We start from the raw sequence: 113,326 nt of genomic DNA, 5'->3' as shown, positions 1-113,326 counted from the left end.
GATGAAGGGAACCTTCATCCACCTCACGTGGATGAAGGTTCCCTTCATCGTTGTAAGCAGGGGTGTCACCCCTTGACGCGATGGGTGTAGTGCGGTCGAGTGACACTCGAAAGTGGGCAATGGGCCGTGTGGGTGTCCCGCAGTACGGGAGAGAACGCCCCGATGGGGTGTCCGGCATGCGGCGAGTGGCCGCGATGCCGGTAGCCTTTCGCGAAGGAAAGTAGTCCCACTAATTGGGGACGGACACCTGGGAGGTGTGTGGATGCGGCTCGCAGTGATCCCAGGAGACGGGATCGGGCCCGAGGTCATCGCTGAGGCCCTGAAGGTCCTCGGCGAGGTCGTTCCGGCGGCCGAGATCACTCGCTACGACCTCGGCGCGGCGCGCTGGCACGCCACGGGAGAGTTGTTGCCCGAGTCGGTGCTGGGTGAGCTCCGCCAGCACGACGCGATCCTGCTCGGCGCGGTGGGCGACCCGTCGGTGCCGAGCGGAATCCTGGAGCGCGGTCTGCTGCTGCGCCTCCGGTTCGAGCTCGACCACCACGTGAACCTCCGCCCTGCTCGTCTCTACCCCGGCGTCCGCAGCCCGCTCGCGGACCCGCCGGAGATCGACATGGTGGTGGTGCGCGAGGGCACCGAGGGCCCGTACGCGGGCAACGGTGGTCTGCTGCGCAAGGACACCCCGCACGAGATCGCGACCGAGGTCTCGCTGAACACGTCGTTCGGTGTGGAGCGGGTCGTTCGCGACGCCTTCGCCCGCGCGGCGAACCGTCAGCGTCGCCACCTGACGCTGGTGCACAAGACGAACGTCCTCACGCACGCCGGCTCGTTGTGGTCGCGCGTCGTGGAGGAGGTCTCGCTGCAGCACCCGGACGTGACCGTGGCGTACCAGCACGTCGACGCGGCCACGATCCACATGGTCACCGACCCCGGCCGTTACGACGTGATCGTGACGGACAACCTGTTCGGTGACATCCTGACCGACCTCGCCGCCGCCGTCACGGGTGGCATCGGCCTGGCCGCGTCGGGAAACATGGACGTGACGCGGCGCAACCCGTCGATGTTCGAGCCGGTGCACGGTTCGGCACCGGACATCGCGGGCCAGGGCATCGCGGACCCGACCGCCGCGGTGCTGTCCGTGGCGCTGCTGCTCGACCACCTGGGCGAGCACGAGGCGGCGCGCCGGATCGAGGCCTCCGTGGCGTTCGACCTGGCGACGCGCGACCACCAGTCGCCGGGCGCGACCTACGCGATCGGTGACCGGCTCGCGGCGCTCGTGTCGTCGAACGTGCGCACGGGCTGACGTTTTCAGGGTTGCGCGGGGACCCTACGTACTCCACTGGAGTACGTAGGGTCCCCGCGTGCTTTCCGGTCAGAGCTGGCCGTTGGCCTCGCGCCAGGCCCGCTCCTTCTGGATCCACTCGTTGTCCTGCGGGAACTCGTCGATCGTCGGCACCCGGCGGATCTCGGTCTTGAAGCCGGGCCCGGTCATCGGCGCGCGCTTCGCCCACTCGATCGCTTCCTCCTTGGACGCGACGTTGATGATGTAGAAGCCGTTGAACAGTTCCTTCGTCTCGCCGTACGGGCCGTCCGTGACGACCGGCGGCTCGGAGGAGTAGTCGACGACCACGCCCTCGGACGGGTCGGACAGACCCTCGGCGGCGAGCAGGATCCCGGCGCGGATCATCTCCTCGTTGTACTGGCCGACGACCTCCAGCATCTTGTCGAAGTCGACGTCGCCCAGGTTCGCGAAGGCCTCGTCGGTCGCGCGCCAGATCATCATGAACTTCACGGTGTGTCTCCCTGTGTCTCGTGGGCCCTCGGGGCCTCGGCATCCACAGGTCGAACAGGGGCGGCGCCGGATCGACACGAGCCCAGAACTTTTTCGAAGTTTCTTCTTGCGCAGGTCAGAGGGTGTCGGCGAGCTTGAATGCCGCGAAGACCGCAGGCGACTGGAAGACGACGGTGTGCGCGACGAGGCCGTCGACGACCGTGAACACCTGCAGGGTGTGGAGCCGGTGCACGCCGTCGCCGGGCGCGTAGGCGGCCACGGCGGGCTGGCCGTTGGCGATGGTCGGGACCATGCGCCAGCCCGTCCCGCGCATCGCGAACACCCGCCGGATGAAGGCGCCGTAGTCGTGCCTGCCGACGAACCACAACGGCACCGGCGGCATCTCCAGGACCGCGTCCTCGGTGAGCAGCTCGACCAGTGCGGTCACGTCCGCTGCCTCGAACGCACGGACGTAGGCCTCGACGGTGCGTCGTACGGCCGGATCATCGGGTGGGGCGACCTCGGCCACGTCCGCGAGCCCGGCGCGGGCCCGCTGCAGAGCGCTGTTCACCGCCGCGACCGAGGTGTCGAGCAGCGAGGCAACTTCGGCGGCGCTGAATTCCAGCACCTCGCGCAGCACCCACACGGCACGTTGACGAGCCGGCAACGACTGCATCGCCGCGACCAGAGCGAGTCGCAGGCCGTCGCGCCGCACCGCGCGTTCGGCGGGGTCGTCGGGGAACGGCTCCAGCCACGGCACCTCGAAGGCGGGCACCAGCGGCGTCTCCGGGTCGGTGCTCGCCGCGCCCAGCCCGGACGGCAGCGGGCGCCGCGCCTTGCCCTCCAACGCGGTCAGGCACACGTTCGTGGCGATCCGGTAGAGCCACGTGCGGATCGACGCCCTGCGCTCGTCGTAGCGCTCGCGGGCCTGCCACGCCCGCAGCATGGTGTCCTGCACCAGGTCCTCGGCCTCGTGGACCGACCCGAGCATGCGGTAGCAGTAGGCGAGCAGCTCGCCGCGGTGCTGCTCGACGCGCGTCTCGAAAATCGTGTCGGCCATCGCGATGAGTATCGCGGGCCTCGCCGGTATGTAGTGGCATGAGCGATCTGATTGTCATCGAGTTCGCGACCTTGGACGGCGTCGTCGAGGACCCGGACGGTTCCGGCGGCACGGCCGGAGGCGGCTGGGCGTTCCGGCACGGCCCGGAAGCCGTGGCGGGCGACAAGTTCGGGCTGGGGCCGTTGCTCGACACCGGCGTGCTGCTGCTCGGCCGCACGACCTGGGAGCTGTTCGCGAAGCTCTGGCCCGGCCGCACCGACGAGTTCTCCACGAAGATGAACAACATCCCCAAGCGCGTCGCCTCCCGTTCACTGACCGAAGTGGACGGTTGGCAGAACTCCTCGCTGGTCGAAGGCGACCTGGTCGGCCAGGTGTGGGAGTTGAAGGCACGTCAAGACGTTGTCGTCACCGGAAGCATCAGCGTCGTGCGGGAGCTGGCAGAGGCCGGGCTCGTCGACGAGTACCGCCTGATGGTGTTCCCGAGCGTGATCGGTGCCGGACAACGACTCTTCACCGGAAGTATGTCCGATTTGCGCCTGATCTCCCTGGAGCGCAAGGGAAGTGCGGCGCTGATGCGCTATCGGACATCGTGACGCGGACCTCAGTTGCACGACCTCTCCGACACTCACCGTGATCCACCGGTAACGTACGGCGCTGCCGATCTGGGGGGATTGGTAGGAACGGGAGAGGCATGAAAACAGAAAACGAGGCTGTCGCGACGGCAAGGCGCTATCGCGACGGCGGGGGGAATCCGGAAGCCTTCCTGAAGGCGTTCCGGGAGAGCACCGTGTACCTGCAGCGGATCGACCCGCTGTCGTTGCCGGTCGTCACCATCGAGGGACTGAGCTGGCTGGCCGCGTTCTCCAGTCCCGAGCTGCTGCAACGACATCTCGCGGCACGGGGCGAGAGCACGGAGGCCACCTACCTGGCGGTCACCGGCGAACGGTTGCTGGACCACTACCTGCGCGCGCTGCCGAAGCCGACGGGCGTGGTGTTCGACAACGGGTCCGAGCACATGATGGCCCTGCCGCCGGCGCGCGGCATCGTCCCCGACGACCTGGCGGTGGACGCGTGACCGGGTACGGCGTCGACCTCGGCGCGATGGGGCACGCGATCAAGGGTGTCAACGACACCGTTGCCGCGCTGAAGGACTTCGCTCCTGACGGCGGGCACCTCATGGCCAGCTCGACCGCACTCGGGTGGTTGTGCCCGAGCGAGGACGAGTGCGGCGACGAGGTGCTCGCCGACGCGCTGGAGGAGTTCTTCGAGCGCTGGAAGTGGGGTGTGCGGCACCTCGTCAAGGAAGGCGCGGAGATGGTCACCGCGCTCACCGACACCAAGAGCGTGTACGAGAAGGCGGAGGACAAGGTCAAGGAGGGGTTCCAGCTCCTGCTCGGCGACCCGACCTCGCAGGCCGACCCGACCAAGCAGTCGTGGGAGGAGCTCGGCAAGCCGTACCTGAAGCCGACGGGTCTGGGCGAGGAGTGGGACAAGGCCTCGAAGGGTTTCGAGAAGTCCCTGGACTCGGCGGAGAAGGACATCACCGGCGAGAAGTCCTCGTTCAAGCCGGCGGGTGATCGCAGGTGAACATCTTCGGACTCGGGCGCAGTGAGCTCGGCGACACCGACGACCCGAAGGAACTGGTGCCGGGCAACGTCGCGACGCTCGACGAGACCGCGGACGGGCTGCGCAAGCTCTCGTCCGCGTGCCAGGAGGCGTACGGCGGTCTGTCCACACTGGACGTCGGCAAGTGGACGGGTTCGGCCGCGGACAAGTTCCACGAGTACTTCTGCAAGGAGACGCCGAAGTGGCGCGACGCCGCCGAGGCGTTCGGGCCCGTGGTGGACGCGCTGACGACGTACAAGGGTGCGGTCGAGCAGGCGCAACGCCAGGCGGCGGAGGCGATCCGGCTCTACAACGAGGCGAAACAGGCCACAAAGGACGCTGAACGCCAGTACGACGCCGCGTCCTCGCAGTTCGAGAAGACGTTCCTGGCCGCGCAGGCCGCCGGTGACTCGTTGCCGTCGCCGCTGGCCCCGTTCAACGATCCAGGCAAGGCCCAGCGCGAAGCCGCCGAACGGATGCTCGCCGACGCCCGCAACGCCCTGCGCACCGCGGCGGCCGAGACAGCCGCGATCGTGACCAGGGCGAAGGACAAGGCGCCGGAGGAACCGGGCTTCCTCTCGAAGTTCGCCTCCTCGATCGAGGACTCCTTCGAGAAGACCGTCGACCAGGTCAGCTCGTTGCACTCCGGCGGGGGCAAGTCCCTGCTCAACCTGGTGAAGATGGTGCGGGCGGGCTGCCCGCTCGACCCGTACAACATGGCCCATCCCGGCGAGTACGCGGCGCACATGATGCAGCAGGCGTCGGGAATGGTGCACATGGTCACGCACCCGGCCGAGGCGGTCAAAGGCATCCTCAACTTCGAGGAGTGGAAGAAGGATCCCTTCTCCGCGGCGGGCCAGCTGATCGGCGACATCGCCATCGGCGTCGCGACCGACGGCGCCGGGTTCGCCGGCAGTGCGGAGAAGGCGGTTGCCCGCGAGGCGATGGAGTCGGCCGCGCGCGAGGCGACCGAGACGGCCGCCACCCAGATCGGCAAGCACGTCGACGACGGCATGCCGCCGTGGACCAAGGGCGACTACGAGCCGCCGGCGTCGCACCCGCCGTCGGACTACAACCCCTTTCCCGACGAGCCGTTCGGTCCACAGAAGACAGACCTGGACGACCTGCCGTCGCACGACCGGGATCACGACACTCCGGACCACCACGAGCCCGAACAGCCCGCCGAGCAACCGAAGCACGAGCCGGACGAGCGCCCCAAGATCACCGAACCGGAACACCTCCCGGAACCCTCCAGGAGCGACTACTTCCGACTGCAGGACTCGGTCGAGCGGATGCAGGGTGAGGTGGAGTCCGGCCGGCTGTCTCGTGTCGAGGAAAATGACACGTGGCAGCGGATCCACGAGCAGCGCCAGCAGATGCGCGACATCATGGCCAAACACAGCTGACGTAACGGCGATCCACAAGGAGCTTTGTCCCATGTACCCGCAACAACCGCCGATGCGTCCGCAGCGCCAGATGCCACCGCAGCCGCCACGCGCGATGAGGCCGCCCGTTCCGTCGCCGTCCCGGCCGGCGTCTCCTCCGCAGCAGCCAGTGGAGGAGCTTCCTGAGTGGACGAAGGACGGGGAGTTCCCGGCGATCTCGCGGAACATCCCGCTCTACGGCAAAGATCCGGAGTCGGGCAAGGAACAGGTCTGGGTAGGCCGCGTCGTGTGGCAGGCGGTCAACGCGAAAGAGATCAAGATGGCTGTCTACGGCCCGTTCGGCCGCAAGATGACCACCGCCGACTCCGTGTTCTCCGCGCTGGGGTACATCCGCATGGAGCTCGAGCATCGCGACAACTACGACCCGCCGTGGAAGGTGCTCGTCAAGGGAGCCAGGCGCGACGCTTGGCACGTCGGCCACCTGGTGTCGATCTTCCCCGGTGAGCGGGCAGAGATCCTCGTTCCCGGTGAGAAGGCGACCGAGTCCGTCGACGTGCTGGAGATGCTCGACCCGGACGAAATGCCGAAGTGGGGCAACGTACAGGAGCAGATGAAGAACAGCCTGGAGTACTTCAGGCGCTTCACGCCCGGTTTCGGTGCAGGAGGAGCGCTGTGAACGGCACGACCAGCAGTGAGGTGAGGAAGTAGGTCAGCGGCAGCGCCCACAGACCGTCGTTCATCACGTCCTGGTTGGACGTGATGAACACGGTGCCGGCGAATCCCGCCAGCAGCAGGTAGAGGTAGAAGGCGGCGTCTCGACGCCAGAAGAAGACCGCCAGCGGTGCCGCCGCGACCGCCAGCCCGGTCAGCACCTGGGGCAGCGACGCGCAGCCTGCGGGCGTGCAGTAGAGGTCGTTCAGCGCGGTGGCGATCGGCATGTGTGCGACGCCACCCGCGACCGACACCGCCACGATCACGGTGAGCACGAGTGCGGCAACGGCGGTGTCCTGCCTGACCAGCGGCGTTGTGCCGTGCTTGCGCCGCAGCTGCTCGCGCCGAGACCGTCGTCGTTCACCCAGGTCCATGCACTCCAGACGCGGCTCGTGCCGGATTTGTGCACTGGTTCGTCGGTTAGGGTGAGTGAGTCGTGCACGGGGGAAGTCCGGTCGAAGTCCGGCGCTGACCCGCAACGGTAGGTCCCAGTTTTTGGGGCAAGCCCGAATACCCGCACACGGCTTGAAACCAGTACATCCTGCCGTGGACTGCGGGAAGGGCATTTGTGGTCGCGAAGATCAGCGCGCTCGTCGGCGTGCTCGCCGTCAGCATCGTGGCGGGAGTGGCGCTCGGCCCCGTCTCCGTCCCGTTCGGCGTCACGGCCGACCTGTTGTGGGCGGCCATCACCGGCGGCACGGTGCCTGCCGACCTCGCCGGGCAGTACCGCATCGTCTGGGACATCAGGCTGCCTCGTGTCATGCTGGCCGCGGTCGTCGGCGCAGGTCTGAGTGCGGTCGGCGTGGCCATCCAGGCCGTCGTCCGCAACGCTCTCGGAGACCCGTACGTGCTCGGCATCTCGTCCGGTGCGAGCGTCGGCGCGACGGCCGTGGCGACTTTCGGCGCCCTGTCCGGGCTCGGTGTCTACGCGTTGTCGACGGGCGCGTTCCTGACCGGGCTCGGCGCGACCGCCTTGGTCTACGTCACCGCGCGCACGAGCCTAGGGCTCACCCCGTTGCGGCTCGTGCTGACCGGAACCGCGCTGGCGTACGGGTTCTCCGCGGCGGCGATGCTGCTGGTGTTCCAGGCGCCGCACGGCGAGGCCGCTCGCAGCGCCATGTTCTGGTTGCTGGGCAGCCTCGGCGGCGCGAACTGGCAGTCGCTGCCCGTCGCCACGGTCGTGACCGTCGCCGGGATCGTCTACCTGATGACCAGGGCGCGGCAGCTGAACGCGTTGGCGATGGGCGACGAGACCGCGACCACGCTGGGGGTCCCGGTCAACCGGTTCCGCACGCAGCTGTTCGTCGTCACCGCGGGCATCACGAGCGTGCTGGTGGCGGTCAGCGGCGCCGTGGGGTTCGTCGGCCTGATGCTGCCGCACCTCACCCGCATGGTCGTGGGCGCGGACCACCGCCGTGTGCTGCCGCTCGCACCCCTTGCCGGAGCGTCGTTCCTCGTGTGGGTCGACGTGGCCGCCCGCATGCTCGCCGCGCCGGAAGAGCTCCCGCTCGGCGTCATCACGGCCGCGATCGGCGTGCCGTGCTTCGTCTTCCTCATGCGCCGCAAGTCGTACGTGTTCGGAGGACGTTGATGCGCCTCGAGGTTCTCGGCGTCACCGTCCAGGGCATCATCTCGGACATCTCGCTGGCGGCCGAGAACGAGGTCGTCGGCATCGTCGGTCCGAACGGCAGCGGCAAGTCGACCACGCTGCGCTGCGTCTACCGCGCCCTGAAGCCGGACTCCGGCGCGGTGCTGATCGACGGCACGAACGTCCACAAACGACATGACCTCGCTCGTGAGCTGGCTGCCCTGACGCAGGAGTCGCAGGTCGAGTTCGACTTCACGGTCGCAGAGATCGTGGAGATGGGTCGCCTGCCACACGAGCGCTCCGTGCGCGACGCTCAGGCCGTCCGCGACGCACTGGCCACAGTGGACATCACGCACCTCGCGTCACGCAGCTTCCTCAGCCTCTCCGGCGGCGAACGGCAACGCGTCCTCATCGCCCGAGCCATCGCCCAGGAACCCCGCGTCCTGGTGCTGGACGAGCCGACCAACCACCTCGACATCCGCCACCAGCTCGAGGTGCTGGCGCTCGCCCGCGGCCTTGGCATCACCGTGCTGACCGTGCTGCACGACCTGAACCTGGCCGCGTCCTATTGCGACCGGTTGTGCGTGCTCGACGAAGGCCGCCTGGTCGCGTCGGGCACGCCGGCCGAGGTTCTGGTGCCGGAGCTGATCGCCAAGGTCTTCCACGTCACGGCACACGTCGTGCGCCACCCCACCACGGGAGTTCCCCAGCTCCTGTTCGACCAGGAGGTCACCCCTTGAGAACCGCGCTCTGCGCCCTGCTGTTGCTGGTGTCCGGCTGCGGCGCCACGGTCGCGCAGGACAAGCCGGCTGTCGACCCGGTGACCGTCACCAACTGCGGTCAGCAGGTGACGTTCGACCAGGTGCCGTCCAAAGTGGTCACGAACGACACCGGCATCACCGAGCTGATGTTCGCCCTGGGGCTGAAGGACCGCATGGCCGGCTACGTCGTGGACGGCGGCAACACGGTCGACCTGCGGACCTCGCCGTGGAAGTCCGACTTCGACAGCACGAAGAAGCTCGCCGACAAGATCTCCAAGGAGGTCGTGCAGGGCGCGAACGCCGACCTCGTCTTCGCCGGCTGGAACTACGGCTTCACCGAGAGCAGCGGCTTCACCCCGGACGCACTGAAGCAACTCGGAATCGGCACCTACCAGCTCACCGAGGCGTGCCGGAACGGCGTCGGCAAGCAGCGCGGCATCATGCCCGCGCTGGACGCTCTCTACACAGATCTCCGCAACCTCGGGAAGATCTTCCGCGTCGAGGCCGAGGCCGAGGAGCTCATCAAGGGCTACCAGCAGCAGATCTCCGACGCCGGCAAGCTGATGGCCGGCAAGCCGCGCCCGAAGGTGTTCCTCTACGACAGCGGCCAGGACCAGCCCTTCACGTCCGGCAGGAACGCCGCGCCCCAGGACGTGATCTCCAAGGCGGGCGGCGACAACATCTTCGGTGACCTCGACGACAGCTGGACCACGGTCAACTGGGAGACCGTCGTGCAGCGCGACCCCGATGTCGTGCTGATCGTGGACTACGCGGACGGCGAGGCGAACACGCCCGCGCAGAAGCAGGCGTTCCTGGAGGGCTTCGCACCGCTCGCGAACTCACCGGCCGTCAAGAACAAGCGCTTCTTCGCACTCCCGTACGCGGCCTTGGTCGAGTCGCCGCGCAACCCGGCGTCGATCGAGGCGTTCGCGAAGTACCTGTCACAGGCGTGAATCCAGTACTGGCAGGCGTGCGCCAGTACTCACCGTGACCAGATAGTGGGAGATTTCTTCCCGGCGCTTGGTATGACGTGCTGAGCTGTGGCAGCATCCGCTTCATGGTTCAGCACATCGCCATCATTATTGACGAGCGCGTCGGGTAGTTGCCGCCCCTGGCACCCGACGCGCAGACCTCTCGCATCCCGCGGGGGGTCTTTTTGTTTGCCCTGATGAGGAGATGAACCCCGATGGCCGGCCCCAGCGACGAGTTCCACGTCTACGACACGACGTTGCGCGATGGCGCTCAACGTGAGGGCATTTCGTACTCCGTCACGGACAAGCTCGCGGTCGCGCGGCTGCTGGACGGGCTCGGCGTCGGGTTCATCGAGGGCGGCTGGCCCGGCGCGTTGCCCAAGGACACGGAGTTCTTCGCGCGGGCTGCGGCAGGGGATCTGGAGCTCAAGCACGCCAAGCTGGTCGCGTTCGGGGCGACGCGCAAGGCCGGGGTCAAGGTCGAGGAAGACCCGCAGGTCAAGGCACTTCTCGACAGCCAGGCGCCCGTTGTCACGCTGGTGGCCAAGTCGGACCTGCGGCACATCGAGCGTGCACTCAGGACGGACGCCGACGAGAACCTGAAGATGGTGCGCGACACCGTCCGGTTCCTCAAGGACCACGGCAGGCGCGTCTTCCTCGACGCCGAGCACTTCTTCGACGGGTACGCGTTCTCCCCGGAAACCAGCCTCAAGGTGCTGGAGTCCGCTGTGGAGGGTGGCGCGGACGTCGTTGTCCTGTGCGACACGAACGGCGGGCAGCTGCCGCTCGGTCTCGCCGAGACGGTCGCGGAGGTGGTCGAGAAGACCGGCTTCCGAGTGGGAATCCACTGCCAGGACGACACGTCCTGCGCCGTGGCGAACACCATCGCGGCCGTTCAGGCGGGCGCGACGCACGTTCAGTGCACCGCCAATGGTTATGGCGAGCGAGCAGGCAACGCGGACCTGTTCGCCGTCGTGGGAAACCTCGTGACCAAGTTCGGCATGGAGGTGCTCCCGACCGGGGCACTGGCCGAGCTCACCCGTGTCTCCCATGCGTTGGCCGAGATCGCGAACATCGCACCCGACACCCACCAGGCTTATGTCGGGTCGTCAGCATTCGCTCACAAGGCGGGTCTGCACGCGAGCGCGATCAAGGTGGATCCGGAGCTGTACAACCACATCGATCCGGACATCGTCGGCAACGACATGCGGGTGCTGGTCACCGAGATGGCCGGTCGGGCGAGTATCGAGCTCAAGGGACGTGAGTTCGGACTCGACCTGACCGGCCGGTCAACCGAAGTCGGCAGCGCTCTCAAGCGCGTGAAGGAACTCGAGGCGAAGGGCTGGTCGTTCGAGGCGGCCGACGCGTCGATGGAACTCCTCCTGCGCGCAGAGCTGTCCGAACTGGACACTCCTCCCTTCACGCTGGAGTCGTACCGGGTGGTGCTCGACCACCGCTCGGACGGCGAGATCGTGTCGGAGGCCACGGTCAAAGTGCACGTGGCGGGGGAGCGGGTCATCGCGACCGCCGAGGGCAACGGGCCGGTGCACGCGCTGGACGCGGCACTGCGCAAGGCGTTGCTGCCGCATCTGTCCTGGTTGGACACTGTGGAGCTGGCCGACTACAAGGTGCGCATCCTCACCGAGCACCCCGGAACGGACGCGGTGACGCGCGTGCTGGTGGAGTCCACCGACGGCGAGCGCGAGTGGACCACTGTGGGTGTGCACGGCAACATCGTCGAGGCCTCCTGGCTAGCGCTCTGCGACGCCTTGGTCCACAAGTCGATGCGGAGCAGTGCTTTGAACGAGTAACCAGCACAGATCGTGCGTTGCCCCCTAGGAAGCGCCGGGGCGCCTGAACTGGCACCCGTCTAAGGTTGTATACGTGCGAATCGCTCGAGTGGCTCACCCTCAAGGCGTAGCTTTCGTCGCTGTTCACGGCGAGGAAGCTGCGGAAATCGCCGAACACCCCTTCGGCACGCCCACGTTCACGGGCCGGAAGTGGCCGTTGGCCGACGTCAGGCTGCTGGCGCCGATCTTGCCGACCAAGATCATCGGTATTGGCCGCAACTACGCCGACCACGCCGCTGAGCTGGGCAACGAGGTTCCGGCCGAGCCGTTGGTCTTCTTGAAGCCCAACACGTCCGTGATCGGCCCGAACGTCGAGATCAAGATCCCCGCGGCCTCGCAGCGCGTCGACTTCGAGGGCGAGCTGGCCGTCATCATCGGCCAGCCGTGCCGGGAAGTCCCGAAGGCCAAGGCGATGAGCGTCGTGATGGGCTACACCATCGCCAACGATGTCACGGCCCGCGACCTGCAGAAGAAGGATGTGCAGTTCACGCGTGCCAAGGGTTTTGACACGTTCTGCCCGATGGGTCCCTTCATCGAAACGGAGTTCGACCCCTCCGATGTCCGCGTCGTCACCGAGCTCGACGGGGAGGTCAAGCAGGACGGGCGTACTTCGTTGATGGTGCACGACATTCCGGCGCTCATCGAGTACGTCTCCGGCGTCATGACGCTGCTTCCCGGCGACGTGATCCTGACCGGGACGCCGGCCGGTGTCGGGCCGATGGCGGCCGGACAGACGGTCTCCGTGACTGTGGACGGCCTCGGGACGCTCACCAATCCGGTCGCAAATAGGTAGCCATACGGCGCAATCCGGCGTCCGGCAGGTTACGCACCCGGGTACCCGCTAGTAACTTCCCGGTGTCATGACGGACCTGGCGTCCACCCGTGTGCTGCTCGTCGACGGATCACAGCTCATCACCGAGGGGCTGCGACTCTCACTGCACCGCACGCACTGCTTCCGCGTTGTGGGCATCGCCCACACCGTGGCCGATGCTGCGCGCTGTCTGCGCAGCACCCCGGTGGACCTGGTCGTCGCGGACTTCGACGTGCCGGGCGCCGGGCCGTTGCGCACCGTGCGGGACACGGCGCAGTTCCGGCCGAGCGCCCGCGTCGTGGTGCTGTCCAATGCGGACAGTCCGAGCTGGGCCCGCGCGGCGCTGGACGCCGGCGCGGTGGCCTACCTGCTGAAAACCTCGCCAGTGGCCGAGCTGTTACCGCTGATCGCGGCCGCGGTGCGGGGTGCTCCCGCCACGATCGACGCACGGGTGGGCTCGCTCGCGCGTCTGCCGGCGCGGATGCCTCCGCCCGCCTCGCTCGGCCGGCTGTCGGCTCGTGAGTTCGACGTGCTGGCCGAGATGGCGAAGGGGATGGACAACGCGCGCATCGCCCAGCGGCTCTTCATCAGCAACGACACCGTGAAGACCCACGTGAAGGCGATCCTGCGCAAGCTGGGCGCCAGGGATCGCGCCCACGCCGTGGCGATGGTGCTCGGTGAGTCATCCGAGTCCTTCGTCACGACCTAGGCGTCACGACCTGGGCGTCACGACCTGACGATCGTCTGCGGCTTGCGGCGCGCGAACTCCGGCGCGTGCTCCGGGCGAGGCCCGATCGCGATCACGTAGGCCGGGACCGCCTGCAGGAACGGCAACCGCTGCGCCACCTTGAGCATGAACGGCGTGCCGCTCGAGGAGACCGTCTCGGTGCTGTTGAGCTTCCGGCCCAGGAACAGCCGGTGGATGATCCGCTGCACGGTCTGGATCACGACCGTCGGGAACAACCTGCGCCTGCGCACCTTCGCGAGCGCACGGCTGGTGACCACGCCCTGCCGCAACGGCTTCGCGAGCAGTCTGGCCGCGGCGACCGCGTCCTGCACGGCGAGGTTGATGCCCACGCCGCCGACCGGCGACATCGCGTGCGCAGCGTCACCGATGCACAGCAGTCCGTCGACGTGCCACTGCCGCAACCGGTCCAGCTTCACGTCGAGCAGCTTCGCGTCGTCGATGCTCCTGATGTGGTCGACGCGGTCGGCGAGCCACGGGATGAGCGTGACCACCCGCTCGCGGAACTTCTCCACGCCCTCGGCACGCAGCTGCTGGTCCGTGCCCTTGCGAATCAGGAACGCGCACTGGAAGTACTCGTTGCGCGGGATGAGCACCATCGCGCTGCCCGCGCTGAACCGTCCGGCGCCGCCCTTGATCGCGTCGCTCTCCTTGCGCGGCAAGCGGAACCACCACACGTCCATCGGAGCGCCGAACTGGTAGACCGGCAGATCGACGGCAGCGCGCAGGATCGAGCTCCGCCCGTCCGCCGCGACGACGAGGTCGGCACTGATCTCGCCCTCGTGCCCGTCGACGCGGTCGCGGTACTGCACGCCCGTGACCTTGTTGCCGCTCTTGGTGATTCCGGTGACCTCGGTGTTCATCCGCAGGTGGAACGCCGGCTCCAGCTTGCCCGCGTCGGCGAGCAGGTCCAGGAAGTCCCACTGCGGCACCATCGCGATGCGCTTGTTCGCGCCGGGAAGCCTGCGCAGATCGGCGATCGTGGCCTTGCGTCCGCCGTCCAGCAGCGCCTCGATCTTGTCCACGTCCTGGTGCGGCACCTGCTCGAACGCGGGCCCCAGCCCCAGTTCGTCCATGAGCGTGAGCGTCGACGCGTGCACCGTGTCGCCGCGGAAGTCGCGCAGGAAGTCGGAGTGCTTCTCCAGCACCGTGACCTCGACACCTCCGCGCGCCAGCAGCAGCCCCAGCACCATGCCGGCGGGTCCGCCCCCGACGACCAGGCAGGTAGTCCTCTCCATCTCGATCCCCTCATTTCAACCGCTGTTGAATAAACTCAGCATGCTCTTGATCGCCAGATGCGTCAAGCTGGGTTCCGAGTGACCTGGGTCGCTGCCGCCTGGTCCACAGTGGACGGTCTGGGAAACCAGGCCTCGAAAAGGTTGCAGCTCGTGCGGAATGTCGTTGTACGAGCTAGGGTGTCGCGCTCGCGGAACCGCCCGTTCGGGCAGAGACGGTCCAGTCTGCGGATACCACTCGACCGGGTGATTGCATTCGGCGCTTGGAGGAGCGTGACTAGGTCGTTCGGGGCCTCAAGGTCCGCTTGATCGTGCAAGGACCTATAGGAATCACCTCGTTAGCCGAATCGGACGAGGCCCCCTCACACCTAACCTTCCGGGGTGACAACTGCGTCCCCGACTTTCACGCGTAAGAGAACCGGCGAGATCCGCGCTGTGTGCCTGGACGTCGACGACACACTTGTCGACTACAGCACTTCTTCGCGCGCCGCGTTGGCCTCGATGGTCGGTAACGCCGACGCCTGGTCGTTGTGGCAGCGAATCACCGACGACCACGTGACCCGCCAGCTGGCCGGCGAGCTCCAGTACGAGTCGATGCGCAACATCCGCACCCAAGCCTTCTTCGCCGCTCTCGGCGAGGAGCTGACGCTGGACGAGGCCACCCGCCGCGAGCTGTCTCGCCAGGAGGTTCTCTCGGCCGGCTGGTGCCTGTTCCCGGACGTGATCCCGATGCTCGACTGGCTGCGCGCCACGGGCCTCCCCATCGCCGCGATCAGCAACGCCTCCGGCCGCCACCAGCGCGTGAAGATCGCCCAGCTGGGCCTCTCGTCGTACTTCGACGCCGTCCTGATCGCCGGCGAGGTCGGCTGCGCGAAGCCGGACCGCGTGATCTTCCACACGGCCTGCCTGGCCCTCGGGGTGCCGCCCGGCGACACGGTCCACGTGGGAGACCGCCTGCACGCCGACGCCATCGGCGCCCGCGACGCGGGCATGCACGGCGTGTGGATCAACCGCACTGGGCCGTCCGGCGGCACGTTGCCCGCCGGGTTGTCGTCGATCACGGGGCTCGCGGAACTGCCGGAGCTCCTCGTGTGCGAGCTGTCGGCCGCCAACGCCTGAGTAAGCTCTGAAACCGGCCCCTACCTGCGTGTTTGCCCGTAGGTGGGGGCCGATTTCACTTCTGGTGGCCGCGTGGTCTAGTATTTCTCCCGGCAGCAACGAGAGCCTCGGAACTCCTTCGGGACACCGAAGTCGATCGTGAAAGCCAATGGGGTATGGTGTAATTGGCAGCACGACTGATTCTGGTTCAGTTAGTCTAGGTTCGAGTCCTGGTACCCCAGCTGCGAAGGAAGAACAGCCCTCGGGCACACTTCCGGAGCTAGCTAGAAAAGTAAGAATAAGAACTGAATAGCCGGATTTGGACCGGACAGAGCGATCTGATAAGGTTCATCCAGCAAGAAGTTCTAGGGCCCCGTCGTCTAGCGGCCTAGGACGCCGCCCTCTCAAGGCGGTAGCGAGGGTTCGAATCCCTTCGGGGCTACAGAGGTGGGAGAGGCGTGTCAGCGGAAAACGCTGACACGCCTCTTTCGCTTTGTCTTCTGGGGGCCAAGCCCCCAGACCCCCGGCCGGCGGGGCTTCGCCCCCCGGACCCCCCGTAGGTTTCCCCTAGGTGCGCGGTGGGGGCGTCGCTTCGCTCGCCCCTATTTGTGGGGTGGGTATTTCGCTTGGTGACTGCTGTCACTTTGTAAATGGGTGGGCATTCCGACGTTGGGTTGTGAGTTCTCTGCGGCACCAACTTCTATCGTTAGACACTTCTTGCCCGCGTGTCGTGTGCGATGTTACGGCGTGTCGTGGGGCTCAAACGACTGTGGCCGCTGTCCTCTGGTGAGGAGAGCGGCCACGGTGGCGTTGGTGCTTTTAGAGGCGGCTTTGGAGGGCTTCCGCTGCGGCCAGGAGATCGGCTGCCCAGCGGGCGCCTGGGCGGCGGCCCATTCGGTCAATCGGGCCCGAGACTGAGACAGCGGCCACTACGGCGCCTGAGGAGTCGCGCACGGGGGCGGAAACCGAGGCCACGCCTGGTTCCCGTTCGGCCACGCTTTGTGCCCAGCCGCGGCGGCGGACCTCCAGCAGAGTGCGTTCGCCGTAGACGGCGTCGGCCAGGACGGCGCGTTGGGTGCCAGGGTCTGCCCATGCCGCAAGGACCTTGGCGCCCGAGCCGGCCGTCATCGGCAGGCGTGCGCCGATCGGAACGGTGTCGCGCAAGCCCGACGGAGGCTCGGCGGCCGAGACGCAGACGCGCTGCATGCCGTCGCGCCGGTACAGCTGCACGCTTTCGCCCGTGATGTCGCGCAGGCGCGGCAGCACGGAGGAAGCCGCGTCCAGCAACGGGTCCGTCGCACCGCCTGCCAGTTCGGCTAGAGCCGCGCCTGGGCGCCAGCGGCCGTCGGAGCCGCGGCGCAGCAACCGGTGCACCTCGAGGCCCACGGCCAGGCGGTGCGCGGTCGCTCGTGGAAGGCCGGTCCGGTTGCACAACTCGGCCAAGCCACACGGATCTTTTGCTACGGCGTTCAACACGGCCACTGCCTTGTCCAGCACGCCGATCCCGCTATGCTGTCCCACAAGCCGATACTAACTTCCCAGACAGTGAGAAGTCCAGATCTGTCGGCGCGTCCATAATGTGGGAGATGTCGCGATGAGCCGCACGCTCGCGGAGAAGGTGTGGGAGGCACACGTTGTGCGCCACGGCAGTGGTGCGGAGCCGGACCTGCTCTACATCGACCTCCATCTGCTCCACGAAGTCACCAGCCCCCAGGCGTTCGACGGCCTCAGGCTTGCCAACCGCAAGCTGCGCAGGCCCGACCTGACGATCGCCACCGAGGACCACAACGTCCCGACCGTCGACATCGACAAGCCGATCGCGGATCCCGTGTCGCGCCTTCAGGTCGAGACGCTCCGGCGCAACTGCGCGGAGTTCGGCGTGCGGCTGCACCCGATGGGTGACCTCGAACAGGGCATCGTCCACGTGGTGGGCCCGCAGCTCGGCCTCACGCAGCCCGGCATGACCGTGGTGTGCGGCGACAGTCACACGTCGACGCACGGAGCGTTCGGCGCGCTGGCGTTCGGCATCGGCACGTCCGAGGTGGAGCACGTGATGGCGACGCAGACGTTGCCGTTGCGTCCGTTCAAGACGATGGCCATCAACGTCGACGGCGCGCTCAGGCCCGGCGTCACGGCGAAGGACATCATCCTCGCGGTCATCGCGAAGATCGGAACCGGTGGCGGACAGGGCTATGTGCTCGAGTACCGCGGCGCGGCGATCGAGAACCTCTCGATGGAAGCGCGCATGACGGTCTGCAACATGTCGATCGAAGCGGGCGCGCGCGCCGGCATGATCGCACCGGACGACACGACTTTCGACTACATCAAGGGTCGTCCGCACGCACCGTCCGGCGCCGACTGGGACGCGGCCGTCGCGTACTGGCGCACGCTCAAGACCGACGACGACGCGAAGTTCGACGCCGAGGTGCACATCGACGCGGACACGCTCACGCCGTTCGTCACGTGGGGCACGAACCCCGGCCAGGGCTTGCCTCTGGGTGCGAACATCCCCGACCCCGAGCAGATCGCGGACGAGAACGAGCGCGTGGCCGCCGAGAAGGCACTGGCGTACATGGGCCTGGAGCCCGGCACGCCGCTGCGCGACATCCACGTGGACACGGTGTTCCTCGGCTCCTGCACGAACGGGCGCATCGAGGACCTGCGCGCCGCCGCGGACGTCATCAAGGGGAAGCACGTCGCTTCTGGAGTACGGATGCTGGTCGTCCCCGGTTCGATGCGGGTGCGCAAGCAGGCGGAAGAAGAGGGACTGGACAAGGTCTTCCTCGACGCGGGCGCCGAGTGGCGTCAGGCGGGCTGCTCGATGTGCCTTGGCATGAACCCGGATCAGCTCGCGCCGGGTGAGCGCAGCGCGTCGACCTCCAACCGCAACTTCGAGGGCAGGCAGGGCAAGGGCGGCCGGACGCATCTCGTTTCGCCGCTCGTCGCCGCCGCCACGGCCGTGCGCGGCACCCTGTCGGCCCCCGCAGACCTGGAGAACTGAGTCATGGAAGCCTTCACCACCCACACGGGCGTCGGCGTGCCGCTGCGCAGGTCCAACGTGGACACCGACCAGATCATCCCGGCCGTCTACCTCAAGCGCGTGACGCGCAGCGGGTTCGAGGACGGGCTCTTCGCCGCGTGGCGCTCGGACGAGCACTTCATCCTCAACCAGGAGCCGTTCAAGACGGGCAGCGTCCTCGTGGCAGGCCCCGACTTCGGCACCGGGTCCTCTCGGGAACACGCCGTCTGGGCGTTGAAGGACTACGGCTTCCGCGTGGTCGTGTCGTCCCGCTTCGCCGACATCTTCCGGGGCAACTCGGCCAAGCAGGGTCTCGTCGCGGCGCAGTGCAGCCAGTCCGATGTCGAGCTGCTGTGGAAGTTGCTGGAGTCCGAACCCGGCACGCCGGTCACCGTGGACCTCACCGACAAGACCGTTCGCGCCAAGGACTTGGTAGCCCCGTTCGAGATCGACGACTACACCCGCTGGCGCCTTCTGGAAGGCCTCGACGACATCGCTTTGACGCTGCGCCACGAGGCCGAGATCAGCGGATTCGAGGGCAATCGCCAGACTTGGTTGCCCACAACGGATCCGCTTCAGGCGGTCTGAGAGGGGGCCGGATTCTCCCCTCCAGAGGGGCGAATCCGGCGCCTCCTGTCCCTCGAAGGGGCGCAATTAGCCACGCCACAACGAAAAATCTGGCGTGGCGATTGGTATTTCTCGCGATTTGGGCCTACCGTTGCGTTCTAGTCGGCCCGTCTCTTAGGGCCGTGAGCGTCCTGGGAGGGACTGACGGTGAATAAGGCCCAGCTCATCGAGGCGCTCGCCGAGCGCCTGGGAGACAAGAAGACCGCCGGCGCTGCTGTTGACGGCCTCGTGGACGTCATCGTCCGCAGCGTCAACAAGGGCGAGAAGGTCAACATCACGGGCTTCGGCGTCTTCGAGAAGCGTGCCCGTGCGGCTCGCACCGCGCGCAACCCGCGCACGGGCGAGACCGTGAAGGTCAAGAAGACCAACGTGCCCGCGTTCCGCCCCGGCTCGACGTTCAAGGACGTCATCAGCGGCGCGAAGAAGCTGCCGAAGGCTGTTGCCGCCAAGGCTGCTGCCAAGCCGGCCGCTGCTGCAGCCGCGAAGCCCGCGGCCGCAACGAAGGCGCCCGCCACCAAGGCGGCGACCACCCGCGCGACCACCACGCGCACTCGCACGGCCGCGGCCGCCACCAAGGCGCCCGCGACCCGTCGCACCACCACGGCCGCCGCGAAGCCCGCTGCTGCCAAGGCGCCTGCGAAGGCGACCGCGACGAAGACCGCTGCGAAGCCGGCCGCCAAGGCGACCGCTGCCAAGAAGCCCGCTGCCGCCAAGACGACGGCTGCGGCCAAGCCCGCTGCGAAGACCACGGCCGCCAAGGCGCCCGCGGCTCGCAAGACGGCTGCCAAGAAGAAGTGAGACGGGCCTCCGTCAGGGAGGCTGCGTCACTTCAGTAACCACGCGGAAGGCCCCGGTGTGCGCACACCGGGGCCTTCCGCGTGCCTGGGGGAGTTGCCACGCCTGGGAAGCGGCCGCGGGTGAGCTGAGAACGCCTGGGGCGCCTGGGAGAGGCGGGACGAGCTCCCGCGCAGATGGTCAGCGCGCCTGGCAGGGGCCTGAGCGCCTGGCGGGGATGGTCAGCACGCCTGGCAGGGGCTGTGAGTGCTCGGCGGGGATGGTTGTGCCCCAGTGAGACTCGCTGGGTGTCGGCGAACCTGGTTGGTATGCCTGAAGATGCTGGTCGGACGCTTGCGGAGCGTTCTTGGAACCGTGTGTGAAGGCTCCGGTGAACGCCCCGGGAAGGCGCTGGCACACCTGGGAAGCGGGCCGGCGGCCGGAAACTCCGGGGCTGACCGGCAGGCGCTGAATGATGCCGGCAACTCGGAACCACCGGTATACGAATGACGCCGCGCCGAGAGATGCGACCCCACGCCTGCGCCTGATGGGCCTCACAGAAATGCGGAGCCCGCCTGGAGATGATTGGCGAGAGAGCCTTCCGATGCCCCCGGCGGCGTTCCGGAACCACTCCCGAGAACGCCTGAAGCCCCAATAGAAATAACGCCGCCACGCCTGCGAACGCCCCCGCGACAAGCGAAACCGCCGCCTCCGAACCCGACTTGGTTGCCAGAGGCGAACTTTCGTCGGGCGAGAAGACGGCGGTTGAAAACGTCTGCAACGACCCTCAGGGACGGGGCAGCGCCGAGGCCAGGTAGTGCGCCGACACCAGCGTTGGCCAGCGCGAAGGTGAGTCCGAAGTGGACCACGTGCCGAACGGGCGGGTGAAGGCCAGCACCCACACGCTGCCCTTCTTGCACGGGAACTCGGACTGCCGCAGGCCACCCAGTTCGGTCAGGGTCCGCACCACGGACGGGATCACGCCGCCCTGCGAGGACACGACCGCGCGGCCCTCGACGGCCGCCACCTCCAGCAGCCGCACGAGACCTGCTTCCGGGTCGGGCCAGTAGCCCTCCTCGGACAGCCGCGGCTCCTCGACCATCTCGACGGCCAAGTCCTCGGCCACGCCCCGCACGGTGTCCGCGCAACGCACCCGAGGAGCCGTGTGGACGCGCGTGGGTGACCACAAGGGCAACAGGGACTGCAGCGCCGCTGCCTGCTTCCAGCCCGCGCCGGACAAAGGCCGGAGGTCGTCGTCCAAGTCCCACTCGGACCGCTTCCCGGCCTTCGCGTGCCGCACGAGCAACACCAGCAACAGGTCCGCCGGCAGCCGGTCGAACTCCGCCAGCACATCGCGGTCGTGCGCGTACGTCAGCACCGAGGCGGCCTCGGCCACCGGCAGCCACTTCAACGAGTCGACCTCGTCGTTGGCCACGAAGGAACCGGAAACGGCCTCGGCGGCGTAGTAGTCGACCGTCTTCGCGTCGCCCCGCACCTTGTACGAGGTCTGCAGCAGATAGCGGCCGAGCACGCACTCGTACCCGGTTTCCTCCACGACCTCACGTGCCGCGCAGGCCGGGATCGTCTCTCCCCGGTCCAGCTTTCCCTTCGGCAACGACCAGTCGTCATAACGCCGGCGGTGCACGACCGCGACTTCGACGTCACCGTCGGCATCGCGCCACAGCACCGCCCCAGCAGCTTTGATCACCCAAGAGCTCCGTGCTTGTGGAGAAGTTCCATCTGGTGGTCCCGCACCGACGAGCCGTCGGACGGCGACGCTTCCCATTCTCCGTCGGCGCGCAGCACCCAGCAGCGCGTCTGCGGATCGAGGGCCGAGGTGAAGACCTCGGCCAGTTGCTTGGCCAGCCGCGGGTTGATGACGCGCACGGCCACCTCGACGCGGCGGTCGAGGTTGCGGTGCATCATGTCCGCGCTGCCGATCCAGTACTCGTCGCAGCCGGCGAAGTGGAAGATCCGCGAGTGCTCCAGGAACCGGCCCAGGATCGAGCGCACGCGGATGTTCTCCGACATGCCCTTCACGCCCGGCTTCAGGCCGCAGATGCCGCGCACGACCACGTCGACGGGTACACCGGCCTGCGATGCGCGGTACAGCGCGTCGATGACCTGTTCGTCGACGAGCGAGTTCACCTTGATGCGCACGCCTGAGGGTTCGCCTGCCTGCGCGCGTTCGATCTCGAGGTTGATCCGGTCCACGATGCCCTTGCGCACGCCGTAAGGAGCCACCAGCAACGAGCGGTACTCGTCCTGGCGCGCGTATCCGGTGAGGACGTTGAACAGGTCCGTGAGGTCCGCGCCGATCGTCGGCTCGGCCGTGAGGATGCCGACGTCCTCGTACAGCCGCGCGGTCTTCGGGTTGTAGTTGCCGGTGCCGATGTGGCAGTAGCGCCGGATCGTCGAGCCCTCCTGGCGCACGACCAGTGACGTCTTGCAGTGCGTCTTCAGGCCCACCAGGCCGTAGACGACGTGCACGCCCGCCTTTTCCAGCGCACGCGCCCACTTGATGTTCGCCTGCTCGTCGAAGCGCGCCTTCAGCTCCACCAGCGCCACGACCTGCTTGCCCGCCTCGGCCGCGTCGATCAGCGCGTCCACGATGGGCGAGTCACCTGAGGTGCGGTACAGGGTCTGCTTGATGGCGAGCACGTGCGGGTCGGCCGCCGCCTGCTCGATGAAGCGCTGCACCGACGTGGAGAACGAGTCGTACGGGTGGTGCACGAGCACGTCACCCTCGCGCAGCGTCGCGAAAACACTCTTCGGCGTCTCGCGCTCACCGAACGCCGGGTGCGTCGCCGGCACGAACGCCGGGTCCTTCAACGTCTTGCGGTCGATGCCGTACATCGACCACAGGCACGACAAATCGAGCAATCCAGGCACGGTCACGACGTCGTGCGGGTCGACGTCCATCTCCCGCAGCAACAGTTCGAGCATGTGCTCGGTCATGTCGTCGGCGACTTCCAGGCGCACCGGCGGACCGAACCGGCGCCGCGCGAGCTCGCGTTCCAGCGCCTGCAACAGGTCCTCGTCGCGGTCCTCCTCAACTTCGAGGTCCGCGTTGCGCGTGACGCGGAACGCGTGGCACTCGATCACCTCCATGCCGGCGAACAGCTCGCCCAGGTGCGCGGCGATGAGCTCCTCCAGCGGCAGGAAGGTCGCGGAAGACGAAGAACGGTCCGCTTCCACGCGAACGAGGCGCGGCACGTTGTCCGGCACCTTCACCCGCGCGAACCGCTCGCCGCCGCCCTCGGGGTCGCGCACGGTCACCGCGAGGTTCAGCGACAGCCCGGAGATGTACGGGAACGGGTGCGCCGGGTCGACGGCCAGCGGCGTCAGGACCGGGAACACCTGCTCGCTGAAGTAGTTGGAGAGCCGCAAGCGGTCGTAGTCGGTGAGGTCGCCCCACGTCACGATGCTGATCTGATGCTGTTCCAGACCGGGCCGGATGTGGTCGAGGAACGCGCGGGCGTGCTGCTCGACGAGTTCCTGCGAGCGCTTGGAGATCCCCACGAGCTGCTCGAGCGGCGTGAGCCCGTCCGCGCTGCGCACCGTGAGACCGGTCTCCGCGCGCCGCTTCAGGCCCGCGACCCGGACCATGTAGAACTCGTCCAGGTTCGAGGCGAAGATCGCGAGGAACTTCGCGCGCTCCAGCAGCGGCTGCGAGGAGTCCTCGGCCAGTGCGAGCACGCGGGCGTTGAAGTCCAACCAGGACAGTTCACGGTTGAAGTACCGGTCGTCCGGCAGGTCCGTGGGCAGGATGGCCGACGTCACCGCGGGCGGTGCGGAGGGCACGCCGCGCAACGGGGCGGCGGCTGCCTGGCCTCGCTCGACCTTCGCGCGAGTCGTGGACACTCGCCGGGTCGCCGCACGAGGCTGCTTGCGCGGGGTCGCCGTTTCCGCCTTGTCGCGCGTGCGGCGTCGGGAGGGGGTCGCCTTGCCGTCGTTGTCGTCCGTGCTCACGTCCAGCATTGTTCCGCACTATTGCCGTGAGCGCCCCCAACCAGGACGTCCGTCTGGTGAACTCCTCGTCACAGAACAGGCATCCGCAGGGCCGTGATGGCCCCGTCGGGACTACGTTCGAGGGTCACCCGTTGCCCTGGACGCAGCATTCGCCAGCCACCCGCAGTGACGGCTTCCGCGCTCACGTCGAGCAAAACGCCGTCATCACGCAGAACAACGGCCGATCCGTCACTGTTAAACGTCGACACGGTCGCCTGCACGGAGCAGAAGCTTAGACGTTCGGACCTACTCGTCTCATTTGCGACGCTGCCAGGGTCGAGCGCATGAAGGTAATAGCCACAGTGACTGCGGCAGCCCTGCTGGCCTTCACCACGGCAGGCTTGGCCTCGGCGGCGGCGGCCGAACCCAAGACTCCCGCGGTGGACAAACCACGCCTCCAAGCGGCGGCCAAGAACGTGCGCCTGAAGGCCACGCTTCCCGACTCGGCACGGGCGATCTCGATCGCGTTCGCCCAGTACGGGCCCCGCGACGTCGCGTTCGTCAGCCTGGAGACCGGGCTGAAGACGTACGACGTCACCGATCTCGATCACCCGACGCTCCTCGACCACCTCACCAAGCAGGAGATGGCGCTGCCGGGTGACGACCCCACGAAGATCTTCTGGGAGAACGAGGACATCAACGTCGACCCGGTCCGCAAGCTCGCGTTCCTGGCACGCGAGGTGAACTCGTTCGGGCGCGCACTGCCCGGCGACCGCCCGACCGGCAACTACATCGTGTCCGCTGTGGACCCGGCGGACCTCAAGATCCTGAGCTTCCACCGGCAGGACACCGGTCACACGACCACCTGCATCAACGACTGCCAGTTCCTGTGGACGGCCGGACGCGACCGAACGGAGGCGAAGACGGGGCGAATCTTCGTCACGGACATCCGCGATCCCAAGACGCCGAAGGAACTGCCGGTCTCGGTCGACGTCCGCGGCAAACCGGGCGACGGCAAGATCACGCACGACGTCCAGGTCGACGCGCAGGGCATCGCGTGGGTCGCGGGCGACAACGGCACGCGTGGCTACTGGACGCAGGGCTGGCACCGCGATCCGTTGAGCGGCAAGTTCCGCGAGGCGAAGGCGTGGGACCCGATCGCGTACGCGGGTGGCAACGTGCCGAAGGCCGACATGCCGACCTCGTTCACGCACAACTCGTTCCGCCCGATCGGCAGGACGCTGGCCGACGGACCCCGCCCCACGCCTGAGAATCCGGCCGGCACGCTGCTGCTGCACACCGAGGAAGCCTTCGGGTCGCCCACGTGCAAGACCGAGGGCCGGTTCGTCATCTCTTCGCTGAAGGGCTCGTTCAACGGCGAGGGCTGGAGCGCACAGCCGTTCGAGATGAAGACGGTCGGCGTGTGGAGCCCGGACGACCAGGAGGGCACGATCCCCGGTGACGTCGAGTGCTCGGCGCACTACTTCGACGTGAACAAGCGGATCGTGGCCTACTCCTGGTACGAGCAGGGCACGCGGTTCCTCGACATCTCCAACCCCACCAAGCCGATCCAGATCGGGTACTGGCGGCCGGACTCGGCGGTGTCGTGGGCGCCGTACTGGCACAAGAACAGCGTCTTCATCGCCGACATCTCGCGCGGTGTCGAGATCGTCTCGCTGGAGAAGGGGGCTTACGACGCGCAGGAGAGCGGCACGAACGTGACGCTCACCACCGAGTATTCCGAGGAACTGGCCAGGGAGAGCGGACGCGACCGCGTGCCGCTCGCCCCGAACCCGTTCTACGGCTGGGCCTGCCCGATGGTCGCGAGCCGCGACGACTCGGCCGACTGCGGCGCGGGAGCCTGCGGCGCACCCTGCTGAGACCGAACGCGCTGGCGGGTGATCACGCGACGACCGAGGTCGATCATCGGAATCTCCACGGTCTTGTGGAGGACACTCGCCAGCGCCAGGCCCACGGTCGTGACCGCCACGGCCTGCCCGATGCCGGAGAGCGTCGGCCAGCAGAACCAGATGACCGTCGCGGCGATCGTCTGCACCAGGTAGAGCGCGTACGAGCGCTCACCCACGAACTGCATCGGCTTCGCCGACAGGAAGGTCGTGGCGGGCCCCGGCGCGACCAGCGCGGCGAGCAGCAGCGCGGTTGCCGGTGCGTACACGGGGATGACCAGCACGTGGCCCTGGATTCCGTTGATCCCGTTCAGGAAGTGGGCGACCGGCTTCAGGCTCAGGTGCACGCCGACGAATCCGATCGAGACGATCACCTGCGCGACCGGGTTCGTCAACGGCCGCAGGACCGCGAACCCGCGCCGGCTGTGCAGGGCGATGGCCAGCAGAACGCCGGTCAGGATCGAGAAGTAGTGCAACGGCCAGCCCGGGTTGCGCTGCGCCACGGTGAAGTTGACGAGGACGAGCCCCAGCAGCATGAACAGGACGGCGGCACCGGCACGGCGCTTGAGCACGACGGTGCCCAGTGCGACCGCCACCAGCGGCCACACCAGGTAGAACTTCTGCTCGATGCCCAGCGTCCACGACTGGTCGAACGGGCTGCCGTCCGCGAACTCGTTGGTGAAGGTGAGGAAGTACTTCAGCGCGGGGCCGATGCCGTTGCTGATGAACTTGCCGAAGAGCGCGGAACCGACCGCCGTGATGAGCAGGACCACGAGGTACACGGGCAGAATCCGGAACCCTCGCCGCAGGTAGAACTCCTTGAGCGAGATCCGGCCGGTGCGGTGCTCCTCGCGCAGCATCAGCGTGGTGATCAGGAATCCGCTGAGGACGAAGAACATCTGGACACCGGCCCAGCCCTGCAGCCAGTCCGGGCCGCCGTAGTGGAAGAACACCACCATCACCGCGGCGATGGCGCGTAGACCGTCAAGAGCGGGAAAGCGGCGCAACGCCAGGTAGTCGGCGTGCGTCAGCGAAGTCATGCAGGTACACCTCTGAGCCAAGCGTCGGGGGAACGACGTCGGGGTACGCCGTTTGCATCGGGGGATACGGATGTGAAGCCGCGCGGGTTCCCCGTTTCGCGGCCCTGTACTACACGTTCGTGGCGTTCGTCACGCTCTTAACAGTTGGGCAGCGGAGACAGCGCGGTCAGGGGAGCGGAAGCGGCGATCTGCCCGCCCGCTCGCGTGAGCGTCCCGCCGTGGACCTCCAGCAGGTACGCGCCCTCGGTGGTGTGCATGGTCGCGCCGCTGCGCATGTCCGTGACGTAGCCGGACTCCGAGCGCCACGACACGAAGTCGCCGCTCACCCGCGGAGCCATGATCCCTTCGGTCCGCGGCACGGGTTTGATCTCGGCCAGTTCGCGCGGCTCTGTCCAGTCCGTGCGCCAGCCGTGCAAGGTGTCTGCGCCCTGCGTCCACACCAGCGTCCGGCCGTCCGACGCGACGTTCCCGGCCGGCTTCACCTTGTTCAACGGCTCGGGAAGCGCGGCGTCCGACGTGAACTTCCCGTTCTGCAGCCAGACGACGGTGTCACCGAGGAAAGCCGGTGCCGTGCCTTGGCCGACCACCTTGTCCTTCTTCTTGGCGAGGTCGTAGACGTGCACCGACTTGCCGTCCGACCAGGCGGCTTTCCCGTTGTGCACCACGGCACCGTTGCGACCGATCTGCACGGGCGCGCCGTCGTTGCGCGCGTCCCAGGCATAGGTGGTCGATGTTTCGTTCACCGTGGTGGAGAAGGTGACCCAGCGTCCGTCGAACTCCACGCCGGAGATCTGTTCCTGATCCTGCACCGCCATCACCTGCTGGCGCTTCTCGTCGTCGCGCAGCACCAGCTCAGTGGTCTGGTTGCGCTTCGTGCGGACCAGCGTCGTGTCGCCGTTCTCGTTGGCGCCGACGACGGTGATCCGCTCGTGCGAACCGGCTTCCATCTGGTTGCGGGCCAACTCGTCCTTCCACTGCTGCGGAAGGCCGGTCGCGCACGACACCAGCTTGCTCGGCGCTGTGTAGTCCGGTAGCTCGTCCTCCTGCATCGCCGCGGTGCATCCGGAAATGACGGTGATCGCCGCCAACGCGATCAGAGTGCGCATCTGCTCCCCAGGGTGTGATCAACCCAAGGGACGCGTGTGGATCGCTCAGGTTGTCCAGGCGGGCAAGGCGTTCGCGGTGTGCGTGCCGAGGCCGAGCATCGAGGCGAGGCGCAGATCTTCTTCCGTGTCCACGTCACAGCGCAGCGACGGCCACGGTCCGAGCAGTGCGATCGCACCGGAATCCCTGTGGTGTCCGGCTGATCCGACGCCGAACCGCGGGTCGAGCTCGCCGCCGGGTGCGGCGAGGAGCAGCGTCGTGCCGGTGCCCTGCCGATCGGGAACGAATGCTCGTCTGGCGTTGGCGGCTTCGAGTGCCGCCTGGAGCTCGTCCGAACGGAGCGCGGGCAGGTCGGCCTGGAGCGCGCCGATGCGGATTGACCGGAGCGTGCGGGCGCCGTGCACGAGCGCTTCGTTGAGGCCCGGTTGTGCAGGCTCGGGTATGGACTCGACGCCCAGCGCGGCCATCTCGGCGGCGACGGCGGGGTCCGATGTGATCGTCACCACTCGGCGGACACCAGGGGTGCGCAGAGCGGCGCTCACCGTGTCCATGGCGAGCGCCAGCGCCAGTGCCGCGTGCGACACCGGATCTCCGCCGGTGGCGCTGGTCAGCCGGGTCTTTGCCCTGTCGAGCGTTTTGACCGGTACGACGAGGTCGACTTCATCCCTCACCTCGTCATAGTCCACGATCCGACGACCAGTGCGTCGACCACTAACCCCTGCCCCTCGATTTCGCCGGTCAGACGAGGTGCCCTGCTGAGCGCCGGAAGCGAGGGGTAAGGATTGTGGTCGGGGCACTAGTGTGCTCATGGGCGCAGTTCTTGCAGGTCCTGGGAGTGAGGAGAGGTCCACGTGGCCAAGGAGAAGGGCGGCTTCTGGGTCGGGGTCGCCGCGGCGATCGTCTACCCCATGTCGTTCGTGCTGGGCAGGCACCGGATCCTGCACGGCGACCGCATCCCGCGCCAGGGGTCGGCGTTGCTCGTGCTGAACCACATCTCGCACCTCGACCCGTGCTACGACGCGGTGTTCGTGCACAGGAACGACCGCGTGCCGCACTTCCTCGCCAAGCACAGCCTGTGGAACGTGCCGATCATGGGCGCGATCCTGAAGGGCGCGAAGCAGATCCCGGTCTACCGGGGCACGTCGGACGCGCAGCAGAGCCTGCGGGCGGCGCACGAGGCGCTGGAGACCGGCCAGGTCGTGGTGATCTACCCCGAGGGCACCATCACCAAGGACCCCGACGGCTGGCCCGCGAACTCGCGCACCGGCGTCGCGCGGCTCGCGTTGCAGCACGACGGGCCGGTCATCCCGGTCGCCCGCTGGGGCACGCTCGATCTCTACAACCACTACCAGAAGAAGTTCCGGCCGCTCCCGCGCAAGACGATCACGCACTTCGTCGGTGAGCCGATCGACCTGTCCGCCTACCGCGGCAAGGAGGAGACGCTCCCGCTGCTGCGCGAGGTCACCGACCTGCTGATGAACCACGTGAAGACCCAGCTCGCCGAGGTCCGCCAGCAGCCGGCGCCCGAAGGCTTCTACGGACCGAGGAAGGCCTGAACATGGCGATCGAACGTGTTGCGGTGCTGGGCTCCGGGTCCTGGGGCACGGCCTTCGCGAAGGTCATCGCGGACTCCGGTCCCGAGGTCGTGATGTGGGCGCGGCGGCAGGAGGTCGCCGCGGAGATCACCGAGACCCGCGTGAACTCCGGCTACCTGCCCGGCATCTCGTTGCCCGCCAACCTGGCGGCCACGTCCGACCCGGCGAAGGCGCTGGACGGTGCGGACGCCGTCGTGCTCGCCGTGCCGTCGCAGACGTTGCGGGTCAACCTCTCGGCCTGGAAGGAACTGCTGCCGCCGGACGCGACCTTGGTGTCGCTGTCCAAGGGTGTGGAGCTCGGCACGTTGAAGCGGATGAGCGAGGTGATTCGCGAGGTCGCCGGTGTCGACGAGTCGCAGGTCGCCGTCGTCTCGGGACCGAACCTGGCCAAGGAGATCGCCGTCGGGCAGCCGACCGCGACCGTCATCGCGTGCACGGACCACGACCGCGCGGTCGACCTGCAGCACGCGTGCTCGAACTCGTACTTCCGCCCGTACACCAACACCGACGTCGTGGGTTGCGAGCTGGGCGGGGCGTGCAAGAACGTCATCGCGCTGGCGTGCGGCATGGCGGCGGGCATGGGCTACGGCGACAACACGATGGCGTCGATCATCACGCGCGGTCTGGCCGAGACCGCGCGTCTCGGCGCGGCTCTGGGCGCGGACCCGCTGACGTTCGCCGGTCTGGCCGGGCTGGGCGACCTGGTGGCGACCTGTGCGTCGCCGTTGTCGCGCAACCGGTCCTTCGGCGAGCGGCTCGGCAAGGGCGACACCTTGGCGCAGGCGCAGGAAGCCGCGCACGGTCAGGTCGCCGAGGGCGTGAAGTCGTGCTCGTCGATCCTGGAACTCGCACGGGCGCACGACGTGGACATGCCGATCACCGAGGGTGTGAACGGTGTCTGCCACGACGGGCTGAGCGTGCGGGACCTCGGTGCCGCGCTGCTGGGACGTGACCGGAAGCACGAACGCCAGTGAACCCGGAACTCGGTGACGGCACGCGAGTCGTGCACGCGGTCTCCGGCGAGCCTGGCGAACCCTTCGGCGCGCAGCCGGTGTTCGCGTCGGCGTTCCACTTGGGCGGGCCGGACTACTACGGCCGCGCGGGCAATCCCACCTGGCGTTCGCTGGAATCCGCGTTGGGATCGCTGGAAGGCGGCGAGTGCGTCGTCTTCCCGTCCGGGATGGCGGCGATCTCCACGCTGCTGCGCGCCGTGCTGTCCACCGGGGACACTCTGGTGGTCCCGTCGGACGGCTACTTCCTGACGCGCAAGTTCGTGTCCGAAATGGACGTGAACGTCGTCGAGGTGCCGACGGCAGGGCCGTACCCGTCCTTCGCCGGGGTGAAGCTCGTGCTGCTGGAGACTCCGTCGAACCCCGGTCTGGACGTGTGCGACATCGCGGCTCTCGCTGATGCGGCACACGCGGCCGGCGCGTTGCTGGCGGTGGACAACACGACCGCGACGCCGTTGGGGCAGCGGCCGCTGGAGCTCGGCGCGGACATCGTCGTGGCGTCGGACACCAAGGCGGTCGCGGGGCACAGCGATGTCCTTTTCGGACACGTGACGGTGGCTTCGCCCGAGCTGGCCACCCGCGTCCGGGACGCGCGGACGGTGAACGGCGCGATTCCGGGGCCGTTCGAGGCGTGGCTCGTGTTGCGCGGCCTGGGAACCCTGGACCTGCGGCTCGCGCGGCAGGCCGAGAACGCGGCGGCGATCTACGAGTTGCTCAAGGGGCGCGTGGCGAACCTGCGGTGGCCGGGCGCGTCCGACGACCCGTCGTACCTCGTTGCGGCGCAGCAGATGCGGCGGTTCAACGGTGTGCTGACGTTCGAACTCGACGACGTCGCCGCGGTGAACGAGTTCCTGGCGCGGTCGAAGCTGGTGTCGGCGGCCACGTCGTTCGGCGGCCTGCACTCGACGGCGGACCGGCGCGCGCAGTTCGGCGACCCGGTGCCGGAAGGCCTGGTGCGTTTCTCGGCCGGCTGTGAGGACACTCGCGACCTGGTCGCGGACGTGTCCCAGGCTTTGGGCCTGGTTTGACAGAGGGTCCCGGTTCCGGGACCCTCTGCGTCATGTCCTTCAACACGTGTTGCTGTTGTACCTGGCGATAGTCCCGCGTCCTCTTTCGCGACTCGCCCGGTAAGGACCTCTTTCCCGATGTTCGCCGTTCCTGAGAACAGCCTCGTTCTGCCTGAGAACACGCGCCTGCTGCACCCCGTCCGGGTGGCTCTGGCGTGGGCGGCCGACCGCGACCGCTGGAAGCACCTGCTCCGGTACGACCCGGAGGAGCGCTTCTCGACGTTGGTCGACAAGACCGACGACCAGGAGATCTGGCTGATGAGCTGGCTCCCCGGTCAAACCGCCTCGCTGCACGACCACGATCACACCTCCGGCGCGTTCACCGTGGTCAGCGGCCTGCTGACCGAGGTCGTGACGACCCGGATCCAGGTCGTGCACTCACTGCGCGCCGGCCAGTCGCGCGTGTGGGGCCCCGGCTACGTGCACCAGGTGCGCAACGACGGCGTGGACCCGGCCGTGTCGATCCACGTCTACCGCCACGGCACCCGCGCCATGACCTCCTATCGCTACGACCCGGTCAACGGCCCCGTGCGCTGACGTGCGGCGGAATCGCCTTGTCCGTCTCGTGCGGCACGGGCGCGCCCCACGACGTGATGAGCGGCATGTGCCCGGCCCACACGAGGTTGGCTTCGAGGTCTGACGGTTCCTCGCCAGGCCCGCCCTCGCGGACCTTCACGCTCGCCTCGGTGAGGTCGATCTCCAGCGCGGCCGTCTGCGCGAGCTCCTTCTTGGACGGTTCGCGCGCGTAGTCCCAGCTGCCGGGCGTGACGTGCTCGACGATGGTGCGCAGTGCGTGCTGAGTGTCCTCGGCGATCTTCGCGGTGCCGTGGATGATCGCCGACCGGTAGTTCATCGAGTGGTGGAACACGGACCGCGAGTACACGACGCCGTCCACGAGCGTGACCGCGACGCAAACCTGCTTGCCTTCGAGCATGCTCCTGATGGACCGTGAGCCGGTCGACCCGTGCAGGAAGATGCGGTTGCCGTCCCGCCCGTACGCGGTGGGGATGAGGAACGGCGCCCCGTCCACCTCCACGGCGAGATGGCAGACCAGCCCGGCGTCGAGGATGTCGTAGAGCACCTGGCGGTCTTCGACGGCTCGCTTCTTGCCGCGGACGACGGTGCTGCGCGGGGTGGGGGAGAGCTGCAGGTCAGAGGTCATGCTCCTACTGTGCGGCGTAAAGTGGCATCATTGAAGCGCCATTTCTGATCGATTTGAGAATGCCACTTCGCCGGTCAGGCCCGGCGGACCGCGTCCAACGCCGCCCGCCACGGGTACGAATCCATGACCTGTCCGCCGGTTCGGGGCGGGTGGGGCACGAAGCCGCCTTCGCCGAACAGCACGGTCACTCCGGCCGCCCGCAGCTCCTCAAGGCTGCGCAGGAACGGCCGGTTGTTCGCCAGCGCGGTGTTCACGAACGGCAGCACCGCGATCGGCAGACCCAGCCCGGTCAGCTCCGCGAGCTGCGTCAGCACGTAGGTGTCCGCGATCCCGGCGGCCCACTTGTTGATCGTGTTGTAGGTGGCGGGCGCGACTACGACGGCAGCTGCTTTCGGGAGGCCGGGCTGCCCCGCGCGCTGATGACCAGTGCGCACCGGATGGCCGCTCAGCTCTTCCAGCGCCGCGAGGTCGAGGAAGTGCTCGACCGCAGCCGGGGTCGCCACGCACCAGACGTCCCAGCCATCGGCCTGCGCGAGTTTCACCATCCGGTCGACGTGGTCGGCAGGACCGGCTCCGCAGATCATCAAGTACAGAACAGGTGCGCTCACGCTTCCACTCCCGCGCGTCCGGCCATCTGGCGCACCAGCCGGGCCGGCTCGCCAGTGGTGTTGTTCAGCAAAGACCGCAGCAGGCCGTGCGCCAGCGGGCGGCACCGGACCTCCTCCGGCGCGACCTGCTCCGCCTTGCCGAGCGCCCGTACAGCCTGGCGGTAGTCGCCGACTCCGGTGTGCGCTTCGGTGAGGTCGAGCTGGTAGTTCGACTGGCGCTCAGCCGAGAGCGCCGCCACGTCGCGTGGGCTGATGTGGTTCGCGAACTCAAGTGCGCGGCCGTGCTGGTGCAGCCGCACGAGTGCTGCGACGCGGTGGATCTGCGTGTTGGTCACGCCGAAGAACGTGTGGTGGTCGTTGTAGTGCGGCTTGTACTGGCGAGCCGTCGCCAGCGCCGAATCGTGCATCTCGCCTGCGAGTGCCACGTCTTCCTGCCCGGCTGCGGTGATCGACGCGGCCAGGTACAGCATGCCGTGCAACGCCAGCAGCTCGGCGGGGTTGGCGCGGACCTCGTCCCGCATCCGGTCGGCCATCGCCACCAGTGCCACGATGGCTTGCGGTTGCCGGCGAATGCTCGTCATCGCGCGGGCGACGCTGCGGGTGGCTCGTGCGAGTGACCAGGCGTCGTCGATGCTCATCGCGGTGTACATCGCGCGGTCAGCTGCCAGCCAGGCCAGATCGTTCGACTCGAACTTCAGCAGCATCGAGGATGCGAGACGGTAGGTCGTCGTGAGGATCCTGTGCGCGTTCACCAGGTCTGCCGCCGAAGCCGTCTGGGTCGCGAGGTAGGCCTCGGCCATGAGGGCCGGGAGGTTCTGCGCCACAACCGTGAAGCGCGACATGCCCCAGGCATGGTCCAAATAGGACGCCTGCCGTGCGATGCGGATCAGGTCGACCTCTTCGGATGTGGCAGGCGCAAGTCCGGGGTAGCTGGCCAGGGCGGAGCAAATGGCTTGAACCTCGCCCGCGTCGACACACTGGCGTGCCCGCTGGTTGCGGCTGTCGTCGGTGAGCACCGCAGGGTCGATGCCCAGTGCGTCGGCCACTCGTTCGATGACCGGCAACCGGGCCAGTTCGCGTTCGCCGGACTCGACCTTGTCCAGCCACGAGACCGAGCGTCCGACCATGTCGGCGAAGCGTTGGCGCGGAAGCTTGCGGCGTTCACGCCAATAGCGGACGCGTGCGCCGATCCGCCCTGCGCTCTCCTCCACGGCTCGACCCTAGCGGTTCTGGTGTCACACATTTTGTACAAGTCGTCACGCGGAGTTGTGCCTAGCTTTGGCCCGTGATCCCGCCTTATGTCACTGCCTGGAGCGGCGAGCAGGACCTGCCACACCGAGTCGTGGAGCGCCCAGATCGAGGAATCGGCTTCGTCAACGAGCTGCTGTCTGACCGAGATCAGCACGGTGTGCTGTGGCAGCAGACGATGCTGCGGGCGGGAACAGGTCGGCCGGAGTTCGGCCGGGTGCACCCGCTTCGCCAACGACGGGCGATGGAGTTGTTGCTGTGCCAGGTCTGTGGCTGCATTGCCGCCCAGAACGACGACGGTGTCCTGTGGCTGCAACGCGACCACCGCGATGACTGGCCCGGTTGGCCGGAAGGCATGGCGTCGGTGGAGCCGCCCATCTGCGTGCCGTGTGTGGCGGTGTCGTTGCGCCACTGTCCTGCCTTGAGGCGGGGAGCTGTGGTCGTCCGAGTCCGGGATTGCTCGGTCGTCGGCGTGCGCGGTGTGCTCCACCGGCCCGGTGTGCTGGGGCCGGTCGCGATCGGTGCGGTGACCATGTCCTATGGCGATCCGGGCGTTCGATGGGTGCTGGCGTCGGGCCTCGTCCGCGAGTTGCGGGACTGCACGTTGGTCCGGTTCGAGGAACTCGCCGATCAGGCGGCGTGACCCCGCGTCTGCGCGACGCCGGGCTTCCTGGCAATGTCAGCGCCGTGGCTGAGACCGCGCTTCCCGTCGCCCTCGACCGCGAGTCCGCCGAACCGCTCGCCGTCCAGCTCGCCGACGCGTTGAGGTCGGCTGCTTCGGAGGGACGGCTGAGAGCAGGCGACCGGTTGCCGTCCACGCGCGCGTTGGCCGAGTCGCTCGGCGTATCGCGCACGGTCACGGCCGCCGCCTACGACCAGCTGCACGCGGAAGGCTGGATCGCGGGCCGTCACGGTTCCGGCACCTACGTCACCACGACCCCGCCCGGCCCGTTGCGCAAACGTTCGCGCAAGCCAGCGGTCCCCGCCATCACCGACTTCGTCGACCTCGGCACGGGCGCGCCCTGGGCAGGAGGTCTCGACCGCGCGGCCTGGCGGAGAGCGTGGCGGGGCGCTGCCGATGTCGCGCCGCTGTCCCGTCCCGAACGCGCAGGCCTGCCCGAGTATCGCGAGGCCATCGCCGAGCACCTGCTGCGCCACCGCGGCCTGGCCGTCAACGCCGACCCCGTCCTCGCGACCGGCGGCACCACGGCGGTGCTGACCGAGATCGCGGTCGCCGTCCTCAAACGCGGTGATGCCGTGGCGGTGGAGGAACCGGGCTACCAACGTGCCGTGGGCGTCTTCCGCGCCAACGGGCTGAAGGTCGTCCAGGCCGCCGTGGACGCGGAAGGCCTGCTGCCCGAGGCGGTTCCGAACGGCGTGAAGGCCGTCTACTGCTCGCCCGCCCACCAGTACCCGCTCGGCGGCCGCATGTCGGCCGGGCGGCGGGTCGCGTTGGTCGAAAGAGCGCGCAGGGACGGCTGGCTCGTCATCGAGGACGACTACGACGGCGAGCTCAGGTACGACGTGGCGCCACTCCCGTCGCTCGCGGCGCTCGCACCGGACGTCGTCGTCCACCTCGGCACGACGAGCAAGATCCTCACGCCGACGCTCGGCGCGGGCTGGATGGTCGCGCCGGAGCACATCGCCACGACGATTCTGGAGCACCGCGACCTGACCGGCACCGGACCGGCCGCGGCTGGGCAACGGGTCGTCGTCGAGCTCGCGCGCACCGGCGACCTCGGCCGGCACCTGCGCAAGCTGAGAAGAGAACTGTCCGAGCGCCGGGCGTTGATCGTCGACACGTTCGCGGCAGCCGGGATCGAGGTGCTCGGCGACGACGCGGGCGCGCACGTCGTGGTGCTGCTGCCCAGCCTCGAACGGGAGCGCGAGGTCATGCGGCAGGCGCTCGAACGCGGTCTGCGGCTCGACGGCCTCGCCCGGCACTACGTCAACCGCGCCAAGTTCCACGGCCTCGCCATCGGCTACAGCGCCTGCTCCCGCGAACAGCTGGTCAACGCCCTGCCCGTCCTCACGGAGCTGATCACCCGATGACCTTCGTCCCAGCAGACTTCACGGTCCCACCCGTTTTGACCACCCCGTCGTTCCACCTCGAGCCCCTCGGCCCGCAGCACAACGAGCGGGACCACGAGGCGTGGACGACGAGCACCGGGCACATCCGGTCGACGCCGGGCTTCGACACCTGGACCTGGCCGCCCGCCGAGGGGATGTCGCTCGAACGCAACCTGGCAGACCTGCGCAGGCACGCGGACGACTTCACCCAGCGCAAGGGGTTCACCTATTCGGTGCTCGACGGGGACGAGGTGATCGGCTGCGTGTACATCTACCCGGCGCGCGACGACCACACCGTGGCGAGGGTGCACTCGTGGGTGCGCGCCGACCGCGCTGACCTGGACAAGCCGCTGCACGACGCGGTTTCCGCCTGGCTGAGGCAGGACTGGCCGTTCGCAGAGGTCCGCTACGCCCCGCGACCGTCAACTGGTCGGTAGGCACAATCGCCCAAACGGGTAGGGTCGGGCCCCATGACGCAGCGCAAGACGAGGGTGGCCGTGGTGTTCGGCGGCCGCAGCTCCGAGCACGAGGTCTCCTGCCAGTCCGCCAAGAGCGTCCTGCCCTACCTGGACGCGGACCGCTTCGAGGTGGTGCCGGTGGGCATCACACCGCAGGGGCAGTGGGCACTCGGCACGGACCCGAACGCGCTGGAATCAGGCGCGGGCAACCTCCCCACGCTGCGCAACCAGACCGTCGCCGCGATCGAGCCCGGCCAGGCTCTCCAGGACGTCGACGTCGTCTTCCCGCTGCTGCACGGCGCGTGGGGTGAGGACGGCACCATCCAGGGCCTGCTCGAACTGGGCGGCCTCCCGTACGTCGGGCCGGGCGTGTTCGCGAGCGCCGCGGCCATGGACAAGATCTTCGCCAAGAAGATCCTCCAGGCGGAGGGCCTCAACGTCGGCAAGTTCGTCGCACTGGACCGCGCCGCCACCACGCTGACGCTGAACGAGCGCGAGCACCTCGGCCTGCCGGTGTTCGTGAAGCCGTCGCGCGCCGGGTCGTCCGTCGGCATCTCCAAGGTGAGCGACTGGGCCGACCTGGACGCCGCGATCTTCGAGGCGCGCCAGCACGATCCCAAGGTCATCATCGAGGCCGCCGTGCCGAACATGCGCGAGATCGAGCTCGCCGTGCTGGAGTTCCCGGACGGCCGTGTCGAGGCCTCGCTGCCCTGCGAGCTGCGTCCGGTCGGCGAGCGCGTCGAGTGGTACGACTTCGAAGCCAAGTACGTCGACGACTCCTACGAGGCCGACATCCCGGCGAAGCTCGACGACGACATCGCGGCGCAGTTCCGCGAGATGGCCGTCAAGGCGTTCAAGGCGCTCGACTGCCAGGGACTGTCCAGGGTGGACTTCTTCCTCACCGAGCAGAATGAGCTGGTCATCAACGAGCTCAACACCATGCCCGGCTTCACGCCGATCTCCATGTACCCCAAGGCGTGGGCGGCCACCGGCATCGACTTCACCACGCTGCTGACCACGTTGATCGAGACGGCGATCGCGCGGGGATCCGGTCTCCGCTAAGGCGTTGCCTTGACCGGCTGCTTCGGCAGCAGGTCTCGCACGGCGGTGGAAACGTCCTGGAGCGCACCGGTGCCCGCGTCGTCGGGCACCGTCAGCGCGATGTGCACGCCGCGGTCCACGACCACCCACGTCGAGCTGCCGGAACCGGGCAGCTGCAGCCACTGCACGTCCGAGATCACCCGCAGCTGCGAGGTCGCGGACAGCTCGGCCGGCCGCGGCAGGCCGCACCGCAGAACCACCGGATCGTGCTCGGTGTCACCCCACGCGACGGTGGCGGGCGGCGCGGGCGAGGCGAGTTCCCGGCGCGGCAGCACGTCCTTCCCGGACGGCAGCTGCGCCGGCAGCTTCTCGATCAACGACGTGCACGGCGCGGAGGCCGCGTCCGGTGCGTCGATGGAGACCAGCGCGAGGGGACCCGTGCGACCGGGCACTTCCGGCGTCTGGTCCACCGTGTTCAGCACGAGACCGAGTGCGGCGAAACCGATGACGAGCACCACGGCGAGCCCGACCGCCGCGAGCAGCGGCCGGGACAGCGCCGACCTGGTTTCCGGCAGCTTGGTTTCACGCTGTGTCACCCGGTTATGGGAACACGAGCTAGAGATGCACCACCGGGCAGGTGAGCGTCCGAGTGATGCCTTCCACATTCTGGATACGGGCGACCACGAGCTGGCCCAGCTGGTCGACGGTCTCGGCCTCGGCGCGGACGATGACGTCGTACGGACCGGTGACGTCTTCTGCGGTTGCTACCCCTGCGATTCCGGAAATCTCGGAGGCGACTGCGGCGGCCTTGCCGACCTCGGTCTGGATGAGGATGTATGCATGCACCACGGCGTGCCCCTTCGTCGCGACAGGTTGGGTCGAGGTAGGAACGTGTCACGCAACGTACCCCAGTTGGGGTTCCGAATGCTCAGATTGGGAGGCAACTTTGCGTCCGGAGCCGCCGCGCGATGCGGAGACGGTCGCCGAAGTGGGTGAGTTCAATCTCATCCACCGGGTGACGACCGGTCGGGCGCAACCCGAGACGACCATCCTCGGGCCGGGGGACGACGCGGCCGTGGTCGCCGTTCCGGACGGGCGGGTCGTCGCCTCCATGGACGTGCTGGTCGAGGGTGTCCACTTCAGACTCGACTGGTCCAGTCCTGAGCAGGTGGGCCGAAAAGCGGCCGCGGTGAACCTCGCCGACGTCGTCGCGATGGGTGCGTTGCCGTCCGGTCTGCTCGTCGGGATCGCGTGCCCGGCTGACACTCCCGCGGCGACGATCCAGGGGATCATGTCGGGACTGTGGCAGGAGGCGGCGAAGGCCGGCGCGGGCATCGTGGGCGGCGACATGGTCAGCTCCGCCACGTTGGTGATCTCCATCACCGCAATGGGTGACATGAACGGACTCGAGCCGATCACACGTTCCGGCGCGCTCGTCGGTGACGTCGTCGCGGTGACCGGACGGCTCGGCTGGGCGGCCGCGGGCCTCGCCGTGCTGGGCCGCGGGTTCCGCTCGCCGGTCGGCATCGTCAACGCCCAGCGCACCCCCGAGCCGCCGTACGAGGAGGGCCCCAGGGCCGCGGAGGCCGGCGCCACGTCGATGATCGACATCTCGGACGGGCTCCTGCAGGACCTCGGCCACATCGCGGACTCGTCGGGCGTGGCGATCGACGTCCGCACCGAGCTGCTGCCGTTGCACCCGCGGCTGCTCGACGTCGCGTCGGCACTGGGCGGCGACGCACGGCACTGGGCGCTGACGGGCGGCGAAGATCACGCTCTCGCCGCGACCTTTCCCGGTCCCAAGGCGGTTCCGGAGAACTGGACGACCATCGGCACGGTCCGCGCGGGCGAGGGCGTGACCGTGGACGGCAGGGCTTACGAAAAACCCCCTGGCTGGGAGCACTGGCGCGCGTAAACTGGTCGATGTGGAACTATGCACGCGCACGTATGACCATCCAGACTCGGTCAAGATGATCGCCGACCTCCAGCAGGTCTACGTCGAGCGCTACGGCGACGTCGACGTCACGCCGGTCGACCCGGCGCAGTTCGCCGCACCGCTCGGCTACTTCGTCATCGGCTACCTCGACGAGGTGCCGGTCGCGTGCGGCGGCTGGCGGGTGAACGACGAGCTGGCCGGCGCCGCCGAGATCAAGCGCATGTACGTCGTCGACGCCGCACGTGGCAAGGGCCTCTCCCGCCTCGTGCTCGCCCACCTGGAGGCCACCGCGCGCGAGGCCGGCCTGGAGCGGATGGTGCTGGAGACCGGTCTCCGCCAGCCCGAGGCGATCGCGCTCTACACCTCCAGTGGCTACGAGCGGATCGACAACTTCGGCGTCTACCGCGACCACCCGGAGAGTCGCTGCTTCGGGAAGCCGTTGTAGGTTCGGGCGCATGGCCATCTATGCGTTGGGGGACTACACGCCGCAGATCCACCCGGACGCGTACGTGCACCCGGATGCGACCGTGATCGGCGACGTGCGCATCGGCGCCTTCTCGTCGGTGTGGCCGCAAGCCGTGCTGCGCGGCGACTACGGCCGGATCGTCGTCGACGAGCGCACCTCGGTCCAGGACGGCACGGTGATCCACTGCACCGAGGTCCACCCGGTGCACATCGGGTCGTCGTGCGTCATCGGCCACAACGTGCACATCGAGGGCGCGACGATCGCGGACGACTGCCTGATCGCCTCAGGATCGGTGGTGCTCAACGGTTCCATCGTGGAGAAGGGCGCGATCGTCGGCGCCGGCGCGGTGGTCTCGTTCGACGGGCACGTCCGCGAACGCACGATGGTGCTGGGAGTTCCGGCTCGTGAGCGGGTCGGACATGTTGTGCCAGAACAGGCTTGGGCGTTCATCGTCGAGAAATATGTGCAGAACATCGGTTTGTACCGGGAGAAGCTGCGCCGTCTCGACTGAGATAGGGTTCACAGCCGTGGCTCGTCCCCTCAACGAAGTTGTCGAAGCCGGTTGGGCTGAAGCTCTCGCCCCCGTCGCTGACCAGATCGCCGCCATGGGTGAGTTCCTGCGCGCGGAGGTCGCCGCCGGCCGCACCTACCTGCCGGCGGGCGAGAACGTGCTGCGTGCGTTCAAGCAGCCGTTCCACCAGGTCAAGGTGCTGATCGTCGGGCAGGACCCGTACCCGACGCCCGGCCACGCGGTCGGCCTGTCGTTCTCGGTGGCGCCCGACGTGCGGCCGATCCCGAAGTCGCTGGTCAACATCTACAAGGAGTACGCGGAGGACCTCGGTCACCCGCTGCCCTCCAACGGCGACCTCACGCCGTGGTCCGAGCGCGGTGTGCTGCTGCTCAACAGGGCGCTGACCGTGCAGCCCGGCAAGGCGAACTCCCACCAGGGCAAGGGCTGGGAGGCCGTGACGGAGCAGGCGATCAAGGCGCTCGCCGCCCGGGACGCACCGCTGGTCTCCATCCTGTGGGGCCGCAACGCGCGCAACCTGCGGCCGCTGCTCGAACCGTTGCCCGCCATCGAGTCCGCGCACCCGTCGCCTCTTTCGGCGCACGCCGGGTTCTTCGGCTCGAAGCCGTTCAGCCGCGCCAACGAACTGCTGGAGAAGCAGGGCGCGGAGCCCGTTGACTGGAAGCTTCCGTAGTCGCTCCGGCAAGACGTGATCTGACGCTGACGGCCGCCGGTGCGGCCGTCAGCGAGTTCGGCAACGCGTTGTCCCTGCTCGTCCTGATGTTCTGGGCGACGCCGATCAGCCCGTTGCTGGTCGCCGCGATCCTGGTTGCCGAACTGCTGCCGCTCGTGCTCGGTGCCCCGCTCGCCGGTGTGCTCGTCGACCGGCTGCCCAACCGCCGCCTGCTGATCGTCGCGCTGCTGTTCCAGGGCGTCGCGATCGCGTCCATCGCACCGCTGATGGGCCAGCCGGCGTTCGTGGTGGCGCTGGTGTTCCTCTCGGGCTGTGGGCGTGCGATCGCCCAGCCCTGCATCTCCGCTCTTGTGCCGCACATCGCGGGCGAAGAAGAAGCGACGCGTGGTTACGCGTGGCTCAGCACCGGGCGCAGTCTCGGGAGCATGGCGGGCGTCACCGGAGGTGCGGTGCTCGCCGGGATCTTCGGTCACCCCGCCGCGATGCTCATCGACGGCTGCACGTTCCTCGCCTATGCGGCGATGCTGGCGTTCGTGCGCTCGGAACGCCGGCCGTCCGGCACGCACGAGGTGCGTCCCAGCGCTCTCGCGGGCATTCGGCACGTGCGGCGGGACCCCGTGCTGTTCGCGGCAGTGATCGGGCTGGCCCTCTGCGTCGGCGCGGTTGTCGTGATCAACGTGGCCGACCCCGCGTTCGTGCGGTTCGTGTTGCGCGGCGACGAGTTCGTGCTGGGCGCGATGCAGGCGTGCTGGATGACCGGGATCCTGGTCGGCAACAGGCTTGCCGCGCGGCTTCGCACCGTGCCGGGGGTGGCTCAGGCGATCGCCGTCGCCGCCATCACCACGGGTGTCGGGGTGCTGATCCCGGCGACGTTCCCGTTCGTCGTGGCGGCGGGGACCGGCTGGGTGATCGGCGGCGTGTCGAACGGGATCCACAACGTGGCCCTGAACGCCGTCGTCCGGTTGCGGACCCCCGAGGAGATGCGCGGGCGGGCGTTCGCCGCCGTCGGGTCGATGGTGATCGGGGCGAACCTGCTCGGGACTGCTGCCGCGGGCGGGTTGCTGCTGTTCATCGGGCCCCAGGCGGTGTTCGCGCTCGGTGGCACGGGGGCGTTGCTCAGCGGGCTGGCCTGCCTGGTGTTCGTGCGCAGGGCCCTGAAACGCGGAAGGAGCCCGGCCGCGGCCGGACTCCTTCCGAACTAAAAACGAACTGTGGCGGTGATCAGCCGCGCACGACCTTGCCGGCCTTCAGGCAGGACGTGCACACGTTGATCCGCTGGCGCTGCGAGGCCGAGACCTTGGCGCGCACAGACTGGATGTTCGGGTTCCAGCGGCGGTTCGTCTTCCGCTGGGAGTGCGAAACCGAATGGCCGAAGCCCGGCCCCTTGCCACAGACGTCGCACACGGCAGCCACGTCAGCCACTCCTTCAGGTTCCTCAAGCGGTGAGTCTCGCGTCCCGGTGGGCGCGCAAGCGTGCACAAGCCTCAACCGGGCACGGCAACCCAATCAGGGTAGCCGGTGGCCTCACCCGCGACCAAACCGGGTGGATACCCTCGCCGCCATGCAGGTCATGGATGCGGTCGCGGTGCGCAGATGGGCGGACGCGTGCGTGCGGTCGCTGGACGCCAACCGGGAGTCGATCGACCAGATCAACGTCTTCCCGGTGCCCGACGGTGACACAGGTACCAACCTGCTGCACACGATGCAGTCGGCGCTGGACGCGCTGCTGCGGTCGCCCATCTCCACGGTAGGCGACGCATTGTCCGCACTCGCCCGTGGCGCGCTCGCCGGGGCGCGCGGGAACTCCGGCGTGATCCTGTCGCAGGTGCTCAGGGGCCTCGCGGAGACCGTGCAGGAGGTCTCCCTCGTCACGGGTTCGGCGTTGCGCAAGGGGCTGCAAAGGTCTGACGAGCTGGCCACTGCGGCCGTGTCGAAGCCGGTTCCCGGCACGGTCCTGTCAGTGCTGCACGCTGCTGCGGAGGCCGCCCGTGACTGCCCGTCGGACGAGCTCGACGAGGTGGTGCTGGCGGCGTCGCGCGCGGGTGCGGTGGCGTTGGCCGATACACCGCGGCAGCTCGCCGTGCTGGCCAAGGCCGGGGTGGTCGACGCGGGTGGACGTGGCCTCGTTGTGTTGTTGGACACACTGGCCGCGGTGATCACCGGTCAAGCGGTGGAAACGCCGATGGACGCGCCGCTGCTGCCGCGCACGCCCGAGTCGCTGACGACCGAGCGCGAGAGCGGGTCGTCGGAGTTCGAGTACGAGGTCATGTACCTGCTCGACGACACCTCGGAGGAGGCGGTGCTCGAGCTGCGGGCGTCGCTGAACCTGCTCGGCGACTGCGTGTCGGTCGTCGGTGATGGCGCTTCCCTGTGGACCGTGCACGTGCACTGCAACGACATCGGCGCGGCCATCGAGGCGGGTGTGCGCGCTGGGCGTCCGCACCGGATCACGGTGGCGCGGTTCGCCGACCAGATCGCCGCGCAGGCGTCGCGGTTCGTGCGCGACCGGTCGATCGTGGTGGTGGTGAGCGGCGCGGTCGACCTGTTCCGCGCCGAGGGAGCGACGGTGTTCGACCTTGCCACTTCTTCTGCGACGCCCACGGACCTGTTGTCCGCCATCGTGTCGACGCGCGCGCGTCACGTCGCGGTGCTGCCGGGCGATCCGGACATTCGCGAGGCTCTGGACGAGGCCGTGGCGTACGCACAGGCCGCCGGGCAGGACGTGGTGGTGGTGCCGACGTTCTCGCCCGTGCAGGCCCTCGCGGCATTGGCGGTGCACGACTCGTCTCGGCGTGCCGGTGACGACGTTGTCGCCATGGCAGAGGCTGCTGCTGCCACGCGCCGTGGTGAGCTCTCGATCGCAGCTGACGAGGCGTTGACGTGGGTGGGCCGCTGCCAGCCGGGCGACCTGCTGGGCATGCTGGACGGCGAGGTGGTGCTGATCGAGCCCGGCCCTGCTTCTGTCGAGTCGGTGCTGGACCTGTCGTGCCGGCTGGTCGACCGCATGCTGGCCGGCGGCGGCGAACTGGTGACGGTGATCCTCGGCGCCGACGCTCCGGACGGCCTGGTCGACGTGCTGGAGGACCACCTCCGGGTGACCCATCCGGAGGTCGAGGTGACGGCTTATCCGGGCGGCCAGCCGGATGCGGTCATTTTTGTCGGTGTCGAGTAGTTGAATGGGTCGCGATGATCTCCTTCGACGACAAGCTGCAGCCGTTGCTCGGCAAGAAGACCGCCGACGCACTGGAGACCGGCCTCGGCCTCACGACGGCCGGTGACCTGCTGCGCCACTACCCGCGCCGCTACGACGAGCGCGGGAAGCTGACGGACATCAGGTCCCTGGAAATCGACGAGCACGTCACGGTCCAGGCCGAGGTCCGCAAGTGCACCAAGCGGCGCATGAAGGCCCGCCACGGCCACATGACCGAGGCGGTGATCACGGACGGCACCTCCGAGCTGCACCTGGTGTTCTTCGGCAAGGTGGCGTTCGTGGCGGAGCAGGAGCTCCTGCCCGGCACCCGTGCCCTGTTCGCCGGCAAGGTGGGCCGCTACCGGCAGAACCTGCAGCTGGTGCACCCGGCGTTCGAGATCCTCACCCCGGAGCAGGACGGATCGTCGTTCCTGCAGGCGTTCCTGCCGGTCTACCCGGCTTCGCAGCACATCAACACGTGGAACATCGCGAACTGCGTGAAGCAGCTGCTGGAGATCTGGGACGGTGTGCCAGAGGACCCGCTGCCTGCTTCCTTTCGCGAGGAACACGGCCTGATCGGCCTGGAGGAGGCGCTGCGGGCGATCCACCGGCCGGACAGCTGGGCGCAGATCTCCGTGGCGCAGCAACGGCTGAAGTGGGACGAGGCGCTGGCCGTGCAGCTGACCCTGGCCCAGCGCCGCAAGGCGTCCAGGGCGCGCCCGGCTCCCTCGTGCGCGCGCCGGTCCGGCGGGATTCTGGATGCCTTCGACGCGCGGCTGCCGTTCACGCTGACGGCCGGTCAGGTGTCGGTGGGCGAGCAGATCTCCGAGGATCTTGCTTCGGTCGTGCCGATGAACCGCCTGCTGCAAGGAGAGGTCGGTAGCGGTAAGACCATGGTCGCGTTGCGAGCCATGTTGCAGGCCGTCGACGCCGGTCGTCAGTCCGCCATGCTCGCGCCCACGGAAGTCCTTGCGGCACAACACGCTCGCTCACTGCAGGAGATGCTCGGCGACCTCGCCCAGGCCGGCCAGCTCGGCGGCGCGGAGGACGCCACGCGGGTGACGTTGCTGACCGGCTCGATGAACACGGCCCAGCGTCGCCAGGCGCTGCTCGACATCGTGACCGGCGAGGCGGGCATCGTCGTCGGCACGCACGCGATCATCCAGGAGAAGGTCGAGTTCCACTCCCTGGGCCTCGTCGTCGTCGATGAGCAACACCGCTTCGGCGTCGAGCAACGCGCCGCCCTCTCGGCGCGCGGTGAGAAGGAGAACCCGCACGTCCTGGTCATGACCGCGACGCCGATCCCGCGCACGGTCGCCATGACGGTCTACGGCGACCTGGAGGTGTCGGCTCTCCGCGAGCTCCCCGGCGGCCGCTCGCCGATCAAGACCTCGGTCGTGCCGGTGCGCGAGAAGCCCGCCTGGCTGGACCGCGCCTTCGCCCGCGTGCGCGAGGAGGTGGCCGCGGGTCACCAGGCCTACTTCGTGTGCCCGCGCATCGGCGACGAGGAGCCCGCGAAGTCCTCTTCCGAGGACGAGGACAAGCGCCCGGCGCTGTCCGTGGTCGACGTGGCGACCATGCTGGCCCAGGGCCCACTGCGAGGCCTGCGGATCGAGATCCTGCACGGCCGCATGCCCCCGGACGAGAAGGACGCCGTGATGCGCGCCTTCTCCGCCAACCAGGTTCAGGTGCTCGTCGCCACCACGGTCATCGAGGTGGGCGTCAACGTCCCCAACGCCACGGTCATGGCCATCATGGACGCCGACCGCTTCGGCGTCTCGCAGCTCCACCAGCTCCGCGGCCGCGTGGGCCGGGGCAGCGCACCGGGCCTCTGCCTGCTGGTCACCGAGATGCCGGAGATGACCGCGACGATGGAACGCCTCCGCGCGGTCGAGTCCACTCTGGACGGCTTCGAACTGGCCCAGCTGGACCTCGAGCTGCGCCGCGAGGGCGACATCCTGGGCGCCGCCCAGTCGGGCCGCCGCTCGGCCCTGAAGATGCTGTCGCTGCTGCGCGACGAGGACATCATCGCGGACGCGCGGGTGGCGGCTCAGGGGTTCGTGGACGCGGATCCGGATCTGGAGAAGCACCCGGGACTGGCGGGCATGGTGGCGACGCTGCTGACGGAGGAGCGGGCGGACTTCCTGGAGAAGGCCTAGCCCCGCGCTCCCCAGGACTCTGCCCGAACGCACACCCGTCGAACAGCCATGAGGGGCACGTTCACGGACCTCAGGTCCGTGAACGTGCCCCTCATGGCTCGGGTGCTCGTCAGTTCTGGCGCGGCTTCGGGAACTGCTCGGTCTTCGGCTCGCCGGCCTCCTCGGCCGCCGAACCGTCCTCCAGCGGCTTGAGCACCGACATGGCCGCCTCCACCGCGGCCTGCGCGGCGTGGAACTGCGTGGCCAGGTTGTCGTGCGCCGACCGCAGCGATGCCTCCCGGTCCGCCGCCGCGGCCGCGCGCTGGTCGGCCAGCGCCACCGCGGCCGCCGACTTCTCCTCGGCCTCGCGGATCAGGGCCGACGTGCGGGCTTCGGCATCCCGAACCAGCGCAGCGGCCTTCTCGTCGGCTTCACGCACGGTGGTCGAGGCCTTCTCGTCGGCCGCGGCAACGGTCGTCGTGGCCTTGTCGGAAGCGTCGCGCAGCGTGGCCGCGGCCTTCTCCTCCGCCGCGCTGACCAGGGCGGCAGCCTGCGCGGAAGCGTCAGCGGTGGTCTTCTCGGCGCGAGCCAGCGACTCGGACTCCAGCTCGGCGAGCGCCTTCTCGGCCTCGGCCTGCTTCTCGGCCAGAGCCTCGTCGAGCTTCGCCAGCGCGGCGACCCGCGTGGCCTCGGACTCGGCGGCGATCCGCTCGGCCTCGGCCTGCGCGTCCGCCAGCACCTTCTTGTGCTCGGCGGCCAGCGTCGACTTCAGGCCGTCGTACTCCTTGTCGAGCTCGTCGTGGTACGCCTTGTACTTCGCGTCGAGCTCCACCCGGCGGGCGTCCAGGTCGGCCGACTTCTTCTCGAACTCGGCGGCCACGCGCTCGCCGTCCGCACGCACCTCGGCGACCAGGGCCTCGTGCTCACCAGTCAGTCGAGTGCGCAACGCGTCGTGCTCGGCCTCGAGCGCCGACTTGCGCTCGGCGAACTGCTTCTCCAGCTCCGCCGTGCGCTGCTGGTGGGCAACTTCCAGCTGCTTGCGGCGGGCCTCGGTCTCGGCCAGCAGGCGGTTGTGCTTCTCGCGCTGCTCCGCCGCCCACTTCTCGGCCTCGCCACGCGTGGCGGCGGCCTTGTCGAGGGCGTCCTTGCGGATGTCCGCGATCTCTTCCTCGGCCAGCGACATCATCACGCGAACACGCTCGGTGACGTTCGACGCGCTCACGGGACTGTTGGCCAGGTTCTGGAGCTGCATCTTGGTCTTGTCGAGGTCGGCGCGCATCGAGTTCAGCAGCTTCGTGAGCTCGCCGACCTGCGCGGCTGCGGCGTCACGAGCGCGGTTCGAGTTCTTGAGGTCAAACTCCAGGCGAGTGACTCTCTCGTTCACCTGTCGCTGGTTGTAACCACGGAGGACAACGTCGAAATGCGGTGTGCGGGCAGTAGGCTGCCCGGCTCCATCAGCCCCGGCCATATGGCTCACCCTACCGAGCTGGTTCCCAAGATCGTCACTCGATCTGGTGAATCCCACTACCGGGTGGAGTCTGACCGGGTGGTGGGTGTCCCCCTAGCTCCCAAACCGCGAGAATCCTCACGGACAAGACCGATCAGGATGACACCCATCACGTGAGACAGTCCTCCCAACAGGCAAGAGTCGCACGGTAACGTGCCCGAACTGACCGCCGAGCAACACCCGGGAGGGCTACGGATGTTCCGCAAGGTTCTTGTCGCCAACCGCGGCGAGATCGCGATTCGCGCGTTCCGAGCCGCCTACGAACTGGGCGCGGGAACGGTCGCCGTTTTCCCTCACGAAGACCGAAACTCGCTGCACCGGTTGAAGGCCGACGAGTCGTACGAGATCGGCGAGCCCGGTCACCCCGTCCGCGCCTACCTCTCCGTCGACGAGATCATCAAGGCCGCCCGCAAGGCCGGTGCCGACGCGATCTACCCCGGATACGGCTTCCTGTCGGAGAACCCGGAGCTCGCGATGGCCTGCCGCGAGGCAGGTCTGACGTTCATCGGTCCCGTCGCCGAGGTCCTGGAGCTGACGGGCAACAAGGCGCGCGCCATCGCCGCCGCCCGCGAGGCCGGGCTGCCGGTGCTGGAGTCGAGCGCGCCCTCGTCGAACATCGACGAGCTGCTCGAAGCGTCGAAGCCGATGCGTTTCCCCGTGTTCGTGAAGGCTGTCGCCGGTGGTGGCGGCCGAGGCATGCGCAAGGTCGACGACCCGGCCGCACTGCGCGAGGCGCTCGAAGCGGCGTCGCGCGAGGCGGAGTCGGCGTTCGGAGACCCGACGGTGTTCCTCGAGCAGGCCGTGGTCGAGCCGCGCCACATCGAGGTGCAGATCCTCGCCGACGGCCAGGGCAACGTGATCCACCTCTTCGAGCGCGACTGCTCCGTGCAGCGGCGCCACCAGAAGGTCATCGAGATCGCGCCCGCGCCGAACCTCGACCCCGAGCTGCGCGACCGCATCTGCAACGACGCCGTGAAGTTCGCGCGCCACATCGGCTACCGCAACGCCGGCACGGTGGAGTTCCTGCTCGACCCGCAGGGCCACTACGTCTTCATCGAGATGAACCCGCGCATCCAGGTCGAGCACACGGTCACCGAAGAAGTGACCGATGTGGACCTCGTGCAGTCGCAGATGCGCATCGCGTCCGGCGAGACGCTGGAGGACCTCGGCCTCAGCCAGGACACCGTCCAGCTGCGCGGCGCCGCTCTCCAGTGCCGCATCACGACGGAGGACCCGGCCAACGGGTTCCGCCCGGACACCGGCACGATCAGCGCCTACCGCTCGCCCGGCGGCTCCGGCATCCGTCTCGACGGCGGCACGGCCGGCTCGGGCATGGCCATCAGCCCGCACTTCGACTCGATGCTCGTGAAGCTCACGTGCCGCGGCCGCAACTTCGGTCTCGCCGTCGCCCGTGCGCGCCGTGCGATCGCGGAGTTCCGCATCCGCGGTGTGTCCACGAACATCCCGTTCATCCAGGCCGTGCTGGACGAGGCGGACTTCTACGAGGGCCGCGTCACCACGTCGTTCATCGAGAAGCGCCCGCACCTGCTGACGGCGCGCCACTCGGCCGACCGCGGCACGCGTCTGCTGACCTACCTCGCGGACGTCACGGTCAACCACCCGAACGGCACCCGCCCGACCGCGGTCGACCCGCGCGAGAAGCTGCCGATCGTCGACCTGAACGCGGAACCGCCCGCCGGTTCCAAGCAGAAGCTCACCGAGCTCGGCCCCGAGGGCTTCGCGCGGTGGCTGCGGGAGAGCAAGGCGGTCGGCGTCACGGACACGACGTTCCGCGACGCGCACCAGTCGCTGCTGGCGACTCGAGTACGCACCAAGGACCTGCTCGCCGTCGCGCCGCACGTCGCGCGCATGACGCCCGGGCTGCTCTCGCTGGAGTGCTGGGGCGGCGCGACGTACGACGTGGCACTGCGGTTCCTCGCCGAGGACCCGTGGGAGCGGCTCGCCGCACTGCGCGAGGCCGTGCCGAACATCAACCTGCAGATGCTGCTGCGCGGCCGCAACACGGTCGGCTACACGCCGTACCCCGAGGCGGTCACCAAGGCGTTCGTGCAGGAGGCGACGAACACCGGCATCGACATCTTCCGGATCTTCGACGCGCTCAACGACGTCGAGCAGATGCGCCCGGCGATCGAGGCCGTGCGCGAGACCGGAACGGCGGTCGCCGAGGTCGCGCTGTGCTACACCAGCGATCTGTCCAATCCGGACGAACGTCTGTACACACTGGACTACTACCTCAAGCTGGCAGAGCAGATCGTCGGTGCCGGCGCGCACGTGCTGTGCGTCAAGGACATGGCGGGTCTGCTCCGGGCACCGGCCGCGTCGCGCCTGATCACGGCGCTGCGCAAGGAGTTCGACCTCCCGGTCCACCTGCACACGCACGACACGGCGGGTGGCCAGCTGGCGACGTACCTCGCGGCGATCCAGGCCGGCGTGGACGCGATCGACGGCGCGACCGCGTCGATGGCGGGCACCACGTCGCAGCCGCCGCTGTCGTCGATCGTGGCGCTGACCGACCACACCGAGCACTCGACGGGCCTCGACCTGCAGAACGTCTGCGACCTGGAGCCGTACTGGGAGTCGGTGCGCAAGATCTACGCGCCGTTCGAATCCGGAATCCCCGGCCCGACCGGTCGCGTCTACCACCACGAGATCCCCGGTGGTCAGCTCTCGAACCTGCGCACTCAGGCCGTCGCTCTCGGCCTGGGCGAGAAGTTCGAGGAGATCGAGTCCATGTACGCGGCTGCCGACCGGATGCTCGGCCACCTGGTGAAGGTGACGCCGTCGTCCAAGGTCGTCGGTGACCTCGCGCTGCACCTCGTGGGCGCGGGCGTCTCGCCGAAGGAGTTCGAGGCCGACCCCGGCAAGTTCGACATCCCGGCGTCGGTGATCGGCTTCCTGCACGGCGAACTGGGCGACCCGCCCGGTGGCTGGCCGGAGCCGTTCCGCTCGAAGGCTCTCGCAGGCCGTCCGGCACCGAAGCCGGTCGAGGAGCTCGCGCCGGAGGACGAGGCCGGGCTCGTCGATGCTCGCAGGGCGACCCTGAACCGGCTGCTGTTCCCGGCGCCGACGAAGGAGTTCCTCGCGCACCGCGAGGCCTACGGCGACACGTCGGTGTTGCGCTCCAAGGACTTCTTCTACGGCCTGCGTCCCGGCGAGGAGTACTCCGTCGACCTGGAACCGGGCGTGCGGCTGCTCATCGGCCTGGAGGCGATCTCCGAGGCCGACGAGCGCGGTCTGCGCACGGTCATGGCGACCCTGAACGGCCAGCTGCGGCCGATCCAGGTCCGCGACCGCTCCGTGACGACGGACATCCCGGTCGCCGAGAAGGCCGACAGGGGCAACCCGAACCACGTCGCGGCGCCGTTCGCCGGTGTGGTCACGGCTGTGGTGGCCGAGGGCGACTCGGTCGACGCCGGTCAGACGGTCGCGACGATCGAGGCCATGAAGATGGAGGCCGCGATCACCGCGCCCAAGGCGGGCAAGGTGCAGCGCCTGGCGCTGCGCGGCGCCCAGCAGGTCGAGGGCGGAGACCTCCTGATCGTCCTGGAGTAACCACCTGACTTTCTCTGAGCGGCCCGGTCATCGACCCGATGACCGGGCCGCTTTGTTTTCTGCATCTGCGCCGACGTACGCCCGCAAGGGCTCTTCGATGTGGGCCGTTCAGCCTATTGATACTGCCGGTATTTCTGCATGGTGCCTCAGACATCGGAGGTGTGTACTCAACGCATCACACGAACAGCTCGTAACAAGTCACCTGCGGAAGGGGTGCTGAAGTGAAGCGATCACTTGTGAGGTCGTTCGCGGCGTTGATGGCCGTTGCTGGGGCATTACTGGCCGTGCTTCCGGCCGGAGTGGCCAACGCGGCCGCGAACTGCGACTTCAACGCCGGCACGGGTGCGTACAGCTGCAGCGGCCAGCAGAACGTGAAACTCCCCAGCGATGTCGTGGGAGCCCGCGTCTACACCGGGACCTACTACGAGGGCGACCGGCTGACGATCTGGGCGCCGAAGGACTGCCCGAAGGACGGGTGGGTCAACCACCAGGTCCGGCTCAACAACACCCAGTGGGCCAGGAACATCGGCTCGGTCCAGCCGTTCGGTCAGTGCGCCGTCTGGCTCGCCTTCGACAACGGCGGTCGTGAGGGGCCCTACGAGAAGGACAACAGCAACGTCGCCGACATCGGCCGCTACACCGTCGAAGTCCAGCTGAGCTGAGAGAACCGGGAGACGACATGACCTTCGCACCTCGAACCAAGACGCTGGGTGCCCTCGCCCTCGCTGTCACCGCGGCGTTCAGCGTGCTCGCCGCCCCCTCGGCACTGGCGGCCGACGAGCCGACCGGCAAGCAGCTCCTGGAGGCGTGCAACACCGACAGCAGTGCGACCTGCAAGTTCCACCCGAGCGGTCCGCTGGACTACTCGGTCGGCCAGATGGCCAAGGTGAGCCACCAGGAGAACTGCACCTCCTCGCCGTCCACGCTCGTCTACGAGCACTCGGGCACGGTCGGCACGAAGAACATCTACGGCTTCAACTTCTCCTTCGGCACCAACGTCTCGAACGGCCTCACGGCCGCGATCGCGACGTCGTACCAGAAGGAGTGGTACAAGGAGTCGAAGGTCACGAGCCAGCTCCGCCAGGACGTCGGGCCGAAGACCGCGGTGGACATCTACGCCGGCCCGCAGATCACGCGGGTGAACGGGCGCTGGGAGCTGTTGTTCAAGGAACCCAAGTGGGGCCACTACTACTGGTACCTCGACGACACGATCGAAGGGCGCACGTCAGGACAGCAGTGGTCGTTCTACACCCAGAACGTCCGCACCACGAAGTGCTGACCCGTCGTTGACCAGGAGCCCCGGCGCACCCTCGGCCGGGGCTCCTCCTCGCGCGGCTGGCGAGCCGCCCGGAACTCGACGACCATTCCCTGCGTTGCACCGGGCACAGGTCAGGGAAGAGGGTTCGATCATGAAGAAGGCGTTGGCCGGCCTGCTCGGACTGGCGGGCGTGGCGTGGGCGTTGCGGGACGTGCCCCGGCAGCTGGGCGGCAAGCCGGACCCGGTGGAGATGGCGCGTTCGCCGCGCTACCGGGACGGGAAGTTCCACAACGACAAGGAAGTCAGCACGGTCCCGGACCGCGACTCCTTCTCGGCACGCGACTTCCTCTTCGGTGGCGAGGACCGGAAGCCTTCGTCCGCGGTGCCGCTGGTCGGGCCTGCCGCGCCGGTGTCGTCCGGGCTGCACGTGACCTGGTACGGGCATGCTTCCGCGCTGATCGAGATCGACGGCGCGGCGGTGTTGCTGGATCCCGTGTGGAGTGACCGCGTGTCGCCGTCCGCGCACGTCGGACCTCGTCGCTTGCACCCAGTTCCGCACTCGTTGTCCGATTTGCCCCGGCTGAGTGCTGTGGTGATCTCGCACGACCACTACGACCACCTGGACATGGCGACTGTGGATGCGTTGGTCGCGTCGTCGTCGTGTGTGTTCGTGGTGCCGTTGGGGTTGGGGGCGCATCTGCGGCGGTGGGCCGTGCCTGCTGATCGGATTGTCGAGCTGGACTGGGACGAGTCGTTCAGCGTGGACGGGTTCGAGCTCACTTGTACTGCGGCGCAACACTTTTCCGGGCGGTCGGTGCAGCGGAACGTCACGTTGTGGGCGTCCTGGGTCATCAAGCGCGGGTCTCGTTCGGTGTTCTACAGCGGCGATACCGGGTATTTCCCCGGCTACAAGGCGATCGGCGAAGCTCACGGGCCGTTCGATGTTGTGCTGATGCAGGTCGGTGCGTACGGGGATGCTTGGCCGGACATCCACATGACGCCTGAGGAAGGCGTCCAGGCGTTCGACGATCTCGGTGGCGGGCTGCTGATCCCGGTGCACTGGGCCACGTTCAACCTGGCGCTGCACGCGTGGACCGAGCCGGTCGACCGCGTGTGGCGCGAGGCGAAGGCGCGCGGGTTGAAGCTGGCGGTGCCGCGGCCGGGCGAGCGGGTCGACGTGGACGCGCCGAACGAGGTTGACGGGTGGTGGCAAGCTCTCGCCTGACAACTTCGTTGGGGGAAAGCATGCGCACAGCAGTTGTGACGGGCGGTGGCACCGGTATCGGCCGGGCCATCGCTCTCGAGCTCGTCTCGCAGGGCCTGGACGTCACCATCACCGGACGTCGTGCCGAGGTCCTCGCCGAGGTTCCGGGCGTCAAGCACGTCGCTTTCGACGCCGCGGATCCGGCGGCGGTCCGCTCCGCACTGACGGACCTTCCGTCCCAAGTGGACGTTCTCGTCAACAACGCGGGTGGCAACATCGGCCATGACGACACGAAGACGCGCTGGCTCGCGAACTACGAGGCCAACGTGGTGAGTGCGGTGCTCGTGACCGAGGCGCTCACGCCGAGGTTCGCGGACAACGGCCGGGTGATCACCATCGGCTCGATCGCCGGGCGCAGGGGCGGCGGCAGCTACGGAGCCGCGAAGGCCGCGGTGGAGGCGTGGACCGCGGATCTCGCCGGAGAGCTCGGGACGCGTGGGATCACGGCCAACGTCGTGTCACCCGGCCTGATCGTGGACACGGAGTTCTTCGGCGACTCGATGAGCGAAGAACGGCTCAAGACGTTGATCGGGCAGACGAAGAACGGAAGGGCCGGGACTCCGCAGGACGTGGCGGCGCTCGTCGGGTTCCTGGCTTCGGAGCGGGCCGGGCACATCACCGGGCAGGTGCTGGCGGTGAACGGCGGGGCGCACCTGGGGCGGTAGCGCGCAGGCGGCGGATGGCTCGGAGGAGCTCGTCGCGGTGCTTGGCCGACTTCAGCCAGCCGGGCAGCTTCGCGAGGATCGTCATCCGCCGCACGCACGACGGATGCGGGTCTTCGCGGAGCGCGGCGCCGACGTACGACTCCAGCAGGTCGAGGTGTGAGCCGTTCAGCGCCCACAGCGTGTGGCCGGCGCACGGCGTCGACAGCCAGAGGTCCGGCACGAAGCGTGCGTTGTCCCAGCACCACACACGCTTGTACGGACGTACGTGCGCGCACGCCGGGCACACGAGACGACCGTCAACCACGACGGCCTGGGCTGCGCAGGACGGGCACGCCACGAGCACCGGGTCCGCGGCCAGCTCGCACAGGCAGGCGCCCGAGTCGCGGTGGCGGGTCATCCGCACAGGATGCACCTGGGACGATGAGCGGGTGACGCGAATTGTTGCCGGGAGTGCGGGAGGCCGCAGGCTCAAGGTGCCGCCGAAAGGGACGAGGCCCACGTCCGAGCGGGTGCGGGAGGCGCTGTTCAGTTCGCTCGAGTCGTTGATGGACCTCGACGGGGTGCGAGTGCTTGACCTGTACGCGGGGTCGGGGGCGCTCGGCTTCGAGGCGTTGAGCCGGGGGGCCGGGCACGCGACGTTCGTGGAGGCCGACAAGAGAGCGGCCGAGGTGCTCAAGGCGAACGCGCGGGAGTTGCCCTTCCGGGACGTCGTGATCGCGAACCGGAGTGCCGAGGCGTACTCGGTGAGCGAGGGGGAGGCGTTCGACGTGGTGTTCGCGGATCCGCCCTACGCGGTCACCGACGGGGAGCTCGAGAAGGTGCTTTCTGGATTGGTAAACGCGGCGAGGCTCACAGCCGGGGCCGTGTTGATCGTGGAGCGTGCTTCGCGCAGTGCCGAACCAGCGTGGCCCGAGGGAGTGGAATCCTTGCGTGCCAAGCGTTATGGGGACACGGCTGTGTATTGGGGGCAGGTGCGTTCGGATGGGTGACGAGAACCACGGACACGCCTGGAGGCGTCCGATCGGGTGCTAACGTCCGGCTCATGACGCGTGCCGTGTACCCCGGCTCCTACGACCCGGTAACCAACGGTCACCTGGACATCATCGGGAGAGCCGCGCACCTCTTCGAAGAGGTTGTCGTCGCCGTGCTCATCAACAAGAACAAGCGCACCTTGTTCGACGTCGAGGAGCGGCAGGAGATGCTGCGCGAGGTCACCAAGCAGTGGGACAACGTGCGGGTGGATTCGTGGCACGGGCTGTTGGTCGACTACTGCCGTGAGAACAACATCAAGGCCATCGTGAAGGGCCTGCGCGCGGTCAGTGATTACGACTACGAGCTGCAGATGGCGCAGATGAACCACCAGCTCACGGGTGTCGACACGCTGTTCATGCAGGCCAGCCCGCAGTACTCCTACCTGGCGTCCTCGCTGGTCAAGGAGGTCGCGACCTACGGTGGCGACGTGTCGACGCTGCTGCCCGCGACCATCGAGCAGCGGCTGCAGCAGCGCCTCGCCGAGCTGCGTTAGAGCGAGAGCTTCATGCCCACGTGCGACGCGGTGAAGCCGAGTCGTTCGTAGAAGCGGTGTGCGTCGACGCGTGAGGCGTCGGTGGTGAGCTGGACGAGGCCGCAGCCACGGGCGCGGGCCTCGTCGATCGCCCAGCGGATCAGCTGTTCGCCGAGTCCGTTGCCGCGCTGGTCGGAGCGCACTCGGACGGCCTCGACGGTCGCACGGGTCATGCCGAGGCGCGACAGGCCGGACGTGAACGTGAGCTGCAAGGTGCCGACGACCTCGCCCCGAGCATCGGCCACCGCGAGGTACTGGTGCGGGTCGGCATTGATCACTTCGAAGGCTTTGAGGTAGGCGGGGTCGCCCGGCGTTTCGCGCTGCGCGCCCAGCGGGTCGTCCGCGAGCATCGCCACGATCGGGTCTACATCGGCCGCGGTCGCCCGCCTGATCGTGATGGTCACGGCCAAATCCTGACACGCCCTGCCGATCTCCCTCTTTCGGGGAGATCGGCAGGGCACACTTGTGAGTGGGAGCCACAGGGGTTAGGGAGTGAGACGTGTACCGGGTGTTCGAGGCACTCGACGAGCTCGTCACGATCGTCGAGGAAGCGCGCGGAGTTCCGATGACCTCGGGCTGCGTGGTGCCGCGCGGTGATGTGCTCGAACTGCTCGACGACGTGCGCGACGCGATCCCCGCGGAGCTCGACGACGCGCAGGACGTGCTGGACCACAAGGACGAGCTGGTCGGCAAGGCCAAGCACGACGCGGAAGCGGGCGTGTCGAAGGCCCGTGCGGACGCCGATCGCATGCTCGCCGAGGCGCAGGCCGAGGCCGAGGCGATGCTGTCCGACGCGCGGGCCCGTGCCGAGCGGATGATCGCCGAGGCTGAGGACCAGGCGGAACGCACCGTCGCCGCCGGCCGGCAGGAGTACGACGACCTGGTCGGGCGGTCGCACGCCGAGGCCGAGCGGATGATCCAGGCCGGTCGCGCCAACTACGAGCGCGCCACCGAGGACGGCCGAGCCGAGCAGGCCAGGCTCGTCAACGAGCAGGAGGTCGTCCGGGCCGCGCACGCCGAGGCGGCGCGGCTGCTCGACAGCGCCCAGAGCGAGTCGATCCGGCTGCGGTCGGAGTGCGACGCGTACGTGGACGGCAAGCTCGCGGACTTCGAGGACCTCCTCGCGCACACGCTCAGGTCGGTCGGCAAGGGCCGTTCGCACCTGCGCGGGCCGGCCGTCGCGGGGTCTGCCGCGCCGTTCGACTACGGTGCTTAACGAACCAGGTGCTCCTCGGAGCGCCTGAACGTGTGATTCGCGCTACGTCGGACAGGTGCGATCACCTGGCGATTTCACGCGTGAGCCCGTTGTCCCGTACCCTGGACCGGCTGGACGTGGTAGGTCCCCGCCGGCAACAACCCGAAATCATGACTGAGCATCGTCACGCGTCCACGCGTCCCACAGCATCCGGTCCCTGGGTCATCGACACCAGGGACATCGGCCGTCGCGCCGGTCTGAGCCGACCCCTCGTGAGGTCGGTCCCCGGCGAGGGTGTGGGGCTGCTCGGGGTGATCGCGGTGCCCGAGAACGGGGAAGTTGAGCTCGACCTCCTGATCGAATCGGTCGTGGAGGGCCTGCTCGTGTCGGGGACGGCGGCCGCGAAGGTCGAAGGGGAGTGCTCGAGGTGTCTCGAGCCGCTCACCGACGAGGTTGAAGTCCGGATCACGGAGCTGTACGCGTGGCCGGACAGCACCACCGACGAGACCACTGATGAAGACGAGGTCAGCCGGATCGTCAACGATCTGATCGACCTCGAGCCTGTGGTGCGGGACGCCATCGTCCTCGCGCTGCCGCAGGCGCCGCTGTGCGAGCCGGACTGCAAGGGGCTTTGCTCCGAATGCGGCGGCCGGTGGGCGGAGCTAGGGCCCGACCACGGGCATGAGACGATTGACCCTCGGTGGGCCGCGTTGCAAGAGCGGTTCAGCGATGACAACAACGAGGAGAAGTAGTCGTGGCCGTCCCGAAGCGGAAAATGTCGCGTTCGAACACCCGTGCGCGTCGTTCCCAGTGGAAGACGTCTGCCGTGCACCTGGTGGCGTGCTCCAACAAGGCTTGCCGCCAGCCGAAGCCGCAGCACGTCGCCTGCCCGGCCTGTGGTCAGTACGCTGGCCGCCAGGTCGCTCAGCCGGCCTGATCTCCTCGGTTACGTAGTGGGGGAAAGCCGCCGCGCGCTCCGCAAGCCGACCGCGCGTCTTTGTCCGAAGCGCTCGGCGTCCAGTTGGACGCCGAGCTGCTCGGGCTTTCGCTCACCCACCGGTCGTACGCGTACGAGAACGGCGGTCTGCCGCCGAACGAGCGTCTCGAGTTCCTGGGAGACGCCGTGCTCGGGTTGGTCGTCACCGACCACCTCTACCGCACCCACCCCGATCTTCCCGAGGGTCAGCTCGCGAAGCTCCGCGCCAGCGTGGTGAACATGCACGCTCTGGCGGGCGTCGCGCGTGACCTGGGAGAAGGCGGGCTCGGTGCACACCTGTTGCTCGGTCGTGGCGAAGAACTGACCGGCGGCAGGGACAAGGCGAGCATCCTCGCCGACGGCCTCGAAGCCGTCATCGGTGCGGTGTACCTGCAGTTCGGTATCGATACCGCACGAGCGTTCGTTCACCGGCTGTTCGATCCACTCTTGGCCAAAGCTCCGCTTCTGGGTGCTGGACTGGACTGGAAGACAAGCCTGCAGGAGCTCACCGCTCAAGCCAGTCTCGGCGTCCCGGAGTACCGCGTGGACGACCAGGGGCCGGACCACCGCAAGGAGTTCACCGCCACGGTGCTCGTCGGTGGCCAGCCCTACGGCAAGGGTGATGGGCGCACCAAGAAGGAAGCCGAGCAGAAAGCCGCTGAAGCGGCCTATCATGTTCTGTCGGAGCGGGTCAAGGCCGAGCAGGAGTCGGTCAAATCCGCAAACGGACAGAACGGCGCCTCGGTGACGCCAGGGACCCTCCCATCCGAGGAAGACTGAGATACGCAATGTATGCGACCAGGTACCGCACCAACCGCCGCACGCGCTCCGCTCGCGGCCCGGTGAACACCTCCCGTAACGGAGGCATCCAGGGACTTGTGCTGGTCAGGGACACGAGCCGCGCGGGCGTGTGGGTGCTCAAGCCCACCAAGCCGCAGGCCGCCGTGATCGAGGCGCAGCCCGTCGACGAGGGCAAGTCCGAAGCCTGACGTGCCCGAACTCCCAGAGGTCGAGGTGGTTCGCCTCGGCCTCGAAGCTCACGTCGCCGGCCGGGTCATCTCCTCGGTAGAGGTGCTGCACCCACGTGCCATCCGCCGGCACGACCTGGGCTCCGCGGACTTCTGCGCGCGCTTGGTCTCGCAACCCATGGTTGCCGCCAAGCGCCGCGGCAAGTACCTCTGGGTCGAACTGGCCGACAAAGCCGCCATGCTGGCCCACCTGGGCATGAGCGGCCAAATGCTCGTCCAGCCCGCTGAGGCTCCGGACGAGAAACATCTTCGCGTGCGGTTCCGGTTCGCCGACGGCGGCCCGGAGCTGCGCTTCGTCGACCAAAGAACCTTCGGCGGCCTGGCTCTCGCCGAACTCGTCGAGGTCGACGGCACCCTGGTCCCCGACTCGGTCGCGCACATCGCCCGCGACCCGATGGACCCTCTCTTCTCCCGTGATGCTGCCGTGCGCGCGTTGCGCCTGCGTCACACGGAGATCAAACGCGCCCTGCTCGACCAGACCCTGGTGTCCGGCATCGGCAACATCTACGCCGACGAGGCTTTGTGGCGCGCCCGCCTGCACGGCACCCGGATGACGGACAAGCTCACCAAGGTGAAGGCCGCTGAGCTGCTGGATCACGCCACCGATGTGATGCGTGAGGCGCTCGGCCAGGGTGGGACGTCGTTCGACGCGCTGTACGTGAACGTGAACGGGCAGTCCGGCTACTTCGACCGCTCGCTGAGCGCGTACGGGCAGGAGAACCGGCCGTGCAAGCGGTGCGGTGCGGTGATCGTGCGGGAGCCGTTCATGAACCGCTCCTCGTACTCGTGCCCGCGATGCCAGCCCCGCCCCAGACTCTGACGTTCGTCAGACGAGTGCGTCGGTGATGGCCCGGGTCAGCCATCGGGTGTAGCGCTCGAGGGACCAGTCCTGCGTGAGAACCAGTCGTTCGTAGTGGTCGATCGCCAGGTAGTTCCACAGCACGTCCCGCACCTCGTCGAGGTCGATCCCCGCGCGCAGGCGGCCGGTGGCGTGCAGATGGCGGCCGAGCAGCGTCATACCGGCCAGACCCTCCTCGATTAGCTTCGCCCAGATCGGCTCGAGTGAGTCGTCGACGTGCCTGCCGTCGCGGATGAGGATCTGCACCCGCGCTGAGCGGGCCTGGCGCTGGGCCAGACCGTGGACGAACATCACGATCTTGCGATGGACGTCCGGTTCGTCGCCGATGGCCTGCGCGGCGGGGCGTTCGGCGATCGGGACGGGTTCGTCGTCACCCGCGATCACGAGGTCGAACACGGCTTTGGCCAGCGCCGCCTTGGTGCCGAACCCCTTGTAGATGCTCTCCGCGGACACCCCGGCGTGCGCCGCGACCGCGCTGATCGTGGTCACGCGAAACCCGTCGCGCTCGAACAACTCACGGGCCGCGCGCACCACGGCGAGGCGTCGCACGCGGGCCTGTTCGCGCCGCCCGGACGAGTCGTAGGACCTCTTGACGTGCGTCATTCCCCAGTTCCACACTTTCGGTAAAGTCCGACTGTATCTGATTGGGGTTCCTCATGACCACTGACATCACGGCTGATCTGATCTCGCTCGCGGTGCGCAGCATCCACGCCATGGCCAACGGCGACCGGGCCGACTTCGATTCGCTGTACCACCCGCTCGCGACCGATCGGGAGAACCGCGTCCAGCCGCCGTCGTCGCGAGTTCCTGGCGCCGACGGCTTCTACTCCACGGCTCTGTGGCTGCGCGCCGCGAGCACCGGCCTGCGTTACGACATCCACCACGCCCTGGCCAGAGGTGATCTCGTCGTCGTGAACTCGACCATGAACGGAACGCACGCCGCGCCGTGGGTCATGTACAACGACGACGCCCAGGTGGAGACCGTCTTCCCGCCCACTGGCAAGCCGTACGCGATGACCCAGTCCCACTGGTTCCGCTTCGAGGACGGCCGGATCGTCGAGCACTGGGCGAACCGCGACGACCTGGGGATGGCCGCGCAGCTCGGCTGGATCCCGCCCACACCCGCCTACCTGGTCCGGATGGCGCTGGCCAAGCGGCGAGCGGTGAGAAGGGTGAGCTGAGGACCCCCGCGTTAGACAGTACTGTGCACTGCGTAGTAGTGTTCACGGCGCAAGAGCGGGTCGGAGGGGTCATGGACACAAGTCAGCTGCTCAAGGGCGTGCTCGACATGGCCGTGCTTGCGGTTCTGCGCAAGGACGACGGGTACGGGTACGACGTGGTGCGCAGGCTGCGCGCCGGGGGATTGAACGATGTCGGGGACGCGTCGGTGTACGGCACGCTGCGGCGGCTCTACAACGCCGGGATGCTGACCTCGTACGTGGTGCCGAGCGAAGAGGGGCCGCACCGCAAGTACTACAGCATCAACGAGACCGGGCGGGTGCGCCTGGCTGAGTCGAGGGAGACGTGGAGGTCGTTCGCCAGCACGCTGGACGGCCTGCTCGAGGAGGTCGCAGCATGAACACGCAGGCACTCGGGGTCGAGTACTACCTGGCCGGGATGCGTGCGGCCCTCGACGACCTGCCGCCCAGCGAGGTCGCCGAGATCATGGAGGACGTCAGCGCGCACGTCGCCGAGCTGTCGACCGAGCTGGGTGAGGACGAGACGCTGGAGCAGCGCCTCGGCCCGCCCGAGCAGTACGCGCACGAGCTGCGGCAGGCCGCCGGCTACCCACCGCGGACCGAGCGGTTGCCGGTCACGACCAAGAACAAGCTGGTCACGCGGCCGCGGGCGGCGGCGTGGGGGTTGGTGATCGCCACGGGCGTCACGTTGCTCGCGGGGGCCGCGGCGCTCCGGGAGCCGGCGATCCTGCTGCTGCCCGGCGTGCTCCTCGTGCTCAGCCTCGCGTTGGTGCACGACCGCGGGCCGACCCAGCAGGAGATCATGGACCTGCCGGAGACGCGCAGGATCCAGCAGTGGCTGACGCCGGAGGAAGGCACGCCGGCCGAACGCGCGCTGACCTACCTGAAGTCGTTGCAGCCCGCGTGGTGGCTGGTGCGGGCCGGCTTGCTCGGGCTCGGGGCCGTGCTGCTCGCCGGCCGCGACATCCTCGGGTTCCTGGTCGTCGCCGCGATCGCGATCATCTCGGTGTTCGCGGGGCCGCGCGCCAAGGTCGACCGGCGGTGGCTGTGGTTCAGCCTGCCGGCGTCCGCGCTGGCGGTCGGGTTGCTGTTCCAGGTCGTCGACGTGACGGCGAACAACCTCGCCTACAGCTCGCGGAACCAGTCTTACCCGACGCCGATGACAGAGACGTACGAGAACATCTACGTCCAGGACGAGAACGGCAAGTGGCTCACCAACGTGCAGTTGTACGACCAGGACGGCAATCCCATCAACGCCCAGCGGCAGTACTACGGGTGCAACGGGAGCGACCCGCAACCGATGATTCCGGCTAACAGGTATCCGCGGCCGAAGATCGACTACGAAAACGGCACCTGTTACACGGTGACACCGAGCATGTCCGCTCCGTCATCAACGCCGAGTACATCGCCGTCGAGTTCTGGAAGCGCACCTTCCAGCTCGGTGCCACCTACTTCCGTGTCACCCAGCAAGTAATGCCAGGAGCGGGACCCGTCGGGGGGTCCCGCTCCTACTTGTTTTCCTGCGGCTCGGCCAGGTGGCGCAATATCGGCATGGCCCCGCGCAGCAGGTCTCTGTCTTCCGGCGAAAGTTCGGACATTCTTTCACTCAATAGTTCGGCTTCGCCGTGAGCCATCGACAGGACAGTCTCGCGACCGACCTCGGTGAGCACGACAATCGTGGCTCTGCCGTCGGCCGCGTCGGGCTCTCTGCGTACTAGGCCGGTGGACTCGAGGCTGGTCACGACGGTTGTCGCGGTCGGCTGCGAACACAGCGCGCGCACCGCGATCTCGCCGATCCGCATCGGGCCGTGGGCGCTCAGTTCTGACAGCACCAATAACTGGGTGGGTTGCAAACGACGGGCCGGAGCGGCCTGTCGAAGACTTCGCACCAGCCGGTGCACGGCCACCACGAGTTGAAGTGCCTCGTGGTTGGTGACGGTGGTGGGCATCGTTTCTCCGCGCGCATGTGATTGTCCTAATTAGGACACGAACCCTGGCACTTTCCCTCATTCACGCTCCGCGCGCTATCCGCCAACTGCCGATAACCCATTCGGCCGTTGTGGTGACCGGACCTGTCACGGCGCGCGTCCGGCACAGTTAAATGTCCTGGTAAACGGCGTAAAAAGCGCAGCGAGGCTCACTCGAACGGGGGCCGTGCTGAAGGATGATTCAGCCGGTCAGATCTGTGGACAAAGATGTGGGAAGGAGCACTCGCCTGGCCGGGTGGCGCAGCACGTACCCCCGAACAGCCCACGCGGGGCCAGGAGCAGACTGGTCGGGTGAGTGCGAAACCCAGGCGTGGTGAGCTCCGCATCTTCCTCGGAGCTGCTCCCGGTGTCGGCAAGACGTTCTCCATGCTGGGGGAGGCTCACCGCAGGCGGGAGCGCGGCACAGACGTGGTCATCGGATTTGTGGAGACCCACGGCCGTGCCAAGACCGCTCAACTGGTCGAAGGCCTGGAAATCGTCCAGCGCAGGCACTGCACCCATCGCGGGGTCGAACTGACCGAGATGGACGTCGACGCCGTGCTGGCCCGCGCGCCCGAGGTCGCGGTGGTCGACGAACTCGCGCACACGAACGTGCCCGGTTCTCGTAATGCAAAAAGGTGGCAAGACGTCGAGGAACTTCTCGAAGCCGGGATTGACGTGCTGTCCACGGTCAACGTGCAGCACCTGGAATCTCTCAATGACGTCGTTCAACGCATAACGGGCGTTCCGCAGCAGGAAACCGTGCCTGACGAAGTTGTCAGGAAAGCCGACCAGATGCAGCTCGTCGACCTCACGCCGGAGGCACTGCGGCGCAGGCTCGCCCACGGCGACGTCTACGCGGCGAACAAGATCGACGCGGCTCTCGGCAACTACTTCCGCGTCGGCAACCTCACCGCGCTCCGCGAGCTCGCGCTGCTCTGGGTCGCCGATCAGGTCGACGTCGCGTTGCTGCGCTACCGGGCCGAACAGCAGATCACCGACACGTGGGAGACGCGCGAACGTGTCGTCGTCGCCATCACCGGCGGCAAGGAGAGCGAGACGCTCATCCGACGCGCGCGGCGCATCGCCACGCGCGCGGGCGGCGACCTTCTGGTCGTGCACGTCCTACGCGGTGACGGCCTCGCCGGGGCTGATCCGCACTCGCTGCAGAAGTACCGCAAGCTCACCGAGGACCTGGGCGCCACGTTCCACACCGTTGTCGGTGATGACGTGCCGACGGCGTTGCTGGAGTTCTCGCGCGGGGTGAACGCCACTCAGCTCGTGGTCGGCACATCACGCCGTTCACGGTTCGCGCGCGTGTTCTCCGCGGGTATCGGCTCTACGGTCGTGCAGGAGTCCGGCGCGATCGACGTCCACATGGTCACGCACCCGGCCACGACGAGCGGCTGGCGCGGCCGGTTCGCGAGCAGCCCGCTCAGGCCGAGCCGGCTCGCGTTGGGCTGGTTCCTCGCGGTCGTCGGTCCCGCGCTGGTCACGGCGGCCGGCGCGTCGATGCGGGGCAGCCTGAACTTCTCCACGAACGTCATCGTCTACCTGCTGGTCACGCTCGTCGTCGCGATAGTCGGCGGGCTCGGCCCGGCGATCACGGCGGCGCTGCTCAACGCGTTGCTGCTGAACTTCTTCTTCACCGAGCCCTTCTACACGTTCACCATCGACGCGCAGCAGAACGTGCTGACCTTCTTCGCGATGATCATCGTGGGCGTCAGCACCGCGTTGGTGGTGAACTACGCCGCTCGTCGTGCCACGCAAGCAGCGCGAGCACGCACCGAGGCGACGCTCCTCGCGTCGTACGCGCGCACCGTGCTGACGAACCCGTTCCCGCTCGCACGGTTGCTGGAAAAGGTGAAGGAGAACTTCGGCCTGCAGTCCGTCGCGCTGCTGGAACGGGTCGACGGCGAGTGGGAACGCGTGGCGTGCGTCGGGGTGAGCCCGTGCGACGAGCCTGACGAGGCGGACGTCGACGTCGCGGTGACCCCGGACGTGCACCTGGCGTTGCGCGGCCGCTCGCTGCCCGCTTCGGATCGCCGGGTGCTGGAGGCGGCGGCTGGTCAGGCGTTGCTGGCGTTGAGGCAGCAACGCATGGCCGAGCAGGCCCTCGAAACCCAGCGGCAGGCTTCGCGCACCGAACTGCGCACGGCGTTGCTCAGTGCCGTCGGCCACGACCTCCGCACACCGCTGACCTCGATCAAGGCGTCCGTCGGCTCGTTGCGCGACCCGGAGCTCAAGCTCTCCGGCTCCGACACCGCCGAGCTGCTGGAGGCCGTCGAGGAGTCCGCGGACCGGCTCACCGGCCTGGTCGACAACCTGCTCGACTCGTCCCGGCTCGCCACCGGTGCGGTGGAGCCCCAGTTCCGCGCAGTCGGCTACTACGAGGCGGTGGCACGGGCGTTGAGCGGCCTGAGCGGGGACATCGAGGTCGACGTCCCGGAGTCGCTCCCGCCCGTGCGCGCGGACGTCGGACTGCTCGAACGAGTGATCGCGAACGTCGTCGGCAACGCGCTGCGTTACGCCGGTGCGGTGGCGCTGCGGGCGTCCGCGCACGGCTCCGAGGTCGAGCTGCGGGTCGTCGACCACGGCCGCGGCCTGCCTCGCGGCACCGCGGACCAGGTGTTCGCGCCGTTCCAGCGCCTCGGCGACCGCACGCCGGGTGGCGTTGGTCTCGGTCTGAGCGTGGCGAAGGGGTTCACCGAGGCCATGGGCGGCACGATCAGCATGGAGGACACGCCCGGTGGTGGCCTCACCGTGGTGATCTCGTTGCCGGTCGAGGAGAAGGTCTCGTGACGAAAGTGCTGGTGGTCGACGACGAGCCGCAGATCGTGCGCGCGTTGCGGATCAACCTCTCGGCCCGCGGCTACGAGGTGCTCACGGCCCACGACGGCGCGACGGCCCTGCGGCTGGCCGCCGACGGCAAGCCCGACGTCGTGATTCTCGACCTGGGTCTGCCGGACATGGACGGCACCGACGTGATCGCGGGCCTGCGCGGCTGGACCACGCTGCCGATCGTCGTCCTCTCCGCCCGCACCGACTCGGCCGACAAGGTCGACGCCCTGGACGCGGGCGCCGACGACTACGTGACGAAACCGTTCGGCATGGACGAGCTGCTGGCCCGCCTGCGCGCCGCTGTCCGCCGCTCCGCCGTCACGGGGCCCGAGGACGAGCCGATCGTGAAGACGGCCTCGTTCACGGTGGACCTGGCGGCCAAGCGGGTGCTGAAGGACGGCGAGGAGGTGCACCTCACGCCCACCGAGTGGGGTCTGCTGGAGGTGCTGGCGCGCAACGCCGGGAAGCTCGTCGCGCAGAAGCAGCTGCTGCGGGACGTCTGGGGGCCTGCGTACGAGAAGGAGACGCACTACCTGCGGGTCTACCTGGCGCAGTTGCGGCGGAAGCTGGAGCCGGAACCGGCCCGGCCGCGGCACCTGCTGACCGAACCCGGCATGGGGTACCGGTTCGAGCCTTAGGGCTTCTGCGGCGGCGCGGTCGTGGTCGACGACGAGGACGTCGGCGGCGTCGTGGTCGTGGTCGTCGTCGAAGAGGAGGAAGACGCCGGCGGCTCGGTCCACGACGTGGGCGGGTTGCTGTGCGTCTCGGTCGGCTCGACCGGGTTCGTCGTCACCTTCGGCTGCTGCTCGGGAGCGCCGGGCTTGGGCTGCTCCTGAGGGCGTGCGGCCTGCCTGCGGTCCGGCTTCGCCGACGACGCCGCGCTGGAGGACACCGTGACGACGACCGTGCTGGTGCTGCCGTCCGGGGCGACGGTCGTGATGGTCTGCACGATGTCGGCGGACGTGCGCTCCGGCGCTGCCTCACGGCCGGACGCGGCGAGCATGGACGCGACCGTCGCGAACAGGGTCGCCACCACCACTCCGCCCGCAGCCAGCATGACGGCCGTGCCCATCCGCTTCTTCTGCGGCGCGGGATCGGTCGGTGACTGCGAATGATCTTCCTCGAACACACCCATCTCCTCGTGGGAAACCCGGTCGGATGGACTTGCGTTCGAGTTATCGGCGGAAACGCACCAAAGCCTCAGTGACGCCACACCTTCGTGTAGCTCTGCGTCACTTGACGGTGACGGGCGTAACCCTAGGGCGTCGGATTCGTTGGGTCCGAGTTCGTCGTCGTTGAGGTCGTCGTAGTCGTAGTGGTTGTCGTCGTCGTGGTCGTGGTGGTCGACGAGGACGTGACGACCGGCGGCGGGTCATCGGTCGTGACGGTCGTGGTCGTGCCGTCAGGACGCGTGATGGTGGTGACGCGCGGCTTCTTCGTGGTCGTGGTGGTCGACGTCGTGGTCTCCGAAGGGGACGACGAGGTCAGCTCGACCGAAGAGGTGGGCGAGGACGTCGGCACGATGCTCAACGCGTCACGCACGGCCTCCTTCTTCTGTTGCTGCTGAGGCGCCGGGGACTCGGCGGCGGTGTCCGAGCCCGCCGCGAACGAGGCCACGGCGGCGAACACCGTCGCCAGCACGACGCCCGACGCGGCGAGGATGATCTGCGGTGCACCGCGAAAGCGCGAGCGCGAGTCCGGTTCCGGGCTCTCGTACACGAAGTTTCCCCGTCAGTAGCCGAAGTTCTGGGTCCAGTAGTTGCCGCGGGTGTCGAGGCCGACGCCCATGGCGGTGAAGTCGCAGTTCAGGATGTTTTCGCGGTGGCCCTGCGATTTCATCCACCCGTCCATGACGGCCGCGGGAGTGGCGTAGCCCATCGCGATGTTCTCGCCGCCCGGCTTCGGGTAGCCCGCGGCCTTCATGCGCTGGACGAACGTCGTCTTCTCCGGCTGTGACTCGTGGGAGAAGTAGCCCTTGTTGGCCATGTCCGTGCTGTGAGCCTGCGCGGCGGTCGTGATGCGGTCGTCGATCACGAGGGCCTTGCAGCCCTTCGCGGCGCGCTGGTCGTTCACGAGCTCCAGGACTGCCTGCTCCGGGGTCTTGTTCCCGGGCTGCGGCGGCTGGGCGGGCGGCTTCGGCGCTTCGGGAGGCGTCGTCGTGGTGGTGGGAGCCGCTGACGAAGACGAGGAGGAAGACGGAGTCGCCGTCGTCGACGAGGTGGTGGGAGCGGACGAAGACGACGAACCCGTGGGATTGCCGACACCGGTGTCACCAGTGGGCGTCTGTCTGTTGGGTGCTGCCGCGTTGCCTGTGCCGAACTGGTTCGCTGTGTCGGTGCTCTCCTGCTGTGCGGCTGTGGTGAAGCTGATGCCGAGAGGAGAGGTGCCGGTGACGGCGAGGCCGCCGACGCCGGTTGCACCGATCAGCAGGCCGAGTAAGAGGCTGCGGGCACTCACGGGTCGGCACCGTACCACTAATGGGTGATAAGCCCCGAGTGCGTCTTCGGTCACCTTGCGTGACTACGCAACCATTCGGAGGTGGACGTGCGACTAAACGCGTGGGTGCGTGGACGGGTTCAGGGTGTCGGTTTTCGCTGGTGGACGCGAGCCAAGGCGCTAGAACTGGGCCTGGTGGGCAGCGCTTCGAACAGGCCGGACGGCAGGGTCGAGGTGGTTGCCGAGGGTCCGCGCGAGAAGTGTGAACAACTGCTCACTGCTCTCCGTTCGGGTGAAACCCCTGGACACGTCGAATCTGTCGGTGAGCAGTGGTCCGACGCGAGAGGCGACCTGACCGGGTTCGTGGAGCGCTGAACCTTTCCGAAAGAGGTGGCGTAGTAAGGGAGCGTGGACTCCGCCGAAGACGTCCTCATCCAGCTCTACGACCGCTGGAGAGGCCCGCTGCTGCACTACGTGCTGAAGCTGGTCGATGGCGACTACCAGCAGGCGGAGGACGTTGTGCAGGAGACCTTGCTCCGCGCGTGGCGGCACTACGACGAGCTGAAACCGGACGACGCGGCACCGTGGCTCTACACGGTCGCGAAGAACCTGGTGATCTCCGGATACCGCCGGCGCAACGCACGTGCGACCGAGGTGCCGCTCGAACCGGTGGATCTCCCGCCGGTCAGCGACCAGGTCGAGCACGTGCTGCAGACGTGGCAGATCGCGTCGGCGCTGCGGGCGCTCACGCCTGAGCACCGGACGGTCGTCATCGAGCTGTACTACCGCCGCCGCACCGTCGCGGAGGCCGCCAAGACGCTCGGCATCCCGCCGGGCACGGTCAAGTCGCGCTGCTTCTACGCACTGCGGGCGCTGCGCGACGCGCTGGAGGAAAGAGGGGTGACCGAGGCGTGAGCTGCCAGCACACCGTCGACGTCGGCGCCTACCTCTTCGGGTCGCTCGAGCTCAAGGAGCGGTCCGCGTTCGAGAAGCACCTGTCGGGCTGCGACCCCTGCCAGGCCGAGATGCTGCGGCTGGCCCCGCTGCCGGGCCTGCTCGGGCGCCTGAGCCTGGAGGACGTCGAGAACCTCGACGACATCCCCGAGTGCCAGCCCAAGCCCAGTCACCACCGGCGCGTGCTGATCGCGTGCGCGGCGGTGCTCGTTCTGCTCGCGCTGGCCGGTGGGATCTTCTACTTGAGGCCCTCACCTGCGCCGACGTGGGCGGCACGAGATCAGGGGACCGGGGTCGAGGCCAGCGTCGCGATGGTCACGAAGTCCTGGGGCACCGAGATGCGCTTCAAGTTCGACAACGTGAAGTCAGGTGCTCGATGCAAGGTCGTGGTGTTCAGCAAGGAGGGTCAGCGCGAGATCGGTGGCTGGTGGGGTTCCGATCATGCGTATGACGAGGAGATTCCCGGTTCCACGTCGTTCAAGCTAGATCGAATAGATCACCTGGAAGTGTCGGACGAAAGCGGATTGTTGGTTACTCTCCGTCCATAGACGCGCAGGTCACGGCCCGCCTAACGCATCTCTCGCAAGCGTTTGGGTACTCTGCGCGGCGTGCATCTCAAGAGCCTGACGCTGAAGGGCTTCAAGTCCTTCGCCTCGGCTACCACGCTGCGCTTCGAGCCCGGCATCACCTGTGTGGTCGGCCCCAACGGGTCCGGCAAGTCCAACGTGCTCGACGCCCTGCGGTGGGTGATGGGCACGCAGGGTGCCAAGGACCTGCGCGGCGGCAAGATGGAGGACGTCATCTTCGCCGGCACGTCCGGCCGCGCGCCGCTCGGTCGCGCCGAGGTGACGCTGACGATCGACAACTCCGACGGCATGCTGCCGATCGAGTACACCGAGGTGTCGATCACCCGCCGGATGTTCCGCGAGGGCGCCACCGAGTACGAGATCAACGGCAACTCCTGCCGTCTCATGGACATCCAGGAGCTGCTCTCGGACTCCGGCATCGGCCGCGAGATGCACGTGATCGTCGGTCAGGGCCAGCTCGCCGCGATCCTCGAGTCCAAGCCGGAGGAACGCCGCGCCTTCATCGAAGAGGCCGCGGGTGTGCTGAAGCACCGCAAGCGCAAGGAAAAGGCGCTGCGCAAGCTCGAGGCGATGCAGGCGAACCTGACGCGCCTCACCGACCTCACCTCCGAACTGCGCCGTCAGCTCAAGCCGTTGGGCAAGCAGGCCGAGATCGCTCGCCGCGCCCAGGTCGTGCAGTCCGAGCTGCGAGACTCCAAGCTGCGCCTGCTCGCCGATGACCTCGTCACGCAACGGGAAGCCATCGCGCAGGAGGAACACGACGAGGCGAAGGCCCGCGAGCGCCGCGCCGAGGTCGAGAAGTCGTTGCAGGCGGCGCAGTACCAGCAGAACGAGCTGGAAGAACGCGTCGCAGCCGACTCGCCGAAGCTGCAGGCCGCGCAGGACACCTGGTACCGGCTGTCCGCTTTGGAGGAACGCCTCCGCGGCACCGTGAGGCTTGCCGCCGAACGCGCGCGGCACCTGTCCGCCGAGCTGGACGCGCCGAGCCGCGGCCGTGACCCGGACGACCTCGACCGCGAGGCCGAGGAGACCGCCGAGATGGAGCTGGAGCTCCAGGAAGGCGTGACCGAGGCCAGGATCGCCTTGGCGGAGGCCGTGGAGACGCGGGCCGAGCTGGAGCGCATGGTGTCGCAGGCGGAGAAGGCGCACATCGCCGCCGTCCGCGCGATCGCCGACCGGCGGGAAGGCCTCGCGAGGCTGTCGGGCCAGGTGGAAGCGTTGCGCAGCAAGACGAACGCGACCGCCGAGGAGATCGAACGCCTCTCCGGCACGCTCGCCGAGGCCACCGAACGCGTCGAGTTCGCCTCGATCGAACTGGCCGAGGCGCAGGCGGTCACCGGCTACGAGGACGAGGGCGACAGCGGGCTCGACGAACGCCACCGCCACGCCGTGCAGGCCAACGACGCGGCACGGCAGCGCGTCGAGGAGCTGGTGAAGGCCGAACGCACCGCCGAACGCGACATCGCCTCGTGGCGTGCCCGCGTCGACGCCCTGTCGTTGGGCCTGACCCGCAAGGACGGTGCGGGCGCGCTGCTCGCGTCCGACGTGCCGGGGCTGCTGGGTTCCGTGGCCGCGCTGCTGACCGTCGAACCCGGTTTCGAGGTCGCGCTGGCGGCCGCACTCGGCCCGATCGCCGACGCCGTGGCGGTTTCCTCCGGCGACGGCGCGTTGCAGGCGCTGAAGCTGTTGAAGGAGAGGGACGCCGGACGCGCTGGTGTCCTCATCGGCTCGCACGGGTCCACTGTGGACACGAGTCAGTGGGGCTACCTCCCGCACGGTGCACGGTGGGCGATCGACGTCGTGCACGCCCCGGAGGCGTTGCGTCCGGCACTGGCCCGCGCGCTCGATCGCCTTGCGGTGGTTGAGGATCTGGACTCCGCGGCGAGGTTCAACGGCCGTGCGGTCACCCGTGACGGCGACCTGTTCGGCACGGACTGGGCGATCGGTGGCTCGGGCGCTCAGGGCCAGAGCGTCATCGAGATCCAGGCGGCTGTCGACGAGGCGCAGGAAGCCCTCGCCACGGCGGAACGCGCGCTGGAACACGCTTCCGCGGCGCTGGAAGGCGCCCGTGCCGAGCAGCAGTCCCGCCGCAAGGTGCTCGACACGGTCAAGGAAGCCATGCAGGAGGCCAAGGTTCGCCAGGCCCGCTCCGGCGAGCGGCTGAACCGGATGGTCGCCGCGGTGCGGTCCGCCGAGGCCGAGGTCAGCCGCATCACCGAGCAGCGCAACAAGGTCGAGCAGTCCCGCGAGGACGCCCTGATGAAGCTGGGCGAGCTCGAAGAGCGACTGCTGATGGCGGAAGAAGAGCAGACCCTCGACGACGAGCCGGACACCGAGCAGCGCGACCAGCTGGCCGCGGAGCTCGCCCAGGCACGTCAGGGCGAAATGGACGCACGCCTGGTGCAGCGCACAGCCGAGGAGCGCGCACGTGCGTTGCAGGGCAAGGCGGACGGCTTGCGTCGTGCCGCGCGCGCCGAGCGTGAGGCCCGCGAGCGCCACGCCCGCGCGACGCAGCACCGTGCGCGCGGAGCCCAGGTCGCGAAGGCCGTCGTCCGTGGCGGCGAACAGGCGCTGGAACGCATCGAGATTTCGCTGAACCGCGCGGCCCGTGAGCGCGACCAGGCCCAGGAACGCCGTCAGCAGCACGAACTCCTGCTGACCCAGGTGCGCAACCTGGTGCGCGAGATGTCCGGCGAGCTGGAGAAGCTCGTCGACGCCGTGCACCGCGACGAGGTGCTGCGCGCCGAGCAGCGCATGCGCATCGAGACGTTGGAAACCAAGATCGCCGAGGACTTCGGCATCGGCCTGGAAGACCTCGTCAACGAGTACGGCCCCGACGTCATGGTGCCCGCGTCGGCAGCCGAGCTGCACGAGTACCAGGCCGCCAAGGAACGCGGCGAGCAGGTCTCCGAGCCGCAGCCGATGCCCTACGACCGCGACACCCAGGCACGCCGCGCCAAGCGTGCCGAGCGCGACCTGTCGTTGCTGGGCAAGGTGAACCCGTTGGCGCTGGAGGAGTTCGCGGCGCTGGAGGAGCGCTACAAGTTCCTCTCCACGCAGCTCGAGGACATCAAGGACACCCGCCGCGACCTGCTGACGGTCGTGAAGGAGGTCGACGACAAGATCCTCGAGGTCTTCACGTCGGCCTACGAGGACGTGGCGCGCGAGTTCGAGATCGTCTTCAAGGTCCTGTTCCCCGGCGGCGACGGACGGCTGGTGCTGACCGAGCCCGGCGACATGCTGACCACCGGCATCGAGCTGGAGGCCCGCCCGCCCGGCAAGAAGGTCAAGCGCCTGTCGCTGCTGTCCGGTGGCGAGAAGTCGCTGGCCGCGGTCGCGATGCTGGTCGCGATCTTCCGCGCCCGCCCCTCACCGTTCTACGTGATGGACGAGGTCGAGGCGGCGCTGGACGACACGAACCTGCACCGGCTGATCGGCCTGTTCGAGCAGCTGCGGGAACGGTCGCAGCTGCTGATCATCACGCACCAGAAGCCGACCATGGAGATCGCGGACGCCCTGTACGGCGTGTCGATGCGCGGTGACGGCATCTCGCAGGTGATCTCGCAGCGGCTGGGGACTCGTGGCGACGAGCCGGCCAAACCGGCGGCAGAAGAGCCGGCGCAAGCGGCTCCGGAGACTGTCGAGGGTTAGCAGAGGGCGGTCGGAGCGGGTGCCTGGGGGGCTAAGACCAACCCCGACCGCGGCCTCTACCTAGGGCTGCGCCGTGCCCGGTGACCTTCCTCTTAGGGGAGGGAGTCCCCCGAATCACCGTGCAGACGCAGCCCGGCGCCTGACGGGGTGAAATCCCCCAGTTCAACCTCACCTCATCAGGTGCGCACGGACAACTCTGCCCGACCGGCCTTGTGAAAACCTTGTATCCGCAGGTCAGGCCAGCTTCGCGAGCACGGCGTCCGCCAGATCCGGTCGGTCGGTCGCGCGATGCAGCTCCTCTGCCCGGCGCCAGGCGCCGGCCGCGTCGTCGCACCGGCCGATGGCGTGCAGGGCGTCGCCGAGGTGGTCCAGCGACCTCGCCTCGAACTGCCTGTTGCCGAGGCGGCGGAGCAGCTCGATCGAGCGGTGGAACAGCGGCAGGGACTCCTCGTGCCGGCCGGTCGCACTCAGGACGTACCCGAGGCTGTCGCTGGTGTGCGCCTCGCCGTCGACGTCGCCGATCGCGATCTGCTTCGCGCGTCCGGCACGGAGATGCTCCTCCGCGAGGTCGAACTCGCCGTACTGCGCCGCGTGCCAGCCGAGTGCGGTGAGGGCGTCCGCTTCCCAGGCTTCGTCGTCCAGCGTGCGGGCCAGTTCGAGGGTGAGGAGCGCCTGGTCCAGCGCCTCGCGGTGGTCGCCGCGTTTGCGCGCCAGCTTCGCGAGCGTGCGGTGGACGGCGGTCTGCCGCCAGTTGTCGCCGATCTCCTTGGCGTGGACGCCAGCGATCCTCAACTGGTGTTCGGCGGCTTCGCTTTCACCGATGCTCTCCAACGCCTGGCCGAGCATCAGATGGGTGATGGTGAGAGCTTCGTGGTCGCCGAGCCGTTCCGCGGCCTCGACACCCGCGCGGTTGACCGCAACGTCGTCGAGAGCCCGGCTCTGCGTCCAGTAGTAGCTGTTCAGCACCCAGGCCAGCCGCCAGCACGCGTCGTCGTCCGCCACCTCCTGCAACGCTGCCGCGGTGCGGTGCTCGGCGTCGAACCAGAGCAACGCGGCTGTGGCGTCCGCGAACGACAGCGACTCGACCACGGCCGGTGGCATCGTGATCGGCCTGCGGAACCCGTGGAGCACATGATCGGCCGCGTGTGCGGTGTACAGCACGAAGTTCACCAGCCTGTGCAACGACTCGGCGAGGTCTGGTGGCGCGGCGTGCTCCTGGCCGTGCAGACGCACCAGGTCGTGCATCCGCCACCGGCCCGGGACGTGCTCCTCGATGAGCGAAACCCGTTCCAGTGCACGGAGATCGGCCCGAACCTCCACAGTGGACCGGCCGGTCAGCGCGACCGCGCACGACAGACTGAGATCCTCGCCCGGCACGGCGGCCAGCAAGCCGAACGTGCGGGCGTGCACCGGGTCGAGTGCCCGGTGCGACGACGCCAGCACCGCGGTCAGCGAGGTTTCGGGGGCGCCGAGGTCCAACGCCCGCAAGCGGGTCGACGCGTCGCGCAGCTCCTCCGCGAGCGCCGCCAGCGGGAACTTCGGCCTGGCCTGGGCATGTCCGGCCACGACGGCGAGTGCGAGCGGCAGTCCCGCGCAGGCCGCGATCAGACCGGCGGCGGCGTCCGGTTCGGCGGCCACCCGGTCCGCGCCGATGCGGTCGGCCAGCAGGCGTTCTCCGTCGGACGAGGTGAGCGTGGCCAGCGGCACCAGCCGGGCGCCGCGGGTGGTCGTGCTGTGCAGGTGGTCCCGGCTGGTGATCAGGACCGCGCAATCCGCTGTGCCCGGCAGCAGCGGCGTGATCTGGGCGGCGTCGGCGGCGTTGTCCAGCACGAGCAGCACCCGCTGGTTCGCGACGGTGCTGCGGAACAGCGCGGCTCGCGCGTCGAGCGTGTCCGGCACGGTGGTGGCGCCGAGGCCGCTGAGCAGCCGTTCCAGCGCGTCCGCGGGGGACACCGGGTGCCCTGACGGCGTGAAGCCCATGAGGTCGACGTACAGCTGGCCGTCCGGGAACAGCGCCGCGTTGCGGTGCGCCCAGTGCAGTGCGAGCGCGGTCTTGCCGACGCCGCCGGGACCGCTGATCACGACCAGGCGCGGCCCGCCGGACGTGAGTGCCTCCGTCAACGCCGCCAGCTCCTCGGTGCGGGCGCTGAACGACCACGGCGCGGCGGGGAGCTCACGCGGCGTGCCGGAGGCCGTCAGCAGCTGCTGGTGCAGCCGCCGGGTCTCCTGGTCGGGATCGGTGCCGAGCTCGTCGGCCAGCCTGGTGCGCAGGATCTCGAACGCCCGCAGCGCGTCGTTCTGCCGGCCGCCGTCCGCCAGCGCCCGCATGAGCTGCCGCGCGACGCGTTCGTCGACCGGGTGCGCCTCAGCGAGCTCCTGCGCCGAGGCCAGCACGAGTGCGTGGTCGCCCGTCCGCAACCGGACGTCGTTCAGGTCGAGCACCACCGCCAGCCGTTCCCCGCAGAGCGCGGTCCTGGCCCGCTCCAGCCCTGGTGCCCGCAACCCGGCGAACGGCTCGCCCCGCCACAACGCGAGCGCCTCCGCGTGCTGTCCGGCGGCGGCCAGTGCGCGGAAGTGGTGGACGTCGACGGACTCGGGCGCGACCTCCAGCGCGTACCCACCGGCACGGCGCGTCAGCGCGATGTCGTCCGGTAGCGCGGCCCGCAACCGCGACAGGTGACTGCGCAGGCCCTCGACGGGCTTGCGCGGCACCTCTTCGCCCCAGATGTCGTCGATCAACGCCTCGGTGCGCACCACCTCGTTGGCGTGCAACAACAGCAGCGACAACGTGATGAGCGCGCCCTTGTGCTTGACGATCAACGGCGCGCCGCAGACCGAGACCTCGCCGAGCACCTGGAAGCGCGTCATGCCCTCATGATCGCCCAGCGTCCAGTTCGGCCGCTTCTTCTGGCGTCGGCGCGGTGCCGCCGAGATGCCGCGGAGCCCACCACGCGCCGGGCTCGGTGGGGTAGTTGGCCTGCGCGGTGTCGAGCAGGTCCTGCATCCGCTTGCGCAGCAGACCGTCGCCGGAGTCGCCGGGGGAGGGCTCGAACGGCTCGCCGATGAGGATGGTGATCGGCACGTGCCGCTGCGTCAGGTTCTTGGGACGGCCCTTGGTCCACAGGCGCTGGGTTCCCCACAGCGCGACCGGGATGATCGGCACGCCGGCCTCGTGCGCCAGGCGGTTCGCACCGGACTTGATGTCCTTGACCGTGAACGAGCGGCTGATGGTGGCCTCGGGGAAGATCCCGACGACCTCGCCGGTGCGGAGCGCGGACAGGGCCTGCTGGAAGGAGGCCTGGCCCGCGCTCCGGTCGACGGGGATGTGGTGCATGCCGCGCATGAGCGGCCCTGCGATCTTGTTCGCGAAGATCTCGTGCTTAGCCATGAACCGCGTGAGGCGCCCCGAGGGACGAGCGCCGTAGCCCGCGAAGATGAAGTCGAGGTAGCTGACGTGGTTCGACGCCAGCACCGCTCCACCGGTGCGCGGGACGTGGTGCGCCCCTTCGACGGTGAGCCGCATGTCCAGCACCTTGAACATGAGCTTGGCAGCGGCGATCACCGGGGGGTATACGCGATCCGACATGCTTCCGAACGGTAGCCGGAAAAGCTACTGACCGGTAGCGGCCCTTTCGTTGTCTCGGATGACCCTCGGCACACCCGCGAGGTCCTCGTCGTTGCACAGCAACTTGAGGTCGTAGTACGGGTTGCCCTTGGTGTCGTCGTAGTCGAGATGAACTGCGATGACATCCACGGGTTCGCCCAGCCACTCCTGCGTCTGCCGCAGCCAGGCGGCGGCACGTTCGAGGGCAGTGGGCAGATCATCGTCTCGGAATTCGACCGGCCGGTACGGAACGCCCTGGACACCGTCCCGGTTGTTCGTCGGCAAGGGCAGGTCGACGGCCACCCCGGATTCGCTGAGATCGAGTTGGATCGTTTCCTCACTCACTGTAGAAGAGTCCCCCACCCTCACCAGCCCTGCAAGCCCGAATCTGGGTGGCGTCCCGGCAGTGGTGTGAGTGTCATCTCTTCAGGAACGCGATCTCGCGCTTCAGCTTGGTGATCCGGTCGTGAGTGGGCATGAGCACGCGCGACAGAGCCGCGAGCAACTGCTCCAGCTCCTCGGCCGCCCCTTCGGCGTCGCCGGCCCGGTAGCGGAGGCTGGCCAGCAGTTGCCTGGTCTCCAAGGTGTCCGCGTGCTCGGGACCGAGCACGCGGACCTGGTCGCGCAGCAGCGGCTCGGCCACGGCGACGGCCTTCGTGAACTGTCCTGCGGTGCCGAGCACGCCCGCCAGGTTCACGCGCACGTCGAGAGTCCGGGGATGATCCGCGCCGACCGCGTTCGTGAAGTCCTTCACAAGGGCTCTGAACTCGGTGACCGCACCCCGGAAGTCGCCTGCGTGGGCCTTGGCCTTGGCCAGGTCGTTCCGCGTCGCGAGCGCGTCGCCGGTCGGGGTGGACATCCCCGCCATTTTACCCGTCCGAAAACTCCCTCGCGTCCGGCCGTCGCGGGAGCAACCATTCCTTCTATGTACGACATCCGTTTCGCCGAACCTGGCGACCTCGGCGCCACGATGGCGCTCCTGGTCCGGCTCCAGGCCGACTCAGCGCACCACATCGGCTACCTCGGTGAGACAGTCGAAGAGCTCCGCGCGGAGCTCGGCGAGTTCGAGCCCAGCTGGGCCGACTGCACGGTGGTGGCCGTCGACGCCGACGACAACATCACCGGCATGCTCAGCGTGGAGATCGATGCCGAGCTGGGCCGCGCGTGGCTGCACGGGCCGTTCGTCGACGTACCGGTCAACCACCCGGCGGGCAGCCGCATCTGGGACCAGACCGCCGACGCGATGTTCCGGCGGGCCGCTGAGCTCCTCACCGGCATCACCGACCTCGAGCTGTACGGGCACACCGCGCACCGGCGGCTCGCGGCGTTCGCCGAACGGCACGGCTTCTCGGCCGGCAAGGCGAGCGCCATCCACATACTGGACAACGGGGAGCTGCGCACGTTGTTGCTGAGGGACGCGAAGTGCCCCAGCGAACGCGAGATGCGCGTGCTGCCCACCGACAAGCACGTGCACGAAGCCGTGGCCGTGCTGCACGAGCGATGTTTCCCGCGGACCTATCTGTCCGGCAAACAGCTCGTCGAATCCAAACCGGAGACCCGCACCGTCGTCGTCGCGATGGACGGCGAACGCGTCATCGGGTACGCGGCGGGCAAGGCCCAACCCGAGGAGTACTACGTCGACTTCGTGGCCGTGGAACCCGATGTTCGCGGTCAGGGCGTCGGTGCGGCTCTCGTCACCGAGTTGTTGTGGAAGCTCGCGGCCGAGCACGGGGCTCGACCGCAAGCAGCCGCGTCGATCTACTCGGGCAACGAGTCGTCGCAGCACATGTTCGCCCGCCTAGGCTTCCGACTTCACATCGAGCTCGTCGCGTACCGGCACCCCGCCTGAATGCCTTAGCGACAACAGCCCACCTACGAGCAGGGTGACCGCCACCCCCAGGGGCGTGTTCCACCAGCCGGTCAAGGACTTCAGGTCAGCAGTGGCCTTGCCGAAGTTGACCTGAGGCGTGCTGCCGGCGAACTTGACCCCGAGAATCACGAAACCCACGACCAGCACCGTCGTCACGAACGCGATGATCGCGTCCGCCTGCGTGACGCGCTTGAAGATGAGGCCGAGGAGGAAGGCCCCGAGCAGCGCTCCGTAGGTGTAGCCGGCGATGCCGAGCGCCTGCACCACGATCGGGTCAGCCGTGGTCTTGTTCGAGGAGGCGAACAGGCCCGCGCAGACGATCAGCAGACCCGCCCACACCAGGGTCCACATCCGGCCGTGGCGCAGGCGTTCGTCGTCGGTCATCGGGGTCTTGCGGACGCGTTCGTAGACGTCGGTCACCGTGCTGGAGGCCAAGGCGCCCAACGAGGACGACAGCGCGGCCGCGAGGATTCCGGCGATCACGAAGCCGGACAGACCCGACGGCAGCTCGGTGACGATGAAGTTGCCGAACAGCTCGTCCTTGTTGCCGAGCTTCAGGCCCTTCACCGGGTCGGCGCCGTTGTAGAACGCCCACAGCATCACGCCGATGAACAGGAAGAACGCGAACTGCAGGAACACCACGACACCGGAGGCGATCAACGCCTTCTGCGCGGCCTTCACATCACGCGTGGCCATCAGCCGTTGCACGATCAGCTGGTCCGCGCCGTGCGAGGCCATCGACAGCAGCGCACCGCCGAAGAACGCTGCCACGAAAGGATAAGCGCCCGTCAGCGGGGACGAGGTGAAGTCGAAGAGCTGGAACTTGTTGCCGTCCGCGGCCTTCGCCAGCCAGCCGTCCGGAAGCTTCCCGGCGAGCCACCAGATCACCACGACGCCACCGAGCACGTACCAGAGCATCTGGATGGCGTCGACCCACACGACCGCGCGCACGCCGCCGAAGAAGCTGTAGAACACCATCGCGATGCCGAGCGCGACGATGATCAGCCAGTACGAGGCGTTGATCCCGTACTGGGCGAGCACCAGCTTGATCGGGATCGCCGTGGCGAACAGCCGGATGCCGTCCGCGAGCAGACGCGTGAAGAGGAATGTCACGGACGCGGTGGCGCGCATGCCGTCGCCGTACCGCTTGCCCAGGAACGCGTACGCCGTCACGAGATCACCGGCGACGTACTTGGGCAGCAGCACGAAACTGACGATGATCCGGCCGACGATGTAGCCGAGCGCGAGCGTCAGGTACGTCATGCCGCCCTGTGCGGGCGTCGCCGTGTAGGCGATCACCGGCACGCTCAGCACGGTGAGCGTCGACGTCTCCGCGGACACGACCGAGAGACAGACGACCCACCACGAGATGCGGCTCTCGCTGACGAAGTAGTCGGTGGACGACTTCTGCCGGCCGCCGATCCACGTGCCGAGCAACGGCATGCCGACGAGGAAGACCGCGATGATCGCGAGATCTAGTCCAGCCACTTCGGTTCCCCCACTTTCAGCTTGGACACCGGACCCGTGACAGGTTCTGGCAGCCGCAACGGCCCGTTGCCGGGCGTGATGCTGCCGAGCAGCCGCGGCCCGGACGCACCGGTCGCGGACGGCGTGTTGCCCGAGATCCCGTGCCACGTCAGGAATCCGAGCAGTGCGGCGAGGTAGGCCTCCTTGCCGTCGCGCGGCAGGCCCAGCGAGTCGCTGATCTTCAACGGGATCGGGTCGAGCGCCTTCGTGAGCGCCTCGACGAGCACCGGGTTGCGCATGCCACCGCCGGACGCGACGACTGTGCTCGCGTCGTGCGCGCGACAGGCGTCGGCGATGGTGCGCGCGGTCAGCTCGGCGAGGGTGCGCAGCATGTCCTCGGCCGGGACCGTCGGAAACCCTTGCAGGTACTCGGCGTTGAAGAGCTCCTTGCCCGTCGACTTGGGCCAGGGCTTCGAGTAGTACGGGTCGGCGAGCAGCTTTTTGAGGATGTCCTCGCGGACGACACCCCTGCGTGCGAACTCGCCATTGGTGTCCTGGCGGCGCTGGCCGTCGGAGATGACCTCCATGACGGCGTCCATGAGCGCGTTGCCCGGCCCTGTGTCGTAGGCGATCGGTGGTGTCCCCGGTCTGACCACGGTGATGTTCGCGATGCCGCCGATGTTCAACGCGATCGCGGTGCTCTCACCGGCCAGCCACAACGCGTCCAGCGTCGAGGCCAGCGGTGCTCCTTGGCCACCCGCGGCGACGTCGCGCACCCTCAGGTCGGCGATCACCGGGACGCCCGTGCGCTCGGCGATCCACGCGGGCTGCCCCAGCTGGAGGGTGCCGAGGCAGTCGCCGTCCTGGACCTCGTGGTGCACGGTCTGCCCGAGCGAGGAGATCAGGTCCGCCGGCAGGTATCCGGCGGCGACTTCACCGAAAGCCTGCCCCAGCGACGTGTCGAAGGCGCACACTTCAGCGAGGTCCCGCGGCTTCTCCAGCAGATCCTTCGGGAACGGGTGCTCGGCGCACTGCACCGGCACGAGCTCGACGACGTCGCCGTTGATCGACAGGTCGGCGACGGCGACGTCGATGCCGTCCATCGACGTGCCGGAAATCAGTCCGATCACCCTCACGACGTGTGGTCTATTCCACAGTCAGGGCGGGCGCAAGTGCTTCCGTGAAATCTTCGCCTAAATGAGCAATACATGGTTGACAGGTCACATGAGGGTCTGTGAAACCATGAGCCCGTGTCGACGTCTTCCCTTGTCCTGATCCTCGTCGTCGTGGCGGTCGTGCTGATCGCCGCGCTGGTGACCGGCGTGGTGCTGACGCGTCGCCGTCGCATCAGCCTCACCCAGAAGGAGGAGGCGCCGAAGCCCGGCGGGTACGAGGCCTCTTCCGGGATCTCGCTGGCCCCGGCCAAACCGGAACCGGTTGAACACCCAGTTGCCGACCGGCCAGAGGTGGACGGCCAGCCGGGCGTGGGTGATGACGCCTCCGAACCACGCGATTCGGTGAAGCGCGGGTTCGTCGAGGTCGACCTTCCCGAGGAAGCCTCCGAGGTCGAGGAGATCGAACCGACCTCCGGGCGCCTGGAGCGGCTGCGCGGCAAGCTGTCGAAGTCGCGCAACGCGTTCGGCTCCTCGCTGCTGGGCCTGCTGGGTGCGGGCGACCTCGACGAGGACTCGTGGCAGGACGTCGAGGACACGCTGCTGATCGCCGATCTGGGCGCCGCCACGACCACCGAGATCGTCGACACCCTCCGCTCGAAGATCGCGGGTTCGGCGGTGCGCACCGAGGCCGAGGCGCAGGCGTTGCTGCGCTCGGTGCTCGTCGATGCGCTGCACCCCTCGATGGACCGCTCGCTGAAGGCGCTGCCGCACTCCGGCAAGCCCGCCGTGCTGCTCGTGGTCGGCGTCAACGGCGTCGGCAAGACCACCACCACCGGCAAGCTCGCCCGCGTGCTCGTCGCCGACGGCCGCACCGTGTTGCTGGGTGCCGCGGACACGTTCCGCGCGGCGGCGGCCGACCAGCTGGAGACCTGGGGCAAGCGGGTCGGCGCGGAGACCGTGCGCGGGCCTGAGGGCGGCGACCCGGCCTCGGTCGCGTTCGACGCGGTGAAGCGCGGCATGGACGCGGGCGTCGACACGGTGCTGATCGACACGGCGGGACGCCTGCACACCAAGGTCGGGCTCATGGACGAGCTCGGCAAGGTCAAGCGCGTCGTCGAGAAGCAGGCCGTGGTGGACGAGGTGCTGCTCGTCCTGGACGCCACGACCGGTCAGAACGGCCTCACGCAGGCGCGGGTGTTCGCCGAGCAGGTCGACATCACCGGCATCGTGCTGACCAAGCTGGACGGCACGGCCAAGGGCGGCATCGTCTTCCAGGTGCAGCGCGAGCTCGGCGTGCCGGTGAAGCTCGTCGGCCTCGGTGAAGGCGCCGACCACCTGGCGCCGTTCGAGCCCGGCGCCTTCGTGGACGCTCTGCTCGGCTGATCTACATCTGGGCGGCGAGATCGCGGGCGACTTCGATCGCGATCTCCCGTGTCCGGAGCGCGAGCGGTGACTCGGTGCGGCCGGCCGGCCAGTGGAGGGACAGCTCACGAGTCGGTGCCGGCTTCAGCGGGTGGATGCTGAGCTGATCGTCGGACCAGGCGTCGTGCGCGTGCAGGGCGAGCCACGGCAGCACCGCCCAGCCGATGCCCGCCCGCACCATCGACAGGATCGTTTCGTGGCCGGTGGTGCGGAACACGAACCTCGGCCGCGCGCCGGCGCGGGCGAGCGTCCGCTCCAGCCAGCGCTGGTAGTAGGTGAGCGGCCAGCCGACCATCGCGGCGTCGTCGAGCAGCTTCGTCCGCACTGGGCCGGCCTGGACCGCGCCCGCGCCCGTCACCAGGAAGTACTCCTCGTCGAAGAGCTTGACGTGCTCGACGTCGCCCTCCACCTGGCCGTCGTGGAACAGCAGGTCGAGATCCCCGATCCGCGGATCCTCCGGCGTCACGTCGGACAGCCTGATGTCGCAGCCGGGATGTTCTTCCAGCAGCCGGCGGATGACGACCGGCAGGATCAGGGTGGACACGCCCTGGAACGTGCCGATGTCGATCCGGCCGTTGCCCGCCTGGAAGCGCTCTACGGCGTCGGTCAGCGCCTCCGCCTTCCGCAGCAGATCGCGGCCGTGCGCCAGGACCACCTCACCCAGAGGTGTGATCCGGACGGGCTTCGGCCCGCCGGGCCGGTCGAACACCGGGCCGCCGACGGCCTTCTCGAGCGCGGAGATCTGCTGGCTCACCGAGGACTGGGTGTAGCCGAGCCGGGCCGCCGCCCGGCCGAACGTTCCTTCTTCGGCGATCACGGCCATCGCTCGCAGGTGACGCAGTTCGGCATCCACGGCGTTGAGCATAAGTGATGGCGATTGAGCTGATCGGAATTCATCGCTTTTCGTGATGCACTTGCGGGCCTAGCGTCATTTCCATGACGACCTCGATCACCCTCCGCCCGGCCCGCTTCTCCTTGCCGCGGCTGGGTTTGCCCAAACTGGTCTGGGCACTGGCGGCCACGCAGTTCGTCGGCAGGGCCGGGGGCGTGGTGCGGTCGTTCCTGGTGCTCTACCTGACGCAGGCGCAGCACCTCTCGCCTGCGACCGCGGGCACGGTGGTCGCGGCTCTCGGCGTGGGAGACATCGGGTCCCAGTTGCTCGGTGGCTGGCTGGGCGATCGGATCGGCCGGCGCAACACGATGCTCGTGGGGTTCGTGGGCGCTGCGGTGGCGCTCGCCCTGCTCGGCTCCGCGGATTCGGTGCCGGAGATCTGGGCGGCCGCGGTGGCTGTCGGGCTGACTGTCGAGCTGCATCGTCCGGCTGGTTCCGCCGCGGTGGCAGACCTGCCCGCGCAGCAGCGGATCCGGGCGTTCGGGTTGCTGTACTGGGCGGCCAACCTCGGCTTCTCCGTCGCCACGGTGGCGGCCGGCGTCCTGGCCCAGTACGGGTACGGGCTGTTGTTCTGGATCAACGTGGTGGCCTCGCTGGTGGCGGCGCTGATCGTCTGGCGGCAGGTGCCGGAAACCCGGCCGGCGGGGTCGGTGCGGATGAGGCAGAAGTTGTTGCCCGTGGTGCTGCGCGACCGGCGGATGATCGCGATGATGGCGGTCCACGTCGGCTACTTCACGCTGTTCCTGCAGACCTTCACGACGTTGCCGCTGCTGATGACGGCCGACGGGCTCGGACCGGCGACCTACGGCGCGGTGCTGGCGCTGAACGGGATCGCCGTCGTGGCGCTGCAGCCGGTGGCGGTCCGGCTGCTCTCCGGTCGCAGCGGCAGTGTGGTGTCGGCCGTCTCGATGTTGCTGGTCGGAGCCGGTGCCGCACTCGGTGCCTTGAGTCACGGCACCGCGGCGTTCGCCGGATCGGTCCTGATCTGGACGCTCGGCCAGATCGGTATCGCCGTCCGGTTCGGCGACACCTTCGCCGACCTCGCGCCCGCCGAACTGCGCGGCGGGTACATGGGGCTCGCCTCGACCACCTGGAGCGTCGGTGCGGTCCTCGGTCCGCTGACCGGAACCGCGTTGCTCGACCTGGCCGGACCGGCCGTGCTCGGATCAGCCTGTGCGATCGGTGGGATCGCACTCTTCTTCGCCCGGAAGGCGCTGTCATGACCAAGATGCGTTCGGCACTCTGGCTGCCGCTCTTCGACGAGCTCGCCGAGCCCGTGGTCGTCGCGGCTTGATCAGACGGTGGCGGAGCGGTCCGCGAGCCTCTTCGCCACCGCCAGCACCTCGGGCAGGATCCGCGACACGGCTTCCTTCGTGAGGCGGCCTTCCGGGCCCGAGACCGAGACTGCCGCCAGCGTCGGGCCGCCGATCACCGGTACCGCGATGCACCTGACGCCGAGCTCCTGTTCGGACTCGTCCAGCGCGTAGCCGCGTTGCTGGATCTCGTCCAGCTCGTCGAGCAGCTCGGCCGCGTCCGTGATCGTGTTCGGCGTGTAGGCGGGCAGGCTCGTGCGCTCCAGGAGTTGCCGCACCTCGTCCCGTGGCAGCTGCGACAACATCGCCTTGCCCACCCCGGTCCCGTGCGGCAGCAGCCGGCGGCCCACCTCGGTGAACATCCGCATCGAGTGCTTTGACGGGACCTGGGCCACGTAGACGACCTCGTCGCCGTCCAGCACGGCGAGGTTTGCCGTCTCCTCCACGGAGTCAACTAGTTGCGAGAGGAACGGGCGGGCCCACGTGCCGTACTGGCGGGAGGCGGTTTCGCCCAGGCGGATCAGGCGGGAGCCGAGGGTGTAGCGCCGGTTGCTGTTCTGGCGCACATAGCCCAGCGTGACAAGGGTGCGGATCAGTCGGTGGATCGTGGGGAGGGGGAGGCCAGAGGCTGTGGCCAGTTCGGACAGGGAGGCTTCACCGCCTGCGTCGGCAAGGCGTTCTAGCAGGTCGAAGGCCCGTTGAAGGGACTGCACGCCACCTGTGGACACGTGCGGCTCCTCTCATTGCTGTTCCGCAATGCAGAAACTATAGTCCACACAGCAAAACCGAGAGAGGTGGATCCAGGTGCAGGTCCTCACCGAAGAGGCTCTTGAGTTCGTCGCGAAGCTGCACGAGGCGCACGCCGGGCGCCGGGACGAGCTGCTCGCCCTGAGGAAGGAGCGGCGCCCTCTCGGGTTCTTGCCTGAGACGCAGGACGTGCGCGACGGCGAGTGGCAGGTCGCCGAGGCGCCTGAGGCACTCCGGGATCGCCGCGTCGAGATCACCGGGCCCACCGAGCGCAAGATGACGATCAACGCGCTCAACTCCGGCGCCAAGGTGTGGCTGGCGGACCTCGAGGATGCGAACACGCCGCACTGGGACAACGTCGTGCAGGGACAGGTGAACCTGTACGAGGCGGCGCGCGAGACGATCGAGTTCACCTCGCCGGAGGGCAAGGAGTACAGGCTCAAGGGCGGGCCGTACCCGACGATCGTGGTCCGGCCGCGCGGGTGGCACCTCGACGAGCGGAACCTGCAGTTCGGCGGGAAGAACGCGGTCGGTGCGCTCGTGGACTTCGGGCTGCACTTCTTCCACAACGCCGAGCTGGGCAGGCCGTACTACTACCTGCCGAAGATGGAGTCGCACCTCGAGGCGCGGCTGTGGAACGACGTCTTCACGACGGCGCAGAAGCTCAAGGGCGTGCCGCACGGGACGATCCGCGCGACGGTGCTGATCGAGACGATTCCGGCCGCGTTCCAGATGGAGGAGATCCTCTACGAGCTGCGGGACCACGCGTCGGGGCTCAACGCCGGGCGCTGGGACTACCTGTTCAGCGTCATCAAGTACTTCCGGGACGCCGGTGCGGACTTCGTGCTGCCGGACCGCAACAGCGTGACGATGACGGCGCCGTTCATGCGCGCGTACACCGAGCTGTTGGTCAAGACGTGCCACAAGCGCGGGGCGTTCGCGATGGGTGGCATGGCGGCGTTCATTCCGAACCGGCGCGATCCTGAGGTCACGGAGAACGCGCTGCGCAAGGTTCGTGAGGACAAGACGCGCGAGGCGACGGACGGGTTCGACGGGTCGTGGGTGGCGCACCCGGATCTGGTGCCGATCTGCCGGGAGATCTTCGACGGCGTGCTCGGGGACAAGCCGAACCAGATCGACAAGCAGCGGCCAGAGGTCGAGGTGACGGCCGAGCAGTTGCTGGACTTCAAGTCGGCCGGTGGTGGGGCTACCCGGGCCGGGCTCGAATCCGCTGTTGACGTTGGCGTGCGGTACATCGCGTCGTGGCTGGGCGGCAACGGGGCCGCGGCGATCCACAACCTGATGGAGGACGCGGCCACCGCTGAGATCAGCCGGTCGCAGATCTGGCAGTGGATCAACAACAAGGTCGTGCTCGACGACGGCACGCAGGTGACCGCCGACGCCGTGCGGGAAGTGCTTGCGCGCGTGGGCGAGGAGGTCGAGGGCCCGCACGTGGCGGCGGCCGTCGAGCTGTTCGAACAGGTCGCGTTGTCCGAGGACTTCGTCGACTTCCTGACGCTGCCGGCGTACGAGCGCATCTGATGTACGAGACGTCGTTGTCACCCGAGGACGTCGCGCGGGTGACCGCGCGGCTGTCCACTGTGGAACGCAGCTGGCCGGTGGGGCGGCAGCCCGTGCACACGTGCTACGTGCCCGCCGGCCGGATCATCGCGACCACGGTGAAGGACTGGGGTCGCGAGGCGCTGGCGTCGATCGAACCCGAGCTGCTGCCGGAGCTGCCGGAGGGCGTGCTCGACCGGGTGCGGGCCAAGCTCGTCCGGGAGCCGATCGAGGACCTGCGGATCGACTTCGAGGACGGCTACGGGGCGCCGGAGGACGACGTCGAGGACATGGACGCCGAGAGCACCGCGCACCTGGTGTCCCGGTGGCTGGCGGAGGGCTCGGCGCCGCCGTCGATCGGACTGCGGATCAAGTCGTTCGACACCAAGGCGTTGCGTGAACGCGGGCTGCGCACGTTGGACATCTTCCTGACAGCACTGGGAGAGGTTCCGCCAGGTTTTGTGATCACTTTCCCGAAGGTGACATCAGTCGACCAGGTCGAGGTGTTCGGCGAGGTGCTGGATCTCTTCGGCGAGGAGCTGAAGTTCGAGATCCAGGTCGAGACCACCCAGTCCATTGTGGATCACGAGGGACGGCTCGCGATCCCGCAGTACCTCGAGGCGGGCAGGGGACGGGTGACAGGTCTGCACTTCGGGACCTACGACTACACGGCGGGCTGCGGGTTGTCCGCGGCACAGCAGCACTTGGCTCACGGTGCCTGCGACTTCGCTCGGCACGTGATGCAGGTTTCCGCTGCTGGGACCGGGGTTCGGCTCTCCGACGGGTCCACCAACGTGCTGCCCGTCGGTGATCAGAAGAAGCTGGGCTGGGACACGCACTACCGGCTCACCCGGCGATCACTGGACCACGGTTTCTACCAGGGTTGGGATCTGCACCCGGCACAACTGGTGACACGTTATGCCGCCGTTTACGCTTTCTACCGCGAGGGTTTGGACGCCGATGCCGGGCGCCTGAAGTCCTACGTGCAGCACGTCTCCGGAGGGGTTCTGGACGAACCCGCGACCGCCCAGGCGTTGTCGTCCTTCTTCCTCCGCGCGGTGGACTGCGGTGCGCTCGATCCGGTGGAAGTGCAGGTCGCGACGGGTCTGGACGAGTCGGCGTTGAGAGGCCTCGTCGCACGATCAGGCTGACCGGGTCCTCACCCGTTCGTGTGGTTCTGTCAATGGGTGTCGAATGTTCCCGGCAATGGGTGCAGGGTGGCTCGCATGAGCATGCGTGCTGGCCTCTGGACCGGGCTACCCGACCTCGACGCGGCGGAGCACAAGTACCAGGTCGTCGCGTGCGAGGCGGATGTGGACACGCTGATCGGCCTGCTCGGCAGGCCGCAGTGCAACGACGGATCGCTCGACCACTTCGGCAGGACGCTCACCGCCGAGGGCGACCCGGACCACAACGTGGTGCTCGCCGTGCGGGGCGGGTGGGGCTACATGTACTACGTCGACAACGTCTTCATGGGCTGGCCGAAAGGCTCCGAGGAAGCGCCGTACGTCAACGAGAAGTACACCGACTTCCCGCCCGGCGTCGGGGTACCGCTGGACCTGTACCGGCAGCTGCTGATCGAGTTCATGACGACTGGCGAACGCCCGACAGGGGTGGACTGGTACTCCGAGGCGGATCTCTTCCACTCCTGGCGTGACCAGCAGATGTCCTTGCGCGGTACCGAAAACCGCTGACTCTCAGCTTCCGGCTGGTTCAATGGCCTCATGAAAGCCGTAGTGATCGGTGGGGGAATCGCCGGCTTGTTGGCGGCTCGCGTGCTCGGCGAGACGTACGACGACGTGGTGGTCCTGGAACGCGACAAGCTGTCCGACCAGCCAGAACCCAGAGCCGGCGTGCCGCAGGGCAGGCACGTGCACGGGTTGCTCGTGCGCGGCGGAGAGATCATGGAGGGGCTGTTCCCCGGTCTGCGCGACGAGCTCGTGCAGGCGGGGGCACATCTGATGGACGCGGGTGAGATGCGCATTCTCAACCCGCTGGGCTGGGTGGCGTCGACGACGAGTGGTCTGCCGCTGCTGGTGCTGAGCAGGCCGTTGCTGGAGACGCACATCCGGCGCCGGGTCACCGCGAAGATCGTGGACGACACGCACGTCACCGGGCTCTCGTTCCGAGGTTCCACTGTGGACGGTGTGCTCACGAGGGACGGCAGGGTGGACGCCGATCTCGTGGTCGACGCGTCCGGCCGCTCGTCGAAGCTCCCGGCCTGGCTGGCCGAAGCGGGAATCGTCGTGCCGGAGCCGAGTGAGGTCGACTCGCGGACCGGCTACGCCACCCGGCTCTACACGGCGTCGGAGGACTTCCCGGTGGTGGTCGCCGAGTCGCTGGCCGCGCCGCACACCCCGCGCGGTGGCATCGTCATGCGCATCGAGGGCGACCGGATGATGGTGACGGCCCAGGGCGCCGGCGGCGATCATCCGCCGCGCGACCCCGAGGGGTTCGGGCGGTTCCTGGACTCGTTGCGCGGGCCCATCGCCGAGATGATCGCGGACGCCGAGCCGCTCACGCCCGTGTACCTGTTCGCGCGGACGGCCAGTCGCCGCATCGCGTTCGAGCAGACGCGGGGGTGGCCGGGTGGACTCGTCGCGGTCGGCGACGCGGTGTGCGTGTTCAACCCCGTGTACGGGCAGGGGATGACGGTGGCGGCGATGGCGGCGCTGTTGTTCCGGCAGCACCGGGACTTCAGCGCCAAGGGCTGCCAGGAGTTCCAGCGCAAGGTCGCGAAGACGGCGCAGGGCGCGTGGACGCTGTCCAGCAACGCCGATCAGGGTTGGGTGGACGGCGCCCACGCGCCTGGGCCGATCATGCGCGCATTCGGCTGGTTCATGAAGAAGTGGCAGGGCGCGCTGACGCACGATCAGGACATCTTCCGGCGGTTCCTGCGCGTCGTGCACATGGTGGACTCGCCGGCCACGCTCATGAACCCGGTGGTGTTCAGAAGGCTGGCAAAGTACTCCAGGCAAGACCGGGATCGGGCGCGTCGTCGCGCAGGATCGAGCCCTCGATGAGCCCGTACGGACGGTCGGCGGCGTAGAAGACCTCGTTGTCGTTCTCCAGTCCGAACGCGCTGAGGTCCACCAGGAAGTGGTGCTTGTTCGGCATGGAGAGCCGTACCTCGGCGACCTCCGAGCGGGCGTTCAGCACGGCCTCGCCCATCGCGTACAGCGTCTGCTGCAACGACAGGGAGTGCTTGTCCGCGAACGTCTTCAGCATGATCGACCGGATCTCGGTGAACGACTTGGCCCAGTCCACCTCGGTGCCGGCATAACGCCAGCGCGCGGTCACCGACGTCGCCAGGATCCGGTCGTTCGTCTCCTTGAGCGTCGTGTACGGGTCCTTCGGATAGCCGTGGAACTCGGAACCCGTGGACTTCAGCACCACCAGGTCGCGGACGCCCGACACGACCCACGCCTGTGAGCCCTCGATCGTCACGGCCGTGGTGCGCTTCTCGTTCGACCCCTGGACGAACGAGTGGTCGTTCGCGTCGATGCGGTCCCACGAGTGCTCGTCGATCAGAATCCGCGCGCCGGAGATCGCCTCCTGCGAGGAGACGAAGTGACGGCCCAGGCGCAGCGCGAAGTCCTCGATCTCACCGACCGGCGCCTCCTTCGCGAAGGCGTAGACGGTGTTCTTCTGCGTGTCGGTCGCGAGCACCTTCGCGTTGTCGCCGGTGAGATGCGTGTCGGCGAGGTCGCCGCGCAGCGAGGTGCTGACCGTCAGGTCTTTGATCGTGTGCACGGAACCGTTGCGCGACACCGTGACGAGGCGGTTCTCCGCCTTCCCGTACTGGTTGGGGCCCAGGACGATGGCCATGTTGTTCAGCTCCCGATCAGCTTCTGCAGCCGCAAGGCGGCGATCTTCGCGAGTTCGTCGTTGACGACGCGGATCTCGACATCCGGCGGGTTGTCCATGCGACTGGACAGGTTGCCGAGCATCTCCGCACCGCTCAGGCCGGTCGCGCACACCAGGTAGATGTGCCCGAACCGATCCTCGTACGCGGCGTTCGCAGCCGCCAGGCGATCAGCCTGGGAGCTGTCCACACCGGACTGTTCGGACCGCGACCACTTCGCCGACACCCCACCTGTCTTCTGTCGTTCGCCGATGCGCGGGTGCCCGGCGATGGCGCCGAGCACCTCCTCGTCGGAAAGTCCTTGTGCGGCAACGTGAGAAGCCGCGAGGAGAGCATCCATCGACGCGTACGGCCTGCCCGCCACTATCGCGTCGACCCAGCGGGGTACCGCGAGGCACTCGGTGAGCAGAGGTCGGAGTTCGGCCTCCGGGGCGCTGTTGAAGCTGTCCACGGCTCTCCAAGTTTCTGTATCGCGGAATCTAACTTCCACATTCTTGACCCGAGGCTCACGGGATGTCTAGTGTCTCCATAGAGCGAAATTGAACTTCCGCGATGTGGAAGGAACGGCCCAAAGATGTTCGACGCAAACCTGTCCATGCTCTTCACCGAGCTGCCGCTGCTGGAGCGCCCGGCCGCCGCACGCGCCGCCGGGTTCGACGCGGTCGAGATCTGGTGGCCGTTCGCGGACGCCGTACCCGAGACACGCGAGATCGACGCGTTCGAACGCGCGATCGTGGACGCGCAGGTGCGCCTGGTCGGCCTGAACTTCTACGCGGGCGACATGCCGGCCGGTGACCGCGGCCTCGCGAGCTGGCCCGGCCGCGAGACCGAGTTCCGGACGAACGTCGAGATCACGTGCGCCATCGCGGGCCGCCTCGGCTGCCGGACGCTCAACGCGTTGCACGGCAACTTCGAGACCACCGCGCAGACCATCTCCAACTACCGCTTCGCCGCCGACGTCGCGGCAGAGGCAGGCGCGCAGATCGTGATCGAACCGCTCAGCGGCGCGCCCCTGTACCCGATCAAGACCGCCCAACAGGCGTTCGACCTGATCGACGAGATCGACCGCGGCAACGTGAAGCTGCTCGCGGACCTGTACCACCTCGCCACGAACGGCGACGACCTCGACACCCTCGCCGACCACGTCGACCTCATCGGTCACGTGCAGATCGCCGACGCTCCCGGACGCGGTGAGCCAGGCACCGGCGAGCTCGACATCTTCGGGCATCTCGCGAAGCTCCGCGCCAACGGCTACACGGGCTTCGTCGGCGCCGAGTACAAGCCCGTCACGAACTCCTTCGCTTGGAGGGATCAAGCATGACCCGCATCGGTTTCATCGGACTCGGCATCATGGGCAGCCCGATGGCGGCCCACCTGGTAGCCGCCGGGCACGACGTGACGGGGTTCGACCTCAGCTCGGCGTCCCTGGAAAAGCTCGTCGCGGACGGCGGCAAGGCTGCGTCGTCAGCACAGGAAGCCGTGAGCGGCGCTGAAGTCGTCATCACGATGCTGCCGAACCACCCGCAGGTCGAGGCGGTCATCGACGAGGTGACGTTCGACGACGGCACGTTGCTGATCGACATGAGCACGATCCGCCCGTCCACGTCGATCGAGATCGCCCGCAAGCTTTCGAACGTCCGCGTGCTCGACGCGCCCGTGTCCGGCGGCCAGACCGGTGCGATCCAGGCGTCGCTGAGCATCATGGTCGGCGGCAACGAGGCCGACTTCGCGGCAGCGCGCCCGTTCCTGGAGATCGTGGGCAAGACGATCGTGCACGTCGGCCCGCACGGCGCCGGTCAGGTCGTGAAGGCCGCGAACCAGCTGATGGTCGGCGGCATCTACGCCCTGGTCGCCGAGTCGATCGTGCTGCTGGAGGCGTCCGGCGTCGACCCGAAGGCGGGCCTGGACGTGCTCGCGGGCGGTCTTGCCGCGAACCGGATCCTCGACCTCAAGCGCGAGTCCATGATCGCGCGCGAGTTCCAGCCCGGCTTCCGGATCGACCTGCACCACAAGGACATGGGCATCGCACTGGACGCGGCACGCGCCGCCGACGTCGCGCTGCCGGTCACCAACCAGATCGCCGCACTGGTCGCGGCGGCACGCGCGCAGGGCTACGGGTCGCTCGACCACTCCGCGCTGCTCAAGGTCATCGAGAACTTCGCGGGAAGGGCCTGACACATGCCGAAGATCCCAGTCATGCAAGCGGTCGTCGAGGTCCTCAAGTCCGAGGGCATCGACACCGTGTTCGGCTGCCCCGGCGCCGCGATCCTGCCGCTGTACAAGGCGATGGAGCAGGACGGTTCGATCGAGCACCTCATCGTGCGGCACGAGGAAGGCGCGACGCACATGGCCGACGGCTGGTCGCGCACGACCGGCAACGTCGGTGTCGCGATCGGCACCTCGGGTCCGGCCGGCACGAACATGATCACCGGCCTGTACACCGCGCAGGCCGACTCCGTGCCGATCCTGTGCATCACGGGCCAGGCCGCGGTGTCGAAGCTGCACCAGGAGGCGTTCCAGGCCGTCGACATCGTCTCGATCGCCGCGCCCGTCACGAAGTGGGCGGTGCAGGTCAAGGAAGCCGCGCAGATGCCGTGGATCTTCCGCGAGGCGTTCCGGATCGCCCGCTCGGGTCGTCCGGGCCCGGTCCTGATCGACCTGCCGATCGACGTGCAGAAGCAGGAGATCGAGTGGGACTCGTCGATCGACGAGCCGTTGCCCGTCCCGAAAAGCGTGCCTTCCGACGCACGCGTGGAACGGGCGCTGGAGATGCTGCTGGCCGCCGAACGCCCACTGCTGCTCGCGGGTGGCGGTGTCATCCTCGGCGAGGCGTCCGCCGAGTTGCTGGACCTGGCTGAGTTCCTGCAGATCCCGGTCCAGGCCACGTTGATGGGCAAGGGCGCGATCGACGAGGACCACCCGCTCTACGCGGGCATGACCGGTATCCAGACCTCGCAGCGCTACGGCAACGCGTCGTTCCTGGAGTCGGATCTGGTTCTCGCTTTGGGCGCACGGTTCGGCGACCGCCACACCGGAGATCTCGCGACCTACCGCGGCGACCGGAAGTTCATCCACGTCGACGTCGAGCCGACCCAGATCGGCAAGGTGTTCGGGCCGGACCTCGGCGTTGTCGCGGACACCAAGCTGTTCCTCCAGGCATTGCTGGAGAAAGCGCGTTCGAGGGGACCGCGCGCGGCCGGCGAGTGGGTCGACCGCTGCGCCGAGCTCAAGCGAACCCTGCTGCGCCGCGAGGACTTCGACACCGTGCCGGTCAAGGCGCCGCGGGTGTTCAAGGAGATCAACGACTTCTACGGCCCGGACACCTACTTCGTCACGGCCATCGGGCTCTACCAGATCTGGTCCGGCCAGCACCAGAAGGCGCACCAGCCGCGCCACTACCAGGTCTGCGGCCAGGCCGGACCGCTCGGCTGGGAGATCCCGGCGGCGATCGGCGTGAAGAAGGCGCGACCGGACGCGGAGGTCGTCGGCATCGTCGGCGACTACTCGTTCCAGTTCCTGGTGGAGGAGCTCGCGGTCGGCGCCCAGTACGACGTGCCGTTCGTGCTGATCATGCTGAACAACGAGTACCTCGGCCTGATCCGGATGGCGGAGGACCACGGTGGCTACGACATGAAGTACGAGGTCGACATCCACTACGACACCACCGGCTCGGACAACGTCAAGATCATGGAGGCCTACGGCTGTTCGGGCATCCGGGTGGCCGATCCTTCCGAGATCCGCTCGTCCCTGGAGTGGGCACGCAAAGAAGCGGATCGCACGCAACGGCCGGTGCTCGTCGAGATCATGATCGAGCGCGAGGGCAACACCGCGAACGGCACGTCCATCGCTGCCATGCGTGAGTTCGAGCCGCTGCCGTGATCGTCGTCGCGCCGGACAAGTTCAAGGGTTCGCTCACCGCCCCGCAGGTCGCTGCCGCTGTCGCGCGCGGCCTGCGGGAGGCGGCCCCGGACGTGGACGTGCGCTGCCTCCCGGTGGCGGACGGCGGCGACGGCACCGTCGACGCCGCCGTCGCCGCCGGGTTCCTGAAGGTCGGGCGCTGGGTCACCGGGCCGGTCGGCAAGCCGGTGCCCGCGTCCTTCGCCGTCAAGGGCACCACCGCCGTGGTCGAGGTGGCCGCGGCGGCCGGGCTGACGTTGCTGGACCAGCCCGCGCCGCTCGACGCCACCAGCTACGGGGTCGGCGAGCTGCTGAAGGCCGCGCTGGACGTCGGCTGCACGACGATCGTGCTCGGGCTGGGCGGCAGCGCGTGCACGGACGGCGGCGCGGGGATGCTGGAGGCGCTGGCCAAGGCGTCGTTCTCCGGCGTCGACCTCGTGCTCGCTTCGGACGTGGACAACCCGCTCCTGGGTCCTACGGGCGCGGCTGCGGTCTACGGGCCGCAGAAGGGTGCTTCACCCGAACAGGTCGAGATCCTCGAAGCCCGGCTTGAGGCTTTCGCGCAACGGGTAGGGCCGGAGCACGCAGCACGGCCCGGTGCGGGTGCGGCGGGCGGAATCGGGTTCGCCGCACTGGCCGTGCTCGGCGCGCGGCTCCGGCCGGGCATCGAGGTGGTGCTGGAACTGGCCGGCTTCGAAGAGGCCGTCCGGGACGCGCGTCTGGTGGTCACAGGCGAAGGATCACTGGACGCGCAGACCCGGCACGGCAAAGCGCCTTATGGCGTGGTCAGGGCCTCGGGTGACGTGCCGGTGGTCGCGGTCGCCGGCCAGTGCTCGGTCGCGCCGGGTGAGCTGGGGCTCAAGGCCGCCTACGCGTTGCTCGACATCGAGCCCGACGTGACGCGGTGCATGGCCCAGGCAGATTCGCTTCTCGGCGTTCTCGGCGGTCGCATCGCCCGCGACTGGGTGTCAGAGTGAGGGACATGGACCTGGTCTTCCGCGCCCGCAGGGTCATCACCCCGCAGGGCGAGATCGCGGCTGACGTCGGTGTGGTCGACGGCAGGATCGTCGCCGTCGAGCCCTTCATCGAGTCGCCGAACGTCGTGCACCTCGCGGACGACGAGGTGCTGCTGCCCGGCCTGGTCGACACGCACGTGCACGTCAACGACCCGGGCCGTACCGAGTGGGAGGGCTTCGAGACCGCGACTCGCGCGGCCGCTGCCGGTGGCGTCACGACGATCATCGACATGCCGTTGAACAGCATCCCGCCGACGGTCGAAGTCGCGGCTTTGGAGATCAAGCGCAAGGCGGCCGCGAACGTCTCGGTGGACGTCGGGTTCTGGGGCGGGATCATCCCCGGCAACCTGGCGGACCTGAAGCCGTTGCACGAGGCCGGCGTGTTCGGCTTCAAGTGCTTCCTGCTGCACTCGGGCGTGGACGAGTTCCCGGCGGTCACCAAGGCCGAGCTCGAAGCGGCACTACGAGAGTTGGCGACCCTCGACGCGCTGACGATCGTGCACGCCGAGGACGCGCACACGGTTCGTGAGTCGGAACCGGACTACCCGGGGTTCCTGGCGTCACGACCGCGCGAGGCGGAGAACCGGGCCATCGCAGACGTCGTGGAGCTGACCCGCAAGACGGGCGCGCGGACGCACATCCTGCACCTGTCGTCGTCGGACGCGCTGCACATCATCGAGGGAGCGCATCGCGACCGGTTGCCGGTGACCGCCGAGACCTGCCCGCACTACCTCACGTTCACCGCCGAGGAGATCCACGACGGGCAGACGGAGTTCAAGTGCTGCCCGCCGATCCGTGAGGCGGAGAACCGCGAGGCGCTGTGGCAGGGACTGCGCGAGGGTGTGATCGAGCTGGTCGTGAGCGACCACTCGCCGAGCACGGTCGAACTCAAGGCAGGCGACTTCGCCACGGCCTGGGGCGGCATCGCGTCACTGCAGCTCGGCCTGCCCGCGGTGTGGACTGGGGCGCGCTCGCGCGGCTTCCACCTCACCGACGTCGTCCGCTGGATGGCGACGCACCCGGCCCGCCAGGTCGGGTTGGAGAGCAAGGGCGCGATCGAGGTCGGCAAGGACGCGGACCTCGTGGTGTTCGCGCCGGATCAGAAGTTCGTGGTGGACAAGAACGCACTCCACCACCGCAACCCCGTGACGCCCTATCACGGCAGGGAACTGCACGGCGTCGTGAGGCAGACGTGGTTGCGCGGCAAGGAAATCAGTACAACGCACGGCAAGTTGCTACGCAGAGGAGAAGCATGACCGAGTGGACCCGGCTCCCTGATCTCGCTTCGCGCGCGGTCGGGGGTGGTGTGGTGTGGGCGAACGACGAACTGTTCGCCGAGCGGGAGAACCTGATCAAGCCCGCCGAGCCGGTCTACCAGACCTACACCTTCGGCCACAAAGGACAGATCTACGACGGCTGGGAGACTCGCCGCCGTCGTGAGGCGGGTGTCGACCAAGCCGTGATCCGCCTCGGCATGCCCGGTGTGGTGCGCGGCATCGTCGTCGACACGGCGTTCTTCAAGGGCAACTACCCGCCGTTCTGCTGGGTCGAGGGCGCGCAGGCCGAGGGCTATCCGACCGCGGACGAGATCACCGAGTGGTTCCCGCTGGTCGAGCGATCGGCGTTGAAGGGCGACGAGAAGCACCACTTCGACGTCGCCGAAGGTCGCCGCGTCACGCACGTCCGGCTCACCATCGACCCGGACGGCGGCGTCGCCCGGCTGCGGGTGCACGGCGAGCCGGTCGCCGACCCGCGGCTGCTCGTCCCCGGCATCGACCTGGCCGCGCTGGAGAACGGCGCCGTCGTCACGGGCTGCAGCAACATGTTCTACAGCTCGCCCAACAACCTCATCGCCCCTGGTCAGGCCACGGTCATGGGCGAGGGCTGGGAGACCGCACGACGCAGGGACGACGGCAACGACTGGGTGTCCGTGAAACTCGCCGCGCCCGGTGTGGTGCAACTGGTCGAGCTCGACACCAGCCACTTCAAGGGCAACGCGCCGGGCTGGGCGTCGGTCAGCGGCTGCGACGAGCGCACGGACCCGGACGCCTGGTTCGACGTCCTGCCGCGCACCCGGCTGCAGCCCGACACGCGGCACCGGTTCGTCGTGGACTCCGTCGAGGCGACGCACGTCCGGCTCGACATCTACCCCGACGGCGGCATGGCCCGGCTGCGAGTACTAGGTACCCCTACGGCCGATGGGGCAGCACACCTACGATCGTTGTGGACCAAAAGTAGTAGCTGACGGTGGTTGTCCGACTACGGTCTGATATTTCTCCCTACCTCGGTTGGTTGTTCACGTCACACGACCGGTGGAAGCGTTTCCTCCCGCAGTGCTTGGGGATCTAGGGAGGAAATCCATGCAACCGATGATGCGCGTCCTGGGTGTCGCGCTCGCGAGTTCTGCACTGGTAGTGGGAAGTTCTTCGCTCGCGGTCGCGGCTCCGGAGACGCAGCAGCAGCCGGAGTTCAAGGTCGGCGCGATCGACTGGAAGCCGTGTGAGGAAGTGCCGACGGTCGACTGCGGCTTCCTGGAGCTGCCGATCGACTACGCCAAGCCGAACGGGGAGAAGTTCAAGCTGGCCGTGTCGCGCAGAAAGGCGAACGACCAGGCGAACAAGATCGGCTCGATGGTCATCAACCCCGGTGGCCCTGGTGGTTCCGGCGTCGACTTCTCGTTCGGTGCCGACCGCTACTTCAGCAAGGAGATCGTCGACAAGTTCGACGTCATCGGGTTCGACCCGCGTGGCGTGGCGCGGTCGCAGCCGATCAAGTGCTCGGGCGACGTCCTGCAGCGCCAGCCGTCCAACTACCCGAAGACCAAGGACGAGTTCGACAAGCTGGTCGCGTTCAACAAGGAGCTCCGCGAGGACTGCCGCAAGGTCTCCGGCGCGATCTTCGACCACGCGTCGACCTACGACGTCGCGAACGACATCGACTCGATCCGCCGTGCGCTCGGCGAGAAGAAGATCAACTACTACGGCGTCTCGTACGGCACGATCATGGGCCAGCACTACGCGGCGCAGTACGGCAAGAACATCCGCGCGATGATCATCGACTCGAACATGGACCACAGCCTCGGCACGTGGAAGTTCCTCGAGACCGAGGCGCGTGGCGCGCAGGACATGTTCAACGAGTGGGTCAAGTGGAGCGACCGCACGCCGTCGTCGCCGTTCTACGGCAAGGACCTCCGCAAGATCTGGAAGGACCTGCTGGCCAAGGCCGCCCGCGGTGAGCTGAAGGACCAGAACGGCCGCGTGATCACCCCTGAGAACCTCGGTGGGGGCATCGTCGGCATGGGCTACGGCCCGGCCTTCAAACCGTTCGCGGACTACATCGCGACGCTCGTCTCCGGTGCGCCGGCGGCTGCGAAGTTCGCTGAGGGCGAGACGTTCGAGAACCCGTTCGCGGGCATCTTCTGCAACGACTACAACCTGCGCGTCAGCTCGTGGGGCGAGTACCAGGCGCTCAACGCCATGGAGAACCGCGTCGCGCCGGACAGCCTCGGCTCGTCGATCGGCCACGGCGCGATGATGGGTTGCGTCGGGTTCCCGAAGGCCACGAACCCGCAGCGGCCGCTGAAGATCAAGGGTGCGCCGAAGATCCTGATGACCAACTCCAGGTACGACCCGGCGACGGTCTACGAGTGGGCGGTCAACGCGCACCGGCAGTCCCGTGACACCACCGTCTTCGTGACCTACGAAGGCTGGGGCCACGGCGTGTACGACCGCAGCGAGTGCACACTGAAGATCAACAACGAGTATCTGGTGTCGCTGAAGCTGCCGCGCAGCGGCACGTCGTGTGCGGCGGTCGAGCCCGCGCCGCAGACGTCGATCCAGTCGGCCAGGCCGCAGATCGCCGGACCGTTCTAGGCCCGGAAGTGTCGTGAACTGTGCCCTCGGTGCGCGCACCGGGGGCACAGTCCTGTGACCCGGAAGAGTGAGGTTTCGGGTTACTCCTCGTCACCGGTTCGCGGCCGTGAGGTGGCTGAATCGAGACCGTGAACCCCGCGAAACGCGGACGTAACAAGGTGCGCCCGACAGTTCACCTCCGCGAAACGTTCCACGTAAGCGCGTGAAACAGGACGTCCCGATGCTCCCTGCAACCGACGTGCAGTGGAGGTCCAAGTGAACACAGGTGACACGGCCTGGGTGTTGATCAGCGCGGCGCTGGTCATGCTCATGACGCCGGGCCTCGCCTTCTTCTACGGAGGCATGGTCCGTTCCAAGAGCGTCCTGAACATGCTCATGATGAGCTTCATTTCCCTGGCCGTGGTCAGCGTCCTCTGGGTGCTCTACGGCTACAGCCTGGCGTTCGGCAACGACCTCGGTGCCGGTCTTCTGGGCAACTTCGACTTCATCGGGTTGAAGGGCGTGCTCGGCACGCTGAGCGGTCCGGCGGACCACCAGTTCCCGACGATGGCGTTCGTGATGTTCCAGCTGATGTTCGCGATCATCACGCCCGCCCTGATCTCCGGAGCGATCGCGGACCGCGCCAAGTTCTGGGGCTGGACGCTGTTCATCGGCCTCTGGGTCACGATCGTGTACTTCCCGGTCGCGCACTGGGTGTTCGCCTTCTCGAGCGCTGACGGTTCCGTCGTCGGTGGCTGGATCGCGAACAACCTGAAGGCCCTCGACTTCGCCGGTGGTACCGCGGTCCACATCAACGCCGGTGCCGCGGGTCTCGCGGTCGCGCTGGTGCTCGGCAAGCGCCGGGGCTGGCCGAAGGAGCCGATGCGGCCGCACAACCTGCCGTTCGTGCTGCTCGGTGCCGCTCTGCTGTGGTTCGGCTGGTACGGCTTCAACGCCGGTTCGGCGCTCGGTGCCAACGAGACCGCCGCCGTCGCGTTCGCCACGACCACCGTGGCCACCGCCGCCGCCGTGCTCGGCTGGCTGCTCGTCGAGCAGTTCCGCGACGGCAAGCCGACCACCCTCGGTGCCGCGTCCGGTGCGGTCGCCGGCCTCGTCGCGATCACGCCCGCCTGTGCGTTCGTCAGCCCGCTCGGTGCCATCGCGATCGGTGTCATCGCCGGTGCGCTGTGCAGCCTCGCGGTCGGCCTCAAGTTCCGCTTCGGCTACGACGACTCGCTCGACGTCGTCGGTGTCCACCTGGTCGGCGGCCTCGTCGGTACGCTGCTGATCGGCTTCTTCGGCACCACCAGCGTCAACTCGGCCGGCGCGGACGGCCTGTTCTACGGCGGCGGCTTCAGCCTCCTGGGCAAGCAGGCGATCGCGGCCTTCGCGGTGCTCGCCTTCTCGTTCGTCCTCACGTTCGTCATCGCGTTCGTGGTGAACAAGACGGTCGGCTTCCGCGTCGACGAAGAGGCCGAGGTCGCGGGTATCGACGAGGCGGAGCACGCCGAGTCGGCCTACGAGTTCGGCGCGTTCTCCAGCGCTCGCGGTGCGAACAAGGGCAGTGTGACCGCGGGCGCGACCGCGGTTCTCGAGGGGAGCAACAAGAAATGAAGCTGGTCACCGCGATCATCAAGCCGTTCACGCTCGACGACGTGAAGAGCTCCCTGGAACAGCTCGGGGTGCTGGGCATGACCGTCAGCGAGGTCCAGGGCTACGGCCGCCAGAAGGGCCACACCGAGGTCTACCGGGGCGCCGAGTACTCCGTCGACTTCGTGCCCAAGATCAAGATCGAGGTCGTCATCGACGACAACCAGGTCGACAAGGTGCTGGAAGCGGTGGTCGAGGCCGCCCGCACCGGCAAGATCGGCGACGGCAAGGTCTGGGTGACTCCGGTCGACACAGTTGTCCGTGTCCGCACGGGAGAACGTGGATCGGATGCGCTTTAACTAGTTTTGGGGAGACGGCCCGTGGAGAACAACGAAACGGCCGTCGTCACGGCTGACGACCTGGTGCGAGCACGCGAAAGGCTGCTCGTGCCAGGTCGTCGTCGCTTGGCCGCCGAACCTCTGCGCGAAGCACTCGTGGACCTGCACGAGTTCTGGTTGACCAAACACGCGGGGGGAGCGGGGATATCCGGAACGGGTATCGCGCTCGTGGCGGTCGGTGGGCTGGGGCGGCGCGAGCTCGTGCCCTACTCCGACCTCGACCTGGTGCTGGTGCACAACGGCGTCAAGAACATCGACGAGGTCGCCGAGAAGCTCTGGTACCCGCTGTGGAACTCCGGCATCGGGCTCGACCACTCGGTTCGCACGGTCGGTGAGGCTCTCCGGGTCGCCGCCGGTGATCTGCGGACCGCGCTGGGACTGCTGGACATCCGGCACATCGCGGGTGACCCCGAGGTCACGGTCAAGCTCGCGGACGGTGCGAAGCAGGCGTGGCGCGGCAACGTCCGGAACCGGCTGGACGAGATCGCCGAGTCGTCGCAGAAGCGCTGGGCCCGCAGCGGCGAGATCGCCCATCGCGTCGAACCCGACCTGAAGCACGGGCGCGGCGGGTTGCGCGACCTGACCATTCTGGACGCGCTTTCGCTGGCGCAGCTCGTGGATCGGCCTTCGGCTGACGTCGGCGAGGCGCGCAAGCTGTTGCTGGACGTGCGCACCGAACTTCGCCGTGTCGCGCGCAAGCCTCGTGACGTGCTGCGGGCGCAGGACGGTGACGAGGTGGCCGCCGCTCTCGGTCTGACCGACCGGTTTGCGTTGGCCCGTTCGCTTTCCTCTGCCGCACGGACGGTCGTCTACGCGTTCGACGTGGCGACGCGGGCGGCTCGGGCTGCCGCGCCCAAACGCGGGCTCGGGGCGTTCCTGCGTGGACAGCCGCCGCGCCGGCCGTTGGACGAAGGCGTTGTGCTGCACGGGTCCGAGGTGTCTTTGGCCCGTGACGCGATTCCCAGCCGTGATCCCGCGTTGTTGTTGCGCGTGGCCACGGCGGCGGCGCGCTCGAAGCACCCGATCGCCTCTGGAACGTTGACGCGGCTCGCTGACTCGGCGCCGGAGCTGCGGCAGCCGTGGCCGCGCGAGGCCCGCGAGGAGCTGCTGGCGTTGCTCGGCAGCGGCAGCGGGCTCGTCGACGTCGTGGAAGCGTTGGACCGCACGGGTCTGTGGGGCCGGTTGTTCCCCGAGTGGGGCGCTGTCCGGGATCTGCCGCCGCGCGACGCCGCGCACATGTGGACGGTCGACCGGCATCTCGTCCAGACCGTCGCGCACGCGGCTCGGCTGGTGACCACGGTGGCGCGGCCCGACCTGTTGCTGCTCGGTGCGTTGATCCACGACATCGGCAAGGGACGGCAGCAGGACCACTCCGAAGTGGGCGCTGCTCTGGCGACCCAGATCGGTGAGCGGATCGGGTTGTGGCCGCAGGACGTGGAGACGTTGTCCGCGATGGTCCGGCACCATCTTCTGTTGCCGCACACCGCGACACGGCGTGACGTCGAGGACGAGGCGACCGTGCACCGCGTTGTGGAGACGCTCGGTGGCGACGCGGTTCTGCTGGAACTGCTGTACGCGCTGGCCGAGTCGGACTCCATCGCCACCGGGCCGGGTGTGTGGACGGACTGGAAGGCCGCGTTGATGGCCGATCTGGTCGCGCGCTGCCGCAAGGCGATGGCCGGGGAGGCGTTGCCCAAACCGGAACCGCTCGACCCTGCGCACGTGGCGATGGCGGAACGTGTTGCGGCGTCGGGGAAACCGGACGTGCTGCTGGAGAAGCAGGACCACGCTGCGGTCGTGACGGTGCTCGCCCCGGACCGGCCGGGCATGCTGTCCAAGGCCGCGGGAGTGCTGGCGTTGAACTCGCTGGAGGTGCACGCGGCGACGTTGCGCTCGCACGGTGGCGCGACGGTGGACGCGTTCACGGTGTCGCCGCGGTTCGGCTCGCTGCCGGACGCCTCGCTGCTGCGCGAACAGCTGGCGCGGGCGATCGAGGGCTCGTTGCCGTTGGCCGACAAGCTCGCCGCGAAGGAACGCGACTACGGCGGCCCGCCGCTCGACCCGCCGCCCGCGAAGGTGCTGTGGTTCGACGACGAGGCGACCGGCGCGGTGGTGCTGGAGCTGCGTGCGGCCGACCGGATCGGGTTGCTGCACCGCGTTGCCGGGGCGTTGGAGCAGTGCGGGGTCGACGTGCAGTGGGCGCGTGTGTCCACGCTGGGGGCGACGGTCGTGGACTCGTTCAGCATCACGGCGACGGACCTGGATCGGAAGCGGATCGAACGGGCGGTTCTCGACGCGGCCAAGTAGCAGTTGAGTAGCTCTACGCACAACCACTCGGGGGTGCTCACGCTCCTTTCCCCTTCCTGAACCCGGCAGTCTTCGTGGTGTTCGGAAAGCGTCCTCGAGGGGTGGAACACTTTCTGGACGGGTTGACCCGGCCGGGGCAGGCTGGCGGTGATCATTCGCGGCGCTGGGGGAGGCACCGTGCAATCACACCGCCGGACGCTCCGGCCGGCGTTTCCCCTTGTGCGCCAACAGGCGTGGGAGGGCCTCAGTGCGCAGATCCGATCCGTCCTGACCGCGGGCATCGTGCACGGCGGCGGGTTCCCGCAGGCGGTTCTCTGGCGCTGACAACGAGACAGCTTGCTGGACAACGGCGGCCACGCCCGGCACGGTGGCAGGTAAGGGATTCGCGAAGCTGGGGGTATGCATCGTGAAGAACACACTGTCATTGGCCTGCGTCGTGGCCGCTGTTGTCACCTTCTCCGTGCCTGTCGCGCATGCCGCGGTGGGCGTGGAGGACCTCGGCACGTTGCCGGGTGACGTGCGCAGCACCCCGCAGGACATCAACGAAGGTGGCGCCGTCGCAGGGGTTTCGACGAGCGCCGCCAACGCACAGCACGCGGTTCGCTGGGATCCGGGTGCCGCGATCAAGAAGCTGGACGACCTCGGTTCCGACTCCTGGGCCGCGGCGATCAACAGCCAGCGCGTCGTCGTGGGCTACGCGGTCGACTCGGCCAACCACACACAACCGGCGCGCTGGGACTTCAGCGGCTCGCTGACGGTGCTGACGACGCCGGGCGCGGTGAGCGGTGTTGCCTACGACGTCAACGACTCGGGTTCGGTCACCGGCAGCGCGGTGATCAACGGTGTGTCGCACGCGGTCGTCTGGGACAGCGCCGGAGTCGCCACCGATCTCGGTGAGGGTTCCGGCCGCTACCTCACGTCGTCCGGCACAGTGATCGGCTACTCCGGTGACCAGCCGGCGCGGTGGTCCAGCGGGTTGTACGTGTACGACAACCACGGCGCGATGTTGTCCGGCCACAACGAGGCCGCTGACGCCGTGGGCACCACCGGTGGTGAAGGCGTGCTGTGGCTCGGCCGCCGGCGCTCCTTGCTGGGAGCGGGCACCAGTCCGCGTGACATCTCCGACAACGGCTGGGCAGTCGGCGTCTCCGGTTCGCAGGCGGTCCGCTGGGCGGCGTCCGAGTTCACCACCGCGCAACCGCTCGCCCCGGCTCCGTCGGCGGCGACCAAGATCAACAACGCCGGTGTGGTGGCGGGCACAGCAGGTTCGTGGGCGGTGACGTGGAACGCCGCCGGGGTGCAGACGGCGTTGCCCGTGCTCGCCGGTTCGAACCGCAGTTCCGTGTCGGGCCTGACGGAGAACGGCCAGGTCATCGGCATCGCAGGGTTCGCAGATGGTACTTGGCGAGCGGTCGTGTGGCGCTGAAACCTGTGCATTTCACCAGAATTCGGACCAAACTGAACGAGAAGGAAGGTCAACACGTCTTCTAGGACATGACCGCCGTGTTGAACACGCAGACCACCGCCGTCCGAGTGAAGCCGCGCTCGCTCGTCGTCCTCGCCGGCATCCCCGGCGCGGGCAAGACGACGCTGCTCACCCGCCTCGACGCGGACGAACCGGTCACCGTGCTCGACTCCGACCAGGTCCGCATGTGGCTCGAACCGCGCGTGCGGCTGCCGTACAAGTACTGGCGCGTCCTCGTGCACCTCACGCACCGGCTGCGGGTGTTCTGGTCAGCGCTCTTCTGTGCCGGACTGCTGGTGGTGCACGAGCCGTCCACCCGTCCGGGCACGCGTTTCATGCTCGTTCTCGCGGGCCTGCTGTCGGGACGTTCCCGCCACTTCCTGTGGCTGGACGCCTCGGCAGCGCAGGCCCTGGACGGCCAGATAGCCCGCCGCCGCGTCGTCCGCACTCACGCGTTCGAGCGGCACGTCCGGCGTGGCACGTCGATGCGCGCCCAGTTCGAGTCGGGCTGGGTGCCGTTCGGTTTCAGCGGCGTGACGCTGCTCACCCGTGCGGGAACCTCGGGTGGTCTGCGCATCATGGTGTCGTGATCAAGGCCGTGCTCTTCGACTTCGCAGGCACCCTGTTCGGGCGTCCGGCTTCGCGCTGGCTCTCGCCGCCGCACCTTTCCGTGCTGCGCGCGCCGGCTCCCTACGTGGCTCGCATGAACGCAGCCGAGCGCGCGGTGTGGGAGGCCCGTGATCTGACGCCGCTGGCCAACCGGTCGGCCTACTGGACCCTGTTCCGCCTGGCCGGTCTCACGATGCCGGACTCCCTGTTCCAGCGCCTGCACGATCCGGCGTTCTGGCTGCCCTACCCGGATGCTGCTGAGGCTTTGAGAGTCGCCAGGCCGTTGAAGATCGGGGTGTTGTCGAACATCTCGTGGGACATCAGGTCGGTGTTCTCGCGCGAGTCGTTGGCCGTGGACGCCTTCGCGCTGTCGTTCGAGATCGGGGTGTCGAAGCCTTCTCGGCGTGCCTTCGAGGCGGCTTGCGTGCGGCTGGACGTTGATCCGTCCGAGTGCTTGTACGTGGGCGACGACCCGGTGTCGGACGGGGCGGCGGTGGCGGCGGGGCTGCAGTTCGCGCAGATCTCCACTGCTCCGGTCGGGCGCCGCGAGCCGGTGCTCCTGGAGGCGCTTGCGAGCCACGGGATCGGGTGAAGGCGCGGTTAGCTAGTCTGGACGACGTGTTCTCCACGCTTTCCGACCGGCTGACCACGGTTCTCCAGGGCCTTCGCGGCAAGGGCCGGCTCAGCGACGCCGACATCGACGCGACCGCCCGCGAGATCAGGGTCGCCCTGCTCGAGGCCGACGTCGCGCTGCCCGTTGTGCGCAACTTCATCGCCAAGGTGAAGGAGCGGGCCAAGGGCTCCGAGGTCCACCAGGCGCTGAACCCGGCGCAGCAGGTCGTGAAGATCGTCAACGAGGAGCTCGTCAACGTCCTCGGCGGCGAGACGCGGCGGCTGAACCTCGCGAAGAACCCGCCGTCGGTGATCATGCTGGCGGGTCTGCAGGGTGCCGGTAAGACGACGCTCGCGGGCAAGCTCGCCAGGTGGCTGAAGGGGCAGGGGCACACGCCGCTGCTCGTCGCGGCCGACCTGCAGCGCCCGAACGCCGTCACGCAGCTCCAGGTCGTCGGTGAGCGCGCGGGTGTGCCCGTGTTCGCTCCCGAGCCCGGCAACGGCGTCGGCGACCCGGTGGCGGTGTCGCGCCGAGGTGTCGAGGAAGCCAGGGCGAAGCAGCACGACATCGTCCTCGTCGACACGGCCGGCCGGCTGGGTGTCGACGAAGAGATGATGAAGCAGGCCATCGACATCCGGGCCGCGGTCAACCCGGACGAGGTCCTGTTCGTGGTCGACGCCATGGTCGGTCAGGACGCGGTCAACACGGCCACGGCGTTCGCCGAGGGTGTCGGCTTCACCGGTGTGGTGCTGACGAAGCTCGACGGCGACGCCCGCGGTGGTGCCGCGCTGTCGGTCCGCGAGGTCACCGGCCAGCCGATCCTCTTCGCGTCCAACGGCGAGAAGCTCGAGGACTTCGACGTCTTCCACCCGGACCGGATGGCCTCGCGCATCCTCGGCATGGGTGACGTCCTCACGCTGATCGAGCAGGCCGAGCAGCACTTCGACCAGGAGCAGGCCGAGAAGGCCGCCGCGAAGCTGCACACCGGCCAGCTCACGCTCGAGGACTTCCTGGAGCAGATGCTCGCCATCCGCAAGATGGGCCCGATCGCGAACCTGCTCGGCATGCTCCCCGGTGCCGGTCAGATGAAGGACCAGCTCGCGATGCTGGACGAGAAGCACCTCGACCGCATCCAGGCGATCATCCGCGGCATGACGCCGGCCGAGCGCGACGACCCCAAGATGATCAACGCGTCCCGCCGGCTGCGCATCGCCAACGGTTCGGGCGTGAAGGTCAGCGACGTCAACGACCTGGTCAACAGGTTCTTCGAGGCTCGCAAGATGATGGCGTCGATGGCCGGCCGGATGGGCTTCGGCGGCGGTGGCGGCAGCAAGAACCGCAAGGGCAAGAAGGGGAAGAAGGGCAAGGGCGGACGCGGCCCGACGCCTCCCAAGATCAAGGGCGGCTTCCCGGGGATGTTCCCCGGCGGCATGCCTGGTGGAATGCCGGGGATGCCTCCCGGCGGGATGCCGAAGCTGCCGGACCTCGGCGGCGGCATGAACGAGCTCCCGCCCGGCTTCGACCCGTCGAAGTTCAAGTTCGACGGCGACGACAAGAAGAAGTGACCATGCACCTGCGCGGCGTCGTCCTCCCCGACGGAGAGCCGCGAGACCTGTGGGTCGTCAACGGCCGCGTGCGCACCCGGCCGGTGCCGGGCGCGCAGACCGTGGTCGACGGCGGGTTCCTGGTTCCGGGCCTGGTCGACGCGCACTGCCACGTCGGCCTGGGTTCGCAGGGCGGGGTGGAGCTGTCCGAGGCCGTCGAGCAGGCGATCACGGACCGCGACGCGGGCACGTTGCTGATTCGCGACTGCGGCTCGCCGATCGACACCACGCCGTTGCAGGAGCGCCTCGACCTGCCGCGAATCATCCGATCGGGCCGGCACATCGCCCGGCCGAAGCGCTACAACCCGTACATCGGCGTGGAGATCGAGTCGGATCTGCCATCAGCCGTTGCCGAGCAGGTCGCGTACGGCGACGGCTGGGTGAAGCTCGTCGGCGACTGGATCGACCGCGGTGTCGGAGATCTCGCTCCACTGTGGACGGACGACGAACTGGCTCAGGCGATCAAGGTCGCGCACGACGCCGGTGCCCGCGTGACCGCCCACGTGTTCGGCGAGGACGCGTTGCCCGGCCTGATCAACGCGGGCATCGACTGCATCGAGCACGGCACCGGCCTGACCGAGGACACGATCTCGCTGATGGCGTCACGGGGCACCGCGCTGGTGCCGACGTTGATCAACATCGAGACGTTCCCGGGCATCGCGGACAAGGCGGGCAAGTACCCCGCGTACGCCGATCACATGCGCTCGCTGCACGCCCGCGTCTCGGCCACCGTGTCGTCGGCGATCGAGGCGGGCGTGCCGGTCTACGCGGGCACCGACGCGGGCGGTGGCATCCAGCACGGCCGCATCGTCGACGAGATCGTTTCCTTGCACGGCGTGGGCATGAGCGCGACCGACGCCATCGGCGCGGCCTCGTGGAACGCCCGCTCGTGGCTCGGTTTCCCGTCGCTGGTGGAAGGCGCGGCCGCGGACATCGTGGTCTACGACGAGGATCCTCGCCTGAACCTCGACGTCCTGCGGTCGCCGCGCATGATCATGCTCAGGGGCAGGATCCACTAGCTCTCGAGGCCGGCCATGGCGCCGACCTCGTACGAGCCGCCCTTCTGGTGCGTGATCACGGCCATCCGGTTGGCCGCGTTGATGAGCCCGATCAGGCACACCAGCGCGGCGATCTCCTCGTCGTCGAAGTGCTTGCCGACGTTCGCCCACGTCTCGTCGCTGACGCTCACGTTCTCGGTGCCTTCCTCGGCGAACGCCAGCGCGGCCTGCTCCGCCTCGGTGAACACGGTCGTCTCGCGCCACCCGGCAACCAGGTGCAGCCGCAACGGGTCCTCACCGGCCGCGATGGCCTCCTTGACGTGCATGTCGAGGCAGAAGCCGCACCCGTTGAGCTGGCTGGCGCGCAGGCTGACCAGTTCGATCACGGTCTTCGGCAGCGTCGACTGGTGCAGCACGGTGTTGAGCCCGGCGAACCGCTTCGCGAGCTTGGTGCCGGTCGCGGTGGCGAAGAGGTTGATGCGCGGTTCCATGACTTTTCCTCCCTCGTGGACTTGCTTGACGACCACGAGATGCCGGTCCGTCGGCCTTTGTGACTGTGATCCAGCCCACTGTCACAAAGGCGGGCCGTCTGGTGTCTTGTGTCCATGGACGCCGCCACCGACACGTTCGTCAGCCACCGCAACCTGCTCTTCACGATCGCCTACGAGATGCTCGGCTCCGCGGCCGACGCCGAGGACGTGCTGCAGGAGACGTGGCTCAAGTGGTCCGGCGTCGACCAGGCCGTCGTCGAGAACCACCGCGCCTACCTCGTCCGCATCGTCACGCGCCAGGCGTTGTCGAGGCTGCGGACGTTGAGCCGCCGCAAGGAGTCCTACGTCGGCTCGTGGCTCCCCGAACCGCTGCTGACCACCCCGGACGTCGCCGAGGACGTCGAACTGGCCGACAGCGTGTCGATGGCGATGATGCTCGTCCTGGAAACCCTGACCCCGACCGAACGCGCGGTGTTCGTGCTGCGCGAGGTCTTCGACCTGGACTACGACGAGATCTCGCTCGCGGTGGACAAGAACCCCGCCGCGGTCCGCCAGATCGCCCACCGGGCCCGCTCCCACGTGGCCGCCCGCCGCCCGCGAGGCACGACGCCACCCGGTGTTGTCCGCGAGGCCCTGTCCGCGTTCCAGCACGCGGTCGAAACCGGAGACCTGCAGGCACTCCTCGACCTGCTCGCCCCGGACGTCGTGTTCCTCGGCGACGGCGGCGGCGTGAAGCAGGCAGTGCCGCGCCCGGTGCTCGGTTCGGACAAGGTCGCCCGCATGATCCTCGGCGGCATGCTCAGGTTCACCGGCTGGACGATGGAGCCGGCCAGCGCCAACGGCCACCCCGCGCTGATCGTCAGGTTCGACGGCGAACTCGACACCGTCATCGCCCTACGCCTCGACAACGGGCTGATCAGCGGCCTGTACGCGGTGCGCAACCCGGCGAAGCTCTCGCACATGGAGCAGGAGACCGCTCTGCGCCGCTGAGGTGCCCGGCTGGTCGCATGTGCGGTGGCGTCACCATGCGCGCGTACCTCAACACAGGCGCACCGCCGAGGTTTAGTCGCAGCCTCTGTCCGCCGATCCGTTCACCAGGAGAAGGACATCCGGCGGGGACCCGATCTGACCATCTTTTGGCCAGATGCTTGGCCAGGTTTCCGTCGGTGCAGCACGCTAACCTCGGATTCGGGGCGGCTGATCGCGTCCCCACTCCACTCGTATCGCGAGGCCCCGGTCGAGCATCGGTGCTTCAGAAGCCGTCGATCGCGAGGTGAGCCGATGATGAGGGTGCCACTGCAGGCTGTCCATCCGCAGGTAGCCGCGGCGTGACTAGATTGCAGAGCGTGAGTGAGCCGGAGTCCCCGAAGCCGAACCGGGGCTTCATCGAGAGCGTGCGGGACATCAGCCGCAACCCGGAGCCGGAGCGCGTGGGCCAGCGCTGGGGGTTCGGCGCCTTCATCCTGGTGGAGGCCGTCTTCATCCTGAGCGCCGTGTTCATCACGGCCGTGGGCAAGAGTTTAGGCGCGGACCTCGAGAACTCGACATCGCTCGTGCTGATCGGGTCGCTCGTGCCGATCGTCCTCGCGGCCGGGCTCGCCATCGGCATCACGTACGTCCGCGGCAACGGCCCGGTCAAGGACCTGCGCCTGAGCATGACGAAGGAGGACATCGCCACCGGCCTCAAGATCGGCCTCGGCGGGCTCGTCCTGACCCTGCTCGCGGCCAAGCTGTGGGCCAGCATCGTCGGCGAGGAGAACGCCACGAGCGCCGTCGGCGAGCTGTTCACCGACGCCAACCTGCCGCTGTCGGCCGCCATCACGATGTTCCTCTACATGAGCTTCATCGGGCCGATCTGCGAGGAGATCATCTTCCGCGGCCTGCTCTGGGGCGCCGTCGAACGCCAG

General features: G+C 68.3%; 114 protein-coding genes, 2 tRNA genes and 1 riboswitch. Of the genes, 80 read left to right on the top strand and 36 right to left on the bottom strand.

Translation table 11 applies throughout. From position 1 onward, the window contains the following. Positions 1-262 precede the first annotated feature (262 nt). Complete coding sequence (locus UK23_RS07585; protein ID WP_045310656.1) at positions 263-1,300, top strand: 3-isopropylmalate dehydrogenase; 1,038 nt, start codon at positions 263-265, stop codon at positions 1,298-1,300. Positions 1,301-1,369: 69 nt separating this feature from the next. Here UK23_RS07585 and UK23_RS07580 read toward each other — a convergent pair whose 3' ends face one another. Further along, positions 1,370-1,789 carry a YciI family protein gene (locus tag UK23_RS07580; protein WP_045310655.1) on the bottom strand — a complete coding sequence of 140 codons (420 nt, stop codon included), beginning with the start codon at positions 1,787-1,789 and terminating at the stop codon, positions 1,370-1,372. A 115-nt stretch (positions 1,790-1,904) separates the two neighbouring features. Continuing rightward, positions 1,905-2,828 carry a sigma-70 family RNA polymerase sigma factor gene (locus tag UK23_RS07575; RefSeq protein WP_045310654.1) on the bottom strand — a complete coding sequence of 308 codons (924 nt, stop codon included), beginning with the start codon at positions 2,826-2,828 and terminating at the stop codon, positions 1,905-1,907. A 38-nt stretch (positions 2,829-2,866) separates the two neighbouring features. Between UK23_RS07575 and UK23_RS07570 the strand changes: the two genes are divergently transcribed. The 5 genes from UK23_RS07570 (at position 2,867) to UK23_RS07550 (ending at position 6,494) form a co-directional block, all read left to right on the top strand. Next, entirely contained in the window at positions 2,867-3,421 is a 555-nt protein-coding gene (locus UK23_RS07570; RefSeq protein WP_045310653.1) for a dihydrofolate reductase family protein, read from the top strand. A gap of 98 nt (positions 3,422-3,519) precedes the next feature. Continuing rightward, positions 3,520-3,903, top strand: a complete 384-nt coding sequence (locus UK23_RS07565; protein WP_063778051.1) for an SseB family protein — start codon at positions 3,520-3,522, stop codon at positions 3,901-3,903. Continuing rightward, entirely contained in the window at positions 3,900-4,415 is a 516-nt protein-coding gene (locus tag UK23_RS07560; RefSeq protein WP_045310652.1) for a hypothetical protein, read from the top strand. The genes UK23_RS07565 and UK23_RS07560 overlap by 4 nt, the downstream gene beginning before the upstream one ends. Continuing rightward, positions 4,412-5,839: a putative T7SS-secreted protein gene (locus UK23_RS07555; RefSeq protein ID WP_045310651.1), complete on the top strand. Its 1,428-nt coding sequence runs from the start codon at positions 4,412-4,414 to the stop codon at positions 5,837-5,839. The genes UK23_RS07560 and UK23_RS07555 overlap by 4 nt, the downstream gene beginning before the upstream one ends. 31 nt (positions 5,840-5,870) lie before the next feature. Then, a complete protein-coding gene (locus UK23_RS07550) occupies positions 5,871-6,494 on the top strand; it encodes a hypothetical protein (RefSeq protein ID WP_045310650.1) in 624 nt (207 codons plus the stop codon). Here UK23_RS07550 and UK23_RS07545 read toward each other — a convergent pair. Next, positions 6,460-6,903 carry a hypothetical protein gene (locus tag UK23_RS07545; RefSeq protein ID WP_045310649.1) on the bottom strand — a complete coding sequence of 148 codons (444 nt, stop codon included), beginning with the start codon at positions 6,901-6,903 and terminating at the stop codon, positions 6,460-6,462. The two genes, UK23_RS07550 and UK23_RS07545, sit on opposite strands and share 35 nt — an antisense overlap. Before the next feature lie 40 nt (positions 6,904-6,943). Continuing rightward, positions 6,944-7,066: riboswitch (cobalamin riboswitch) on the top strand. Between the two features lie 31 nt (positions 7,067-7,097). Here UK23_RS07545 and UK23_RS07540 point away from each other — a divergent pair. The 6 genes from UK23_RS07540 (at position 7,098) to UK23_RS07515 (ending at position 13,219) form a co-directional block, all read left to right on the top strand. Next, positions 7,098-8,120: a FecCD family ABC transporter permease gene (locus tag UK23_RS07540; RefSeq protein WP_231114410.1), complete on the top strand. Its 1,023-nt coding sequence runs from the start codon at positions 7,098-7,100 to the stop codon at positions 8,118-8,120. Beyond that, positions 8,120-8,857, top strand: coding sequence for an ABC transporter ATP-binding protein (locus UK23_RS07535; protein WP_045310647.1), 738 nt, complete (start codon positions 8,120-8,122; stop codon positions 8,855-8,857). Before UK23_RS07540 ends, UK23_RS07535 begins: the two co-directional genes overlap by 1 nt. Next, positions 8,854-9,831 carry an ABC transporter substrate-binding protein gene (locus UK23_RS07530; RefSeq protein ID WP_045310646.1) on the top strand — a complete coding sequence of 326 codons (978 nt, stop codon included), beginning with the start codon at positions 8,854-8,856 and terminating at the stop codon, positions 9,829-9,831. The genes UK23_RS07535 and UK23_RS07530 overlap by 4 nt, the downstream gene beginning before the upstream one ends. Before the next feature lie 233 nt (positions 9,832-10,064). Next, on the top strand, positions 10,065-11,660 hold the full coding sequence (gene cimA / locus UK23_RS07525; protein WP_045310645.1) for a citramalate synthase: 1,596 nt from the start codon (positions 10,065-10,067) through the stop codon (positions 11,658-11,660). 73 nt (positions 11,661-11,733) lie between these two features. Then, complete coding sequence (locus UK23_RS07520; RefSeq protein ID WP_045310644.1) at positions 11,734-12,492, top strand: fumarylacetoacetate hydrolase family protein; 759 nt, start codon at positions 11,734-11,736, stop codon at positions 12,490-12,492. Between the two features lie 67 nt (positions 12,493-12,559). Further along, positions 12,560-13,219, top strand: a complete 660-nt coding sequence (locus tag UK23_RS07515) for a response regulator transcription factor (RefSeq protein WP_045310643.1) — start codon at positions 12,560-12,562, stop codon at positions 13,217-13,219. A gap of 17 nt (positions 13,220-13,236) precedes the next feature. On the opposite strand, the gene UK23_RS07510 is transcribed toward UK23_RS07515, so the two are convergent. Then, positions 13,237-14,493, bottom strand: a complete 1,257-nt coding sequence (locus tag UK23_RS07510) for an FAD-dependent oxidoreductase (protein WP_045310642.1) — start codon at positions 14,491-14,493, stop codon at positions 13,237-13,239. A gap of 378 nt (positions 14,494-14,871) precedes the next feature. Between UK23_RS07510 and UK23_RS07505 the strand changes: the two genes are divergently transcribed. From UK23_RS07505 to UK23_RS07495, 3 genes are all read left to right on the top strand, one after another. Beyond that, positions 14,872-15,609 carry an HAD family hydrolase gene (locus tag UK23_RS07505; RefSeq protein WP_231114409.1) on the top strand — a complete coding sequence of 246 codons (738 nt, stop codon included), beginning with the start codon at positions 14,872-14,874 and terminating at the stop codon, positions 15,607-15,609. Positions 15,610-15,758: 149 nt separating this feature from the next. Continuing rightward, positions 15,759-15,830 (top strand) — tRNA-Gln (locus tag UK23_RS07500). 127 nt (positions 15,831-15,957) lie between these two features. Further along, positions 15,958-16,030, top strand: a tRNA-Glu gene (locus tag UK23_RS07495). Between the two features lie 377 nt (positions 16,031-16,407). On the opposite strand, the gene UK23_RS07490 is transcribed toward UK23_RS07495, so the two are convergent. Continuing rightward, positions 16,408-17,109: an IclR family transcriptional regulator gene (locus UK23_RS07490; RefSeq protein ID WP_045310640.1), complete on the bottom strand. Its 702-nt coding sequence runs from the start codon at positions 17,107-17,109 to the stop codon at positions 16,408-16,410. 73 nt (positions 17,110-17,182) lie between these two features. Here UK23_RS07490 and leuC point away from each other — a divergent pair, with 73 nt between their 5' ends. The 3 genes from leuC (at position 17,183) to UK23_RS07475 (ending at position 20,032) form a co-directional block, all read left to right on the top strand. Then, positions 17,183-18,589 (top strand): 3-isopropylmalate dehydratase large subunit, encoded by a 1,407-nt coding sequence (leuC, locus tag UK23_RS07485; protein ID WP_045310639.1) that lies wholly within the window; start codon positions 17,183-17,185, stop codon positions 18,587-18,589. Between the two features lie 3 nt (positions 18,590-18,592). Then, complete coding sequence (gene leuD, locus UK23_RS07480) at positions 18,593-19,195, top strand: 3-isopropylmalate dehydratase small subunit (protein WP_045310638.1); 603 nt, start codon at positions 18,593-18,595, stop codon at positions 19,193-19,195. Positions 19,196-19,381: 186 nt separating this feature from the next. Beyond that, positions 19,382-20,032 carry an HU family DNA-binding protein gene (locus tag UK23_RS07475; RefSeq protein ID WP_045310637.1) on the top strand — a complete coding sequence of 217 codons (651 nt, stop codon included), beginning with the start codon at positions 19,382-19,384 and terminating at the stop codon, positions 20,030-20,032. A gap of 763 nt (positions 20,033-20,795) precedes the next feature. Here the strand turns inward: UK23_RS07475 and UK23_RS07470 are convergent. From UK23_RS07470 to UK23_RS51330, 3 genes are all read right to left on the bottom strand, one after another. After that, positions 20,796-21,713, bottom strand: coding sequence for an NUDIX hydrolase (locus tag UK23_RS07470; protein ID WP_045310674.1), 918 nt, complete (start codon positions 21,711-21,713; stop codon positions 20,796-20,798). Next, on the bottom strand, positions 21,713-23,980 hold the full coding sequence (locus UK23_RS07465; protein WP_419503870.1) for an RNA degradosome polyphosphate kinase: 2,268 nt from the start codon (positions 23,978-23,980) through the stop codon (positions 21,713-21,715). Before UK23_RS07465 ends, UK23_RS07470 begins: the two co-directional genes overlap by 1 nt. Positions 23,981-24,048: 68 nt before the next feature. Further along, the gene (locus tag UK23_RS51330; protein ID WP_156212905.1) at positions 24,049-24,240 is read right to left on the bottom strand and encodes a cold-shock protein; all 192 of its coding nucleotides are present in this window, start codon (positions 24,238-24,240) and stop codon (positions 24,049-24,051) included. Between the two features lie 63 nt (positions 24,241-24,303). On the opposite strand from UK23_RS51330, the gene UK23_RS07460 reads away from it, so the two are divergent. Continuing rightward, complete coding sequence (locus tag UK23_RS07460) at positions 24,304-25,839, top strand: hypothetical protein (protein ID WP_196777648.1); 1,536 nt, start codon at positions 24,304-24,306, stop codon at positions 25,837-25,839. Here the strand turns inward: UK23_RS07460 and UK23_RS07455 are convergent. From UK23_RS07455 to cofC, 3 genes are all read right to left on the bottom strand, one after another. Beyond that, a complete protein-coding gene (locus tag UK23_RS07455) occupies positions 25,758-26,906 on the bottom strand; it encodes an acyltransferase family protein (RefSeq protein ID WP_045310635.1) in 1,149 nt (382 codons plus the stop codon). The two genes, UK23_RS07460 and UK23_RS07455, sit on opposite strands and share 82 nt — an antisense overlap. Before the next feature lie 137 nt (positions 26,907-27,043). Continuing rightward, entirely contained in the window at positions 27,044-28,012 is a 969-nt protein-coding gene (locus UK23_RS07450; protein WP_045310634.1) for a hypothetical protein, read from the bottom strand. 45 nt (positions 28,013-28,057) lie between these two features. Next, the gene (gene cofC, locus UK23_RS07445) at positions 28,058-28,681 is read right to left on the bottom strand and encodes a 2-phospho-L-lactate guanylyltransferase (RefSeq protein WP_045310672.1); all 624 of its coding nucleotides are present in this window, start codon (positions 28,679-28,681) and stop codon (positions 28,058-28,060) included. A gap of 237 nt (positions 28,682-28,918) precedes the next feature. Between cofC and UK23_RS07440 the strand changes: the two genes are divergently transcribed. The 4 genes from UK23_RS07440 (at position 28,919) to UK23_RS07425 (ending at position 32,219) form a co-directional block, all read left to right on the top strand. Next, the gene (locus UK23_RS07440) at positions 28,919-29,566 is read left to right on the top strand and encodes a lysophospholipid acyltransferase family protein (RefSeq protein WP_045310671.1); all 648 of its coding nucleotides are present in this window, start codon (positions 28,919-28,921) and stop codon (positions 29,564-29,566) included. 2 nt (positions 29,567-29,568) lie between these two features. Next, entirely contained in the window at positions 29,569-30,579 is a 1,011-nt protein-coding gene (locus UK23_RS07435) for an NAD(P)H-dependent glycerol-3-phosphate dehydrogenase (RefSeq protein ID WP_045310633.1), read from the top strand. Next, positions 30,576-31,643, top strand: coding sequence for a cystathionine gamma-lyase (locus UK23_RS07430; protein ID WP_045310632.1), 1,068 nt, complete (start codon positions 30,576-30,578; stop codon positions 31,641-31,643). The genes UK23_RS07435 and UK23_RS07430 overlap by 4 nt, the downstream gene beginning before the upstream one ends. Before the next feature lie 117 nt (positions 31,644-31,760). Continuing rightward, positions 31,761-32,219: a cysteine dioxygenase gene (locus UK23_RS07425; protein ID WP_045310631.1), complete on the top strand. Its 459-nt coding sequence runs from the start codon at positions 31,761-31,763 to the stop codon at positions 32,217-32,219. On the opposite strand, the gene UK23_RS07420 is transcribed toward UK23_RS07425, so the two are convergent. The 3 genes from UK23_RS07420 to UK23_RS07410 form a co-directional block, all read right to left on the bottom strand. Next, the gene (locus UK23_RS07420) at positions 32,200-32,844 is read right to left on the bottom strand and encodes a pyridoxamine 5'-phosphate oxidase family protein (RefSeq protein WP_045310630.1); all 645 of its coding nucleotides are present in this window, start codon (positions 32,842-32,844) and stop codon (positions 32,200-32,202) included. The genes UK23_RS07425 and UK23_RS07420 overlap by 20 nt on opposite strands. Positions 32,845-32,918: 74 nt before the next feature. Then, the gene (locus tag UK23_RS07415; RefSeq protein WP_196777647.1) at positions 32,919-33,452 is read right to left on the bottom strand and encodes a flavoprotein; all 534 of its coding nucleotides are present in this window, start codon (positions 33,450-33,452) and stop codon (positions 32,919-32,921) included. Beyond that, positions 33,449-34,663: a helix-turn-helix domain-containing protein gene (locus UK23_RS07410; protein WP_045310629.1), complete on the bottom strand. Its 1,215-nt coding sequence runs from the start codon at positions 34,661-34,663 to the stop codon at positions 33,449-33,451. Before UK23_RS07410 ends, UK23_RS07415 begins: the two co-directional genes overlap by 4 nt. 74 nt (positions 34,664-34,737) lie before the next feature. Between UK23_RS07410 and UK23_RS07405 the strand changes: the two genes are divergently transcribed. From UK23_RS07405 to UK23_RS07390, 4 genes are read left to right on the top strand one after another with little or no spacing between them, the layout of a single operon-like run. After that, positions 34,738-35,343, top strand: coding sequence for a hypothetical protein (locus UK23_RS07405; protein WP_045310628.1), 606 nt, complete (start codon positions 34,738-34,740; stop codon positions 35,341-35,343). Positions 35,344-35,387: 44 nt separating this feature from the next. Further along, entirely contained in the window at positions 35,388-36,752 is a 1,365-nt protein-coding gene (locus UK23_RS07400) for a PLP-dependent aminotransferase family protein (RefSeq protein ID WP_045310669.1), read from the top strand. Beyond that, positions 36,749-37,207, top strand: a complete 459-nt coding sequence (locus UK23_RS07395; protein WP_045310627.1) for a GNAT family N-acetyltransferase — start codon at positions 36,749-36,751, stop codon at positions 37,205-37,207. The genes UK23_RS07400 and UK23_RS07395 overlap by 4 nt, the downstream gene beginning before the upstream one ends. Positions 37,208-37,240: 33 nt before the next feature. Next, positions 37,241-38,290: a D-alanine--D-alanine ligase family protein gene (locus UK23_RS07390; protein ID WP_045310626.1), complete on the top strand. Its 1,050-nt coding sequence runs from the start codon at positions 37,241-37,243 to the stop codon at positions 38,288-38,290. Here UK23_RS07390 and UK23_RS07385 read toward each other — a convergent pair. Then, the gene (locus UK23_RS07385) at positions 38,287-38,865 is read right to left on the bottom strand and encodes a DUF3515 domain-containing protein (protein WP_231114408.1); all 579 of its coding nucleotides are present in this window, start codon (positions 38,863-38,865) and stop codon (positions 38,287-38,289) included. The genes UK23_RS07390 and UK23_RS07385 overlap by 4 nt on opposite strands. A 19-nt stretch (positions 38,866-38,884) precedes the next feature. Next, positions 38,885-39,118: an Lrp/AsnC ligand binding domain-containing protein gene (locus UK23_RS07380; protein ID WP_030467939.1), complete on the bottom strand. Its 234-nt coding sequence runs from the start codon at positions 39,116-39,118 to the stop codon at positions 38,885-38,887. Between the two features lie 97 nt (positions 39,119-39,215). On the opposite strand from UK23_RS07380, the gene UK23_RS07375 reads away from it, so the two are divergent. From UK23_RS07375 to UK23_RS07355, 5 genes are read left to right on the top strand one after another with little or no spacing between them, the layout of a single operon-like run. Beyond that, complete coding sequence (locus UK23_RS07375) at positions 39,216-40,184, top strand: thiamine-phosphate kinase (protein ID WP_045310625.1); 969 nt, start codon at positions 39,216-39,218, stop codon at positions 40,182-40,184. A gap of 55 nt (positions 40,185-40,239) precedes the next feature. Then, the gene (locus tag UK23_RS07370; RefSeq protein WP_196777646.1) at positions 40,240-40,650 is read left to right on the top strand and encodes a GNAT family N-acetyltransferase; all 411 of its coding nucleotides are present in this window, start codon (positions 40,240-40,242) and stop codon (positions 40,648-40,650) included. Between the two features lie 10 nt (positions 40,651-40,660). After that, a complete protein-coding gene (locus UK23_RS07365; protein WP_045310623.1) occupies positions 40,661-41,182 on the top strand; it encodes a gamma carbonic anhydrase family protein in 522 nt (173 codons plus the stop codon). A 16-nt stretch (positions 41,183-41,198) separates the two neighbouring features. Continuing rightward, positions 41,199-41,873, top strand: a complete 675-nt coding sequence (locus tag UK23_RS07360) for a uracil-DNA glycosylase (RefSeq protein ID WP_045310622.1) — start codon at positions 41,199-41,201, stop codon at positions 41,871-41,873. Then, on the top strand, positions 41,858-43,075 hold the full coding sequence (locus UK23_RS07355; protein WP_082114476.1) for an MFS transporter: 1,218 nt from the start codon (positions 41,858-41,860) through the stop codon (positions 43,073-43,075). Before UK23_RS07360 ends, UK23_RS07355 begins: the two co-directional genes overlap by 16 nt. A 19-nt stretch (positions 43,076-43,094) precedes the next feature. Here UK23_RS07355 and rpmB read toward each other — a convergent pair whose 3' ends face one another. After that, entirely contained in the window at positions 43,095-43,286 is a 192-nt protein-coding gene (rpmB, locus tag UK23_RS07350; protein WP_030467945.1) for a 50S ribosomal protein L28, read from the bottom strand. A gap of 148 nt (positions 43,287-43,434) precedes the next feature. On the opposite strand from rpmB, the gene UK23_RS07345 reads away from it, so the two are divergent. Then, a complete protein-coding gene (locus tag UK23_RS07345) occupies positions 43,435-45,045 on the top strand; it encodes a DAK2 domain-containing protein (protein WP_045310620.1) in 1,611 nt (536 codons plus the stop codon). Positions 45,046-45,059: 14 nt separating this feature from the next. Beyond that, positions 45,060-47,222, top strand: a complete 2,163-nt coding sequence (recG, locus tag UK23_RS07340; RefSeq protein WP_045310619.1) for an ATP-dependent DNA helicase RecG — start codon at positions 45,060-45,062, stop codon at positions 47,220-47,222. 109 nt (positions 47,223-47,331) lie between these two features. On the opposite strand, the gene UK23_RS54515 is transcribed toward recG, so the two are convergent. Then, positions 47,332-48,585, bottom strand: a complete 1,254-nt coding sequence (locus UK23_RS54515; RefSeq protein WP_269112248.1) for a hypothetical protein — start codon at positions 48,583-48,585, stop codon at positions 47,332-47,334. A gap of 318 nt (positions 48,586-48,903) precedes the next feature. Between UK23_RS54515 and UK23_RS07330 the strand changes: the two genes are divergently transcribed. The 5 genes from UK23_RS07330 (at position 48,904) to UK23_RS07310 (ending at position 55,468) form a co-directional block, all read left to right on the top strand. Further along, positions 48,904-52,281 carry a pyruvate carboxylase gene (locus tag UK23_RS07330; protein WP_045310617.1) on the top strand — a complete coding sequence of 1,126 codons (3,378 nt, stop codon included), beginning with the start codon at positions 48,904-48,906 and terminating at the stop codon, positions 52,279-52,281. A 221-nt stretch (positions 52,282-52,502) separates the two neighbouring features. Beyond that, complete coding sequence (locus UK23_RS48360) at positions 52,503-52,943, top strand: hypothetical protein (protein ID WP_156212903.1); 441 nt, start codon at positions 52,503-52,505, stop codon at positions 52,941-52,943. Positions 52,944-52,960: 17 nt separating this feature from the next. Further along, a complete protein-coding gene (locus UK23_RS07320) occupies positions 52,961-53,560 on the top strand; it encodes a hypothetical protein (RefSeq protein WP_045310616.1) in 600 nt (199 codons plus the stop codon). Positions 53,561-53,690: 130 nt separating this feature from the next. Next, on the top strand, positions 53,691-54,764 hold the full coding sequence (locus UK23_RS07315) for an MBL fold metallo-hydrolase (protein WP_045310615.1): 1,074 nt from the start codon (positions 53,691-53,693) through the stop codon (positions 54,762-54,764). 20 nt (positions 54,765-54,784) lie between these two features. Then, complete coding sequence (locus tag UK23_RS07310) at positions 54,785-55,468, top strand: SDR family NAD(P)-dependent oxidoreductase (RefSeq protein WP_045310614.1); 684 nt, start codon at positions 54,785-54,787, stop codon at positions 55,466-55,468. Here UK23_RS07310 and UK23_RS07305 read toward each other — a convergent pair. Then, positions 55,419-55,865 carry a hypothetical protein gene (locus UK23_RS07305; protein WP_045310613.1) on the bottom strand — a complete coding sequence of 149 codons (447 nt, stop codon included), beginning with the start codon at positions 55,863-55,865 and terminating at the stop codon, positions 55,419-55,421. The genes UK23_RS07310 and UK23_RS07305 overlap by 50 nt on opposite strands. A 31-nt stretch (positions 55,866-55,896) precedes the next feature. Here UK23_RS07305 and rsmD point away from each other — a divergent pair, with 31 nt between their 5' ends. Both rsmD and coaD read left to right on the top strand, forming a co-directional pair. Continuing rightward, positions 55,897-56,457, top strand: coding sequence for a 16S rRNA (guanine(966)-N(2))-methyltransferase RsmD (gene rsmD, locus UK23_RS07300; RefSeq protein WP_045310612.1), 561 nt, complete (start codon positions 55,897-55,899; stop codon positions 56,455-56,457). 53 nt (positions 56,458-56,510) lie between these two features. Beyond that, the gene (gene coaD / locus UK23_RS07295) at positions 56,511-56,993 is read left to right on the top strand and encodes a pantetheine-phosphate adenylyltransferase (protein ID WP_045310611.1); all 483 of its coding nucleotides are present in this window, start codon (positions 56,511-56,513) and stop codon (positions 56,991-56,993) included. Here the strand turns inward: coaD and UK23_RS07290 are convergent. Beyond that, entirely contained in the window at positions 56,990-57,430 is a 441-nt protein-coding gene (locus UK23_RS07290) for a GNAT family N-acetyltransferase (RefSeq protein ID WP_330769916.1), read from the bottom strand. The two genes, coaD and UK23_RS07290, sit on opposite strands and share 4 nt — an antisense overlap. Positions 57,431-57,531: 101 nt before the next feature. Here UK23_RS07290 and UK23_RS07285 point away from each other — a divergent pair, with 101 nt between their 5' ends. From UK23_RS07285 to mutM, 6 genes are all read left to right on the top strand, one after another. Next, positions 57,532-58,248: a DivIVA domain-containing protein gene (locus UK23_RS07285; RefSeq protein WP_045310610.1), complete on the top strand. Its 717-nt coding sequence runs from the start codon at positions 57,532-57,534 to the stop codon at positions 58,246-58,248. Between the two features lie 149 nt (positions 58,249-58,397). Continuing rightward, the gene (locus UK23_RS07280) at positions 58,398-58,979 is read left to right on the top strand and encodes a YceD family protein (protein ID WP_045310665.1); all 582 of its coding nucleotides are present in this window, start codon (positions 58,398-58,400) and stop codon (positions 58,977-58,979) included. 2 nt (positions 58,980-58,981) lie between these two features. Next, on the top strand, positions 58,982-59,164 hold the full coding sequence (gene rpmF, locus UK23_RS50030; protein ID WP_030467958.1) for a 50S ribosomal protein L32: 183 nt from the start codon (positions 58,982-58,984) through the stop codon (positions 59,162-59,164). Positions 59,165-59,224: 60 nt separating this feature from the next. Next, the gene (gene rnc / locus UK23_RS07275; RefSeq protein ID WP_045310609.1) at positions 59,225-59,983 is read left to right on the top strand and encodes a ribonuclease III; all 759 of its coding nucleotides are present in this window, start codon (positions 59,225-59,227) and stop codon (positions 59,981-59,983) included. An 8-nt stretch (positions 59,984-59,991) separates the two neighbouring features. Further along, positions 59,992-60,192 (top strand): hypothetical protein, encoded by a 201-nt coding sequence (locus tag UK23_RS07270; protein WP_045310608.1) that lies wholly within the window; start codon positions 59,992-59,994, stop codon positions 60,190-60,192. 1 nt (position 60,193) lies between these two features. Further along, positions 60,194-61,051, top strand: a complete 858-nt coding sequence (gene mutM / locus UK23_RS07265; RefSeq protein WP_045310607.1) for a bifunctional DNA-formamidopyrimidine glycosylase/DNA-(apurinic or apyrimidinic site) lyase — start codon at positions 60,194-60,196, stop codon at positions 61,049-61,051. A 6-nt stretch (positions 61,052-61,057) separates the two neighbouring features. On the opposite strand, the gene UK23_RS07260 is transcribed toward mutM, so the two are convergent. Then, positions 61,058-61,693, bottom strand: a complete 636-nt coding sequence (locus UK23_RS07260; RefSeq protein WP_045310606.1) for a TetR/AcrR family transcriptional regulator — start codon at positions 61,691-61,693, stop codon at positions 61,058-61,060. Between the two features lie 53 nt (positions 61,694-61,746). Here UK23_RS07260 and UK23_RS07255 point away from each other — a divergent pair, with 53 nt between their 5' ends. The 3 genes from UK23_RS07255 to UK23_RS07245 all read left to right on the top strand — a co-directional run bounded on the left by UK23_RS07255 (position 61,747) and on the right by UK23_RS07245 (position 63,763). Continuing rightward, on the top strand, positions 61,747-62,271 hold the full coding sequence (locus UK23_RS07255) for an ester cyclase (RefSeq protein ID WP_045310605.1): 525 nt from the start codon (positions 61,747-61,749) through the stop codon (positions 62,269-62,271). Positions 62,272-62,342: 71 nt separating this feature from the next. Further along, positions 62,343-62,669: a PadR family transcriptional regulator gene (locus UK23_RS07250; protein ID WP_030467969.1), complete on the top strand. Its 327-nt coding sequence runs from the start codon at positions 62,343-62,345 to the stop codon at positions 62,667-62,669. Beyond that, positions 62,666-63,763, top strand: coding sequence for an HAAS signaling domain-containing protein (locus UK23_RS07245; RefSeq protein ID WP_052684444.1), 1,098 nt, complete (start codon positions 62,666-62,668; stop codon positions 63,761-63,763). Before UK23_RS07250 ends, UK23_RS07245 begins: the two co-directional genes overlap by 4 nt. Before the next feature lie 34 nt (positions 63,764-63,797). On the opposite strand, the gene UK23_RS07240 is transcribed toward UK23_RS07245, so the two are convergent. Continuing rightward, entirely contained in the window at positions 63,798-64,238 is a 441-nt protein-coding gene (locus tag UK23_RS07240) for a MarR family winged helix-turn-helix transcriptional regulator (RefSeq protein ID WP_045310604.1), read from the bottom strand. 246 nt (positions 64,239-64,484) lie between these two features. Here UK23_RS07240 and UK23_RS07235 point away from each other — a divergent pair, with 246 nt between their 5' ends. Both UK23_RS07235 and UK23_RS07230 read left to right on the top strand, forming a co-directional pair. Beyond that, the gene (locus UK23_RS07235) at positions 64,485-67,058 is read left to right on the top strand and encodes a sensor histidine kinase (protein WP_082114475.1); all 2,574 of its coding nucleotides are present in this window, start codon (positions 64,485-64,487) and stop codon (positions 67,056-67,058) included. Continuing rightward, entirely contained in the window at positions 67,055-67,735 is a 681-nt protein-coding gene (locus UK23_RS07230; RefSeq protein WP_045310602.1) for a response regulator, read from the top strand. Before UK23_RS07235 ends, UK23_RS07230 begins: the two co-directional genes overlap by 4 nt. Here the strand turns inward: UK23_RS07230 and UK23_RS51325 are convergent. The 3 genes from UK23_RS51325 to UK23_RS07215 all read right to left on the bottom strand — a co-directional run bounded on the left by UK23_RS51325 (position 67,732) and on the right by UK23_RS07215 (position 69,554). Then, complete coding sequence (locus UK23_RS51325; RefSeq protein ID WP_156212902.1) at positions 67,732-68,226, bottom strand: hypothetical protein; 495 nt, start codon at positions 68,224-68,226, stop codon at positions 67,732-67,734. The genes UK23_RS07230 and UK23_RS51325 overlap by 4 nt on opposite strands. Before the next feature lie 128 nt (positions 68,227-68,354). Next, positions 68,355-68,816, bottom strand: coding sequence for a hypothetical protein (locus tag UK23_RS51320; protein ID WP_156212900.1), 462 nt, complete (start codon positions 68,814-68,816; stop codon positions 68,355-68,357). Positions 68,817-68,828: 12 nt separating this feature from the next. Continuing rightward, positions 68,829-69,554, bottom strand: coding sequence for a CAP domain-containing protein (locus tag UK23_RS07215; protein ID WP_052684443.1), 726 nt, complete (start codon positions 69,552-69,554; stop codon positions 68,829-68,831). Between the two features lie 81 nt (positions 69,555-69,635). Here UK23_RS07215 and UK23_RS07210 point away from each other — a divergent pair, with 81 nt between their 5' ends. Genes UK23_RS07210 through smc form a run of 4 tightly spaced genes read left to right on the top strand, consistent with a single transcriptional unit; the run spans position 69,636 to position 74,725 of the window. Then, entirely contained in the window at positions 69,636-69,908 is a 273-nt protein-coding gene (locus UK23_RS07210; RefSeq protein WP_045310598.1) for an acylphosphatase, read from the top strand. 33 nt (positions 69,909-69,941) lie between these two features. Continuing rightward, positions 69,942-70,448 carry a sigma-70 family RNA polymerase sigma factor gene (locus tag UK23_RS07205; protein WP_045310597.1) on the top strand — a complete coding sequence of 169 codons (507 nt, stop codon included), beginning with the start codon at positions 69,942-69,944 and terminating at the stop codon, positions 70,446-70,448. Then, the gene (locus UK23_RS07200; RefSeq protein ID WP_045310596.1) at positions 70,445-71,035 is read left to right on the top strand and encodes an anti-sigma factor family protein; all 591 of its coding nucleotides are present in this window, start codon (positions 70,445-70,447) and stop codon (positions 71,033-71,035) included. The genes UK23_RS07205 and UK23_RS07200 overlap by 4 nt, the downstream gene beginning before the upstream one ends. A 60-nt stretch (positions 71,036-71,095) precedes the next feature. Then, positions 71,096-74,725, top strand: coding sequence for a chromosome segregation protein SMC (gene smc, locus UK23_RS07195; RefSeq protein ID WP_045310595.1), 3,630 nt, complete (start codon positions 71,096-71,098; stop codon positions 74,723-74,725). A gap of 234 nt (positions 74,726-74,959) precedes the next feature. On the opposite strand, the gene UK23_RS07190 is transcribed toward smc, so the two are convergent. The 4 genes from UK23_RS07190 to UK23_RS51315 all read right to left on the bottom strand — a co-directional run bounded on the left by UK23_RS07190 (position 74,960) and on the right by UK23_RS51315 (position 79,188). Beyond that, a complete protein-coding gene (locus tag UK23_RS07190) occupies positions 74,960-77,593 on the bottom strand; it encodes an AfsR/SARP family transcriptional regulator (RefSeq protein ID WP_045310594.1) in 2,634 nt (877 codons plus the stop codon). A gap of 4 nt (positions 77,594-77,597) precedes the next feature. Further along, positions 77,598-78,311, bottom strand: a complete 714-nt coding sequence (locus UK23_RS07185) for a lysophospholipid acyltransferase family protein (protein ID WP_045310593.1) — start codon at positions 78,309-78,311, stop codon at positions 77,598-77,600. A 24-nt stretch (positions 78,312-78,335) separates the two neighbouring features. Further along, positions 78,336-78,674 (bottom strand): hypothetical protein, encoded by a 339-nt coding sequence (locus tag UK23_RS07180; RefSeq protein ID WP_045310592.1) that lies wholly within the window; start codon positions 78,672-78,674, stop codon positions 78,336-78,338. 73 nt (positions 78,675-78,747) lie between these two features. Next, complete coding sequence (locus UK23_RS51315) at positions 78,748-79,188, bottom strand: tetratricopeptide repeat protein (RefSeq protein ID WP_045310591.1); 441 nt, start codon at positions 79,186-79,188, stop codon at positions 78,748-78,750. Positions 79,189-79,254: 66 nt separating this feature from the next. Here UK23_RS51315 and UK23_RS07170 point away from each other — a divergent pair, with 66 nt between their 5' ends. Next, positions 79,255-80,178 (top strand): GNAT family N-acetyltransferase, encoded by a 924-nt coding sequence (locus UK23_RS07170; RefSeq protein WP_045310590.1) that lies wholly within the window; start codon positions 79,255-79,257, stop codon positions 80,176-80,178. On the opposite strand, the gene UK23_RS07165 is transcribed toward UK23_RS07170, so the two are convergent. Then, positions 80,128-81,687, bottom strand: coding sequence for a sodium:solute symporter (locus tag UK23_RS07165; protein ID WP_156212893.1), 1,560 nt, complete (start codon positions 81,685-81,687; stop codon positions 80,128-80,130). The genes UK23_RS07170 and UK23_RS07165 overlap by 51 nt on opposite strands. Further along, entirely contained in the window at positions 81,675-82,796 is a 1,122-nt protein-coding gene (locus UK23_RS07160; RefSeq protein WP_082114482.1) for an anhydro-N-acetylmuramic acid kinase, read from the bottom strand. The genes UK23_RS07165 and UK23_RS07160 overlap by 13 nt, the downstream gene beginning before the upstream one ends. Positions 82,797-82,916: 120 nt before the next feature. Between UK23_RS07160 and ftsY the strand changes: the two genes are divergently transcribed. Next, positions 82,917-84,164: a signal recognition particle-docking protein FtsY gene (gene ftsY / locus UK23_RS07155; protein ID WP_045310589.1), complete on the top strand. Its 1,248-nt coding sequence runs from the start codon at positions 82,917-82,919 to the stop codon at positions 84,162-84,164. Between the two features lies 1 nt (position 84,165). On the opposite strand, the gene UK23_RS07150 is transcribed toward ftsY, so the two are convergent. Further along, entirely contained in the window at positions 84,166-85,056 is an 891-nt protein-coding gene (locus UK23_RS07150; protein ID WP_231114407.1) for a LysR family transcriptional regulator, read from the bottom strand. 83 nt (positions 85,057-85,139) lie between these two features. On the opposite strand from UK23_RS07150, the gene UK23_RS07145 reads away from it, so the two are divergent. Continuing rightward, complete coding sequence (locus UK23_RS07145; RefSeq protein WP_045310587.1) at positions 85,140-86,318, top strand: MFS transporter; 1,179 nt, start codon at positions 85,140-85,142, stop codon at positions 86,316-86,318. Between the two features lie 71 nt (positions 86,319-86,389). On the opposite strand, the gene UK23_RS07140 is transcribed toward UK23_RS07145, so the two are convergent. Continuing rightward, a complete protein-coding gene (locus UK23_RS07140) occupies positions 86,390-87,136 on the bottom strand; it encodes an IclR family transcriptional regulator (protein WP_045310586.1) in 747 nt (248 codons plus the stop codon). A gap of 76 nt (positions 87,137-87,212) precedes the next feature. On the opposite strand from UK23_RS07140, the gene aceB reads away from it, so the two are divergent. From aceB to UK23_RS07120, 4 genes are all read left to right on the top strand, one after another. Then, positions 87,213-88,697: a malate synthase A gene (gene aceB / locus UK23_RS07135; protein WP_231114406.1), complete on the top strand. Its 1,485-nt coding sequence runs from the start codon at positions 87,213-87,215 to the stop codon at positions 88,695-88,697. Continuing rightward, complete coding sequence (locus UK23_RS07130; RefSeq protein ID WP_045310584.1) at positions 88,697-89,866, top strand: DUF6986 family protein; 1,170 nt, start codon at positions 88,697-88,699, stop codon at positions 89,864-89,866. The genes aceB and UK23_RS07130 overlap by 1 nt, the downstream gene beginning before the upstream one ends. Before the next feature lie 75 nt (positions 89,867-89,941). Next, positions 89,942-90,409 carry an Imm1 family immunity protein gene (locus UK23_RS48355; protein WP_052684442.1) on the top strand — a complete coding sequence of 156 codons (468 nt, stop codon included), beginning with the start codon at positions 89,942-89,944 and terminating at the stop codon, positions 90,407-90,409. A gap of 30 nt (positions 90,410-90,439) precedes the next feature. Then, a complete protein-coding gene (locus tag UK23_RS07120) occupies positions 90,440-91,738 on the top strand; it encodes an FAD-dependent oxidoreductase (protein ID WP_045310583.1) in 1,299 nt (432 codons plus the stop codon). Here the strand turns inward: UK23_RS07120 and pucL are convergent. Together pucL and uraD are read right to left on the bottom strand one after the other, a co-directional pair. Further along, positions 91,665-92,543, bottom strand: coding sequence for a factor-independent urate hydroxylase (gene pucL, locus UK23_RS07115; protein ID WP_045310582.1), 879 nt, complete (start codon positions 92,541-92,543; stop codon positions 91,665-91,667). The two genes, UK23_RS07120 and pucL, sit on opposite strands and share 74 nt — an antisense overlap. Positions 92,544-92,548: 5 nt before the next feature. Beyond that, a complete protein-coding gene (gene uraD, locus UK23_RS07110; RefSeq protein ID WP_269112247.1) occupies positions 92,549-93,070 on the bottom strand; it encodes a 2-oxo-4-hydroxy-4-carboxy-5-ureidoimidazoline decarboxylase in 522 nt (173 codons plus the stop codon). A gap of 84 nt (positions 93,071-93,154) precedes the next feature. Here uraD and UK23_RS07105 point away from each other — a divergent pair, with 84 nt between their 5' ends. From UK23_RS07105 to UK23_RS07035, 15 genes are all read left to right on the top strand, one after another. Next, entirely contained in the window at positions 93,155-93,901 is a 747-nt protein-coding gene (locus tag UK23_RS07105) for a hydroxypyruvate isomerase family protein (protein ID WP_045310580.1), read from the top strand. Further along, a complete protein-coding gene (locus UK23_RS07100; RefSeq protein ID WP_045310579.1) occupies positions 93,898-94,755 on the top strand; it encodes an NAD(P)-dependent oxidoreductase in 858 nt (285 codons plus the stop codon). The genes UK23_RS07105 and UK23_RS07100 overlap by 4 nt, the downstream gene beginning before the upstream one ends. A gap of 3 nt (positions 94,756-94,758) precedes the next feature. Then, positions 94,759-96,459, top strand: a complete 1,701-nt coding sequence (gcl, locus tag UK23_RS07095) for a glyoxylate carboligase (RefSeq protein WP_082114472.1) — start codon at positions 94,759-94,761, stop codon at positions 96,457-96,459. Beyond that, positions 96,456-97,454, top strand: a complete 999-nt coding sequence (locus UK23_RS07090; protein WP_196777645.1) for a glycerate kinase — start codon at positions 96,456-96,458, stop codon at positions 97,452-97,454. The genes gcl and UK23_RS07090 overlap by 4 nt, the downstream gene beginning before the upstream one ends. Positions 97,455-97,459: 5 nt before the next feature. Next, positions 97,460-98,749 (top strand): allantoinase AllB, encoded by a 1,290-nt coding sequence (gene allB, locus UK23_RS07085; protein ID WP_045310578.1) that lies wholly within the window; start codon positions 97,460-97,462, stop codon positions 98,747-98,749. Beyond that, positions 98,746-99,738, top strand: a complete 993-nt coding sequence (gene alc / locus UK23_RS07080; protein WP_045310577.1) for an allantoicase — start codon at positions 98,746-98,748, stop codon at positions 99,736-99,738. Before allB ends, alc begins: the two co-directional genes overlap by 4 nt. A 115-nt stretch (positions 99,739-99,853) precedes the next feature. Beyond that, the gene (locus UK23_RS07075) at positions 99,854-101,365 is read left to right on the top strand and encodes an alpha/beta hydrolase (RefSeq protein WP_045310576.1); all 1,512 of its coding nucleotides are present in this window, start codon (positions 99,854-99,856) and stop codon (positions 101,363-101,365) included. Between the two features lie 303 nt (positions 101,366-101,668). After that, positions 101,669-102,958, top strand: coding sequence for an ammonium transporter (locus UK23_RS07070; protein ID WP_419503871.1), 1,290 nt, complete (start codon positions 101,669-101,671; stop codon positions 102,956-102,958). After that, complete coding sequence (locus tag UK23_RS07065; protein ID WP_045310575.1) at positions 102,955-103,293, top strand: P-II family nitrogen regulator; 339 nt, start codon at positions 102,955-102,957, stop codon at positions 103,291-103,293. The genes UK23_RS07070 and UK23_RS07065 overlap by 4 nt, the downstream gene beginning before the upstream one ends. Before the next feature lie 21 nt (positions 103,294-103,314). Next, positions 103,315-105,639: a [protein-PII] uridylyltransferase gene (locus UK23_RS07060; protein ID WP_045310574.1), complete on the top strand. Its 2,325-nt coding sequence runs from the start codon at positions 103,315-103,317 to the stop codon at positions 105,637-105,639. Positions 105,640-106,045: 406 nt separating this feature from the next. After that, complete coding sequence (locus UK23_RS07055; protein ID WP_045310573.1) at positions 106,046-107,065, top strand: hypothetical protein; 1,020 nt, start codon at positions 106,046-106,048, stop codon at positions 107,063-107,065. A 68-nt stretch (positions 107,066-107,133) separates the two neighbouring features. After that, positions 107,134-107,694, top strand: coding sequence for an AAA family ATPase (locus tag UK23_RS07050; protein ID WP_045310572.1), 561 nt, complete (start codon positions 107,134-107,136; stop codon positions 107,692-107,694). Further along, positions 107,691-108,305 carry an HAD family hydrolase gene (locus UK23_RS07045; RefSeq protein ID WP_045310571.1) on the top strand — a complete coding sequence of 205 codons (615 nt, stop codon included), beginning with the start codon at positions 107,691-107,693 and terminating at the stop codon, positions 108,303-108,305. The genes UK23_RS07050 and UK23_RS07045 overlap by 4 nt, the downstream gene beginning before the upstream one ends. A gap of 26 nt (positions 108,306-108,331) precedes the next feature. After that, positions 108,332-109,891, top strand: coding sequence for a signal recognition particle protein (gene ffh, locus UK23_RS07040; RefSeq protein ID WP_045310570.1), 1,560 nt, complete (start codon positions 108,332-108,334; stop codon positions 109,889-109,891). A 2-nt stretch (positions 109,892-109,893) separates the two neighbouring features. Then, the gene (locus UK23_RS07035; RefSeq protein WP_045310569.1) at positions 109,894-110,949 is read left to right on the top strand and encodes an amidohydrolase family protein; all 1,056 of its coding nucleotides are present in this window, start codon (positions 109,894-109,896) and stop codon (positions 110,947-110,949) included. Here UK23_RS07035 and UK23_RS07030 read toward each other — a convergent pair. After that, positions 110,946-111,419, bottom strand: a complete 474-nt coding sequence (locus UK23_RS07030) for a carboxymuconolactone decarboxylase family protein (RefSeq protein WP_045310568.1) — start codon at positions 111,417-111,419, stop codon at positions 110,946-110,948. The two genes, UK23_RS07035 and UK23_RS07030, sit on opposite strands and share 4 nt — an antisense overlap. 114 nt (positions 111,420-111,533) lie before the next feature. Between UK23_RS07030 and UK23_RS07025 the strand changes: the two genes are divergently transcribed. Continuing rightward, a complete protein-coding gene (locus tag UK23_RS07025; RefSeq protein WP_082114470.1) occupies positions 111,534-112,409 on the top strand; it encodes an RNA polymerase sigma-70 factor in 876 nt (291 codons plus the stop codon). A 356-nt stretch (positions 112,410-112,765) separates the two neighbouring features. Beyond that, positions 112,766-113,326 (top strand): CPBP family intramembrane glutamic endopeptidase (locus tag UK23_RS07020; RefSeq protein WP_052684440.1); only part of this gene is annotated, 561 nt, incomplete at its 3' end.

The organism is Lentzea aerocolonigenes (genome assembly GCF_000955955.1).
Lineage (GTDB): Bacteria > Actinomycetota > Actinomycetes > Mycobacteriales > Pseudonocardiaceae > Lentzea > Lentzea aerocolonigenes_A.
Note: the sequence above shows the minus strand (reverse complement) of the source record. Positions and strands in the feature narration are given on the sequence as shown.

What these genes read in the sequence shown, in the direction of transcription:
- gcl (WP_082114472.1), top strand. Translation starts at nt 94,759, where the DNA reads ATGCCGAAGATCCCAGTCATGCAAGCGGTCGTCGAGGTCCTCAAGTCC.
- UK23_RS07515 (WP_045310643.1), top strand. Translation starts at nt 12,560, where the DNA reads ATGACGGACCTGGCGTCCACCCGTGTGCTGCTCGTCGACGGATCACAG.
- UK23_RS07535 (WP_045310647.1), top strand. Translation starts at nt 8,120, where the DNA reads ATGCGCCTCGAGGTTCTCGGCGTCACCGTCCAGGGCATCATCTCGGAC.
- UK23_RS07120 (WP_045310583.1), top strand. Translation starts at nt 90,440, where the DNA reads ATGAAAGCCGTAGTGATCGGTGGGGGAATCGCCGGCTTGTTGGCGGCT.
- UK23_RS07280 (WP_045310665.1), top strand. Translation starts at nt 58,398, where the DNA reads ATGACTGAGCATCGTCACGCGTCCACGCGTCCCACAGCATCCGGTCCC.
- UK23_RS07585 (WP_045310656.1), top strand. Translation starts at nt 263, where the DNA reads ATGCGGCTCGCAGTGATCCCAGGAGACGGGATCGGGCCCGAGGTCATC.
- UK23_RS07105 (WP_045310580.1), top strand. Translation starts at nt 93,155, where the DNA reads ATGTTCGACGCAAACCTGTCCATGCTCTTCACCGAGCTGCCGCTGCTG.
- UK23_RS07075 (WP_045310576.1), top strand. Translation starts at nt 99,854, where the DNA reads ATGCAACCGATGATGCGCGTCCTGGGTGTCGCGCTCGCGAGTTCTGCA.
- UK23_RS51315 (WP_045310591.1), bottom strand. Translation starts at nt 79,188, where the DNA reads ATGTCCACCCCGACCGGCGACGCGCTCGCGACGCGGAACGACCTGGCC.
- UK23_RS07450 (WP_045310634.1), bottom strand. Translation starts at nt 28,012, where the DNA reads ATGCGCACTCTGATCGCGTTGGCGGCGATCACCGTCATTTCCGGATGC.
- UK23_RS07250 (WP_030467969.1), top strand. Translation starts at nt 62,343, where the DNA reads ATGGACACAAGTCAGCTGCTCAAGGGCGTGCTCGACATGGCCGTGCTT.
- UK23_RS07065 (WP_045310575.1), top strand. Translation starts at nt 102,955, where the DNA reads ATGAAGCTGGTCACCGCGATCATCAAGCCGTTCACGCTCGACGACGTG.
- recG (WP_045310619.1), top strand. Translation starts at nt 45,060, where the DNA reads ATGATCTCCTTCGACGACAAGCTGCAGCCGTTGCTCGGCAAGAAGACC.
- UK23_RS07270 (WP_045310608.1), top strand. Translation starts at nt 59,992, where the DNA reads ATGTATGCGACCAGGTACCGCACCAACCGCCGCACGCGCTCCGCTCGC.
- UK23_RS07575 (WP_045310654.1), bottom strand. Translation starts at nt 2,828, where the DNA reads ATGGCCGACACGATTTTCGAGACGCGCGTCGAGCAGCACCGCGGCGAG.
- UK23_RS07565 (WP_063778051.1), top strand. Translation starts at nt 3,520, where the DNA reads ATGAAAACAGAAAACGAGGCTGTCGCGACGGCAAGGCGCTATCGCGAC.
- UK23_RS07420 (WP_045310630.1), bottom strand. Translation starts at nt 32,844, where the DNA reads ATGACCTCTGACCTGCAGCTCTCCCCCACCCCGCGCAGCACCGTCGTC.
- UK23_RS07425 (WP_045310631.1), top strand. Translation starts at nt 31,761, where the DNA reads ATGTTCGCCGTTCCTGAGAACAGCCTCGTTCTGCCTGAGAACACGCGC.
- UK23_RS07170 (WP_045310590.1), top strand. Translation starts at nt 79,255, where the DNA reads ATGTACGACATCCGTTTCGCCGAACCTGGCGACCTCGGCGCCACGATG.
- UK23_RS07370 (WP_196777646.1), top strand. Translation starts at nt 40,240, where the DNA reads ATGATCGCCGACCTCCAGCAGGTCTACGTCGAGCGCTACGGCGACGTC.
- UK23_RS07365 (WP_045310623.1), top strand. Translation starts at nt 40,661, where the DNA reads ATGGCCATCTATGCGTTGGGGGACTACACGCCGCAGATCCACCCGGAC.
- UK23_RS07235 (WP_082114475.1), top strand. Translation starts at nt 64,485, where the DNA reads ATGTGGGAAGGAGCACTCGCCTGGCCGGGTGGCGCAGCACGTACCCCC.
- UK23_RS07240 (WP_045310604.1), bottom strand. Translation starts at nt 64,238, where the DNA reads ATGCCCACCACCGTCACCAACCACGAGGCACTTCAACTCGTGGTGGCC.
- UK23_RS07130 (WP_045310584.1), top strand. Translation starts at nt 88,697, where the DNA reads ATGTACGAGACGTCGTTGTCACCCGAGGACGTCGCGCGGGTGACCGCG.
- UK23_RS07245 (WP_052684444.1), top strand. Translation starts at nt 62,666, where the DNA reads ATGAACACGCAGGCACTCGGGGTCGAGTACTACCTGGCCGGGATGCGT.
- UK23_RS07025 (WP_082114470.1), top strand. Translation starts at nt 111,534, where the DNA reads ATGGACGCCGCCACCGACACGTTCGTCAGCCACCGCAACCTGCTCTTC.
- UK23_RS07185 (WP_045310593.1), bottom strand. Translation starts at nt 78,311, where the DNA reads ATGTCGGATCGCGTATACCCCCCGGTGATCGCCGCTGCCAAGCTCATG.
- UK23_RS07320 (WP_045310616.1), top strand. Translation starts at nt 52,961, where the DNA reads ATGACCTTCGCACCTCGAACCAAGACGCTGGGTGCCCTCGCCCTCGCT.
- UK23_RS07050 (WP_045310572.1), top strand. Translation starts at nt 107,134, where the DNA reads ATGACCGCCGTGTTGAACACGCAGACCACCGCCGTCCGAGTGAAGCCG.
- UK23_RS07345 (WP_045310620.1), top strand. Translation starts at nt 43,435, where the DNA reads ATGCAGGTCATGGATGCGGTCGCGGTGCGCAGATGGGCGGACGCGTGC.
- coaD (WP_045310611.1), top strand. Translation starts at nt 56,511, where the DNA reads ATGACGCGTGCCGTGTACCCCGGCTCCTACGACCCGGTAACCAACGGT.
- UK23_RS07310 (WP_045310614.1), top strand. Translation starts at nt 54,785, where the DNA reads ATGCGCACAGCAGTTGTGACGGGCGGTGGCACCGGTATCGGCCGGGCC.
- UK23_RS07460 (WP_196777648.1), top strand. Translation starts at nt 24,304, where the DNA reads ATGAAGGTAATAGCCACAGTGACTGCGGCAGCCCTGCTGGCCTTCACC.
- UK23_RS07510 (WP_045310642.1), bottom strand. Translation starts at nt 14,493, where the DNA reads ATGGAGAGGACTACCTGCCTGGTCGTCGGGGGCGGACCCGCCGGCATG.
- UK23_RS07070 (WP_419503871.1), top strand. Translation starts at nt 101,669, where the DNA reads ATGCTCATGACGCCGGGCCTCGCCTTCTTCTACGGAGGCATGGTCCGT.
- UK23_RS07315 (WP_045310615.1), top strand. Translation starts at nt 53,691, where the DNA reads ATGAAGAAGGCGTTGGCCGGCCTGCTCGGACTGGCGGGCGTGGCGTGG.
- allB (WP_045310578.1), top strand. Translation starts at nt 97,460, where the DNA reads ATGGACCTGGTCTTCCGCGCCCGCAGGGTCATCACCCCGCAGGGCGAG.
- leuC (WP_045310639.1), top strand. Translation starts at nt 17,183, where the DNA reads ATGAGCCGCACGCTCGCGGAGAAGGTGTGGGAGGCACACGTTGTGCGC.
- UK23_RS07030 (WP_045310568.1), bottom strand. Translation starts at nt 111,419, where the DNA reads ATGGAACCGCGCATCAACCTCTTCGCCACCGCGACCGGCACCAAGCTC.
- UK23_RS07455 (WP_045310635.1), bottom strand. Translation starts at nt 26,906, where the DNA reads ATGACTTCGCTGACGCACGCCGACTACCTGGCGTTGCGCCGCTTTCCC.
- UK23_RS07255 (WP_045310605.1), top strand. Translation starts at nt 61,747, where the DNA reads ATGACCACTGACATCACGGCTGATCTGATCTCGCTCGCGGTGCGCAGC.
- UK23_RS07305 (WP_045310613.1), bottom strand. Translation starts at nt 55,865, where the DNA reads ATGACCCGCCACCGCGACTCGGGCGCCTGCCTGTGCGAGCTGGCCGCG.
- UK23_RS07395 (WP_045310627.1), top strand. Translation starts at nt 36,749, where the DNA reads ATGACCTTCGTCCCAGCAGACTTCACGGTCCCACCCGTTTTGACCACC.
- UK23_RS07545 (WP_045310649.1), bottom strand. Translation starts at nt 6,903, where the DNA reads ATGGACCTGGGTGAACGACGACGGTCTCGGCGCGAGCAGCTGCGGCGC.
- UK23_RS48355 (WP_052684442.1), top strand. Translation starts at nt 89,942, where the DNA reads ATGAGCATGCGTGCTGGCCTCTGGACCGGGCTACCCGACCTCGACGCG.
- UK23_RS07330 (WP_045310617.1), top strand. Translation starts at nt 48,904, where the DNA reads ATGTTCCGCAAGGTTCTTGTCGCCAACCGCGGCGAGATCGCGATTCGC.
- UK23_RS07390 (WP_045310626.1), top strand. Translation starts at nt 37,241, where the DNA reads ATGACGCAGCGCAAGACGAGGGTGGCCGTGGTGTTCGGCGGCCGCAGC.
- leuD (WP_045310638.1), top strand. Translation starts at nt 18,593, where the DNA reads ATGGAAGCCTTCACCACCCACACGGGCGTCGGCGTGCCGCTGCGCAGG.
- UK23_RS07435 (WP_045310633.1), top strand. Translation starts at nt 29,569, where the DNA reads ATGGCGATCGAACGTGTTGCGGTGCTGGGCTCCGGGTCCTGGGGCACG.
- UK23_RS07440 (WP_045310671.1), top strand. Translation starts at nt 28,919, where the DNA reads ATGTCGTTCGTGCTGGGCAGGCACCGGATCCTGCACGGCGACCGCATC.
- UK23_RS07190 (WP_045310594.1), bottom strand. Translation starts at nt 77,593, where the DNA reads ATGACGCGCTTCCAGGTGCTCGGCGAGGTCTCGGTCTGCGGCGCGCCG.
- UK23_RS07570 (WP_045310653.1), top strand. Translation starts at nt 2,867, where the DNA reads ATGAGCGATCTGATTGTCATCGAGTTCGCGACCTTGGACGGCGTCGTC.
- alc (WP_045310577.1), top strand. Translation starts at nt 98,746, where the DNA reads ATGACCGAGTGGACCCGGCTCCCTGATCTCGCTTCGCGCGCGGTCGGG.
- cimA (WP_045310645.1), top strand. Translation starts at nt 10,065, where the DNA reads ATGGCCGGCCCCAGCGACGAGTTCCACGTCTACGACACGACGTTGCGC.
- pucL (WP_045310582.1), bottom strand. Translation starts at nt 92,543, where the DNA reads ATGGCCATCGTCCTGGGCCCCAACCAGTACGGGAAGGCGGAGAACCGC.
- UK23_RS07100 (WP_045310579.1), top strand. Translation starts at nt 93,898, where the DNA reads ATGACCCGCATCGGTTTCATCGGACTCGGCATCATGGGCAGCCCGATG.
- UK23_RS07145 (WP_045310587.1), top strand. Translation starts at nt 85,140, where the DNA reads ATGACGACCTCGATCACCCTCCGCCCGGCCCGCTTCTCCTTGCCGCGG.
- UK23_RS07035 (WP_045310569.1), top strand. Translation starts at nt 109,894, where the DNA reads ATGCACCTGCGCGGCGTCGTCCTCCCCGACGGAGAGCCGCGAGACCTG.
- UK23_RS07550 (WP_045310650.1), top strand. Translation starts at nt 5,871, where the DNA reads ATGTACCCGCAACAACCGCCGATGCGTCCGCAGCGCCAGATGCCACCG.
- UK23_RS07260 (WP_045310606.1), bottom strand. Translation starts at nt 61,693, where the DNA reads ATGACGCACGTCAAGAGGTCCTACGACTCGTCCGGGCGGCGCGAACAG.